This is a genomic window from Pseudooceanicola profundus (assembly GCF_054919315.1).
Genome location: NZ_CM142898.1, coordinates 1,132,999 through 1,247,849 on the forward strand (window position 1 = coordinate 1,132,999; position 114,851 = coordinate 1,247,849).

Here is a 114,851-nt window from a genome sequence, read left to right on the forward strand (position 1 = left end):
CATCTGGCTCATGCCATAATGTCAGGCACTCAATTCACCGAACGGCACCTGTGGGAAACTTCTGCGTCGACGACGCGTCCGCACAGATTCGGCGCCATAGAAATCAACATCTAGACAATATTGGAAAGTCAGCGGCAAAAGCACCATATCTTGTGTATAGCTTTTTTGCGTGCTCCGTGTGCATAACTATCAGACTGATAGGCAGTCGAAACACTGGTGGGACACTACATGGAAGAGCCATCTCAAGACGGAGATCGGAACCTGCCCCACCCCGGTGCGTTGATCAAACTGATACAGTTTCTCGCAGAAGAGTCGTCTCAGGTGATCATCACAAATCACGCAGAAGAGAGGATGTACGAACGCGGCATAACCTCTCGGATGCTCTTCGACGTCCTGCGGAGGGGCTCGATCTATGGCAGCGTTGAGCCCGCAAAACAGCCTGGCGACTTCAAAGCCAAGGTTACATACCAGGTGCCGAATCGACGGCACGTTGGCGTCGTGACGGTGGTGAAACAGTCCGAGAAACTGATCATCGTCACAGTAGAATGGGAAGATGGCAGATGACCTCTAAGTTTTATATGGACGGCATGGATAAGGCAGACCAACCATACGTCTACCGGCTTTCAGGGCTCGACGATGTTGTTCTTCTTAACGGCTTCACACGTCATGAGACCGAGTACGGAGATGCCGTGTCGATCGACGCGGTTGACGCACTGCATAACGCGATCGCCCTCCACATCATAACCGCCAAGAAGGCCCTCTCGCCGAAAGAGTTTCGCTTCCTCAGAACCGAACTCGGAATGACGCAAGATGAACTCGGCACCAAGATTGGCGTCGATGGACAGACCATTGCCCGCTATGAGAAAGGCTCGACACAGATTTCCGGGCCGGCGGATAGGCTGCTCCGGGTGCTGATCATCCTTCGCATCATTCCTGAGGACAAGCTTCGCGCCATACTTAAGGCAGCTGAGGACGCTGTTGAAAGAGATTCAAGCCCGGATGACGCGCCCGCAAGATTTCGCGAGGCCGAGGGGGCTTGGGAGGAAGTTTGTGTTGCGTGAACGGTGAGTTGAGGACCTAACTCCAGAAACCGCCCTTACTGCGGATACCGGCCAGCCTGCTTATCTCTACGCGATCGGCAGCCCTAGGCAGCTAGCGGCATTGAGCATTCAGCCCAGGAATCCCCGCCCCTGCGAGGGGCGTGCCGTCAGCGCCAGTGGTCAACCGGGTGAGCCGTCAGCTCATCTGCGATGATATTTATTGCCTGCTGTAACCGGCCGTATAAAACTTGGGAGGGTGGCATCGGGAAATGCCGTCCCGTCGCCGGCCGGACACCCCAAGACATATTGCACCAATTTCAGGCCCAGGAGTTTTTGCATGCCCCGATACACACTAAACGGATATCGCGTGCGCGAGGATGACGATGACAATCCGATCGACATCCGGCCAGCATCGCTGGAGTTCGTTACGACGACTGAGCAATACTTCACCTACTCCGTAGCAATCGACGGCACAGGCGACGCCTCGTTCGCCGTCTCCCCCACGAGCCTAGTCGTCTATATTGATGGCGCGCTGGCGGGTTCCGCCGCCGTCGACTACCCGACCAATGAAGAGATCGCGCATATCCGATGGAACGGCGGCGCCAATGAGGCATATGTTTACATTGAATCTGCCGAGCGGGATGATGACAATCCTCTGCTGAACGAGAATTTCACCTACATCTTCTCATTCGGGCCGGACCCTCTCCCCGAGTTCGGCTCCATCGGCGCGTTCAACGCCTTCCTGGCCGGGGCCCAGGTGCAACCTGTCACCGCAGGATCGGGCTATGCGTCGGGAGAATTCATCTGGTTCGCCTCGCTGCCAGCGACAGTCACGCCCAACGATCCGATCCTTGGGACCGACCTATCCGAGTTGCTCGTCGGCACAGCAGGAGAAGATTCCATTTCCGGGATGGGCGGCGACGACACGATCCGGGGCGACGACGGAGCGGACACGCTGGTTGGCGGCGACGGTGACGACGTGATTTCCGGCGGAGCCTCCGCGGCCGATCTGCGCGACCTGATCTACGGCGGCGAGGGCAACGACAGTATCGACGGCGGCTATGGCAACGACGAGCTGCGCGGCGACGGCGGCAGTGACACGATCATCGGAGGCTACGGGGCGGACACGGTGATCGGCGGTGATGGCGATGACGCCCTGACCGGCCAGACCTGGTCCGACGCGATCTTCGGCGGCGCGGGGAACGACTTCATCAACGGCGGCTTCGGCCACGACCGCTTGAACGGCGGGACGGGAGCAGACCAGTTCTATCACCTCGGTGTCGAGGGCCACGGCTCCGACTGGATCCAGGATTACAACAGCCAAGAGGGGGACGTGCTGCAGGCAAGGATGGTGATCGACGACTTTCTTCAGGTCAACTATGGCACCACCCCCGGCGCAGGCGATGCCTCCATTGCAGAAGCCTTCGTGGTCTTTCGCCCGACTGGGCAAATCCTCTGGGCCCTTGTCGATGGCGCCGCGCAGTCGGAGATAAATGTCCTGAGCCACGGAGAGGTCTGGGACCTGCTGGCATGACCCTCACTACCGAGACATTCGATGCGCGGGACCTTTAGGACAAATTGCTCCTGACGAAACAGATCGTGCTGGTGCGCGGATACCGCGACATGCTGGATCAGCGCATCGCACGCTTTGGCCAGTCCAGCTAACGCGCCGGAGGCCGACATGGCGACCAAGATAAAGGTGATCGACCTGCACCTGCAGAACCCGGACTGGACGGTGCCCAGATCGCGGAGGCGATCCCCGGTGTGTGCTCCGCTGACTACGTGCGGGCGACAGCGCGCAGGAACGGGCTGACGCTCGAAAGGGCAACGAAGGGGACGAAGAAGACAGCAGCCGATATGAGGAAGGAAGCCGCCCGCCTAATTGCCCGCGCCGAACAACTCGAACGGCAACAATCGTAAAACCGCCCGGTCTTCGGAAACGAGAAAGGCCCGCCTCGGCCTCCCGGGCGGGCCCTCTTCATTCGCTGCAGCCGCGGGCCAGCTTCCCCAGCAGCGCCGCCCCTGTGGCGGCAGACCTTGGCCCGCCGTCCTCGATCAGCGCGCGAGCATGCTCGCGCCGGTCATCCACCGTCCCCGAGCACAGGGCAGGGATCGAGACCTGCGGCTTCACACAGCCGGAGGCGGACAGCAGCAGCATCAGACAGATCAGCGTCTTCATCGTTCATCCTTTCCGTGGTGGTGATGAAGTCCTCCAAGGCCTCGACCTTGGCCGCCCGGCGTGCGTTGTGCGCCCCGAGCCAGTAGACACCCGCCAAGAGCGCGACCATCGTCAGAGCGGAGGCAAGCACGGCCAGGGCGCGGGCGGTCACAGCTTCTTCTCCGGGGCGGTGACGCTGAGGTAGAAGCCGAGCGCGGCCATGAAGGCGCCGACGCCAGCCTGCCAATAGGCGTCCGACGTGATGCCATGCGCGGCGAGCAGTGGCCCCAGCGCCGTCAGCAGGTGACGCAGAGCGCCCTGCACCTGCGGCTTGCGGATGATTTCGATCATGCCTTTCCCTTTCCGATGATGATGGCGATAGCGCCCAGCAGAGCCGCGAAGAGCGCCGCCAGAGGGTTACGTGAGGTGTTGACTACGGGCGGGGTGACTTGCGCCCCCTGCCCCCATTTCTCGGCCACCAGCGCGGCTTGGTACTTCACCGCGAGGTCAGCGATCTCCGACGCCCGGTCGGTGCCATTCACGACCCGGCGCGCGCCCTTGAAGTCGACGTACCCCTCGCGCACGTAGTCGGAGAGCTTCGCGCCGGTGAACCAGCCGCCCATGCAGCCACGCACGAGGATCTCTGCGGCGATGTCTGGCTGCATCACCACGTCTGGATCGACCGTCAGGTCACGATCCAACTTGAGCCCGGCCAACACGTAGTTTTCCCGCCAGGTCAGCTGGACGAAGCCGCGCCCGTACCACGGGTAGTAGCGGAGGTTGCGTTCCCGCCATTCCTCCGAGAGCCAGTAGGCCTCGCGCACCGGCTCCATGGTGTGAGCGGTCTCCCAGCGGGCCGTCGCGAGGAGGTAGGCCGCCTGCGGCAGCGTGAGGCCGTGCGCCGCGCACGCCTCAAGGATCAGGCGCGTGCGCCCGAGGTTCAGGTCCATATCGTCTCTCCATGTGAAGAAGCCCCACATGCTGGCAGGGCGAGGCCGATTTCTGTTTTCGGATCAGATTGCTGGTGCTACCCAGAATGCGAGCGCGGAGCATGGCCGCCTCGCCCGGCTTGGCTAGTCCTCTGTTCTGCACAACCCAGAGGACAGTTCCGCGCTCACCGCTTCCGAGATTTCGGCAAATTCGGTTATTCTGGACTGCGCATTAAAGTTGCGCCAAAGTCGATATCGAGCGCGGATTGCGGCGCATTACGACTGGAGCTTCATCCCGTACTGCCCAGTCCAGCGACCCCCATCGCGAACCCGCAACCGCCGCACCGCGCTCACCCAGCTTGCAACAGACCGTTTCCGTCTACCGCAACGTCCGGTCGTGCACTCCGCGGATTCGTTCTATAGTCGGCTTATTGAGCGCGGGGCAGCGATCACCGACAGAGGGCCGTGATTTCGGCTTTTCTTGCACCCATTCACGGTGATCGAAGGCATATGCAGCAGCCCCGCGCTCACCCCGGCAGCAGCTGATACGGCACCACGTCAGTCCGATCCGGAACACGCTTCCCGCCGCACTCGTAGTCCAGGACCAGGTAGAGCTCGATGCGCCCCGGGAAGAGATCGGCCGGCGGCGCGATCTCGATGCGGAGTTTCTCGAAACTGTCCCCGATCTGGCGGCGCACGCCGCCCTTGATCATGCGCGATCCTGCGAGAGGCACGTTGCGCACGTCGCTGAAGAGTGGCGTCCAGTCGACGAGGCGGCAGTCCTTGCCGAGCCGGGTCCGTGCGACCGTCAACCAGAGCACCACTGGGTCGCCAGACTTCACCGGCTCCTCGACGTAGGAGAGCCCCTGGGGCTGCCTGATCACCCGATCCTCGCCCGTCGCGCGGCGCACGTCCTGAGACAGCACCTCGACCTGCGCCACCAGCTTCTGGACCGCGCCCTCGGTCGCGAGACGCTCGAAGCCCAACTCCTCGCGCACCGTCGAGACGATCCACTCCCGGTTCATCATGTAGAGCCCCGCCAGCATGAGCAGCATGAGGGGCGTGACCACGGTCACGATCCAGAAAAGATCGCGCAGCAGTCCGATTACCGTGCGGGTGCGCGGCAGCAAGTCTTCCTTGGTCACGGGGACCTCCGTCAATTGTAGTGGTAGAGCGAGACGGCCAGCCACATTACCAGTCGCCGCCAGACGGCCACGCCGTCCGCCTTCAAGGCATTGTGGAAGACAGCCCCGGCGCTGAGCCGGTCCCATCCCTCGTCTAGAAGCCAGTCGTGGAGGGCAGCCGCCTTGAGATATTCGGGCGCGTTGGGATCGAAGAGCCAGCACCAGAGGCGCGGGATCGTCACGTCGAACTGGAAGCCCCACGGCACCATGACGGCGCACCCGCTGTCGAGCGTACCGACGTGCCAAACGAGCGGCTCGGTGGTTAGATAGAGGCCCCGCCCGATGGGGAGACACCAGCTCTTCGCGCCGGTGTACTGGCTCATGCAGGCCACCGGCTGTCAGCTGCGAAGTCCTCGGGGATCGCACCCCCGTCGACCATGGCCCAGCTCGCGGCCATCACCGCCTCGACCCACGCCACACCCGCGGACGCCAGCTCGATCGCCTGCGCCGCCGTCAGCTGGTGGATCGTGTTCGCGTCGTCGCGGAAGGTCAGCGTATCGGTCGAGGCCGAGGCCTGCAGCGCCATTGCCTTCTGCATGATCCCGAGCATCACGGTCTGATCGAAGGGCCGCCCGCGCACCGGGATGAAGGCAAAGGACAGCGCCAGCGTCGTGCCCGCCTCCAAGCGGCGCGTGCGCTCGGCGTAGAGGGCGGCCTTGCGACCGGCCTGCACCTCTGCCGCCTTGTCCTCGGCGGTGATGACTTGAGAAAAGTCGATGTTGCCGGTCATGCTAAGGGCTCCTCTTCATCATAAGCGGGCATTGCGATCTCGCCGTCCGGCACTCCGTTGATCGGGGCCGGGAAGCGCGTCGCTTCGGGAGCGTTCGGGCCGTGCGGTAAGATCATCGGCACGGTGAGCACGCCGCTTTCGTCGCGGCTGACATCGCCCGAAATCCATTCGCAGGTGATCGCCTCCTTCGGGAGGGTGGCGCCGGTGGGCAGATCGGTGAAGTCGAAGGTCTCACCGTTCAGCGTGAGAACGTCACCGCTCTTGGATACGGCGAGAACGGGCAGCCCGGCGACAGGCGAAAACGTGATGTTCATCTTCTTGCTCCTTAGAACCAGCGGCCGATCGCCATGAAGCGAACCGGTACGTTTGATTGAGTGTTAAGATGGGACATCACGTAGCAACTAGCGGAGCCGGAGAATGTCCCGACAGCTGGCCAGCAGTTGACGTTCCCAAGGCTCGCGAAGACGTTCAGTGATGTCGTGGCTGAGACAAAGGAGACCGGATAGGTCCAGCTTATTTGTACTGAGTCTCGATAGACATTCCCGGCGGCAGTTGCGATGGCGCCAGATGTGAATGTCGGTGAGAACGCGAGCATCGTCCCATCGGCAAATTTCACATATTCCCCATTGGCGTTGCTGCTGCGCTCAATGATTTGGCCCGTCGGCTCCCCGCCGTCTTCCGAAACCGTCCCCAAGATGCCGTACTCTCGCGTCAGGACGCGGTTCCAGACAATGCTCCCGTCAGCGGCCTGAGATCCGGTCCAGATCCGCGGCTCCGCTGGGGAGCTGCCGTCCCGCCAGCACATGAGATGCCGCCGGCCCGAGCTGCTCTTCGAAACCTGCAGCACGTAGAAATATGCCGATGTCTCTGGTCCGCCGGGGGTGTCAGAACCGACGAACATGTAGATACCCGAGCCAAGGTCGCGTTCGGCGAGCGGCGTCGCACCGGTGATATTGATCGCCTCCCCGCCGCACCCAAAGGCCCCCACCTTAAGGAGCTTGCCGCTTGTGGCGTCGGACAAGCTGGACTGCACGGCCGATCCGGTGATCGGCACATCGACCTGCATAGCACTGGACCCCAGCAGCACCCGCCGCACGCCATTGGTCGAGAACCCGATCTGATCCCACGCCGCCCGGTAGAGGCCCATCGTCGTGCTGTTGATGAAGCTTAGCGATGGAGCGCCCACAGTGCCGTTTTGAAAGCGCCCCGCCAGCGCCCCGCTCAAGTGGCTCTGGATTTCGGCCAGTGCCGCCGTGAAGGCGTCATAAGCGGATTTCAGGAAGCCCTTGATCGGGACCACTTCGTAATCCTGACCTGCCTGAGTGCTGCCGAGGTAGGGGGACGCCAGTGTCAGCTGCGTATCGCTGACCACGGCCGCGATCTCGTAGAGCGGCCCACCCTCAAGTCGGAAGGCCTCGCCTATGCGGGCATTGGCGACCCAGGCCGTTCCGCTGCCCTGGACAATGGCGCTGCCGTTGGTCACGCTCGCCGTCCCTGTTCGATACCATGTCGCCATGATCAGCTTACCTCGTAGAGTTTCCAGTGGATGGTGCCGCTGTCCGCGCCTACGCTGGCGCGCCGCTGATCGTCGACAGCTTTGCCGGTGGCGGCGGCGCCTCGACCGGGATCGAGATGGCCCTCGGCCGGTCGCCCGACATCGCGATCAACCACAACCCGGCCGCGCTCGCCCTGCACGAGGCGAACCACCCCGAGACGCTGCACCTGTCGGAGAACGTCTACAAGGTGGACCCACTTGATCACCTTGCCGGGCGGCACATCGGCCTCATGTGGTTCAGCCCCGACTGCAAGCACTTCTCCAAGGCCAAGGGCGGCAAGCCGGTGGCGCGGAACATCCGGGACCTGGCATGGATCATCCCGGGCTGGATCGAGCGCATCATGAAGAGCGGCGGCAAGGTCGATGTCGTGATCATGGAGAACGTCGAGGAGTTCGCAGGCTGGGGCCCGCTGATCGAGACCGACAAGGGACCGATGCCCTGCCCGGACCGCAAGGGCGAGACCTTCGCGGCCTGGTGCAAGCGGATAAGGCGACTTGGCGGCAAGCTGGAGCGCCGCGAGCTGCGCGGCTGCGACTATGGCGCACCCACGATCCGCAAGCGGCTCTTCGTGATCATCCGCTTCGACGGCAAGCCCATCGTCTGGCCCGCCCAGACCCACGGCGACCCGGAGTCGCGCCAGGTGAAGGCCGGCAGGCTGAAACCATGGCGCACGGCGGCGGAATGCATTGACTGGTCGCTGCCCTGCCCCTCGGTCTTCGACACGAAGGCCCAGATCATGGAGAAGCACGGCCTGCGCGCGCAGCGCCCACTGGCCGACAATACGCTGGCGCGGGTCGCCCGCGGCCTGCATCGCTACGTCCTAGAGGCCGAGCGGCCTTTCCTCGTGAACCTCACCCACGGTGGGCGCTGCGAGGACGTGGCGGCCCCCGCGCGCACTATCACCGGGGCTCACCGAGGCGAGAAGGCCGTCGTCGTGCCGACCATAGTCGGCTGTGGAGGCCGCGCCGCCCAGAGCCGCCCGCGCAGCGTTGATGAGCCCTTCGCGACAGTCACCGCCAAGGCGGATGCGTGCATCGTCGCCCCCTGCCTTGCCAGCGTCGCGCACGGCTACAGCGGTGGCCGCCGCGAGTACCCCCTCACCGATCCCATGGGCACCACCACGGCAGGCGGCATCGCTCATGCCGTCATCGCCCCCTCGATCGCGCGCTTCAACAGCGGTGCGACCGGGCATGCGATCACCGACCCCATGGCGACGGTCACGGCGAATAGCTACATCAAGCGACCGGGCGGCGCCGCACCTCTCGGCCTGCTGGCAGCGAGCCTCATGAGCCTGAAAGGCACCTCCCGCCGCGACAGCGCCGCGACGACGCCGCACCCGACCGTTCTGGCGGGCGGCGGGCACTCTGCCCTCCTCGCGCCGGTGCTGACCTACGCACAGCAGGGCGGGCGCTGCCGCGACATCAAGGCGCCGCATCACACGATCTGCGCCAGCAAGAAGGACCAGAACGCGGTGATCGCCGCCTCGCTGATCCAGACCGGATACGGCGAGCGCGCCGGTCAGGCGCCGCGTAGCCTCGACCTCGGCCGCCCGCTCGGCACGATCGTCGCGGGTGGCGTGAAGCACGCGCCGATTGCCGCCTTCCTCGCTCAGCAGAACACCGGCCTCGTCGGGCACCACGCGACAGACCCTCTCTCGACTATCGTCGGAAAGGGTTGCACGCAGAGCCCGGTCTCCGCCTTCTTCGCGAAGTACTACGGCACCGGAGACGGCGCCCGGGCGGATGCCCCGCTACACACGATCACGGTCAAGGACCGCATGGGTCATATCGAGGCCCAGCTCGACGCGCCGCCCTTCACCGAAGCGCACGCGGACCGGGCCCGCGAGGTCGCAGAGCTGATGCGCACGCACGGGCTCTGGGATGATCGGGAGTTCGTCACCGTCGAAATTGACGGCGCCACCTTCGTGATCGTCGACGTGGGCATGCGGATGCTCACCCCGCGCGAGCTGTTCAACGCCCAAGGCTTCCCCGCCGACTACGTCATCGACGGCACCTGGACGGAGCATGAGGGCGAGTGGACCTTCACCAGCTTCCCGAAGGACGTGCAGGTCTCCTGCGTGGGCAACAGCGTCTGCCCCCCGGTGGCCGAGGCGCTGGCGCGTGCGAACTGCGGGCACCTGACGGTGAGCGCAGCACAGGAGGCGGCGTAATGGGCGCCCCCGCGTTCACCGCAGCAGAGCTGCGCAGGGTCGCGGAAGTCGCGGAGCAGTTCGGCATGACCGTCGAGGTCCATCCGCGCCAAGGCGTCATCCGCCTTGTCCCCAGCAAGGCGCCGGGGGTATCGTCCTCGCAGCCTGAGACTGGAGTGACTTCATGCGACGAGCTGTTCGCGGGGGCATCAGAGTGAAGCACCTGAACCGCTCCGGATCCTTTCCCAGCGGAAACGCGCGGTACTACTTCCGCCCCAAAGGCAAGAGCGGAACGCCCCTACCGGATCTGCCCACTGATCACCCACAGTGGGTCGCGGCCTATAGCACCCTGCTGCAAGAACACGAAGGCAGAGCCCCTTCACCTCATGCCACGCACAGGACAGGAAGCATCGGCGCGGCACTCCGCGCCTACCTCGCCTCGGACGCCTTCCTATGCCTCGGAGAAAAGACCAGGCAGACGCGGCGCCGCTCGATCGAGGACATGGAGCGGCGCTATTCGAGGGGCGACCTCGAGGAGCTACGTTCGCGTCACATCAGGCAGGACCTCGCCAGGCTCGATCCGCACCCAGCGAACAATCGGCTGAAGGTCTGGCGCGGGTTCTGCAAATGGGCATTGAACGCGGGCCTCCTCGATGCCGATCCCGCCCGCGCAGTCAGCGCACGGCCCACGCCAAAGACAGATGGCTTCACGGCATGGACCAGAGAGGACGTCGATGCCTTCAGAGCCCACTGGGGGCATGACACGCCCCAGAGGCTTGCATTCGAACTCATGCACAGGACCTGCGCGAGCATCGGTGATGCATGTCGGCTCGGCCCTGGCATGGTGCGGGAGGGATGGCTCAGCTACCGGCGCAGCAAGAGCGGGTCCGAGGCGACCTGCCCGTTCACGATCCCGGGCCCCATGTGGTTCGAAGCAGATGACCACCTCGCGACATGCCTAGCCCTCGCCCCAAAGCACATGACCTTCATCACCACCAGGGGCGGCGCTTCCAAGTCCAGCAAGTCAGCGGCGCAGTGGTTTTCCCGTGCCTGCACAGACGCAGGATTAGCGCACCTGAGCGCTCACGGAATCAGAAAACACCGGGCCAGCGTGTTCAAGGAAAATGGCGCGGCCCCGGAGCAGCGCATGGCCATCTTGGGCCACGAAACCGAGGCTGAAGCAGCCAGATACAGCAAGAGCGCAGACCTTCAGAAGATCATTTCAGGAACGGAAAGTTCCAACTCTCCCAACCAAAGTTCCAACTTTGGAGATTTGTCCAATAAAATCAAAGGCGTTTTAGAATAGTGGCGACCCCTGAAGGACTCGAACCCTCAACCTGCGGATTAGAAGTCCGCTGCTCTATCCAGTTGAGCTAAGGGGCCACGCCGCCCCTCGTAGGATCTTTTCCCGGGCCGCGCCAGTGGCTTTCGCCCGCCGCCCTGCCCCCGGGGCGCTGAACTTTGCGGCACAGACGGGCCCGGCCCTCGGAATCCCGCATCCTCCCCTTCCCTTTACGCAGTACGACTGACAGGGTTCGCCCTGTTCACCTGCACGCCCGTCCCGGCCTTGGCCGCCGCGACGCGGGCGAAGGGAGCACCCCCGTTTTCCGGCGGCACGGGCCCGAGGGCCCGCCGCGCTTTCCGAAAAGGCCCCTACGACATGACGAAACTGATGATCGGCGCCGCGCAGATTGGCGGCATCCAGAAGGCAGAGACCCGCGAAGAGGTCGTCGCACGGATGATGAAGCTGATGGACGAAGCGCACGAGAAGGGCGTCGAATTCCTCGCCTACCCCGAGATGACGCTGACCACTTTCTTCCCGCGCGAATACGTCGAGGACCGCGCGCAGATGGACAGCTGGTTCGAGACCGAGATGCCGAACGCCGCGACCCAGCCGCTCTTCGACCTCGCGCAGAAGTACAAGATGGGCTTCACCTTCGGCTATTGCGAGCTGACCCCGGAAGGCGAGCACTACAACACCTCGATCATCGTGTCGCCCGAGGGTGAGATCGTCCTGAAGTACCGCAAGACCCACCTGCCGGGCCATGCGGAGTACGACGAGAACCGTGCCTACCAGCACCTCGAGAAACGCTACTTCCTGCCCGGCAACACCGGTTTCCAAGTCGCCGAGAACCAGGGCGTGCTGATGGGCATGGCGATCTGCAACGACCGCCGCTGGCCGGAAACCTGGCGCGTGATGGGCCTTCAGGGCGTCGACCTCGTGACCATCGGCTACAACACGCCCTCGCAGAACACCCACGGCGAAGAGGTTCAGATCGAGCAGAACCTCTACCACAACGAGCTAAGCTTCTGCGCCGGCGCCTACCAGAACGCCTGCTATGCCATGGGCATTGCGAAATGCGGCACCGAGGACGGCAACCACATGATCGGCGGCACGCTGATCGTGGGCCCGGAAGGCACCGTGCTGGCCAAGGCCGAGGGCGAGGGCGACGAGCTGATCGTGGCCGAGGCGGACTTCGACAAATGCGCCTTCAACCGCCAGAACGTGTTCAACTTCGCCGCCCACCGCCGGATCGAGCACTACGGCCTCATCTCGTCCCAGACCGGCGTCGTGAAGCCGTCCTGAGCCTGACCTGACACTCAGGGTCTCAGCAGCGCCTGCAACCGGGCGCTGCTGAGGTCCACGAAGGCCTGCGCCGCCTGGCTGAGCGGCGTTTCCGCACTCATCGCGAAGGCGAAGTTGTGGCTCAGCGCGGGCGACATGGGCCGGTGGGTGATCGGCAGGTGGTCGTAGTCATGGGCCATCAGCTCGTTCACCAGCGTGACCCCCAGCCCTGCCGCCACCAGCGAACAGGCCGACATGACGGAATGCGCCTCGACCCGCACCTGCGGCTTGAGGCCCGCGGTCCAGAAGGTCTCGTCGATCTCTCGCCGGGGCGCGCGCATCCGGCCCAGCAGGATCAGCGGCTCGCCCCTCAGGTCGTTCACCGTGATCTCGGATTTCGCCGTCAGCGGATGGTCATCGGGCATGACGCAGACGGTGCGCGCGCGGATCACCGGCGTGACGGTCAGACCGGGCCGCTGGATCGGGATCCGCAGGAACCCGACCTCGGCGCGCTCATCCAGCAGCATCCGTTCGATCGTGTCGTAGGGGCCGGTGTGCAATTCGACCTGCACGAGGTCGTTCTCTGCCAGAAAATCGCGCAGAATGCCGGGCATGATCGACAGGGTCAGGCTGCCCGGCACCGCCACCCGCAGGGTGATCGCCGCCGAGTTGCCCTGTTTCAACTCCCGCGCGACGGTCGCCAGCTGCGCCCCCCGGTCCACCAGCCCGAAGATCTGCCCCTGTAGCAGGCGGCACTCCTTCGTGGGCACCAGGCGGCCCCGGTCCCGCAGAAACAGGTCAAGCCCAAGCTCTTGTTCAAGTTGAGAAATCCGGCGCGATACGGCGGATTGCGTGATCCCCAGATGGGCCGCCGCCGCCTGCGTCGAACCGGTCTCGATCACCGAGCGGAAGGTCTCCAGAAGGCCGAGTTGCATCGCTCAAATATTCCCATACCGCATAGGCTGCGCCGCTTTCGTCATAATCTTGCATAGACTCGAATCGTCTCGCAAGATTTTCCGAAACAGGGACACAGCTACACCGCCATGCGACCAGACCCGGCGCCGCGCCCCTCGGGGGGCCTGCCACAATGACCGTCTTCATCCTTCGCCGCGTGCTTCAGGCCATCCTCGTGCTGGCCATCACGTCGCTTATCGTCTTCCTCGGGGTCTATGCCATCGGCGACCCGCTGGAGATCCTCCTGCCCGCCGACGCCTCCATGGCCGAACGCGCACAGGTGGCCGCCTCGCTGCACCTCGACCAGCCGCTGCCGCTCCAATACCTCAACTTCGTCACCTCGGCCCTGCAGGGCGATTTCGGGCGCAGCTTCGTCTACAACCGCCCGGCGCTGGAGGTGATCTTCGAACGGCTCCCCGCGACGCTGGAACTGGTCACGACCTCGCTGGTGCTGTCGCTGGTGATTGGCCTGCCGCTGGGGCTCTGGGCCGGGATGAAGCCGGGGACGCTCACCGATGAGAGCGTCATGACCGGCTCGATCCTCGGCTTCTCGCTGCCGAATTTCTGGCAGGGCATGATGCTGATCATGATCTTCTCGGTCTGGCTGGGCTGGCTGCCCTCCACCGGGCGCGGCGACACCGGCACCGTGCTGGGGCTGCGCACCTCCTACGCGACGTGGGATGGCTTCGTGCACCTGCTGCTGCCGGCGTTGAACCTCGCCATGGCGCAAATCGCCCTCGTCATCCGCCTGACCCGTACCGGCGTGCAGGAGACGATGCCGCTCGACTTCGTGAAATACGCCCGCGCCCGGGGCCTTAGCGAACGCCGCATCCTCTTCGTGCACGTGCTCAAGACGATCCTGATCCCCATCGTCACCGTGCTGGGGATCGAGTTCGGCAGCCTGATCGCCTTCGCCGTGGTGACCGAGACGATCTTTGCCTGGCCCGGCGTCGGCAAGCTGATCATCGACTCGATCAACATGCTCGATCGGCCCGTGGTGGTCGCCTACATCCTCGTGATCGTCACGATGTTCATCCTGATCAACCTGATCGTCGACGTGCTCTACTCGCTGCTCGACCCCCGCATCCGGAGCCGCGCATGACGAGCATCGCCCTTCTCAAAGGCGAGGGCATGGTGCCCCGCATTGCCCGCGGCATGCTGAGCAGCCCCAAGGCCTCCATTGCCTTCATCGTCTGTCTCGTGCTGATCCTCGCCGCGCTCTTTGCGCCGGTGATCGCGCCCCAGAACCCCTATGACCTGAACGAGATCGACTTCTTCGACGCCAAGCTGCCCCCGATGAGCGAGGGCTACAACGGCATGACCTATATCCTCGGCACCGACGGACAGGGCCGGGACATGTTCTCGGCCATGCTCTACGGGCTGCGGACCTCGCTGGCCGTGGGCGTCACCGCCGGTGTGCTGGCCATGGTCGTCGGCACCGCCATGGGGCTGCTTGCCGCCTACCGCGGCGGGGCGATCGACAGCGTGATCATGCGCTTCGTCGACCTGATGCTGGGCTTTCCGACGATCCTCGTGGCGCTGATGATCCTCGTGGTCTTCGGGCAGGGCGTGGACAAGGTGATCCTTGCGCTGGTCTTCGTGCAATGGGCCTATTTCGCCCGCGCGGTGCGGGCCACGGCGCTGGTGGAAAGCGGCAAGGAATACGCCGAAGCCGCGCGCTGCCTCGGCATTCCGGCGTGGCGGATCATGTTTGCCCATATCCTGCCCAACTGCCTGCCGCCGCTGATCGTCATCGGCACGATCCAGGTGGCCTCGGCCATCGCGGCAGAGGCGACGCTCTCCTTTCTCGGCATCGGCCTGCCGATCACCCAGCCCTCTCTCGGGCTGCTGATCTCGAACGGCTACCAGGTCATGCTGGCCGGGCTCTACTGGATGTCGGTCTACCCGGGCCTGCTGCTGCTGGTGCTCGTCTTCTCCGTCAACATCGTGGGCGACCGCCTGCGCGAGATCCTGAACCCGAGGCTGGCCCAATGAGCGAGACACTGCTGGAGGTGCGCAACCTCAAGACATGGTTCGAAACGCCCAAGGGCACGGTCAAGGCCGTGGACGGCGTGGACCTGACGCTGAACCGGGGTGAGATCCTTGGCCTAGTGGGCGAAAGCGGGTCGGGCAAGTCGATCACCGGCTTCTCCCTGCTGGGCCTCGTGGACCCGCCGGGCAAGGTGGTCGAGGGCTCGATCCTCTTCAAGGGCGAAGACCTGCGCGCGGCTTCTGCGCGGCGCCTGCAGGCGCTGCGCGGCGACCGGATCGCGATGATCTTCCAGGACCCGATGATGACGCTGAACCCGGTTCTGCGCATCGGCACCCAGATGATCGAGACCGTCCGCGCTCATGCGAAGGTGTCGAAGGACGAGGCCCGCGCCATGGCGCGTGACGCGCTTGGCATGGTGGGGATCCCGCGCCCCGAGGAACGGATCGACGCCTATCCGCACGAGTTCTCGGGCGGGATGCGCCAGCGGGTGGCCATCGCCATCGCGCTGCTGCACAAGCCCGACCTGATCATCGCGGACGAACCGACCACCGCGCTCGACGTGACGATCCAGTCGCAGATCCTCTCGGAGGTGCAGAAGCTGACCCGCGAGATGGGCATGGGCCTGATCTGGATCAGCCATGACCTCGGCGTGGTGGCCGAACTGGCCCAGAACGTGGCCGTCATGTACGCGGGCCGGATCGTGGAACGCGGCACGGTGGATCAGGTCCTCGACACGCCGATGCATCCCTACACCCGCGGGCTGATCGACAGCCTGCCGATGGAAAACGACCGCGGCCAGCCGCTCAAGCAGATCCCCGGCAATGCCCCCCCGCCGCTGGGACGGCCCGAGGGCTGCCCCTTCCGCCCGCGCTGCGGCTTTGCCACCGATGCCTGCCTGTCGGAACCCTCCGAGACCGGCGACCTGAGCCGGGGCTGGCGCTGCTTCCACCCGCTTGCGCAGGAGGTCACTGCATGAACCAGCCGCTGATCAAGGTGGACACCGTCACCAAGCATTTCGTCCGCAAGACCGACGTGGCCGAGCGGATCGCGATCCGCGCCGGCCTCGCGGAGGAGCCCAAGATCGTCCACGCCCTCGACGAGGTCTCGCTGGAGATCGCCAAGGGCGAGGTCGTGGGCCTCGTGGGGGAAAGCGGCTGCGGCAAGTCCACGCTGGGCCGCGTCGTGGCCGGGATGCTGCCGGTGACCGCGGGCTCCGTCGCCCGCGACGGACAGGACATCGCCACGCTGAAGGGCCGCGCGGCCAAGGCCAACCGGCTTGCCACGCAGATCATCTTCCAGGACCCGATGTCCTCGCTCAACCCGCGCAAGAAGGTGGGCGAGATCATCGGCGAGGCCCCCCGCCTGCACGGCATCGTGCCGCGCGGCGAGGTGCCCGCGCTGGTCGAGAAGCTGATGGGTCAGGTCGGCCTCGACCCGGCCATGGTCAACCGCTATCCGCACCAGTTCTCGGGCGGGCAGCGCCAGCGGATCGGCATTGCCCGGGCCTTGGCCGTGAACCCCGACTTCCTCGTCTGCGACGAAAGCATCGCGGCGCTCGACGTCTCGATCCAGGCGCAGGTGATCAACCTTCTGGTCCAGCTCAAGCAGGACCTCGGGCTGACGCTGCTCTTCATCAGCCACGACCTTTCGGTGGTGCGCTACATCTCGGACCGGGTGGTGATCATGTACCTGGGCCGGGTGGTGGAAAGCGCACCGACGGATCAGATCTTCGACCGCCCGCGCCATCCCTACACCCAGGCCCTGCTGGAGGAGATCCCCCGGATCGACCGGCGCGGCCACCGGTTCAACACCGTGAAGGGGGAAATCCCCTCGCCGGTGAACCCGCCCAAGGGCTGCCATTTCCACCCGCGCTGCCCCTTCGCCATGGACATCTGCCGTCAGGAGCGCCCGCCGCTCGTCACGGCCGAGACCGGCCATACCGTCGCCTGCCACCTGAACGGCGGCACCGGACACCTGCCCGCAACGACACAACAACAAACCCAACAAGGAGTATCCTCATGAAACTGGCGAAAACCGCCGCCCTCGCCGCGCTGCTGGCCAGCACGATGCTGGCGCCCGCCTGGGCACAGGACCTGACCATCGGCCGCTCGTCCGAGCAGAGCTCGATCGACCCGCAGTTCTCGCGGACCGGCAACAACCAGATGACCTCGACCATGTTCTTCGACCGTCTGGTGAACTTCGACCAGAACCTGCAGATCTCTGCCGGTCTCGCGGAAAGCTGGGAAAACGACGATCCGACCACCTGGACGATCCACCTGCGCGAGGGTGTGACCTTCCACGACGGCTCGCCCTTCACCGCCGATGACGTGATCTTCTCGCTGGAACGCGCCGACGAGGTGCCGAACTCCCCCGCGCCCTACACCGACATGGTGTCCTCGCTGGAGAGCATGGAGAAGATCGACGACCTGACGGTCAAGATCATCACCAACGTGCCCAACCCCGCCCTGATGGAAAGCATCGGCCGCGTCTTCATCGTCTCCAAGGCCGCGACCGAGGGCAAGGCGAGCGAAGACTTCGCCACCGGCGCGGCCATCGGCACCGGGCCCTACGTCTTCGACGAGTGGAAGCCGGGCGAGACCCTGACCATGCATGCCTATGACGGCTACTGGGGCGAACAGCCCGAGTTCAAGGACGTGGAAATCCGCTACATCTCGAACGACGCGGCCCGCGTGGCGGCCCTGCTGTCGGGCGCCGTGGACGTGATCGACGCCGTGCCGCCGCAGGACGTGCAGCGCCTCGACGGCGGCGAAGGCACCCATGTGGTCTCCGAGGCCTCGGGCCGCGTGATCTACCTCGGCCTCTCCATGCGCTTCGATCAGGCGCCGGGCGTGACCGACCTGAACGGCGCCGAACTGGCCGAGAACCCCTTCAAGGATCCGAAGGTCCGCAAGGCGATCTCGCTCATGATCGACCGCGACCTGATCGTGGACCGCATCCTCGGCGGCTCAGGCGTGCCCGCGGGCCAGCTGGTTCCCGAGGTGCTGGGCGGCTACAACCCCGAGATCGGCTATGACACCCCCGATGTCGCCAAGGCCAAGGAACTGCTGACCGAGGCAGGCTACCCGGAAGGCTTCGGCCTGACGGTCTATTCCTCGAACGACCGCTTCCCCGGCGACAGCGATCTGGCACAAGCCCTCGGCCAGATGCTCTCGCGCGGCGGGCTGAAGGTGAACGGCGTCGAGGCGCTGCCCTACTCGGTCTATTCCAAGGCGGCCACCGCCGGTGACTACGGCGCCTTCGTCTTCTCGCTGGGCTCCTCCACGCCGACCTCGGCACCGAACCTCCAGTCGCTGCTGCACACCTACGACAAGGAAGCCGGCAAGGGTGCCTTCAACCGGGCGCGCTTCTCCTCCGAGGCCTTCGATGCGGCCCTCGACGAGGCGCTGCAGGAGTTTGACGAGGACACCCGTCTGGCCAAGCTGCGCGACGCCACCAAGATCGCCTTCGATGAAACGCCCATCGTGCCGCTCTACTGGCAGAAGGTGCACTGGGGCCTGAAGGATGGCCTCGACATCGAGGCCGGCCTTTCCGAACAGACCCTTCCCCAGAACGTGAGCTCCACGAAATGACGACGCTGACCACCCCCGCCCCAATTGTTTCCCCCGGGACTCTCACGCCGGCCCAGCCGGCGGGGCCGGTGGTCGTGCATCGCGACGTGATGGTCGCGATGCGGGACGGCGTGCATCTGGCCACCGACATCTACCGCCCCGCGGGCGCGGATGGCGGCCCGGACGAGACGCCGCTCCCCGTGATCTTCGAGCGCACGCCCTATGACAAGGCGGGCACGCCGCGGACCGAGAAGTCCGTGGCGCGCCCCGAACCGCTCTCCCGTCCCGATCTGGCGATCAAGCTGGTGCAGGAAGGCTATGTCGTCATCTGGCAGGACTGCCGCGGGCGCTATGCCTCGGAGGGGAGTTTCACCAAGTACCTGAACGAGGCCGAAGACGGCTACGACTCCATGGTCTGGATCGACGGCCAGAGCTTCGGCAACGGCAAGGTCGGCACCATGGGGCTGAGCTATGACGCCCACGTGCAGATGGCGCTTGCCTGCCTCAACCCGCCGGGACTGGCCTGCATGGCCGTGGACTCGGGCGGGTTCTCCAACGCCTTCACCTGCGGCATCCGTCAGGGCGGCGCACTGGAGATGAAACAGGCGACATGGGCCTACAACCGCGCCATGGAGGCGCCTCTCGCCTCGCAGGAGCCCCGCATCCTCGGCGCGATCCAGGCCGAGAGCCTGCACGACTGGATGAAGCAGACGCCCTGGACCAAGGGCCGTTCGCCGGTCCGCTGGGATCCGGATTACGAAAGCTACCTGCTGGACCAGTGGCAGCACGGAACCTTCGATGACTTCTGGAAGAAGGCGGGCATCTGGGCGGCGGGCTATTACCACGACTTCCCCGAGGTGCCGATCATCTTCATGTCCAGCTGGTACGACGCCTATGTCCGCACCACGACGGAGAATTTCGAGGGTCTGAAGGGCAATGCCAATCGTCCCCTCACGCTGATCATGGGGCCGTGGACCCATGGCAACCGCTCCCGCTCGGTCTTTGGCGACGTGGACTTCGGCCCCGCCGCGACCCTCGACGGGCAGGTGGACGAGGACTGGCTCGCCTTCCGGCTCAAGTTCTTTGCCAAGTGGCTGAAGGGCGAGGAGGTCAGCCCGCGCGATGAACGCGTGCACCTCTTCATCATGGGTGGCGGCAGCGGCACCAAGACCGCGCAGGGCCATCTGGACCACGGCGGCAAATGGATCGAAACCGCCGACTGGCCGGTGCCAGAGGCCACGCCGCTGACGCTCTACCCCCGCGCGGACATGAGCCTTGGCGCGGCCGATGCCGAGAGCACGATCACCTACAGTTACGACCCGGCGAACCCGGTGCCGACGCTGGGTGGCGCACTGACCTCGGGCGAGCCGATCTTTGCCGGTGGCCCGGTGGACCAGACCGAAAGCGCCGCGTTCTTCGGCTGCGACACGCCGGGGATGCCGCTGATCGCACGCCGCGATGTGGTCAGCTTCGAGACCGCGCCGCTGGAGGAAGACCTGATCGTCGCGGGCCCCGTGACCGTGCGCCTGAAGGTCTCGACCGATGCGCCGGACACGGATTTCACCGCCAAGCTGGTGGATGTCTACCCGCCCTCCGCCGACTACCCGCGCGGCTATGCGATGATCATCACCGATGGCATCTTTCGGGTGCGCTACCGCAAGGGCTTCGACAAGCCGGAACTGGTGGCCGCGGACGAAGGCGCCTTCGACATCGCGATCGAGCCCTTCGCCACCGCCAACCGCTTTGCCAAGGGGCACCGGCTGCGGCTCGACATCTCGTCGTCGAACTTCCCCAAGTACGACATCAACCCGAACACCGGCGCGCCGGAAGGCACCGCCCGCGACCTGCGGGTGGCGCAGAACACGCTGCACCTGGGCGAAGGCTGTGCGCTGGAGCTTCAGGTGATCCCCGCCGCACTGGTGGATTGATCCTGCGCGGGGGCCGGTGCGCCGGCCCCTGCCCGCCCCGCGCCGTCAGCGGCGCGGGCCCATCGCCGCGGCCTCACGCAGGAAGAGCGGCGTGAAGAGCACGTAGACCGTCAGCATCTCAAGACGGCCAAGGTACATCCCAAGCGTCAGCACCAGTTTCACCGGGTCGCTCAGCGTCGCGAAATTGCCCGCCGGCCCGATGATGTCACCCACGCCGGGGCCGACGTTCGCCAGCGCCGTCAGCGCCCCGCTTGTGGCGGTCGAGAAGTCGAGCCCGTAGAACGCCAGCACGATCGACAGCACCATGAAGGTGCCCATGTAGACCACGAAGAAGGTGATCACGCCCGACAGCACATCCTCCTCGATCGGGCGGCCCTCGTAGCGCATGGAGGTGACCCGGTGGCGATAGCGGATGCTGCGCAGATGCGCCCCCATCGCGCGACTGAAGACCAGCCACCGCATCGCCTTGGCCCCGCCCGCGGTCGATCCCGTACAGCCCCCCACCGCCGTCAGCACGAAGAAGGCCACCGCCGCGAAGGGCCCCCAGAGCGTGTAGTCGGTCGAGGCAAAGCCCGTGGTCGTCACAACCGAGACCACGTTGAAGGCCACCTGCCGCAGGGCGGTGAAGACCTCCATGTCCTTCGCCCAGACCAGCCAGAGCGTCAGCCCGCCGATCACCGTTGCAAGCGTCAGCAGCATCGCCTCCACCTGCTCGCTGCGGACCCCGCCCCGGTGCAGCGCGCGGATGTACCAGGCGAAGGGCAGTGCCCCCAGCAGCATGAAGAGCGTGCCCATCCATTGCAGGAAGGGGCTTTCGAAATGGCCGAAGGAGGCGTCATAGCCCGAGTAGCCCCCGGTGGAGAGCGTCGTCATCGCATGGGTGATCGCATCGAAGGGCGACATGCCCCCGGCGAGGTAGACCAGCGTGCAGAGCGCCACCAGCCCCAGGTAGATTTGCAGCGTGGCCGAGGCGAAGACCGTGGCATTGCGCAGTTCCTTGCCACCCTTCTCGGAGCTTTCGGTCCGGAAGAGCTGCATCCCGCCCACCTTAAGGATCGGCAGCAGTGCGATCCCGGTGACGATGAAGCCGACACCGCCCACGCATTGCAGCAGCGCCCGCCACAGGATGACCCCGCGCGGCGTGGTGTCCAGCCCGCTCATCACGGTGGAGCCGGTGGTGGTGATCCCCGACATCGCCTCGAAGAGCGCGTCCACCGGGGTCAGCGCCCAGAAGAAGAGCGGCGCCGCGCCAGCCAGCGCCGCCGAGAGCCAGACCGAGGAGGTCAGCAGGAAGGTGTGCAGCCGGTCGAGGTCCTCGAAGCCCCCCGAGGAGGCGACCGCGATCAGCGTGCCGATCCCCCCGGTGCAGAGCGCGGCAAGGCCGAAGACCTCGGCCGTATCGGGAAAGAGCGCGGCATCCAGCGCCATCAGCGCCGCGAAGAAGACCAGCACCAGCCCGTTGATGAAGATGACGAAACGCATGGGTACCTCTGGGCCTGTCCGGGCCCGGACGCGGCGGCGCCCGCCCCCTTGCGGGGCGCGACGACGCGCAGGAGGTTCCGGTCAGGTCCTTGGTAGCAAAGCCGTATATCGCGCCGGAATGCAACGGCGCGATTGGCAGGTCCAGACGTGCAGAACCCGGTTGGCTGATCCCCGTCGGCTGGTCCGCTGGGCAGGCACAGCCCATTGTCCCCGGAGTACCGGGCGATACACAAGGGCTCCGCTCCCTCCGTCCGCGCCGCGAGCGGCACGGCCCCGGCGGGCGTCGGGCCTCAGGCGCTACGCCGTGCCTCTGCCACGATGGGCGCAAAGCGGGCGTTGGCGTGATCGGCTTCGTAATGGGCGGCATTGGCCTCGGCCGTGCGGGCCAGTTCATCCACGGCGCGGATGATCGTCTCGGCCTTCTCGTCGCTCAGCAGGGCCGAGAAGTTGAGCCGCACCCAGCCGGGTTTCTGGGTCTCCTGCCCGGCCGCGATGGCCGCAAAGGTGGCGTCGGAGGCCGCCTTGTCGAGCCCGAGCAGGTGGTGCGCATAGGAGCCCGCGCAGGCACAGCCGCCGCGCGCCTGAATGCCGTAGAGATCGCTCAGCATCCGGGTGAAGAGCTGGTGGTGCACCAGCCCGCCCTCTGCGTCGCGGATGCGGAAGGAGAAGATCGGCAGCGCCCGGTCGGCCCCGGCACAGCCGAGGATCTCGATCCGATCGTTCTGCTCCCAGACGGCCCGGGCCCGCTGGCGCAGCTCTTCCTGCCGCGCGACCAATGCCGCAACGCCAAGGGCCTCCTTCACCAGCATGACGAGGGCCACGCGGATGTCGCCCACAACGTTGGGCGTGCCGCCCTCTTCGCGATGCGCAAGATCGTCGGAATAGACATGGCCCCAGGGCGAGACGAAGCTGACGGTGCCACCGCCGGGCAGCGTGGGCGTGCGGCGCCGGGCGATGGCATCGCGTACCACCATGACGCCCGAGGCGCCCGGCCCGCCCACGAACTTGTGCGCCGAGAAGACGACCGCGTCCTTGGCGGCATCGGTGTCCTCGCCCATGTCGATGGCGACATAGGGTGCGGCGCAGGCATAGTCCCAGACCGCCAGCGCGCCATGGGCCTTCAGCAGCCGGGTGACGGCCACGGTGTCGGTCTCGATCCCGGTCACGTTGGAGGCGGCGCTGAACGTCCCCACCAGAAGGTCGGCCCCGGCGTTGTCCACCAGCGCCGCCTCGATCTGCGCCATGTCCGGCCCGCCATGGGCGGCCTCGGCGATCTCGATCACCTCGGCCCCGCTCTCACGCCAGGGCAGGAGGTTGGAATGGTGCTCATAGGGTCCGACCAGCACCACGGCGCGGCCGCCCGCGGCCAGCACGCCGGGAATGTCCAGCAGGCCCGCGATCCGGTTCAGCCCCGCCGTCGCGCCGGAGCCGGTGAAGACAACGCTGGTGCCCTCGCCTGCGCCGACGATACGGGCGATCTCGGCCCGCGCGGCCTCGCGCAGCTTGGTCGAGCGCGCCCCGCAGTAGGAAGCCTGCGTGTGGGTATTGGCATAATAGGGCAGCACCTCGTCGCGGACGAAATCCTCCACCTGCGCCAGGGCGCGGCCCGAGGCGACGTAATCGGCATAGATCATCGGATGTTCGCCCCAGGGCCCTTCGACCACCGCCTTCTCCCCGATCAGCCCGCCGCGTATCCACGACCAGAGGTCGGCGCGCGAGAGCGAGGATTTGAACTGGTCGAGAGCGGTCATGAGGAGAGACTCCTTGAGGGTTTCCATGAGTTTGACAGCTTTCGCGCAAATTGCTTCACCGATTTCCTCGCACGGAGAGGCAAAACCATATCATTTGATCTTTTCGCAGGCACTTCGAGGGTCATTTTTCTCGCCCTTTCCAAACTGCCGTTTCAGGCGACCCAAATGCGCCATCCCTTGCCCCGCCGCGCCGCTTCGGGAATGATCCGCCCATGAGCGAGACACATGACACCGATCCCCGCCTGCGCCTGCGCATCCATTTCGGCAACGCCATGATGGGGCCGGGCAAGGCCGATCTGCTTGAAAACATCCGCGAGACCGGCTCGATCGCTGCCGCCGGACGGGCGATGTCCATGAGCTACAAGCGCGCGTGGTCGCTTGTGGAAGAGATGAACGCCGCCTTCCACGCGCCGCTGGTGGAGCGCAACCGGGGCGGTGCACAGGGCGGCGGCACCGCCCTGACCGAGACCGGTGAGGCCGTTCTCGCCCACTACCGGCGGCTGGAGGAGGTCACCGCCCGCGCCGGGGCCGAGGAGATCGCCGCCCTGCGCGCCATGGTCAGGGATATATCCGACGGAAAATAACGCTTGCCCGATCCCGCGCCAACGATATGTTCTGCGAAACATATCCAGACGCATTCCCAGTGGAGGTCCCCCATGTCCGCGCTCCGTCCCCTCGCCCTTGGCCTGATGCTGGCGCTGCCCGCCCTGCCCGCGGCCGCCGACCAGATCACCGTCTTCGCCGCGGCCAGCCTCAAGAACGCCATGGACAAGATCGCGCCCGCCTTCGCCGAGGCGACAGGCCATGAGGCAACCGTGGCGCTGGCGGGCTCCTCCGCGCTGGCGCGGCAAATCCAGCAGGGCGCGCCGGCGGATGTCTTCATCTCGGCCAATGAAAGCTGGATGGACACGCTGGAGGACGAGGGCCTGCTGACCGGGGGCACCCGCACCGACCTGCTGGAAAACGCCATCGTGCTGATCGGCCACGGCGCCGGGGCCGACCCGGTGGAGATCACCCCCGCCCTCGACCTGACGGCGCGGCTGGACGGCGGGCGGCTGGCCATGGCGCTGGTCGATGCCGTGCCCGCGGGCATCTACGGCAAGGCCTCGCTAGACCACCTCGGGCTTTGGGACGGCGTCGCACCCTCGGTCGCGCAGGCCGACAACGTGCGCGCGGCCCTCGCACTCGTCTCGACCGGCGAGGCGCCCATGGGCATCGTCTATGCCACCGATGCCGCCGCCGATCCGGGGGTCAGCGTCCTCGGCACCTTCCCGGCGGACAGCCACCCGCCGATCGTCTATCCTGCCGCCACCCTCGGCGCGGGCAGCGACGCGGCCCAAGCCTTCCTCGACTATCTCAAGGGACCGGAGGCCGAGGCGGTCTTCACCGCCCTCGGCTTTACCATGGCAGGAGACTGAATGCTCGACGGGCTGACACAGCCGCTGTCCCCGGCGGAATGGAGCGCGGTGGCCCTGTCGCTGCGCGTCTCCCTCTGGGCGACGCTGGTCAGCCTGCCGCTTGGCGTGTTCACCGCCTACGCCCTCGCCCGCTGGCGTTTTCCGGGGCGCGAGCTGCTCAACGGCCTCGTCCACCTGCCGCTGATCCTGCCGCCGGTGGTCACCGGCTACCTGCTGCTGCTCACCTTCGGCACCCGGGGCCCGGTGGGCGGGCTCCTGCAGGAGGTCGGCATCGTCTTCGCCTTCCGCTGGACGGGCGCCGCGCTGGCCGCTGGCATCATGGCCTTTCCGCTGATGGTCCGCGCCATCCGCCTCTCGGTCGAAGCGGTGGACCCCAAGCTGGAGGAGGCCGCCGCAACCCTCGGCGCGCCGCGGCTCTGGGTCTTTGCCACCGTCACCCTGCCGATGATCCTGCCCGGCGTCATCGCGGGCGCGATCCTCGCCTTTGCCAAGGCGATGGGGGAATTCGGCGCGACGATCACCTTCGTCTCCAACATCCCGGGCCAGACCCAGACCCTGCCCTCGGCAATCTATGCCTTCCTGCAGGTGCCCGGGGGCGAGGGGGCGGCGTTGCGGCTGGTGCTGATCTCGGTCGTGCTGGCGCTCTCGGCGCTGCTGGCCTCGGAACTGCTGGCGCGGCGGGTGGCGAAACGGGTGGCGGGGCAATGACGCTCTCGGTCGCGCTCCGCCACGATTTCGGCAGCTTCGCCCTCGACGTGGGTTTCGAGGCCCCGCCGGGGCTGACCGTGCTCTTCGGGCGCTCCGGCTCGGGCAAGACCACGCTGGTCAACGCGGTGGCCGGGTTGCTGCGGCCCGACACGGGCCGTATCGCGGTCGATGACTGGGTGCTGCTCGACAGTGCCGCGGGGCGGTTCCTGCCGCCGCACCGCCGTCGGCTGGGCTATATCTTTCAGGAAGGCCGGCTCTTCCCCCACCTGACCGTGCAGCAGAACCTGCGCTATGGCGGCTTCTTCGCGCCGAAGGGCGCCAAGCGCGAGAGCGAGGCGCGGGTCGTCGAGATGCTGGGCATCGGCCCGCTGCTGGCGCGCCGCCCCGGGGCCCTGTCGGGGGGCGAGAAGAGCCGCGTCGCCATCGGCCGGGCCCTGCTGGCCGCACCGAAGCTGATCCTCGCGGATGAACCGCTGGCCGCCCTCGACGAGGCCCGCAAGGCCGAGATCCTGCCCTACTTCGAGCGGCTGCGCGACGAGGTCGAGACGCCGATCCTCTATGTCTCCCATTCCGCGGCAGAGGTGGCGCGGCTGGCCACCCATGTCGTCGTCCTGCAGGCCGGCCGGGTGATCCGGCAGGGCGCCGCGGCGGAGGTGCTGGGCGATCCGGAGGTGACTCCGCTGGGGGCCCATGCCGCGGGCGCGCTGCTGGAAAGCCGCGTGGTGGCGCATCATGCGGACGGGCTCAGCGAGTTGTCCGTCGAGGGCCAGCGCCTGCTGCTGCCCCGGGTCTCCGCCGCGCCCGGCCAGACCCTGCGGGTCTATGTCGAGGCGGCGGATGTCATGCTGGCGACACGGCGGCCCGAGCATATCTCGGCGCTGAACCTGCTGGAGGTCGAGATCCGCGCGATCCGCCGGGGCGATGGACCCGGGGCGCTGGTGCAGCTGTCGATGGGACGGACCGCCCTGCTGGCCCGCGTCACCCGCCGCTCGGTCGAGGGGCTGGGGCTGGCGCCGGGACAGAGGGTCTTTGCCGTGCTCAAGGCCGTCTCGGTCGCCAAGGGAAATGTCGCGGGGCGCTGATCCGCGGCGCCCCTGTACCAGCCCGTGCGGCCTGTGCCGGCCTGCCCCGGTGCCTCTCTCGAACCCGATATCCGCGCCGTCACCCGCAGCTGGCCCGCAGAACCGCATCACCCTCTGGTGTGTCGATGGACCCCACCTATATCTCTATGCGTTCCCCCTGGAACGGATGTGTCGGAGGTTGACGATGGGATATTTCAAGACGGCCCTCTTGATGGCGGCGATGACCGCCCTCTTCATGGGGCTTGGCTACCTGATGGGAGGCTCGGGCGGCGCGCTGATCGCGCTGATCGTGGCCGCGCTGATGAACGTCTTCACCTGGTGGAATTCCGACAAGATGGTGCTGCGCATGCACAATGCGCAGCCGGTGACGCCGAATGACCGGATGGGGCTGCACAGCCTCGTCGCGGAGCTGGCGCAGAACGCGGGCCTGCCGATGCCCGCCGTCTACCTGATCAACACCGAACAGCCCAACGCCTTTGCCACCGGGCGCAACCCCAGCAACGCCGCCGTGGCGGTGACCGCCGGGCTGATGCGCTCGCTCCCGCGGGAGGAACTGGCCGGCGTCATCGCCCACGAGCTGGCCCATATCCGCAACCATGACACGGCGATCATGACCGTCACGGCCACCTTCGCCGGTGCGATCTCGATGCTGGCAAACTTCGCGCTCTTCTTCGGCGGCAGCCGCGAGCGGATGGGCCTGCTGGGCACGCTGGCGATGATGTTCCTCGCCCCGATCGCGGCGGCGCTGGTGCAGATGGCGATCAGCCGGACCCGCGAATACGCCGCCGACAAGGCGGGCGCCGAGATCTGCGGCAACCCGCTCTGGCTGGCCTCGGCGCTGGTCCATATCCAGCAGGGCGCGGCCCGGATCGACAACGTCGCGGCCGAGCGGAACCCGGCGACGGCGCACATGTTCATCATCAACCCGCTCCATGGCGGCGGGCGCGACAAGCTCTTCTCGACCCACCCCGCGACCGAGAACCGGGTGGCCGCGCTGAAGGAACTGGCCGCGCAGATGGGCAGCCAGCCCGCCCGCGCCACCCGCGCGCCCGCGCCGGGGCCACAGGACCCGGCCACCTCTGCCACCCGCGTGCCGCGCTCCGGCAAGCGCACGGGGCGACCCGGGCCGTGGACCTGACCGGATGACCTGAGCCCCCGGGATCGGACATCGACGACAGCAGGAGGCCCCACGGGGCCTCTTTTGCCCTGCGCTCCACGGTTGGCATCGGCAGCACTTTGCCCTTCAATGCCCCGACCAGAGAGAGAGGGGATCAGAGCATGACCGGACACAGCTACGACGCGGGGCGCCTGAACCTGCCCTTCGTGGGCATTTCGACCTTCGCCAAGGCGCCCTACGTGCAGGACTGGGACGCGATCGAGGCCGACGTGGCGGTGCTCGGCGCGCCCTTCGATTTCGGCACCCAGTGGCGGCCCGGGGCGCGCTTCGGCCCGCGCGCGGTGCGCGAGGCCTCGACCCTCTTCAGCTTCGGCCATGCGGGGGCCTACGACCACGAGGATGACGCCACCTATCTCGACGGCTCGGTGCGGATCGTGGACATCGGGGACGCCGACATCATCCACACCAAGACCGAGGAGAGCCATGCCGGCATCCGGCTGGGGGTGGAGAAAATCCTCGCCGCCGGCGCCCTGCCGGTGGTCATCGGCGGCGATCATTCGATCAACATCCCCTGTGTCGAGGCCTTTGCCGCCGACTGCGCCGCCAAGGGCCCGGTTCATGTGATCCAGATCGACGCGCATCTCGATTTCGTGGATGTCCGCCACGGGGTCACGGCGGGCCACGGCAACCCGATGCGGCGCGCAATCGAGAAGGACTACGTCTCGGGCATGACCCAGCTGGGCATCCGCAACGTCTCCTCCACCGCGCGGGACGGCTACGAGGATGCGCGGGCGCGGGGTTCCGACATCCTCTCCGTCCGGCAGGTCCGCAAGCTGGGGACCGAGGCGGTGCTGGCCCGCATCCCCGAGGGCGCGCGCTACTACGTCACCATCGACATCGACGCCTTCTGCCCCTCGATCGCCGCGGGCACCGGCACGCCGAGCCACGGAGGCTTCCTCTATTACGATGTGCTGGAGATCCTGCAGGGGCTGGCGCAGCGGGGCGACGTGGTGGGCATCGACCTGGTGGAGGTCGCCCCGGCCTATGATCCGACGGAGAGCACGCAGATCCTTGCCGCACAGCTGCTGCTGAACTTCCTCGGCTTCATCTTCCACGCCCGCAAGGGGCGCTGAGGCACGGCGGCGCGTCCGGTCCCGGCCAGATTTGCGCCTGATCTGCGCCCGCCCCGGGGGCGGGCGTCAGACAGGCAAGAGCCGAAGAGACATCAGGCGCCGCTTACACCGGGCCGGTCGCGCCCTGCTGCACCCTGAGCACGGCGCGGGACAGTGTCTCGACCGTGAAGGGTTTGTTGATCACCGGTGCCGGCGGATACTGGCCCAGCGAGTCCGAGCTGCTGCCGTAGCCACTGGCGAGGATGAAGGGGATCTTCCGCGCGTCCAGCTTCCGGGCCACATTCAGGCTCGTCTCCGAGCCGAGGTGCACGTCCAGCACGGCGATGGACAGCGTGTTGGCCTCGATCATCCGCAGCGCCTCGTTGACGCTGGAGGCGGTCAGCACCCGGTCGGCCCCGAGGTCGGTGAGGATATCCGCCGCGTCCATGGCAATGATCATGTTGTCCTCGACCACCAGCGCCAGCCCCGACAGCCGGTCCGGCGCATCCTGCGCGGGCGCGGCCTGCAGGTCGCTGCCGCCCACCTCGATCTGGCGCGGCTCGGCGGTGATGTAGCGTTCGGGCACGACGAACTCCGCCCGCAGGCCGGTCACCGCGAAATCGGTCTTCGCCTGCCCGTTCAGTTCGAAGGGGATCGACTTCTCGATGATCGTGGTGCCGAAGCCGCGCCGCTCCGGCGGGCGCACGGCGGGGCCGCCGCTCTCGCTCCAGCGGATCTGCCAGAAGCCGTCGCCGCTCTGCTCAACGTCCACCCGCACCAGACCGGTCGGCACCGACAGCGCGCCGTACTTGACCGAGTTGGTCACCAGCTCATGGAACACCAGTGCCATGGTGGCATAGGCCTCGGGCGCCAGAAGGATCGGCTGGCCGGTGATTTCCACCCGGCTCTCGTCGCCCGCGATATAGGCCTCCAGTTCCACGCGCAGCAATTCGCGGAAGGCCACGGGGCGGAACTCGGTGTTGGTCAGCTGGTCATGGGCCTGCGCAAGCGCATGGACGCGCCCGTCGACGGCGGCGGTGAATTCCTGCAACGAGGTGGCCGTCTTGCGCGACTGCGCCACCAGCGAGCGGATCAGGCCAAGAACGTTGCGCACCCGGTGGTTCAGCTCGGCGATCAGCAGTTCCTGCTGGTCCTGTGCGCGCTTGCGCTCGGCATTCACCTCGTCCGCCAGCTTCAGCACGACCTCCAGCAGCGTGATGCGGATCGCCTCGGCGGCGCGCAGCGCGGCGGGCGACCATTGCTCGGACCGGTTGCGCACATCCTCCTGCCAGAGCTCGAAGCTCTTGCGCGGGGTCAGCCGTGTGCCGAAGGCGCCGACCTCGACCGGCTTGTTCGGGTTGCCGGCCCAGTTCACCTGCTGCGCGACCTCGGTCCGGAAGAGAACGATGTAGTCGCGCGGCCGGCGCGACACCGGGATCGCGAGGATGCCCGCACAGCGGTCCACCACGTGCTCCATCGACGGCAGCCGTGCCAGCAGGTTGTCCGTGGCATAGACCCGCGAGGCGGCGGAGGTGTTCAGGAACCGGGCGATGACCTCGAAATCGGCCTTTTCGGGGATCTTGCCCTCGCCGATGTATTCCCCGTCGCTGTAGAGCGCGATGCCGTCATGGGGGATCACCTTGCCGATCTCGCGCGCGATGGCCGGGAAGGCATCGCCGAGGCTCTCGCCCGAGGACATGCGCATCATCAGCCGGTCATGCAGCTTCTGGGCGTTGCCCGCGGTCTCGCTCGCGGCGCGGCTCTCCTGCCGCTCGACCTCGTAGGCGTAGAACTGTGCCAGAAGCTCGATCGCGGTGCGGCGTTCGTAGTCGATGTAGAGTGGCGCGCGGTGGTGGCAGGCCATCAGCCCCCAGAGCTCGCCCCGGATCACGATGGAGACGGACATCGAGGCCCGCACCTTCATGTTGCGCAGGTATTCGAGGTGGATGGGCGAGACCGCACGGGTCACCGCCAGCGACAGGTCCAGCGGCGTGCCCTCGGGGCTGACCTGCGGCACGATCGGCGCCACCGTGTCATCCACGTCCGAGATCAGCCGCAGCAGGCTGCGCTTGTAGAGCGCGCGCGCCTGACGGGGGATGTCGGAGGCCGGGAAATGCAGCCCGAGGTAGCTCTCGCTGTCCTGACTGTCCTTGGCCTCGGCGATCACCGTGCCGTCGCCTTCGGGGCCGAACTGGTACACCATGACCCGGTCGAAGCCGGTCAGCTCGCGCAGCTGCTCCGCCGCGACCTCGGCCCCGCTCTGCAGGTCCGTCTGTGCCGCGACCCGCTTCAGCATCGGGGTGACCATGGCCAGTTCGTCATGATCGTTGCCGCGCGACTTGGCCTCGAACTCGAAGATGAAGCTCAGGCCGGACTGATGCGCGCTGATGTCGTAGTAGGTCCCGTTCTCGAAAACATCGAAGCCGAAGATCCGCCCGATGGAATGCTCGTGGGAGGCGCCGCTCAGCTTCTCGCGCAGGCGGGCGAGCGTGGCGCGCGGCAGGAAGTCCCCGAGCGGCCGGCCGATGATCTCCTCCGGCGTAAAGCCCAGCACCTCGGCGCTGTTGGCAGAGACGTGGCGCACGATCCAGTCGGCGGAGATGGCGATCAGGGCGCCGAAGCTCTGGACGTTGCCGAGGATGTGGATCGGCTCCCGGTCGCAGTTCGTCAGATCCACGGGCGTGTCGGTCGAGATGAAGGGGTCCGTCATGAAATCGGTCGCTGGATCTTTTCGCTATGGGAGAGAAGCTCGACGCGGGTTGCCTCGTCGAAAACCCGGAAGGCGCCGATGGCGTCGTCCAGAACCTGTTCGGCGGCGGGACCCTCGGGGGAGGTGTCGCGCATCCGTTCGCAGAAGGCCCGCCAGGCCACGGTGTCAGGCGTCAGCGCGAAGAGACCGGCGCGGTCCTCCTCGGGCACGCCCCGGCGCAGAACGGCGAGCCCCAGCTGCGAGCCCAGCGTGACATAGGCCACCGCATCGGGGCAGAGCGCCGGGCGCAGCAGCGGCGGGGACATGGCGCAGGCGTCGCGTCCCAGGTCGGCCTGAAGCGCGTCGATCACGAGAGAGAGCTGCGCCGTGGCCTCGGCCGCCTCGCCCTGACAGGCGGCAGCAAGGCCCAGGTAGGCGCGCAGCTGAATTCGGGAAAAAAGGCGGCGCCCCTCGGGGGACGTCAGGTCGAGCGTCGAGAGGCGCGCATCGAGCGCCTCGTGAACATCCGTGGTGTGCAGGCGCAGCGCGTCTCGCAGGTTGGCGGCCTCTTTGCGGGGGGCGCGCCGTCGGGGGGTGATCAAATCTTACGCTCCAGCTGTCGAAGGCCCTTCTGGTGGGGCACTCCCGCGTAAACGCCGCAGGTTCGATCCGGTTCCCCGAAAAATGCGTCTGGACGGATATTTTCTCGCAAGCCACCCGGAACCGGGACGTGGCCCGCCTGCCCTGCCCCGGTCAAAGCCGCTCGCGGGCGTAGCTGACCGAAAAATCGATCAGGGCCCGGACCTTGCGCGGCAGGCGCGCGCCCTCAAGATAGACCGCGCTGAGGGGCGATGTGGGCGAGTCGTACTCCTCCAGCAGGGGCACCAGCCGCCCCTCCCTCAGGTCGTCGCGCAGGATGAACTCCGGCGCAAAGACGATGCCCTCGCCGCAGACCGCGAGATCGCGGGCGATGCGGGCGCTGTTCACCATGAAGCGGCCCGGCACCTCGACGGAGACGGGCGCCTCCGGCTGGCCCTTCGGGTGCAGGGTCCAATGCGTGCCGCTGCGCCGGTTGGTGTCGAGGATGCAGGCATGGTCACGCAGGTCCCCGGGCTGCCACGGCCGGCCCTGCCGCGCGAGATAGGCCGGCGCCGCCGCCATGACGGAGCGGATCTCCCCCAGCTTGCGCGCCACGACCGAGGTCGCCGTCGGCGTGCCGACCCGGAAGGCGAGGTCGATCCCGGCCGAGGCGAGGTCGACAAAGGCATCTGACAGCCGCAGGTCGATCCGCAGCTCCGGGTGCGGGGCAGAGAACTGGCGCAGCAGGTCGGTGACGAATACCTCTCCGAAGGTCACGGGGGCAGAGATCCGCAGCGTACCGGAAAAGCCCCGCGTCTCCTCCGAGACCGCGCCCAGCATCTCCTCCATCTCCTCCAGCCAGGCCGGTGCGCGGGCCATCAGCTGCTCGCCGGCGGGCGTCAGCCCGACCTTGCGGGTGGTGCGTTGCAGCAGCCGAACGCCCAGCCTCTGCTCCAGCTCGGCCACGTACTTGGAGGTCAGCCGGTTGGAGATGCCCATCCGCTCTGCCGCCCCGGTGAAGGAGCCGGTTTGAACGGTGGCCACGAAGGCCCGCACCTGATCGCTGATATCCATGCTATTCGGAACACCTCATGGGAAGTTATTCCACACATTCTCCATTTCGTTGGGAAAGAGCAAGGCGCATATTGCCCTCAAAGGCACGGGCCCTGCGGCCGGTGCCAGACTGACCCCGATCCGGACCGGGCCGCGCGGCGGCCGTCCCAAGGAGAGACCCATGATCGATACCAAGCTCGCCCCCTACGGCATCCTCCTCCTGCGCATCACCACCGGTGTGCTCTTCCTCGTCCATGGCCTGACCAAGCTGCTGGTCTTCACCCCCGCCGGCACGATGGGCTTCTTTCAGTCGCTCGGCCTGCCCGGCTGGCTCGGCATCGTCACCATGATCCTCGAGATCGCCGGCGGCGTGGCCCTGATCCTCGGCCTCTATGCCCGCGCCGTTTCCTTCGTGCTGGCCTTCGTGCTCTTCGGCGCGGCCATCACCGCCCACCTGCCCAACGGCTTCGGCTGGGCGAACGAGAACGGCGGCTGGGAATACCCGGTGATGTGGGGCCTCGTTCAGCTGGCCATCGCGCTGATCGGCGACGGGGCCAAGGCGCTCAAGCCGACGCTGCCCACAGCCTGACACCGCGACAGGGCTGGCAAAGCTTCAACGAAAGGCCCCTCAACCGGGGCAGAGTATGACAGGGTGTCCGGGCCATCGCCCGGCACCCGCCTTTTCGAGGAGACCCGAGATGTCCACCGCTACCGCACCGCTTGAAATCGGCCGCGTGACGCTGACCGTCCGCGACCTGAAGAAGGTCGGCCGCTTCTACGCCGACGTGCTGGGCCTCGAACGGCTCTCCGGCGACGGCGAGCAGGCCCTCTACGGCGCGGGCGACACCGTGCTGCTGGACCTGCGGCAGGACAAGGCCGCCAGGCCGAATTCCCCGCGCGAGGCCGGTCTCTTCCACACCGCCTTCCTGCTGCCGCAGCGCGCCGACCTCGGCGCATGGGTGCAATACGTGGTCGAGAAGCGCTTCCCCGTGCAGGGCACCGCCGATCACCTTGTCTCAGAGGCGATCTACCTCGGCGATCCGGAAGGCAACGGCGTCGAGATCTACATCGACCGGCCCCGCAGCCAGTGGATCCTGAACGGCGGCGAGGTGGAGATGTCCACCGATCCGCTGGATGTGCAAAGCCTCGCGTCCTCGGCCCGCAAAGGCTGGACCGGCGCGCCCGAAGGCACCGTGGTGGGCCACGTCCACCTGCAGACCGGCACCCTCGCCGAGGCCGAAAGCTTCTATGCCGGGACGCTGGGCTTCCCGGTGTCCAGCCACTACCCGGGCGCGCTCTTCTACGGCTCGGGCGGCTATCACCACCACCTTGCCACCAACATCTGGAACAGCCGCGGCGCAAAGGCCCGGACCCCGGGCATGGCCGGGCTGAGCGGCGTCGAGATCCTCGGCGACAGCGCGGAGATCGCGAAGATCCGCACCCGTGCCGGCACAGCGGCGGATGCCGGGGTCACCGATCCCTGGGGCCTGACCTTCACCCTGACCGAGAAAAAGGAGGCCTGAGATGCTCGTCGATGGAAAATGGACCGCTGACTGGCAGCCCGTGCAGAAGGCCGATGACAAGGGCCGTTTCGTGCGGCAGGTGTCGAGCTTCCGCAACTGGATCACCCCGGACGGCAGCGCCGGCCCGACCGGCACGGGCGGCTTCAAGGCCGAGGCCGGGCGCTACCGGCTCTATGTCGCGCTGATCTGCCCCTGGGCCTCGCGCACGCTGATCGCCCGCAAGCTGAAAAGCCTCGACGGCGTCATCCCGGTGAGCGTCGTGAACCCGGTGCTCAGCGATCAGGGCTGGAAATTCGGCGGCTTTCCCGGCGCCAACGAGGACCCGCAGCTTGGCGCGACCTACATGCACCAGCTCTATACCGACGCCGATCCGCATTATACCGGCCGAGCCACGGTTCCGGTGCTCTGGGACATGAAGACCGGCACGATGGTAAACAACGAAAGCGCCGATATCCTGCGCATGTTCGACACCGCCTTCGAGGGGCTGGTGCACAGCGATCACCGGCTCTACCCCGCCGATCTGGCCGGCGACATCGACAGGCTGAACGCGCGGACCTACGACCTCTACAACAACGGCGTCTACAAGGCGGGCTTCGCCTCGAGCCAGGCGGCCTACGAGGAAGCCCTCGACGGGCTCTTCGCCGAGATGGACCGGCTGGAAGACCTGCTCTCCGACGGGCGGCCCTTCCTGCTGGGCGACAGGCTGACCGAGGCCGACATCCGCGTCTTCGTCACCTCGATCCGCTTCGACGCGGCCTACCACGGCATCTTCAAGTGCAACGTGCGGCGACTGGCGGATTATGCCGGGCTCCACGGGCACATGGTGCGGATGCTGAACACCCCCGGCGTGGCCTCCACCGTCAGCCTCGACCACATCCGTCAGGGCTACTACTCGATCAAGGCGCTGAACCCGACAGGCATCGTCGCCCGCGGTCCCGCCGAGATGGATCGCCTGCTGGCCGCGGCACAGGCCGCCTGACCTCAGGCCAGCCCCACCGGCCTTGATTCATCGGCCTTGTTCCACGGGCCCTCTTCCACGGGCCTCCCCAGACGGCCCCGGCGACTGCGCAGGGGCTGGCCTGCCCGCGCCACGCGGGGCCTGCCGGCCCCGACCGCGTCACATCGGACCGACCGCCCTGCCCCGCGGCATCCATCCGTCATGCCGGATTTTCCCCGCCTTTCCGCCCTGTGCGACTGGACGCAGCGCGGCAAAGCTGACAAGCTGAACGCGAGGGGACAAGACGACATTGCAACTGCACGTGACGGATTTGTGCCCATGGACCAGATCTTGCGACCAGCCACGCGCCCTGTAATGGAGGCGATCTTTGCGAGCCAGCGCGCGGCAGCGCAGGCCGATCCCGTGGTGCCGCGTGCCCTGCGCGCCGACCGTCTGACCCGGCTCGAAACCGCCCTGACAGAGGCCGCCCCGGCGCTGATCGCCGCCATGAGCCGCGATTTTTCCTACCGGCCCGCCGCCGACTGCGAGCTTTTCGACATCACCCTCTCGCTGCGCGAGATACGGCACGCGCGACGCAACCTCGGGCGCTGGATGCGGCCACGGCAGGTGCGGGCGCCGCTGCACCTGATGCCCGCGCGCGGGCGGCTGATGCCCCAGCCTCTCGGGGTGGTGGGCATCCTCGCGCCGTGGAATTTCCCGGTCTACCTCGCCGTGGCCCCGCTGGCCGCCGCTCTCGCGGCGGGCAACAGGGCGATGGTCAAACCCTCGGAGCTGACCCCGCAGACCGCGGCCGCGCTGGAGGCGGCGATCGCCACGCATTTCCCCCCCGAGGAGGTCTGCGTCCTGCAGGGCGGGCCGGAGGAGGCCGCCGCCTTCACCACCCTGCCCTTCGATCACCTGCTCTATACCGGCTCCACCGCCGTGGGCCGCAAGGTGGCCGAGGCCGCCGCCCGCAACATGACGCCCGTCACGCTGGAACTGGGGGGCAAGTCGCCCGCCGTGCTGACGCCCTCCGCCGATCTCGACCGGGCGGCGCGGCGGATCGCATGGGGCAAGGGCGTGAATGCCGGGCAGGTCTGCGTCGCGCCCGATTACGTGCTGGTGCCCCGGCCGCAGATGGCGCGCTTCGTACGGCGGCTGGAGGCGGCCTTCCTCGCGCTCTATCCCGAGGGCGCGGCGAGCCCCGACCTCGCCGCCATCATCACGCCGCGGCACCGGGACCGGCTGCGCAGCATGCTGCACGAGGCCGAGACCTCGGGGGCCGAGGTGATCCGCCTGCCCTCGGATGCGATCCCGGCGCAGCAGCACAAGTTCCCGCCCACCATCGTCGTCGATCCCCACCCCGGTCTCCAGATCATGCGCGAGGAGATCTTCGGCCCGCTGCTCCCGGTGGTGCCCTATGACACGCCCGAGGAGGCGCTGACCTTCGTCGCGGCCCGGGATGCGCCGCTGGCGCTCTACGTCTTCGGCACCCGGCGCGAGGAGATCGACCTCTGGCTGGCGCAGAGCCGCTCGGGCGGGGTGACGGTGAACGACACCGTGCTGCACGTGGCCTTTGACACGCTGCCCTTCGGCGGCATCGGCCCCTCCGGTCAGGGTGCCTACCACGGCGATGCGGGCTTCGAGACCTTCAGCCACATGAAACCGGTGATGATCCAGCCGCGCCTGAACGCGGGCCGCCTGATGGAGCCGCCGGTGACTCCGCGCAAGCGCCAGCTTCTCGGGCTGCTGCGCCGCATGATCTGACGCATTAACTGACAGCCGTGCGCCCCCGCGCAGAACCGGGCGGCTTCCGTGTGCCTCGGCTCTCGCCAAGACCGCGGGCCGGTGCTAGGGCCGAGGGCATCCCTCAACCTCGCCCGCACCCGTCGGCACCGGGCCCTGCTGCACGAGCCCCCATGCTGCGACAATTCTTCGATTACTACCGCCCGTGGCGCACCCTGTTCTGGGTCGACTTCGGCTGCGCCGTCGCCTCCGGCCTGCTGGAACTGGCCTTCCCTCTCGCGATTCAGGCCTTCATCGACCGGCTGCTGCCCAGTGGCGACATCGCCATGACGGTGCTGGCCGCCGTGGGCCTGCTGGCGGTCTACGTCTTCAACACCGGGCTGATGGCCATCGTGATCTACTGGGGTCACATGCTGGGCATCAACATCGAGACCGAGATGCGCCGCCGCGCCTTCGACCACCTGCAGCGGCTGTCCTTCTCCTATTTCGACAAGGTCCGCACCGGCAAGCTGGTGGCCCGCGTGACCCGCGACCTCGAGGAGATCGGCGAGGTCGCCCACCACGGGCCCGAGGATCTGTTCATCGCGGTGATGACCTTCGTCGGCGCCTTCCTCCTGATGCTGACGATCAACCCCGAGCTGGCCTTCATCACCGCCGCGATCGTGCCCGCCTGCGTGGCCATCGTCACGGTCTACGGCGGGCGGATGACGTCGACATGGCGCGCGATCTATGCCCGTGTTGCCGATTTCAACGTCCGGCTGGAAGAGAACGTGGGCGGCATGCGCGTGGTGCAGGCCTTTGCCAACGAGGACCACGAGCGCAAGCTCTTCGCCAAAGACAACGAGAAGTACCGCGACACCAAGCTGGCCGCCTACAAGGTCATGGCTGCCTCCTCGGCGCTGAACTACATGGGCATGCGCTTCATCCAGGTGGTGGTTATGGTCGCGGGCGCGGTCTTCGTGCTGCGCGGCGAGCTGACCACGGGCGGCTTCGTGGCCTTCCTGCTGCTGGTGAACGTCTTCTTCCGCCCGCTCGACAAGATCGCCGCGGTGATCGAGACCTATCCCCGCGGCATCGCGGGCTTCCGCCGCTATCAGGAGCTGCTGGACACCGCCCCCGACATCGCCGACGCCCCCGGCGCGCAGCCCGCGCCGGCCTTCACCGGGCGGGTGACCTTCGATGACCTCGGCTTCGATTACGGCGACGGTCGTCCGGTGCTCAAGGGCATCTCGCTCGACGTGGCACCCGGCGAGACCATGGCCTTCGTCGGCCCCTCGGGCGCGGGCAAGACCACGTTGCTGGCACTGGTGCCCCGGTTCTACGAACCCACCTCGGGCGAGATCCGCATCGACGGCGTGCCGCTGCGCGAGATGACCCTGCAAAGCCTGCGCCAGCAGATCGGCCTCGTGTCGCAGGATGTCTTCCTCTTTGGCGGCACCCTGCGCGAGAACATCGCCTATGGCCGTCTCGGCTGTACCGAGGCCGAGATCCTCGACGCCGCCGCCAAGGCCCAGCTGGCCGACCTGATCGAGGGCCTGCCCGAGGGGCTCGATACCGTCGTGGGCGAACGCGGCGTGATGCTGTCAGGTGGCCAGAAGCAGCGGGTGGCGATCGCCCGGGCCTTCCTCAAGAACCCGCCGGTGCTGATCCTCGACGAGGCGACTTCGGCGCTGGACACCGAGACCGAGCGCCAGATTCAGGCGGCGCTGGAGGCGCTCTCGGTCGGGCGTACGACGCTGGTGATCGCGCACCGTCTGGGCACGATCCGCAACGCCGACCGGATCGCGGTCATGGAACAGGGGCGGATCGTCGAACTGGGCAGCCACGAGGAACTGGCTCAGGCGGCGGGGCGCTATGCAAGACTGAGTGCGGCCTGAGGTCCGCCGCCGCCACACTCTCCGGCAATCGCGTAGGGCAGCGCCGGCCCGCGGGGTGGCGCAGGAGCGCCGCCCCATGGAGGCGGGTCGGCGCTGCCCGGCCTGTCGGCCGGGCGGGACATCCGGAGGGAACGGAGACTGTCCTCTTCATGTCTCAGAAGATGCAAAGCCTTGCTGTCGGCTTGGGGGAGAGGTCCTCCGTCACGACAGGTCCCCCGCCCCCATGTGCCGCTTCCGTGCACATCTACCGGCGATCCTTCGCCCTCTGTCCGCCAATGCACAACAGAAGGCTTGGCAGGGCCAGACCCCTCGGCTACAGCACGATCACGGACATGAAGGAGAGCCGCGAATGAATGACCCAAGGACCTGTTTCCGCGCCTGAGACGCCGGTCCTTGAAGGCTGGCCACGCGCCCGCCGCATTTCCATTCGCACGTCTTTCCCCGCCCCATGGAGGGCCCCATGTACCGCTTCTTCGAAAACCTCGTGGATCCCTTTGCCGACGCTGGCCGTGACACGCCACCGGACCGGATCTGGCCCTATATCAAGACCCACCTGAAGCCCTACCACCGGCTGCTGCCGGTCATCGGCGCGGCAGGCATCATCGTGGCGCTGGCCGAGACGTGGCTCACCTACTACGGCGGCCGCCTGATCGACCTGATGACCGCCGAGGGCCCCGCCGCCTTCTGGGCCGGTCACTGGCCCGAGCTTGTCGCCGCCGCCCTCGCGGTGCTCTTCATCCGCCCGCTACTGATCGCGCTGAACGCGGCCTTCCTCGGCCAGACACTGTCCTCCAACCTGTCGGAGCAGGCCCGCTGGCGGGCCCACCGGCACCTGCTGGGGCAATCCACCGGCTTCTTCCAGAACGACTTTGCCGGACGGCTGTCGAACCGGGTCATGCAGATGGGCCCGGCGGTGGAGGACAGCATCTTCATCGCCTTCGAGGGGCTCTGGTACGGCGCGGCCTATATCCTCGGCGCACTGCTGATCCTCAGCCAGATCCACCCGCTTCTGATGGCGCCGCTGGCGCTCTGGGTCGTGCTCTACATCGCCTACGTGCGCTGGATCGCGACGCGGGTCTCGGATGCTTCCGAACGGCTTTCGGACGCGCGCTCGCTGGCGACGGGGCGCGTGGTGGACGCCTATTCCAACATCGAGACAGTCAAGCTCTTCGCCCATGGCGCGCGGGAAGAGGCCTATGCCCTCTCCGCCATGAAACGCCTGCGGCTGCGGTTCCAGCGTTTCATGCGCCTGATGACCGAGATGCAGTTCGGCCTGAACGTGCTCAACGGGCTGCTGATCGTCTCGGTCGTGGCACCTGCCGTGGTGCTCTGGGCCAATGAGACGGCCTCCGTCGGGCAGGTCTCGGCGGCGCTGGCGCTGACGATCCGGATCAACGGCATGTCGGGCTGGCTGATGTGGATCACGATCCGGCTCTTCGAACATGCGGGCGTCATCCGCGAGGGGCTGCGCTCCATCGCGCAGGAACCGGCAGTGGTCGACCGGCCCGGCGCGCCTGCCCTGCGGGTGGACCGGGGCGAGATCCGCTTCGAGGGTGTCAGCCACCACTACGGCAAGGGCAAGGGCGGGCTGAACGCCATCAACCTGACGATTCCCGCGGGCCAGAAGGTCGGCCTGATCGGGCGCTCCGGCGCGGGCAAGTCGAGCCTCGTGACCCTGCTGCTGCGCTTCCGCGATGCCGAGAAGGGCCGCATCCTGATCGACGGCCAGGAGGTAGGCGCGGTGACGCAGGACAGCCTGCGCGCGCAGATCGGCATGGTCACGCAGGACAGCTCGCTGCTGCACCGCTCGGTCCGGGCGAACATCCTCTACGGCCGCCCCGAGGCGACCGAGGCGCAGATGATCACCGCCGCGCAGCGCGCCGAGGCAGATGACTTCATCCGGACGCTGGAGGACCCGCAGGGCCGCCGCGGCTATGACGCCCATGTGGGCGAGCGCGGGGTGAAGCTCTCGGGTGGGCAGCGTCAGCGGATCGCCATCGCGCGGGTGATCCTGAAGGATGCCCCCGTGCTGATCCTCGACGAGGCGACCTCGGCGCTGGACAGCGAGGTGGAAGCCGCGATCCAGCAGACGCTCTATGGCGTGATGGAGGGCAAGACGGTGATCGCCATCGCGCACCGGCTCTCCACCATCGCGCAGATGGACCGGATCGTCGTTCTGGACGCGGGCCGCGTGGTCGAGGACGGCACCCATGCCGAGCTGCTGGCGAAGGAGGGCATCTATGCCTCCCTCTGGGCGCGCCAGTCGGGCGGCTTCCTCGCCGAGGACACCTGAGACCCGGGCGTCGCTGCACCGCGGCGGCGCCCCGTCAGGTCCAGCGAAAAGCTGCCGCCCGGATAACCCTCTGATTTCCGGACCCCAATACCCTCCTACGGTGGCGTAACGCTGCGTCGGATGCGACGGTTCGTCCCCCGGATGCTGCACCGCTGAACTTGACAGTTCACCGTCGGGGCAGGTTTTCTTGACCCAAGGGCCGCCCCGTCGGGCGGCGCGAGTCACCAGTGCGGGGTTGAGCCGGTCATGAAACACACGCGTCGAAATCTCCTGTGGGGGGCGGCGGTGGTCGCGGCGGCCCTCGTGGTCCTCTTCATCCTGCGCTCGGTCAATGCCGACAAGCTGCCCGAGGGCATCGCCACCGGCAACGGCCGCATCCAGGCGACCGAGGTGGACATCTCGGCCCTCGCCGCCGGGCGCATCCGCGAGATCCTCCCGGCCGAGGGCGACTACGTCGAGAAGGACGCGCCGCTCGTCCAGATGGACACCGATCAGCTGGAGGCCCAGAAGCATCAGGCCGAGGCCGCGCTGCGCCGCACCAAGGTGGGCGTCGAGACCGCCAAGACCAATGTCGAACAGGCCGAGGCACAGGTCCGCGCCGCCGTCGCCTCCGTCGCGCAGGCCGAGGCCACGAAGACCGCCGCCGACAGCCGCCTTGCCCGCAGCCGCAGGCTGGCGCTGAGCGACACGGTTTCGCAGCAGACGCTGGAAGACAACATCGCCGCGGCCCATCAGGCCGAGGCAGCCGTGGCCGCCGCCGAGGCGCAGCAGGCCGCCGCCGAAGCCGGTGTCAGCGCCGCGCAGGCCGCCGTCATCGACGCCGAGGCCGCGGTGGAGGCGCAGCAGGCCGCGCTCGACGCGATCAATGTCTCGCTGGAGGATGCCACGCTGACCTCGCCCATCGACGGGCGGGTGCAGTACCTCGTGGCGCGCCCGGGCGAGATCGTGGCCGCGGGCGGGCGGGTGCTGAACCTCGTGGACCTGAACGACGTCTACATGACCTTCTTCCTGCCCACCGAACAGGCCGGGCGGCTGGAAATCGGCGACGAGGCCCGCATCGTGCTGGATGCCGCGCCGCTGGTGGCGATCCCGGCGACTATCTCCTTCGTGGCGGACGTGGCCCAGTTCACCCCGCGCAGCGTCGAGACGCAGGACGAGCGCACCAAGCTGATGTTCCGCGTCCGCGCCCAGATCGACCGCGCCCTTCTGGCGCAATACACGGCCTACGTGAAGACCGGCCTGCCGGGCGTGGTCTATGTCCGCACATCGCCGGGCGTGGACTGGCCCGAGGTCGCCACTACGCGGGTGGAGCTGCCTGAACCGCGCGCGGCAGGTCAGTGATGGCGCGCGCGGACGACATGTCCGCGCCCGTCGCGCGGATCGAAGGCGTCAGCCTGCGCTATGGCAAGGTGCAGGCGCTGGACGCGGTGACGCTGGACATCCCCGCGGGCCGCATGGTCGGGCTGATCGGCCCGGACGGCCAGGGCAAGTCGAGCCTGCTGTCCCTGCTTGCGGGCGCAAGGCGGATGCAGGCGGGCCATGTCGAGGTGCTGGGCGGCGATATCGCCAACGCCCGCCACCGCGACCGGGTCTGCCCCCGCATCGCCTACATGCCGCAGGGCTTGGGCAAGAACCTCTATCCCACGCTCTCGGTGAACGAGAACCTCGCCTTCTTCGGGCGGCTCTTCGGCCATGACACGGCCGAACGCACCCGCCGCATCCGGGAGCTGCTGGCCGCCACCGGCATGTCGCCCTTCGGGGACCGGCCCGCGGGCAAGCTTTCGGGGGGCATGAAGCAGAAGCTGGGGCTCTGCTGTGCGCTGATCCACGATCCGGATTTCCTGATCCTCGACGAGCCGACCACCGGGGTGGACCCGTTGTCACGGCGCCAGTTCTGGGACCTGATCGACCGCATCCGCCTGACCCGCCCGCAGATGAGCGTCATCGTCGCCACCGCCTACATGGAGGAAGCCCAGCGCTTCGACTGGCTGGTGGCGATGAACGGCGGGCGCGTGCTGGACACCGGCACGCCGGAGGAGCTTCTGGCGCAGACAGGCGCGCCCGACCTCGACCGCGCCTTCATCGCCCTGCTGCCGGAGGATGCCCGGCGCGATCACCACAGGATCGAGATCCCGCCCCGCGACCCGGACCGGGACGGCGAGATCGCCATCGAGGCGCAGCACCTGACCCGCCGCTTCGGCGATTTCACTGCCGTGCACGATGTCTCCTTCCGCATCCACAAGGGCGAGATCTTCGGCTTCCTCGGCTCCAACGGCTGCGGCAAGACCACGACGATGAAGATGCTCACCGGCCTGCTGGAGCCCTCGGAGGGCACCGCGCGTCTTTTTGGCGGGCCGGTCGATCCGGGCGACATGAACGTGCGCCGCCGGGTCGGCTTCATGACGCAGGCCTTCTCGCTCTATACCGAGCTGACGGTGAAGCAGAACCTAGAACTGCACGCCCGGCTCTTCGACATGGCGGAGGCGGCAATCCCACCCCGCGTCACGGAGATGGCCGAGAGGTTCGGCCTGACCGGCGTGTTGCACACGCGTCCCGCCGCCCTGCCCCTCGGCATCCGTCAGCGGCTGTCGCTTGCCGTGGCAATGATCCACGGGCCCGAGATCCTGATCCTCGACGAGCCGACCTCGGGCGTGGACCCGGTGGCGCGCGACGAATTCTGGCAGATCCTCTCGGACCTGTCGCGGCAGGACGGGGTGACGATCTTCGTCTCGACCCACTTCATGAACGAGGCCCTGCTCTGCGACCGGATCTCGCTCATGCATGCGGGCAAGGTTCTGGTCAGCGACACGGCGGAGGCGATCATCGAGACCCGCGGCAGCGCCACGCTGGAAGACGCCTTCATCGCCTACCTCGAAGAGGCCATCGGCACGCCCGAGACCGCCCCCGAACCCGCCGCCCCCGTGGCCGAGGAGGCGCCCGCCCCGCGGCGCGGCTTCTCGCTCCGGCGGATGTTCAGCTATTCCGTTCTGGAGGCGCTTCAGCTTCAGCGCGACCCGATCCGCGCGACCATGGCGCTGCTCGGCTCGGTCATCCTGATGCTGGTGATCGCCTATGGCATCAACATGGACGTGGAGGACGTGAAGTTCGCCGTGCTCGACCGCGACCGGACCACGGTCAGCGAGGATTACATCCTCGATTTCGCCGGCTCGACCTACTTCCTCGAACAGCCGCCGCTGGACAGCTACGCCGACATGGACGACCGGCTGAAGCGCAACGAGATCTCCTTCGGCCTCGAGATCCCGCCCGATTTCGCCGCCCGTGTGGCCCGGGGCGAGGACGTGCAGGTCGCGGCCTTCCTGGACGGCTCCAACCCGGCGCTGACCGAGAGCATACAGGGCTACGTCGAGGGGCTGCACGCCACATGGCTGACCCGGCGGGCGCGCGAGGCCTACGGCGAGGCGGCGGCCACCGGCGCCTTCGACGTGCAGATGCGGTTCCGCTACAATCCCAACGTGGACTCGCTCACCGCCATGGCGCCCGCCGTCATGCCGCTGCTCCTGCTGCTGATCCCGGCCATGCTCTCGGCCCTGTCGGTGGTGCGGGAGAAGGAGCTGGGCTCGATCACCAACTTCTACGTCACCCCCGTCACCCGGCTGGAATTCCTGCTGGGCAAGCAGCTGCCCTACGCTGTGCTGACCCTGATGAGCTTCTTCATCCTGCTGGCAGTGACGATCCTCGTCTTCCGGGTGCCCTTCACCGGCTCGATGCCCGCGCTGATCGTGGCGACCGCGATCTATGCCCTCGCCTCCACCGGCATGGGCCTCGTGATCTCCTCCTTCCTCTCCAGCCAGATCGCGGCGATCTTTGCCACGGCGATGATCACCATGATCCCCGGCACGATGTATTCCGGCCTGCTGGACCCGGTGACCTCGCTCGAAGGCTTCGGCCGCGTGGTGGGCGAGGTCTACCCGATGACCCACTACGTCACGATCGCGCGGGGCACCTTCTCCAAGGGGCTTGGCCTGCGGGATCTGGGCGAGGCCTTCTGGCCGCTCCTGGCCTCGGTGCCGGTGCTGCTGCTGATCGGCGCGCTGATGCTGCGCAAGCAGGAGAAATAGCCCGATGAACTGGCGCCATGTCTATCACCTCGGGCTGAAGGAACTCAGCGGCCTCTTCCAGGAGACGGTGCTGGTGATCCTGATCCTCTATTCCTTCACCCTCGACATCTACACCACCGCCAAGGCCCAGCCCGAGACCCTGAACGCCGCCCCCATCGCCGTGGTGGACGAGGACCGCTCGCAGGCCTCGACGATGATCGTCTCGGCCTTCTATCCGCCCTACTTCGTCGCCCCCCGGCTGATCGACGCGGCCGAGATGGACGCGCGGATGGATGCCGGGCTCGATACCTTCTCTCTCGTGATCCCAGCCGGGTTCCAGGCCGACCTGCTGGCCGGCAAGACGCCGGACATCCAGCTCAATGTTGATGCGACACGGATGACGCAGGCCTTTACCGGCACCTCCTACGTGCAGCAGATCGTGACGTCGGAGGTGACGGAGTTCCTGAACCACACCCGCACCGCCAGCAGTTCCCCGGTGGAGATCGTGATCCGCAGCCGCTTCAACCCGACGCTGGACGCCGGCTGGTTCGGCTCGATCCAGAGCGTGATCCTCTCGATCACCATGCTGTCGATCATCCTCACCGGCGCGGCGCTGATCCGCGAGCGGGAGCACGGCACGGTGGAGCACCTGCTGGTCATGCCCGTGCGCCCGATCGAGATCATGCTGGCCAAGATCTGGGCCATGGCCGCGGTGGTGCTGGTGGGGGCCGCGGTGGCGATCCTCGTGGTGGTGCAGCTGCTGCTGGGGGTGCCGATCATCGGCTCGGTCTGGCTGTTCCTTGCCGGGACGCTGCTGATGCTCTTCGCCTCGACCTGCATGGGCATCTTCCTTGCCACCATGGCCGGGTCGATGCCGCAGTTCGGGCTGTTGCTGATGCTGGTGCTGCTGCCGCTTCAGGTGCTCTCCGGCGGGATGACCCCGGCCGAGAACATGCCCGCCGCGGTGCGCTTCGTCATGCAGTTCACGCCGAACCCGCATTTCGTCTCGCTCTCGCAGGCGGTGCTGTTCCGCGGCGCGGGTCTGGCGGAGGTCTGGCCGCAGCTGGTGGCGATGGCGGTGATCACCGTGGCGCTCTTCGCCCTCGCGCTGGGCCGGTTCCGCAGCTTCCTGCGCTAGGGCCTGCCGCGGCCCCGGAGGCCTGGGCAGGCCTCGGGGCCGGTTCAGGACCAGCTCAGGACTGGTCGCAGCCTTCCAGCCAGACATCGTCATGGCCCGCGGGGCGGCACTTGCCCGAGACCAGCAGGGCGATCCGGTCGCGCCGTTCCTCCAGCGCCGGGCCGGGGGCCTGCAGGCTGTAGCGCCCCGGGGCGATCAGCACCGCGACGAGCGAGAGGTACTGCTCCTCCGTCAGCTCCTGCGGCGGCTTGCCATAGACCGTGCGCGCGGTGTCGAAGAAGCCGGTCATCATGCCCTCGGGGCCGCGGCCCATCTCGGCCTCGTCGAGCCAGAGTGCGAGGATCTGCGCCTTCTCCAGCCGGGTCTCCAGCCCGAAGGCAAAGCCGGTCTGGCGGATGCGGTCGATCTCGGGCGGGAGCGGGCCCGCGTCCAGCCGCTGTGCCAGCGCCTGCGTGATCGTCGTGGCCCCCGCCCCGGGCGAGATCAGGTCCACCCCGCCGTGACGCAGGAAGCCGGGGTCCTGCACCTCGAGCAGCTGCGCCTGACGTCCGGGGCCCAGCGCGGCCCCGCCCTGCTCGGCGGCGATCAGCGCATCGGCCCGGTCCCGCAGCGCCAGCGCCTCGGACCGCGCGGCAAGGAAGCCGCTGGCGCCATAGGCCACCACGGCCCCCGCCGCCAAGAGGCCCAGAAGGAAGAGTTTTCGAAGAAGTCTTTTCATGGCCCGGGATTTAGCATGCGGGCCGCCCTGCGTTAGCTCCCCGATCGGGGCGGCCCCCGGAATGGGCAAGACCCTGCGCATGGCCCGGCGGGAAGCCACCTGCACACTGTCACAGGACGCCCCCTTGCCGGAAATGTTCCCCCTATGTTCCAATGGGCAGGGCGCGAATCCCCGGACGACTCTTCAGAGGGGTCCCCGGGCGATTCCCCGCTGTCCGCCACCCCAGCCAATCCCGCCAGAGGGCCCCCTGTCCACCGATGTCCGCCGATCTTGCCTCCCATTTCCCGCCCCGCCGCGCCCGCGTGCACGAGGCCTGTGGTCCCGGCATGACCGGCTTTGCCGCGATGCTAGCGGCGCAGCTGGAGGGGCCCGTGCTCTGGATCCGTGAATACTGGCGGCCCGAGGCGCTGAACCCGCTGGGGCTGAGCGATATCCTCGATCCCTCCCGGCTGCTGGTGGCGCAGGTCAAGGACCAGACCGATGCCCTCGCCGTGGCGGAGGAGGCGCTGCGCGACGGATCGCTCAAACTGGTGGTGGCCGAACTGGGCGAACCGCTGGGCCTGACCCCGGGCCGGCGGCTGCAACTGGCGGCCAAGGACGGGCGCAGCACCGGGCTCTGCCTGATCTCCGAGGGCAATGGCAGCAATGCCGCCGAGACCCGCTGGCGCTGCACCCCGACCTTTGACCCGGAGGGGCTGGACTCGACTCTGCAGCACTGGGATCTTATAAAGAACAAATCAGGAACACTGGGGTTTTGGCATGTCCGTTGGGACCGAGAGGCGCACCGGGAGACGCATCGTCTCCGCGTGGTTTCCGCGCCTGGCGAGCGACCGGGCGCTGCGCACGCGACCGGTTGAGGGGCCCTTTGCCCTGACGCTTCAGGTCGGCAACGCCAATCGCCTGCACTGCCTGAACCACGCCGCCGAACGCGCGGGTCTGGAGCGCGGGATGCCGGTCTCGGACGCGCGCGCCTTCTGCCCCGGGCTCCAGACCCGCATTGCCGATCCCGCGGGCGACACCCGTTTCCTCCATGCGCTGCGTCGCTGGGCCACGCGCTATTGCCCCTGGGTCGGGATCGAGGGCGAGGACGGGCTGGTCATGGACATCACCGGGGTGGCGCATCTCTTCGGGGACGAGCCGCTGCTGCTGGCCGATCTGCGCCAACGGCTGGCTCGCGCAGGCTTTGGCGTCCGGCTGGGGCTGGCCGACACCCGCGGCGCGGCCTGGGCGCTGGCCCGCTTCGGCGAGGGCGAGGCCCCGCCGGGCCGCATGGCCGCGGCCTTGGCCCCCCTGCCCGTCGCCGCCCTGCGGCTGGAGCCCGCGACCGCCACGGCGCTGCAACGGCTTGGCCTGCGGACGGTGGGCGATCTGACCGCCACCGCCCGCGCGCCCCTGACCCGCCGCTTCGGCCCCGAGGTGATGATGCGGCTGGATCAGGCGCTGGGGCGCCAGCCCGAGCAGGTCACCCCGCTGTCCGATCCGCCCCATTACGGCGTGCGCATGACCCTGCCCGAACCGATCGGATTGCAGGACGACGTGATGGCCGGCCTCGCCCGGCTGCTGGAGCGGCTCTGCGCCAAGCTACAGGTGCAGGAGGCGGGCGCGCGGATGTTCCGCCTGACCCTGCGCCGCGTCGATCAGGACGCGCAGGAGGTCGAGCTGCGCCTCGCCCGTCCCCTGCGCGAGGCCGCCCGCATCCTGCCGCTCTTCGAGCGTGGGGTGGGCGAGGTCGAGGCGGGCTTTGGCATCGACCAGCTGCGGCTGGCCGCGGTACAGGTCGAACCGCTGCCGGTGCAGCAGGTCAGTTCCGTCCCTCAAGGGCGCAGCGACCAGCTGGGCGACCTGATCACCCGGATCGGCACCCGCATCGGGCTGGAGAACGTCCAGCGCTTCCTGCCCGCCGACAGCCATATCCCCGAACGCGCCTTCCTGATCGCCCCCGCCGCATGGTCCGAGCCGGGCGGCCCATGGGCCAGCCCCCGCCCGCGTCCGCTGCGGCTTTTCCCGCCCGAGGCCATCGGCGGCACCGGCCCGCGCCCGCCCGCGCGGTTCCGCTGGCGGCGCATGGCGCTGGAAACGGGGCGCGCCACCGGCCCGGAACGGATCGCCCCGGAATGGTGGATGAGCGACGAGGCCTGGCGCAGCGGTCTGCGCGATTACTGGCAGGTCGAGACCCGGCAGGGCCGCCGCCTGTGGCTTTTCTACACGCCGCAAAACCCCGGCTGGTTCGTTCAGGGGGAATTCCCATGAGCTATGCCGAGCTTTGCGTGACCAGCAACTTCACCTTCCTCACCGGGGCCTCCCACCCCGAGGAGTTGGTGACCCGCGCCGCCGAGCTGGGGCTGGAGGCGATCGCCATCACCGACCGCAATTCGCTGGCCGGCGTCGTGCGGGCCTTCTCGGCGCTGAAGGAATTGCAGCGCGCGGTCGAGGAACAGGCCGCCGAGGAGGTGCGCATCCGTTCGCAGCACCGGGTCGATCCCTGTTCCCGGCAGGAGATCGGCCAGCCCCGGCCCCTCACCGCGCCGCAGGTAACGCGCCTGCCCCGGCTGATCACCGGCTGCCGCCTCGTGCTGCGCGACTGCCCGGTGGCGTGGATTGCCCTGCCCTGCGACCGGGCCGCCTATGAACGGCTGTCGCGGCTGCTGACGCTGGGCAAGCGGCGGGCCGAGAAAGGGCAGTGCCACCTCGACCTTGCCGATCTGGAGGCCCATTGCGCGGGCATGATCCTGATCGCCCTGCCGCCCGACGACCTGCGGCAGGCGGCCGCCCCGCTGCGCCGGTTGCAGCGGCGGTTTCCCGGCCATGTCCACCTTGGCGCGGCGCCGCGCTACGACGGATCGGATCAGGCGTGGCTGGCGGAATGCGCCCGGCTGGCGCGGCAGTGTTCCGCCCCCATGGTGGCGGTGGGTGACGTGCTGATGCACCGCGCCGCCCGGCGGCAGCTGGCCGATGTGCTGACCTGCCTGCGCGAACATATCACCATAGATGCCATCGGCACCCGCGCCCTGCCCAATGCGGAACGGCGGCTGAAGGGCCATGACGACATGGCCCGCGTGTTTCACGCCCATCCCGCCGCCCTGCGCCGCACGCTGGAGATCGCGGCCCGCTGCGCCTTCCGGCTGGACGAACTCAGCTACGAATACCCCGACGAGATGTCGGAGGGCGAAACCCCGCAGGCCCGGCTGGAACGGCTGACCGCCGAGGGGCTGGCCCGGCGCTGTCCCGGCGGGGTTCCCGAACGCTACGACACGCTGGCCCGCAAGGAACTGGCCATGGTCCGCGATCTGGGCTTTGCCGCCTACTTCCTGACCGTGCATGATATCGTGGCCGAGGCGCGCCGCCGGGGCATCCTGTGTCAGGGGCGCGGCTCGGCGGCGAATTCGATCCTGTGCTGGGCGCTTGGCGTCACCGATGTCAGCCCGGACCAGATCACCATGGTCTTTGAACGCTTCGTCTCGAAACACCGGGGCGAGCCGCCGGACATCGACGTGGACTTCGAACACGAGCGCCGCGAGGAGGTGATCCAGTGGATCTATGAACGCTATGGCCGCCACCGGGCCGGGCTCTGCGCCACGGTGATCCACTTCCGCTCCCGCGCGGCGATCCGCGAGGTCGGCAAGGTCATGGGGCTGAGCGAGGATGTCACCGCCGCCCTCTCGGGCCAGATCTGGGGCATGTCCAACAAGGGCGCGGACGAGGGCCGCATCCGCGAACTGGGCCTCGACCCCGAGGATGCGCGCCTGTCCCAGACCCTGCGCCTGATCGGCGAGATCATCGGCTTCCCGCGCCACCTCAGCCAGCATGTCGGCGGCTTCATCATCACCCGCGGGCGGCTCGACGATCTCTGCCCGATCGAGAATGCGGCCATGGAGGACCGCACCGTCATCGAGTGGGACAAGGACGATATCGACGCGCTCGGCATTCTCAAGGTGGATATCCTCAGCCTCGGGATGCTGACCTGCCTGCGCAAGAGCTTCGACCTGATCGCGCAGCACGAGGGGCGCGAGCTGACGCTGGCCAGCACCCCGCAGGAGGACAGGCCGACCTATGACATGCTCTGCGTCGCGGATGCGGTGGGGGTGTTTCAGGTGGAAAGCCGGGCGCAGATGAACTTCCTGCCCCGGATGAAGCCGCGCACCTTCTACGACCTCGTGATCGAGGTGGCCATCGTGCGCCCCGGCCCGATTCAGGGCGGCATGGTGCAGCCCTACATCAAGCGGCGGCAGGGTCTGGAACAGGTCCACTTCCCCTCCCGCGCGCTGGAGGGGGTGCTGGGCAAGACGCTGGGTGTGCCCTTGTTTCAGGAACAGGCGATGCAGATCGCCGTGGTGGCCGCCGGTTTCACGGCGGAAGAGGCCGACCGGCTGCGCCGCTCGCTGGCCTCGTTCCGGCGCATGGGCACCATCGGGGCGTTCCGTGACCGGTTCATCGCCGGGATGCTCTCCAACGGCTACACCCCGGATTTCGCGCAACGCTGCTTTTCCCAGATCGAGGGGTTCGCCGATTACGGCTTCCCGGAAAGCCATGCGGCGGCCTTCGCCATGCTGACCTATGTCTCCTCCTTCCTGAAGCGCCACCACCCGGCGGCCTTTGCCTGTGCGCTGCTGAACTCCCAGCCGATGGGGTTCTATGCCCCCGCCCAGATCGTGCGCGACGCCCGCGAACACGGGATCGAGGTGCGCCCGGTCTGCGTGAATGCCAGCGCCTGGGACTGCACGCTGGAGAAGCGCGCCGACGGGGCGCTGGCGCTGCGGCTGGGGTTTCGCCAGATCAAGGGGTTCCGCGAGGAGGACGCGGGCTGGATCACGGCCAGCCGGGGCAACGGCTTCCGCGATCCCGAACAGCTGTGGCTGAGGGCGGGCGTCGCGCCCGCGGTGCTGGAACGGCTGGCCGAGGCGGATGCCTTCCTCGGCGCAGGGCTGACCCGGCGCGATGCGCTCTGGCAGGCGCGCGCGATCCGCGACCGCAAGCCGCTGCCGCTCTTCGACGATCCCATCGACGGCGAGGCGATCCGCGAGCCGCAGGTCGACCTGCCGCAGATGCACCTGAACGAGGAGGTGGTGGAGGATTACGTCGCCACCCGGCTGACCCTGCGCGCCCATCCGATGGAGTTGCTGCGCCCCGAACTGGTCCCCGAGACGCCCGGCCTGCTGCCCCATGACCGCCTGCGGGAGGCCCCGCTGGGGCAGGTCACCGTCTGCGGCCTCGTGATCACGCGGCAGCGGCCCGGCACCGCCTCGGGGGTGATCTTCCTGACGCTGGAGGACGAGACCGGGGTTTCCAACGTGGTGGTCTGGCCCAAGGTCTACGAGGCGAATCGGCGGCAGGTCATGGGCGGGCGGCTGCTGCGGATCAGCGGTTACCTCCAGCGCGAGGGGATCGTGACCCATGTCATCGCGCAGCGGATCGAGGACGTGTCGCACCGGCTCTCCGCGCTCGGCCACCCGATGGACGAGGCGATCGGCATCACCAATCCCGTCACCGACGACGCCCCCCGGCCCGCGCGGACCAAGCCCACGGCGCGGCACCCGCGCGAACAGGCCAAGCGGCTGTTCCCCAGCCGGGATTTCCACTGACCCGCGCGCGGGGCGCGGGGGCTCTGCACGGAGGGGCGACGCCGCCCTGCGCAGGACGCCGCGCACCGGAACCCGCACCGCGGCCAACAGGGCCCACATCGCGGCCCGACCGAAGGCCCGCAACCGGGACGGGCAGTACCGCGCCCGCCCACACGGGCCGGATGCCGGATGTCCCTGCGGCACCCGGTCCGCGCGGGGCGCGGGGCAGATTTCCGCCCCGCCCGTGGCAGAACCCCGCGAAGATTCCGCAACAAGATCCCGTCAGCCGCCTTGCACATGGGCAGTCCCTGCCCAAGAATGGCGCCGCACGCGTACTGGAACGCGTTGAATCTGGGAGGATTACCATGTTCAAGAGCCTTGGGCTCGGCGCACTTGTCGCCGGCACCCTTTCCCTGTCCGCCCCTGCCGCAATGGCAACGGACTTCATCAACGTCCTGACCGGCGGCACCTCGGGTGTCTATTATCCGCTCGGCGTGGCGCTGTCGGACATCTATGCCAAGGGCATTCCCGACAGCCGCACGCAGGTTCAGTCGACCAAAGCCTCGGTCGAGAACCTGAACCTGCTGCAGCAGGGCCGTGGCGAAATCGGCTTCGCGCTCGGCGACTCGGTGAAAGACGCCTACGAAGGCAACGCAGACGTCGGCTTCTCCAAGCCGCTCGACAAGCTGCGCGCCATCGCCGCCATCTACCCGAACTACATCCAGATCGCAGCCGCAGCCGCGTCGGGCGCCACCACGGTGACCGACCTCAAGGGCAAGTCGGTCTCGGTCGGTGCCGCCAAGTCCGGCACCGAGGTCAACGCGCGCAAGATCTTCGGCGCGCTCGGCATGACCTACGACGACCTCGGCAAGGTGGAATACCTGCCCTTCGCCGAATCGGTCGAACTGATGAAGAACCGTCAGCTCGACGCCACCCTGCAGAGCTCGGGCCTCGGCTCCGCAGCCCTGAAGGACCTCTCCTCGACCCAGGACGTGACCTACGTGTCGGTTCCGGCGGAAGTGGCAGAGACCCTCGGCGCGCCCTACGCGGCCGGCACGATCCCCGCGGGCACCTACCCCGGTCAGGACGCGGACATCCCGACCCTGGCGATCACCAACATCCTCGTGACCAGCACCGACGTGTCGGATGAACTGGCCTACGAGATGACCAAACTGCTGTTCGAGAACCTCGAGCAGATGAAGGCGGCCCACGCGGCAGCCGGCGCGATCAACATCGAAGACGCGATCGCAAACTCGCCCATCCCGCTCCACCCGGGTGCCGAGAAGTACTACAAAGAACAAGGTCTTATGTAAGACCGGCAACACCGTAAGGCGGTCCGGTCCCCCGGGCCGCCTTTGTTGTTTCGGGAGGGTATCATGACAGAACCTACGACTTCGGCCAAAACGCGCACCGAGGAATCGAACGAGATCCACGATCCGCTGGCCAACAGCTTCCCCGCCTCCGCGGCGGGCCGCTTCCTCTTCTGGCTGGCGGTTGCCTTCTCGCTCTACCAGATCGCGATTGCCGCCCATGTCTTCGACCTGCCCAGCCAGGTCATGCGGGCCGTGCACGTGGCCTTCCTGATGGCGCTCGGCTTCCCGCTGCTGGCCATCGGCCGCGGCTTCTCCACGCCCGTGCGCACGCTGTGCTGGCTCTTCGGCGCCGCCGGCGTCGCCGTGGCCGCCTACCAGTGGATCGAGTATGTCCCCCTGCTGATGCGGGCCGGTGACCCGACCACGGTCGACCTGATATTCGGCTGCGTTGCCGTGGCCACCGTCTTCATCGCCGCATGGATGCTGATGGGCCCCGCCCTTCCGATCATCTGCGGCTTCTTCCTCGCCTATGCGCTCTTCGGGCAGCACCTGCCCTCGCCCTTCAACCACCGCGGCTATGCCTTCGAACAGGTGGTGGAGCAGATCGCCTACGGTACGGAAGGCATCTACGGCATCCCGACCTACGTGTCGGCGACCTACATCTTCCTCTTCATCCTGTTCGGCTCCTTCCTCGAGAAGGCGGGCATGATCAAGCTCTTCACCGATGTCTCCCTGGGCCTCGTGGGCCACAAGATGGGCGGCGCGGCCAAGGTCTCGGTGCTCTCCTCGGGCCTGATGGGCACGATCTCGGGCTCGGGCGTGGCCAACGTGGTCACCACCGGCCAGTTCACCATCCCGCTGATGAAGCGCTTCGGCTACCGCCCCGCCTTCGCCGGCGGTGTCGAGGCGACCTCCTCCATGGGGGGCCAGATCATGCCCCCCGTCATGGGCGCCGTGGCCTTCATCATGGCCGAGACGCTGGGGGTGCAGTACATCGAAGTGGTGAAAGCGGCCCTCGTGCCCGCGATCCTCTACTTCGCGGGCGCCTTCTGGATGGTCCACCTCGAAGCCGGCAAGCGCGACCTGCGCGGCCTCTCCGGCGACGCGCTGCCCTCGGCCCGCAAGGCGTTGAAGGAAGGCTGGTACCTGATCCTGCCGCTGGCCGTCCTCGTCTACCTGCTGTTCTCGGGCTACACGCCGCTCTTCGCGGGCACCATCGGCCTCGCGCTGACCGGCATGCTGATCCTCGGCGCCTCCATCGCGCTCGGCATGGGCTCGACCGGGGTGCGGGTGATCTTCTGGATCATCCTCGGCATCGGCGCCTCGGCCTTCTTCAAGTTCGGCATCAACGCGCTGCTACTGGTGCTGGGCCTGCTGATCGCCGCCAACGCGATCTCCAAGGGCGGACGCGAGACGCTGGCCATCTGCCGCGACAGCCTCGCGGACGGTGCCAAGACGGCCCTGCCCGTCGGGATCGCCTGTGCGCTGGTGGGCGTGATCATCGGGGTGATGACCCTGACCGGTGCGGCCAACACCTTTGGCCAGTTCATCGTCTCGGTCGGGCAGAACAGCCTGTTCCTCTCCCTCATCCTGACGATGATCACCTGCATCATCCTCGGCATGGGGATCCCGACGATCCCGAACTACATCATCACCTCCTCCATCGCGGGCCCGGCGCTGCTGGACCTCGGGGTGCCGCTGATCGTCAGCCACATGTTCGTCTTCTACTTCGGCATCCTCGCCGACCTGACGCCGCCGGTGGCACTGGCCTGCTTCGCAGCCGCGCCGATCGCCAAGGAAAGCGGCCTGAAGATCAGCTTCGAGGCGATCAAGGTGGCGGCAGCCGGCTTCGTCGTGCCCTTCATGGCGGTCTATACCCCCGCCCTGATGCTGCAGGACGGCGGCCCGCTGGCGGATGCCATCGGCTACTGGCCGGCGGTCGCCTACATCCTGATCAAGGCGCTGCTGGCGCTCGGGCTCTGGGGGGCGTCGGTCATCGGCTGGCTGGGCCGTCCGCTGGCGATCTGGGAACGTGCCATCGCCGTGGCGGGGGCCTTCACCCTCGTGGCCGCGCTGCCGATCACGGATGAGATCGGCTTTGCCCTCGTGGCGATCTTCGCCGCCCTGCTGTGGTTCCGCCGCAAGGCGCCGGTGGCATCGTGAGCAGCTGCCTTCTGGCAGGGGCGATGGTGCTTTCGCTTGCGGCAGGCGACCGCTTCTCGCTGGAGTGGACCCACTCCGTCGAGAAGCAGGCCTGGCGCGAGACCTGGGAAGTGATCCCGTCAAAGACCATGGAGGCGACGGGAGACCGTCGCCTTCACCTCGTCGAGGCCGCGGTGAAGGGCTCCGGCGCGGGAATGGAGCCCGGCGAGGGCGGCCATTTCGAAGACGGCTGGTGGGTCTGGGCGCCCGACCTGCCCCCGGTGCGCGCGTTGACGCTCGCCGCCTCCGGCGAGACGCCCTCGGCCTGGACGCTCTGCGGTGCCGAGTGTGTCGAGCTTGGCGCCACCTCCGGCGCGCCCATCCACCTCGCCCCCTGCGACGGCAGTTGAGCCATGCGCGGGCGTGACCGGGTCCGTTTCCGGCACCGGCTCCGGTCGGTCTGGTGGGCACGGCTCGCCGTGGTGGCCATGGCCGCCCTGCTCTGCGGCGGGCTGGCATGGCAATGGGTGCTGCTCCAGACGCGGCAGGGGCTGGAACAGACCCTGCAGGTCGGCAGCCACGCGCTCCAGACGGAGATCGACCGCTTCCGCTACCTGCCCCGCGTCGCCGGCGAGAGTGACCGCATCCGCGAGGCGCTGATCGCCCCGGACGATCCACGCGCCATCGACGCCGCGAACCGCTACCTCGAACGGGTCACGCGCTATTCCAGCTCGGGGCAGCTCTACCTGCTGAACGCCGACGGGGTGACCATCGCCGCCTCGAACTGGCAGACCGAGACGAGCTATGTCGGCTCCGACTACAGCTTCCGGCCCTATTACACCGACGCGCTCGCCACCGGCAGCGGCGCGGTCTACGGCATCGGCGTCACCACCGGCGAGCCGGGCTATTTCATCGCCTCCCGCATCGGCGGCGAGACCGGCATGCCCGTGGGCGTCATGGTGGTGAAGATCGACCTGCGCCCGCTCGAGGCGGCGTGGATCGAGACCGGCCAGCATGTCGCCGTGACCGACCGTGACGGGGTGATCTTCCTCTCCTCCCTGCCCGCGTGGCGCTATCGCCCGCTCTACCCGCTGGGAGAGGCGGCATTGGCGCGGCTGCAGGAATCCCGGCTCTACTTCTCCACCCCGCTGGATGAGGCCGATCCGCTGATGCAGAACGGGCAGAGCGCCCTGATGGTCGCGGGCCTTGGCCGCACCACCGTCCTGCGCTCCACCGGGTTCGAACAGGGCTGGCGCCTGATCGCCGCCGCCCCCGTGCTGCCTGCCCGCGCCGCCGCCGCGCTGACGGCGGGCTTCGTCCTGCTGGCAGGGCTGATGGGGCTGGCGCTGGCCGACATGCGCCGTCACCGGCTACGGCTGATCGCGCTGCGCATCCGCCAGACCGACATGATGGAACGCAAGGTGCAGGTCCGCACCGCCGAGCTGGCCCGCGAAGTGGTCGCCCGCCGGCAGGCGGAGGCCGACCTGCGCGCCACGCAGGAAACCCTCGTCCAGACCGAGAAGATGGCCGCCCTCGGCCGGATGTCCGCCGCCATCGTGCATGAGGTGAGCCAGCCGCTCGCCGCGATGGAGGCCACGCTGACGGCGGCCGAGTTCAGCCTCTCCCGCGCGCCGGAACAGACCTCCCACCGCCTGCAATCGGCCCGGGGGCTGATCCGGCGGATGCAGCGGATGACGAAACACCTCAAGAACTTCTCGCGCCGCGAGGTCGCCCCGCTGCATCCCGTCACCGTGGTGCCCGTGGTGCAGTCCGCGCTGCAACTGGTCCTGCCGCGCGCCAATGTCGCCGGGCTGGAGCCGCGCTTCGAGACGCCCACGTTCAACCCCGTGGTGCAGGCCGGCACGGCGCGGCTGGAGCAGGTGCTGGTCAACCTTCTGGGCAATGCCATCGAGGCGGTGGAGCCCGGCCACGGCGAGGTCGTGATCGCGCTCGCCGAGGAGGACGGGCTGCTGCGCATCGCCGTGCGCGACAACGGCCCCGGCTTCGATCCCGAGGTGCTGCCCCGCGTGACCGAGCCGTTCTTCTCCACCAAGATGGGCGGCGAGGGGCTGGGACTGGGGCTTGCGATCTCCTCCGAGGTGGTCCAGCAGTTCGGTGGGCGGCTCGACTTCCGTTCGCGTCCCGAGGGCGGCGCCGAGGTTTCGGTCCTGCTGCCGATGTTGGAACGGGACGCCCCCGACGAGAGCGGACAGGAGGCCGCCGAATGACCCCGCTGATCCACGTGGTCGAGGATGACACCGACCACCGCCTCGCGCTCTGCGACCTGCTGGAGGCCGCCGGTTTCCGGGCCGAGGGCTTTGCCGGCGGCAGCGCCGCCATGGCCGCCGAGGCCCGGCCCGACCTCGTGATCACCGACCTGCGGATGCCGGGCATGGACGGGCACGCCGTGCTCTCCGCCGCGCTGGAACGCGATCCCGACTGCCCGGTGATCATGATCTCGGGCCACGGCGACCTGCCGCAGGCGGTGCAGGCGATGCGGGCGGGGGCCGAGGATTTCCTCGAGAAACCCTATGACGGGATGCACCTCGTCACCGTCATCGAACGCGCCCTGCGCGGCCGCGCCGCCCGGGCCGAGATCGGCCGCCTGCAGGACAGCATGACCCGGACCGAGGGCGGTGGCCTGCTGGGCCAGTCGGCGGCCATGACCACCCTGCGGGACCGGATCGCCGCCCTTGCGCCCACCGAGATCGACATCGTCGTGACCGGTGAGACCGGCACCGGCAAGGAACTGGTGGCCCGTGCCCTGCATGCCGCCAGCCCGCGCGCCGCCGGGCCCTTCGTCGCGGTGAACTGCGCCGCCCTGCCCGAGACGCTCTTCGAGATCGAATGCTTCGGCCATGTCGCGGGCGCCTTCCCCGGTGCGCAGGACAAGCCCGGCAAGCTGGAGGCGGCCTCCGGCGGGACGCTCATGCTGGACGAGGTGGAGGCGATGCCCGCCGCCCTGCAACCCAAGCTGCTGCGCGCCCTGCAGGAGCGCTCCGTCGAGAGGCTGGGCGAGAACCGTCTGCGCCCGCTCGACCTGCGGATCATCGCGACCTCCAAGACCGACCTGCGGTCGCTGACACTGGACGGGACCTTCCGCGCGGATCTCTTCTACCGCCTCGCGGGTGCCGAGATCGCGGTCGAGCCGCTGCGCGCCCTCGGCGACGATATCCTGCTGCTCTTCTCGCATTACGCGGGCCTCGCCGCCGCGCGCTATGGCCGCCCCCTGCCCGAGATCGACTACGCCCTGAAGCAATCGCTGCTGCGCCGCCCGTGGCCCGGGAACGTGCGCGAGCTGAAGGCGCTGGCGGAACGCTTCGCCCTCGGGCTCGACATGCCTGAGGGGCCCGCCGCGGCCCCGGCCGAAGCCGAGAGCCTCGCCGACCGGGTCGCCGCCTTCGAAGCCCGCGAGATCCGCCTGACGCTGGAGCGCTGCCGCGGCAACACGGAGCGCACCGCGCGGTCGCTGGGCATGGCGCGGCGCACCCTGAACGACAAGATCAGCCGCTACGGCATCCGGGTCTGAGGCGCGGCCCGGGACTGTATCAGGGACTGGGTCAGGCTACGGGCGGCACGTCGCGTCTGATCTCGCGCCCGGGGCCGGGCCTCAGCAGTTCTCGCCGATGAGGATTTCGAAGGGCAGCACCCGCTGCACGCCCTGCCGCTTCTCCAGCCCCTCCATCTGGCGCACCAGCGCCCGCACCGCTTCGCGCGCGATATCCTTGCCGGGATGGGCGAGGATCATGTCGATCCGCCCCTCCACCAGCAGGGCGCGGGTCTTCTCGGTGATCTCGGTGCCGATCAGCAGAGGCGTGGGTGAGGCCGCGGCACCACGCGACGGCACGGCACGCGCCGCGCCCTGAAGCCCGCCGCCCGAGAGGACGATCGCCACGAGGTCGGGATGTTCCCGCATCAGGGAGGTCACGACCTCCTCGGCGCGCAGGTCGCTCTCCTCGCTCGAGGGGGCGTCGATCACCGTGAACCGCGGCGTCGGCATCTCCGAGATGAAGCCCCGGAAGCTGGCGGCGAGCGACTGCTGGCAGGTGTAGCGCACGTTGCCGGGCACGAGGCCGATCTTGCCGCCGCGCGGGCACAGACGGCGCACGAACCAGCCCGCCGAGCGGCCCAGCTGCCAGTCGTTCGCGCCCACGAAGCCCGCGCGTTCCGGCGCCGAGATGTCCGAGATCATCGGCAGCACCGGCACACCGCGCGCCGCGAGTTCCTTCACCGCCATGTTGATCCGCGGGTGGTCGATGCAGACGGCGGCCACGGCATCGCATTTCTCGCCCAGCGTCAGCAGCGCGTCGGCCATTCGCGCCGGGTCGAGATCCGTGACGTGGGAGAAGATCGCCCGGCCCTGGATGCTGGTCTGCGCCGCCACCTCGCTGGAGAGCTGCTGGCTGAAGGCCTGATAGAAATGGCGCGCCCGGTCATTGAGCAGGAAGCCGAGCGTGCGTTCCGGCACCGCCATGTCGCGGCGCGACCGGATCGAGCCCACGGCGTGGAAGCCGATCCGCTCGGCGGTGGAGAGCACATGGTCAAGCGTGGCAGGCTTCACCTTGCCGCGCCCCGACAGGATGCGGTCGATGGTGGAGAGGCTCACACCCGCCTCGCGGGCGAGATCAGCCATGGTGAGTCGCTGGGCCAAGGGGCACCTCCGGCTGCCGCGGGGCCCCTGCCCCGCCTCTGGCTGGCAGGCCCTTAAGCAGGAGAGCGACGGACCTGCAAGCCCAGTCTATCACGGCCCGTCAATTTGACACGTCAAAACCGTCATCACCCGTCACGGTGACGCAAAAGCGATCCCCGCCGGGTGCGACCGGTTGTCCCGCCTTGCCGCCTGGGCCGTCGCGGCATACCGCAGGACACAGAAGTGCATCCGGCGCGTTCCCTCCTGTCCGGCTGTGCGTCCTCCCGACAGACCGGCTGGTCCCTCCGGCGCGGCCTGACCATACGAAAACCCATGTCGCTTCCGTCCCATGCCGGACGGTCCCCTGCCGGCCGCTCCGGCGGGCCAGACCGTCGCGCGCCCGGGGCCGCGCGACAGCAGACAGAGGTGTCCCCATGACCTCCCGCAAGTCCCCCGGCATGAACCGGCGGCAGGCGCTCTTCTCGATCGGCACCGCGGCGGCGGCCACTGGCCTCGCCACGACGGGCCGCGCCGCCGAACTGCATGGTTTCCCCCATGAAACCGCCATGTCCGCAGACCACCTGCCCGTGCCCGCCCACCGCGGCGGCAGCTTCCGCATCCTCACGGACGAAACCGACCGCGCCACGCTGAAGGCCGCCTTCGACCGGCTGATCCCCGCAGACGACCAGGGCCCCTCGGCCTCCGAGGCAGGCTGCCTCGAGTTTCTCGACGACCAGCTCTCGCGCCCCTACGGCGAGGGCGCGGCGCTCTACCTCGACGGGCCGATGAACCGGGAACGCGAAGCGGCGATCATGGGGGCTGCACAGGTCTTTGCCACCCCGCGCGACCGCTACGCCGCCGGCCTGCCCGCGCTGGAGGCCTATGCGCAGGCCACCGACGGCGCCGCCTTCGCAGCCCTCTCCCCCGACCGGATCGACGAGATCCTGACCGGGCTGGAAGCGGGCGAGATCGACCTCGGCGATGACGTGGACGGTCAGGCCTTCTTCGAACTCATGCTGCAGAACGCCCGCGAGGGCTACCTCGCGGACCCGCTCTATGGCGGCAACCGTGACATGGCCGGCTGGAAGATGATCGGCTTCCCGGGGGCGCGCTACGACTTCCGCCCCTACATCGACAAGCGCGGCGAAGAGCTGAACCTCACGCCCGTCAGCCTGATCCCGAACGACTAAGGCCAAGGAGACACCCAAATGGCAAACGAACGTCCCAAGGCCGACGTGGTCATCGTCGGTCTCGGCTGGGCCGGCTCGGTCATGGCCGAGGAACTGACCCGCGCAGGCCTCAACGTCGTGGCAATCGAACGTGGCGCATGGCGCGACACCTCGACCGACTTCCCCCCAGCCGTCGACCCTGACGAGCTGCGCTGGCACACCCGCCGCGAGCTGCTGCAGCCGATGAGCGTGGAAACCACCACCTTCCGCAACAAGACCGGCCAGACCGCCGCGCCCGTGCGCAACTGGAACGCCTTCCAGTTCGGCTGGAACGTCGGCGGCGCCGGGACCCACTGGGCCGGCATGTCCTGGCGCTTCCTGCCGTGGGATTTCGAGGTCGCGACCCAGACCGCCGAACGCTACGGCCAGGAACGCCTCGACAGCCTGATGGCCGAGGGCCTGCAACTGCAGGACTGGGGCGTCACCTACGAGGAGATGGCCCCCTACTACGACCGCTTCGAGCGGATCGCGGGCACCTCCGGCAAGGCGGGCAACCTGAACGGCGAGCGGATCAAGGGCGGCAACGTCTTCGAAGGCCCGCGCGAGCGGGACTACCCGACGCCCGAGTTGAAGGACACGAACTGGATGCGCATGTACCGTGAGACCACGGAAGGCATGGGCTACAACCCGTTCACGATCCCGGCGGGCAACATCTCGCAGTCCTACGTGAACCCGCTGGGCGTCACGATGGGGCCCTGCACCTACTGCGGCTTCTGCGACTTCCACGGCTGCGGCAACTTCTCCAAGTCGAGCCCACAGGCCTGCATCCTGCCCGCGCTGATGCGCCGCCCGAACTTCACCGTCCTGACCGAGACCGAAGTGCTCCACGCCGTGAAGCACGAGGACGGCAAGACCGTGAAGGGCGTGCAATTCGTCACCCGCGACGGCGAAGAAGGCTTCCAGCCCGCCGACGTGGTCTGCATCACCGCCTACCAGATGGACAACGTCCGCCTGATGCTGCTCTCGGGCATCGGCGAGCAATATGACCCGACCACCATGCGGGGCACCATCGGGCGCAACTACAACTACCAGACCTGTTCCTCGGTCACCGGCTTCTTCTCCGGTGCCAAGATGAACCCGTTCATCGGCGGCGGCGCGCTCGGCGTGCAGATCGACGATTACAACGGCGACAACTTCGACCACGCCGACCTCGACTTCATCGGCGGTGCGGGGATCATGGGCTATTCCACCAACGGGCGCCCGATCGCCAACATGAACGGCATCCGTCCGGGCAACAAGCGCTGGGGCTCGGAGTGGAAGGAAGCCTATGCGCGGGACTACCAGGAGGTGGCCAACATCTTCTGCCAGGGCACCTCGATGCCCACGCGCGACGCCTACCTCTCGCTCGATCCGACCTACAAGGATCGCCATGGCCAGCCGCTGCTGCGCCTGACCTTCGACTGGAACCGCAACGACAAGTCCATGATCGACTACGCCACCGAGAAGGCAATCGAGATCATGAAGGAAGCGGGCGGCGAAGACCTCATGGTCGACAACCAGGCCGAAGCGGCATGGAACCCCTACAAGCAGCACTCCTCGCACACGATCGGTGGCCTCGTGATGGGCTCCGATCCCAGCACCTCGGCGCTGAACCCCTACCTGCAGAGCTGGGACTGCCACAACGTGTTCTCGGTCGGCGCCTCCGCCTTCCCGAACAACGGCGGCTACAACCCGACCCTCACGGTGGGCGCCCTCGCTGTGCGCGCGGCCCGCGCGATCCACGAAACCTACATCAACAACCCCGGCCCGCTGGTGGAGGCGTAACCCATGGCAAGCATCAAGAAAATCGGCGCGGGCGTTCTGGGGGTGGCGGTCATCGCCGCCGCCGGGGCGGGGGTCTGGGCCTACCAGACGCTGAACACCTCGCGCTCGGCCGTGGCGGATGACACCCTCACGCTGGCCGAGTTCACCAGCGAGGATCAGGACGCCATCGCGCGCGGTGAATACGTCATGCGCGCGGGCGACTGCGTGGCCTGCCACACCCGGGGCGCGGGCGCGTTCGCCGGCGGCTACGAGATCGCAACGCCCTTCGGCACGCTGGTCTCTTCCAACATCACGCCCGACGTCGAGACCGGCATCGGCGCCATGACCGAGCGCGACTTCTTCAACGCGGTCCGTCACGGTCAGGGCTCCGAGGGGATGCTCTACCCGGCGATGCCCTACACGGCCTATGCCAAGCTCACCGATCAGGACATGCACGACCTCTGGGACTACATGTCCACGGTCGAGCCGGTCTCGAACCCGATCGACGAGAACGGCGGCATGCGCTTTCCCTACAACCAGCGTCTCGCCATGGCGGGCTGGAACATGCTGTTCTTCGACAACGCCGGCTTCGACGGCGACCCGGAGGCCGAGCGCGGCCGCTACCTCGTGGATGGCGCGGGCCATTGCTCCGCCTGCCACAGCCCGCGCAACGAACTGGGCGCCGAGATGGCCTCGGCCTACCTCGAGGGTGGCGTCGTGGACGGCTGGTACGCCCCCGACCTGACCCAGAACCCCCACGTCGGTCTGGGCGGCAGCACCGCCGAGGAGATCGCCGACTACCTGCGCACCGGCTCCGACGGCACCTCGGTCGCGGCGGGCCCGATGGCCGAGGCGGTGGAACATTCGCTGCAGTACCTGACGCAGGAAGACGCACTTGCCGTGGGCAGCTACCTGACTTCGCTCGATGCCTCCGATGTCGCGCCCGTCGCGCCGCTCTCTCTGGAAACCGCCGAGATGCAGCGCGCCGCCGATGACTACGAGGTCAACTGCTCGGCCTGTCACGGGCTGGCGGGCGAAGGGATCACGGGCATGGTCCCGGCCTTCGCGGGCAACAAGGCGATGCTTTCGGACCCGACGGGGATGATCCACGCCATGCTGAAGGGCGCACGCGCCCCGCACACCGGCGCGCTTCAGACCGCCGCCGGGATGCCCTCTTTCGCGTGGAAGATGTCCGACGCGCAGGTCGCCGAGATCCTGACCTACGTGCGCAACAACTGGGGCAACGGCGCTGCCGCCGTCGCCCCGGCAGCGGTCGCGCAGATGCGCGAGGACCTGGGCGCGCGGGAGAAGATCGGGACACCGACCAACTGACGCCCGGCTTCGGCCAACAGGGATACGCCGAGGGCGCGCCGGATATCCGGCGCGCCCTTTTCTGTTTCTGGCCATTGCCGGGAGAGCGGGCCGCTGCGGGCGGCACCCAGTCACCCGCGCGGCCCGGGATCAGGCTTCGAGCGTGACGGAGTAGCCGAAGGCGGCTGTCTCGCCCACGGCGAGCGTCAGGCTGTTGGGCCGGGCGGCGATCTCCGGCCCGTCGCCGACGTAGGAGGCGGTGCCATGCCACGGCTCGATGCACAGGAAGGGCGCGCCCACCGGTTTCCACAGCGCGAGATCGGGCAGGTTGCGGAAGGCGAAGCGCAGGCCCGGCCCGTCTTCCGGCCCGTAGCGCAGCGCCTCCGCCCCGTTGGGGAAGACCAGCGCGCCCTCGGCAAAGAGCGCCTCCTCGATCTCCAGCCGGCCCGCCACGAAGGGGCCGGGCAGCGGCGCGGGCTCCAGCAGGCCGTCGTTCAGCGCGCGCCGGTCCGGATTTCCGCCGGAGGCCAGCGTCACCACGTGGGGCGCGGCCTCCGCCCCCGGCAGGGGCCAGCGGAAGGCGGGGTGGAAGCCGAAGCCGAAGGGCATCGGCACCGCACCCGCATTCTCGACCGTCACGTCGCACTGCACCGTGCGCCCGTCGAGGCGATGCGTCACATGCAGCGCGAAGTCGAAGGGATAGACCGCCCGGGTCTGCTCCGAGGCGCGCAGGACGTGGTGGCAGGCGGTCTCGCTCGCCTCGACCAGATCGAAGAGGCTGCGCCGGGCAAAGCCGTGCTGGCTCATCGCGGCCTCCTGCCCCCCGGCCGAGATCACGTCCCCCGGGGCCCGGCCCACGATGGGAAAGAGCAGCGGCGCCCGCCCGGTCCAGAAGGCCGCGTCCCCGGTCCAGAGGTAGCTGCCTCCGGTCGCGGTGCGCAGCGCCTGCATCTCGGCCCCCAGCGAGGCAACGGAGAGGCTGAGGTGGCCATTGGAAAGCAGCGTGTCGGCGGTGGTCATCAGGCGGTCCTATCATGCGCGGGAGCGGGACAGCGCTCCATGTCCGGGGCGACACTAGCGGATAGGCGGCGCAGGTCCAGCGGGATGCCCGTCGCGTCCGGGCCATGAGCGGCGCCACCGGCGTCATGCGCACAGGTCCGCGCCGCAGGACCCGTGCCCGGGCGCGCAGGTCATCGCACCTTGAGGGACTGGGAGCCAAGGGCCGTGCCGTTCAGGGCCGGTCCTCGGCCGGGGCCTTCTCCTCCTTCTTTGCCGGCTGGATCAGCGCCCGGGCCAGCTGCGCGAAGAGGGCGACGAAGATGCCGACGCCCACGAAGATGTAGAGAACGGTGAAGAGCTTGCCGGCCTCGGTCTGCGGCGAGAGGTCCCCAAGCCCGACCGTCGAGATCGTGGTGGCGCTGAAGTAGAGCGAGTCCACCCAGCCCCAGCCCTCGACCGAGCGGTAGAAGACGGTGCCCGACAGCAGGATGGCAACGGCCAGCAGCAGCGCCGCGCGAAATTCCGCGATCTTCCAGGAGCGCAGGATCGCCTTGAGAAGACGGTAGGTGGTGAGCAACAGAGAGATCATGGGGCCTGCAATGCTGGGGTCAGGGACGGTCCCGGCGGGGCACGGCGCGCCATGCGGCCACACGGGCGAACACACCGGGGCGATCCTGACACTGTCACCCGTCCGCGCGCGCAGATCCAGTCTTTCGGCCCGCCGTCACGGGATGGGGTCCGAAAGCAGGGGCAGGATGACCGGGCCGTGCCGCTCAGAAGTTCAGGACCTTGTAGCCCACCTGCACCGACCAGTCGGCCGGTCGGTCGCCGCCGATCAGCACGCCGGGCTTGATGAAGACCTGACTGTCGCCGCCGAAGGCCTTGCCGGTCATCATGCCCATGGTGACCGACAGGCTGCCGAAGGTCTTGTCCGCCTCCCAGTCGTGCACCACAGCCGGGTCGACGGTCATGAAGTACTTCGGATTGGGGAGTTTCGGCACATAGTAGAAATCGACCGTCGTGGTGTTCAGCTTGCCTCCGGCGTCATTGCCGCCTTCGAGCCCGAAGGTCTGGACCCAGGCCGGCGCGAAGATCGAGCCGCCCTTGAGGAACCACGCGTAGAAGACCGAGGTCTCCATCGCGAACTGCCCGTAGCCCAGATCGTCCCGCCCGGCAGTGTCGAGGAACAGCTCCACCGTATAGGCCGAGCCGGTCTTCGCGTTCACATGCATGACGTCGATGTAGGTCAGGCTGATGTCACCCAGATCGAGATCGGAATCGAAGACCGAATTCCCGAAGGGCAGCGTGAAGCGGAAGGCCTTGTCCCCGCCGCCGAAGGGCTGGGTATAGAGCAGCTCGGTCATGCCGAAGTCGAGGTCCGAGGTCACCCGGTTGAACTGGTACTGGATGCCCGCCTGCGTCGTCAGCAGGGTCGGGTTGGTCCCGTTGTTGACCTCCTCGAAGTTCTTCTGGGCCTGCGGCAGATAGGTCTCCTCCTGCGCGACGGCGGGCGACGACAGGCCGACAAGCGCGGTCGTCAGGGCAAGGGCCACGGCGGCGGGATGTCGCCGGGGCGCCTTGGGTGGAAAGGCCTTGAAAGCCATACTGGTCACTCCTTGGGTTGTGGCCCGGTCAGCCCCGGGCCTGCGCCTCTGTCTGTGCGCCTTTCGACGCCGTCTCCGGGACTGCACCATCCGCGCGGCCCCCGCATCGGGTGGGCTGCCCCCGGTCACTGGAAAGTTCCCCCGGGACAGCCGCTGCGCATCATTCGCCGTTCAGGTATTTCGCGGCCTGCCGCAGGAAGCCCTGCGCCCGGTCCTCGCCGTAGGGCGGGATGTAGCCGTTGGTGGAGAAGTAGACCCCCACGAAGTCCCGCTCCGGATCGACATAGAGCCCCTGCCCGACGTTGCCGTGCTTGTAGAGCGCGCCATCCTCGAAGACCGCGTCCCACTGCATCGAGTTCGATTTCGGCTCCTCGCCGAACTCGTCGGTCAGACCGGCGAACTTCGACCCGCGGCGGAAGGCCTCGGGGTTGCCCGCGTTCTGCATCCGCTCGAGCGCCGCGTCCGAGACGATGTCCTCATGGGCGGTGGCGGCCCAGCTGGGCGTGAAGATCAGGCCGAAACGGGCAAAGTCTTCCAGCGTGGTGGAGATCAGCCCATGGGTCACGGCAGTGCCGTCCGGCATCAGGTGGAACATGATGTCCTCGCGCGCGCCGACCTTGCCCCAGACCCGTTCCTGGAACAGGTCGGCCCAGGTCTTGTCGTCGAGGTTCTCGGCCAGCAGCACGCTGACCTGCGTCACCGCGGAGGAGTAGCGGAAGACCTCGCCGGGCTCCTCGCCCTCGATCTTCTCGGCTGTCTTCAGGATGTCGAGCCAGTTCTCCATTTCCCCGGTCAGCGGGTTCGGCGATCCGAACTCGGCCGCGAAGAAGCGCACGATGATGGAGGACGGGTCAATGATCGCGTCGAGGGTTTCCTCAAGCGCCAGCCCGGTTTCCATGTTGGCGGCATCGAGAACCGAGATGCCGTCCCAGTTCGTGCCGGCCAGTTCCGGGACGTAGTCGACCACGTCCTTGGACATGTCGAGTTTGCCCTCCTCCTCGAGCAGCGCGAGGATCAGTCCGACAGTCGCCTTGCCCGGCGACATCCAGGCGTGGCGGTCCATCTGGCCCATCCCGGGGTACTGCTCGTAGACGACCTTGCCCTTGTGGATCATCATCATGCCCTGCACCCGGTGGTGGGGGTGCACGATGTACTCCGACAGCGGCATGTCGCCCTCGGACGTGGACCAGACCACCTTCTCGCCGATGCTGTCGTCGATGGCGCGTTCCAGCGGAATGTACTCCGGATGCGGCGAGGAATAGGCCGTGGGGAGCATCTCGCTGAGGTTCTGGTTGTAGTAGAGCGCGTGATCCCCGCCCATCTGGTAGTGGAAGTTCTCGAAGGCGGCCCGGGCATCGCGGGAGAACTGGAGCGACCACGGCTCCTTCGCAGCCTCGACGGGCAGCGTCGTCATGGCGCCCGGCACTTCGAGGTATTTCTGCAGCGGGTTGTCCTGCGCGGCCGCCGGCAGGGCAAAGGCCCCGAGGACGAGCGCCGAGACGACGGGAAGCTTGCGGATAGGCATTGAACAGGTCTCCAATTCGAACCCTTCGCCGCGGCGCCGGACCGCAGCTGACGTGAACCACAAAGGCACCTCGCCCCTGTGTCGGGCCAGGCAGCGACCGGCACGCAGAGCGGCCGATCCTGCCCGTCGATGCGGGGCCCCGGAAAACCGGGACAACCCGCGCAGTATAGCACCGATCCGCAGGCGCAGAGGTCCCGGGTTCCGGCGGGGTGCGCATGCCCCCACCCTGTCCCGATACCCCTGTCCCGCCTGCCTCGGGGCACCGTCTTCATTCGCAGCAGTTGATGATGCGGTGATCGTGCTTCGGCTGGGTGCCGGGCACGCCGCCACCGAAGTCATAGGGCACTTCGTAGAAGGTCTGGGTCCAGGTGCTGACCTCCAGCGGCTCCAGCAGGCTCTCCTGCGGCTCGAAGCGGATCGGCTGCCCCGGGTTCACGTCCTTGAGCACCTCGGAGTCGTCCACCACCACGGTGCCGTTCACGATGACATAGGGGATGCCGGTCGAGGGCAGCGTGCCCTGCTCGTAGGTCGCGTTGTCCGTCACCGTCTCGGGGTTGAAGACCGTGATGTCGGCGATCATGCCTTCCTGCATCCGGCCGCGTTCCTGCATCGCCTTCAGGCCCATCTCGCTGAACGGGCGGGCCGAGTTCCAGCTGGTCTGGGCCACCGATTGCATCAGCGAAATGCCGTTCTCGCGGCCCAGCCGCAGGGCCTTGGCAAAGCTGCCGGCACCGCGCGGGTGGCTGTTGGGCAGGTCCTCGTAGGGCGTGTCCCACGGAATATCCCCGATGATCGGCACGGTGTCCGAGGCGATCGCCACGCCGGGCATCTTCAGCCAGTCGACGATCGCCTCCGGCGGCATCTTGTAGACGAGGACAAGACGGGCGGGTTCCTTGGCGACCATCTCGGCCCGGCTTTCGGCGGTGTACCATTCGCCGGTCAGAACGTCCTGGATCGTGTCCTCGTAGCGATAGCCAAGCTGGTCGACCCAGACCTCCGGCTCAAGGAAGACGGCGTTCAGCGACGTCGAGCCCGCGGCATAGGGGTAAAGCTCGCCCCAGACATTCATCCCGCGCTCGCGCATGCGGGTCAGCAGCTCGTGCACGAGGTTGTAGCCGGGGTTGTTGAAATGGCAGGCGATGGCCGGCACGCCCAGGGCTGCGGCATTCGCCAGCATCTCCTGGATGCCGTTCGACTCCGTCGTGTCGGTGCCCGGCGTGTAGCGGAAGTGGAAGGCAGAGGGGCGGCCATAGTTCCCGGCGGTCTTCTGAAGCTCGAACACCTCGCGCGCACTGGCACCGTCGCGCATGTACCCCAGCGTCGAGCCCATCGCGACCGCACCGGCCGCCAGACCTTCGTCGATGACCCGCAGGATTTCATTGCCCTGCTCGATGTCCGGCCGGGTCAGGGCCCAGCCGGTCTTGTCCGAGCCGCGGTGGTTCAGCGCCTCGGGGCAGTCGATGGTGGTGATCCCGTCCAGCACGTAGGCGCGGGCCATCTCGTGCGAGGAGGAGCAGCCATAGTTGATCTGGGTGGTCCCCTCCCGCATGGCGTACCAGTCGTTGACCAGCGTGCCGAGCGTGCCCATCTCGAGGTCCATCACCGTGGTGCGGCCATCGCGCAGCGCCAGCTTGTGGCCCATCGTGCGGACCCAGTGGAAATGGGTGTCGATGAAGCCTGGGCAGACCACGTGGCCGGTGGCGTCGATCTGGCGGGTGCCCTCCAGCGCGTCGGCGGTGATGGCGGTGATCCGGCCATCCTTCACACCCACGTTCGCGACTTCGTCAAAGCCGGTTTCGGGGTCCATGACCCTACCGTTCAGGATCACAAGGTCAAAGGGGGCCGAGGCCTGGGCCATGGCCCTTCCGGCCAGGCTGGCGGCGGCGACGGTGGCGGTTGCGCCGACATTGAACTCGCGGCGGGAAATAGGAGCGTCAGTCATTGGATCGGTCTCCGGAAAGTGAATGGCTGGTCTATGCCTTGATCGTCAGAGGTTTCGGACGAGGCGGTGAAGATGGCGCCTGCGCGGAGGCAGGGGGCCGGTTGCACCGCCGCGTTTGCAAGGAGGGTCGTCCGCGCCGTCGTCGCGCCGCGGGCTGACCCCGACGTTTCGGGCGCGTTACCGCCAGACCTCCCCGATCACCCGGTACATGTTGCCGCCGAGGAACTTGCTGCAATCCTCGGCCGAGTAGCCGTGCTCGAGCATCTTATCGACGAGGGCTGCCGCGATCTGGTACGGGGCCGGCGTCGGCACGCCCTTGGCCCCCATTTCCGCGCTGTAGCCGCCATCGGGGAAGACCGCCGCGCCCATGGGGGTCTGGATCAGCGAGGCGGTGAAGTTGATGTTGGGGATGTAGTCCGAGCCGAAGCCGACATGATCGATGCCCACCAGTTCGGCCATGTAGTCGATGTGACGGAAGACGGCGTCGGTGGTGAGAATGTCCGGGTTGGACTTGTCGAGGAAGGCCCCGACCAGGTTCAGGCTGCAGACACCGCCACTTTCGTGGATGCACTAGGCGACGACGTCGGCGCTGTGCCGACCACAACATGGAATGACGCCTTCATCTTTGGCGACATCTATTCTGAGGAAGCCCAGCAGGTGCTGACCAGCGAACTGGTGACTGGCTTCTCAGATCGAGCACCAAAAGTCGCGGGTGACAAATGGCTCCAGAAGAAGGTCCGTGTTCGGGATCTACTCGAGGCGCTGACGCGCCAAACGTTATGACCTTAAGGGTGCGGTCGATGCCGAGTAACATCGAAGTCGAATCCCGAGGCATGGGGGGCTTTGCCCCCCAGCCACTTCCAGAACTCATGACGGTGGAGGAAGCCGCCATGAAGATCCATGAGACAGTTCGGCCTAGCACCATACGCGCCGCAATAAGACGCAAAGAGCTGAGGGCGACTAGGATAGGTCGCCGCTTGTACATCGAGCAAGGCGAACTCCAGAGGTACGTATCATGCCACGCAAACGAAAACCGGCACGGCTCTTCCAACGAAAAGACGACGGGGCTTGGGTCATCATCGATGGCGGCAAGCACATCCGGACAGGATTTGGTGAAGGGCTTCGTGAGCAGGCAGAAGAAGCACTAGCCCAGTACATTCGGGAGCGAATGACCAAAGAGATCGTCACGGTCGAACCGCACAAGATCTCGATCGGCGAAATTCTCGTTCGCTACGGCGAAGAGAGAGTGGATGATGTGAAGGACCCAGAACGGCTCCTGAACGCCATAAGTGCTCTGGCCCCTTACTGGGCGGACAAGAGCGTTGCTGACGTCAATGTCGCGACATGCAAGGTCTACACCCGCTGGCGCGGCAAGTCTGAGTGGACGATGCGACGAGAAATGGGAACGCTGAACGCGGCACTAAGGCTAGCCGCTGAACGCCGACGCATTCCATATGCGCCGCCGGTAAAACTGCCCCCCAAAGGCGCCGCAAAGGATCGCTGGTTGAAGGATCATGAGCTTGCCCAGCTCCTGTCCCACTCAGCTCCCCATGTGCAACGCTTTATTCGAATAGCAGTCGCAACGGGCCGCCGAAAAGGCGCCATACTAGGCCTAAGATGGATACCCTCCCTCTCACACGGCTGGGTCGATCTAGACCGTGGCATTATACACTTCTTGGGCAAGGCGGAGGAAGAGTCGAAAAAGAAGAAGGGCTTGGTGCGGATCCCTGAGAAACTCCGGCAAGACATGAAGACATGGGATCAGGACACACCCACTGTGATCAGCTATGAGGGTCATCCTGTCGCTGACATCAAGAAGGCTTTCGCGGCAGCCGCGAGACGTGCAGGCCTAGTGGACGTCACCCCACACACCCTCAAACATACCGCAGTCACGTGGGCCTTCATGGCTGGAATGACGCTGGAGCAAGCTACCGACTATTTCGCCACCTCAAGAGACACCTTGGAGGATGTGTACCGATCTTACAGCCCGCACGCTCAGAAAGAGGCCGCGGCGATCATGGACCGAATCTTATAGATGTTGCGACGAGATTGGCTCCGCTGTCGTGACGCGTCCCGTCTGTCTCCGTGAGAATGAGAACGAACAGCGCACAGAACCGACTGCAAACGTTGCGGATATCATTGCGGCACCGTCACACCCAATAAAAAAGGCGCCCTAGGGCGCCTTGTTTATCTGGTCGGAGTGAGAGGATTCGAACCTCCGACCCCTGCCTCCCGAAGACAGTGCTCTACCAGGCTGAGCTACACTCCGACCGTGGAGGGCGAACTATCCCCTTACGCAGGCATTTGCAAGCCCCTCACGACAGCATTTCGGTGCTTTTCTCACGGCGCAGGAACGGGCCGATCCGAAGCGCCGCCGGCGTGCCCGGACGGGTCCGCGTCCGCAGCACCGGCGTGGTCTTCGAGGTGCCGCCCCGGCTCTCGCGGAACACGATGTAGAGCCCCGAGGCGATGATCACCCCGGCCCCCACCAGCGTCGTGGCCGAGGGCCATTCCCCGAAGATCAGCCAGCCATAGAACAGCGCCCAGAGCATCTGCGAATATTGCATCGGGGCGATCAGCGCCGCCTCGGCCCGGGTGTAGGCCGCGATGATCCCCAGCATCGCAATGAAGGAGCAGAAGGCGATTGCCGCCATGCCGCCGAGGGCCTCGATCGGCATCGGCTTGTAGACGAAGGGCAGGATCGCCCCCATGATCAGGAAGTTCGCCATCATCGGGTAGAGCAGCAGCACGACCGAGCGTTCGTCGCGCCCGATCTTGCGCACCACCACGGAGGAGGTCGCCGAACAGCAGGCAGAAGCCAGCGCCGCCGCGTGCCCGAGGCTGAGCGCCGTCTGACCGGGCTGCACCACGATCCCCACCCCCACGAGGCCCACGGCCACCGCCAGTCCCCGCCGCAGGCGCACCCGCTCGCCGAGGATCGGGATCGCCAGCAGGGTGATCAGCAGGGGCGAGGCGAAGAGAATCGCATAGGTGTCCGCCAGAGGCAGCACCGAGAAGGCATAGAAGGCAAATGCCCCCGCCCCCACGGCCGCCGCGGTGCGCAGCGCCATCCACCACGGGTGGACCGGGCGCAGGTTGCTCTTCTGCGCGTCCCGCATCAGCAGGACGGTCGCCAGCGGGAAGGAGAAGAGGACCGAGAAGAAGACGATCTGGAACGGCGCATAGCTGCCACCCAGAAGTTTCACGATCACGTCCTGCGAGGCGTAGATCGCGAAGGAGCCGAGGGCGAAGAGAATGCCGCTGCCCGTTGTACCCATGTCTGTGCTGTCCCGTTCCGGCTGCTGTCGCGACCGGGGCCTGCCAGCGGCCCCGCTTCGCAGCCCAAGCATCAGCCGAGCCGCGCGCGGGACGCAAGGGGCCATCCGTCCAAGCGGCGGATTTCCCCACGAAAAACGGCGCGGCCCCGGGGGCCGCGCCGCTGTCATCCCCGGGAGGGATGAATTCAGAGGCTCTCGTCGAGGGCCGCGATCACTGCATCGCCCATGTCCGAGGTCGAGGCCGGGGTCACGCCCTCGGCGTTCAGCAGGTCCGCGGTGCGGATGCCCTTGGCCAGCACGGCGTTGACCGCCGCTTCGAGCCGATCCGCCTCGGCGCCGAGGTCGAAGCTGTAGCGCAGCGCCATGGCGAAGCTCAGGATACAGGCGCAGGGGTTGGCCTTGCCCGTGCCCGCGATGTCCGGGGCGGAGCCATGCACCGGCTCGTAGAGCGCCTTGGGACGGCCGTTGGCCATCGGCGCCCCCAGCGAGGCGGAGGGCAGCATGCCCAGCGAGCCGGTCAGCATCGCCGCGAGGTCCGAGAGCAGGTCGCCGAAGAGGTTGTCCGTGACGATCACGTCGAACTGCTTGGGCCAGCGGGTCAGCTGCATCGCGCCGGCGTCGGCGTACATGTGGCTCAGCTCCACGTCCGGGTATTCGGCGTCGTGGATTTCCTGCACCACGTCGCGCCACAGGATGCCCGATTCCATGACGTTGGCCTTCTCCATGGAGCAGACCTTGTTGCCGCGCTTGCGGGCCAGTTCGAAGGCCGAGCGCGCCACGCGGGCGATCTCGCTCTCGGTGTACCGCTGCGTGTTGATACCCACGCGCTCGTTGCCTTCCTTGATGATACCACGCGGCTCACCGAAGTAGACGCCCGAGGTCAGCTCGCGCACGATCATGATGTCGAGGCCTGAAACCACCTCCTGCTTCAGCGAGGAGAAGTCCGACAGTGCGTCGAAACACTGCGCCGGGCGCAGGTTGGCATAGAGGTCCATCTCCTTGCGCAGGCGCAGCAGGCCACGCTCGGGCTTCACCGAGAAGTCGAGCTTGTCGTACTTCGGCCCGCCCACGGCGCCCAGCAGGACCGCGTCCACCTCCTGCGCCTTCTCCATGGTGGCATCCGACAGCGGCACGCCGTGCACGTCGTAGGCCGCGCCCCCGACCAGGTCCTCGGTCACGTCGAAGCTGATGCCGCGCTTGGTCCCGAACCAGTCGATGATCTTGCGGACCTCGGCCATCACCTCGGGGCCGATACCGTCCCCGGCGAGGATGAGAAGCGAGGGGTTAGACATGGGGCGATCCTCCTGAAATCACGTCCCGCATCGCCTATCCCGAAGGCCACGTTGCGTCAAGAAAGCCGGTCCACGCGCCCCGCCCTCTCCCAACTCCATCCACCCGCCCGTCACACGCCCCCCCATGAGCAGGCACCAGATGTCATCTTTTGCTCCCAAATATCCTCGGGGGTGAATTGCGGGCAAAGCCCGCAAGAGGGGGCAGACAGCCCCCTCGCCCCGCCCGCCGCAGGCGCGAAACCTACCCGCCGCGAACGCCAGCCCACCTGCCGCAGCCTCCCCATCGACCGAAGCCCCCCGCGCTCACACCGTCAACGCCCCCAGCCCCGCCACCAGTCGCGACCAGACCGCGGCCACCCGGGGCACCGGACGGATCGCCTCATGCGCCGCGATCCAGACCGGCAGCGGCGGGATCTCCACCCCGATCTCCAGCTCCTCCACCAGCGGATCGCGCCGCGCCACGCCACATTGCATGAAGCCCACGCCGCAGCCGGCCCGTATCAGCTCCCAGTAGGCAACCTGGCTGTCGCAGCGCAGCGCGAAATCGGTGGCCTGCATCTCCAGTCCCAGCCCGCGCATCGCCCGCAGCATCAGCTCGGACCGGTCGTAGCCCACGAGGTCATGATCCCGCAGGTCCTCGGCCGAAGCGGGCCTTCCGCGCCGCGCCACATAGCGCTTCGCCGCAAAAGCCCCGACCGGCAGATCGCCCAGGTGCTGTACCACGAGGTCGAGCTGCCGGGGTCGGTACATGCGCAGCGCGATATCCGCCTCGCGGAAGAGCAGGTTCCCGGTCGCGTCCGAAGGCACGAGGTCGATGCCGACCTGCGGCAGGTCCTCCCGCATCTGCGCGATCAGCGGTGGCAGCAGGTGATGGGCGATCACCTCGCTCGCGGTGATCCGCACGCGCCCCTGCAACGCGCCGTCCTGACCGGCGGCGGCAAGGCGCATCCGGCCCATGGCCTCGGCCATCTCGCGGGCGGCAGGCAGCAGGCGGCGCCCGGCCTCGCTCAGATCCAACCCACGCGCATGCCGCTCGAAGAGCGCAAGGCCCAGCCGGTCCTCCAGCCGCTTCACCTGCCGCCCCAGCGTCGGCTGGCTCTGCCCGAGGCTGCGCGCCGCCGCCGAGAGCGATCCGCCCTCCGCCACCGCGAGGAAGATCTGTACGAGTGCCCAGTCGAGGTCTTGATCCATGCAATAATGAATACCAGATACCGGATTTCACGCAATTCCGCTTCAGCTACGATGAGCGCATCCTGCCGACGACTCTCCCGCTTCCGACGGAAAGGACATCCAATGCCCCATGCACTCGTCATCGGCGCCTCCGGCAAGTTCGGGCGCCACGCAACCGCCGCGCTGGCCGCGGAGGGCTGGCAGATCACTCGCTTCGACCGCGCCCGCGACGACCTCGCGCAGGCGATGGCAGGCAAGCAGATCGTGGTGATGGCCGCGAACCCGCCCTCCTATCACCTCTGGGCGCGCCAGTTGATGCCGCTGCACGGCGCCGTGGCCCGGGCGGCCCGCGCCGCCGACCTCCCCGTGCTTCTGCCGGGCAATGTCTATGTCTACGGCCCGGACAGCCCGATGCCCTGGGGGCCTGACAGCCCGCAACGGGCCACGAACCCGCTCGGCCAGCTCAGGATCGATCTGGAGCAGATGTACCGCGACACCTGCCGCACGATCGTGCTGACCATGGGCGATTTCCTCGACGAGGCGCCGACCGGCGGCTGGTTCGACCGGATCATCGCGGCCCGGCTCGACCGGGGCGTGCTGCGCTATCCGGGCGCGCTGGACGTGCCCCATGCCTGGGCCTGGCTGAAGGACGCGGGCCGCGCGGCGGCGGGGCTCGCCGCGATCCGCAACGACCTGCCCGCGTTCCAGAAGGTCACGATGCCGGGGTACACGCTGAGCGCCGCGGAGATGGCCACCCTGCTGACCGCGGCCCGGGGCCAGCCCGTCCGCGCCACGCGGATGCCCTGGCTGCCTCTGCGCCTGGCCGCGCCCGCGGTGCCCTTCCTGCGGGGGCTGGTGGAGATGCGCTATCTCTGGTCCCTGCCCCACCGGCTCGATGGCACCACCTTCGACAGGCTCCTTCCGGACTTCGCCCCGACACCGCCGCAGGCGGCCCTCGCCGAGGCGAGCGCGCATGTCCCGGGCGGCCTCACTCCTCGGCCAGCACCTCTTCCCGCCCGCTGAGGAAGTTGCCGATCACGTTCAGCGCCGGAACATGGTCGCAGAGCACCTTGAGGAAGACGAGGAAAGGCACCGCCATCAGCGCCCCGGCCACGCCCCAGAGCCAGGCCCAGAAGATCACCGCGATGAAGACCGCCGCCGCGTTCAGCGACAGGTGGCGGCCGACCAGCCAGGGCGTGATCATCTGGCCCTCGATCGAGGTCAGCACGAGGTAGGCCCCGGGCACCAGAAGCGCCTCGCCGGTGGTGTCGAAGGTCACCAGCGCCACGGCCCCCACGGCGCCTGCGCCGATGATCGCGCCCAGGTAGGGCAGGTAGTTCAGCAGGAAGGCCGCCACGCCCCAGAGATAGGCATAGGGCATCCCCAGCACGTGCAGCGTGCCGCCGATGGCGAGGCCCAGACAGGCGTTGATCACGGTGATCGCACCAAGATAGCGGCTGATCTGGCGTTCGATGTCGTGGGAGATCCGCACCGCGCGCTTCTTGTCCTGCAACCGCGGCAGGCTCTCCACCAGCTTGCGGCGGAACATGTCGCCCGAGCCCAGCAGGAACATCGCGAGGATCATCGCGATCATCAGCGCGGTGCCGGTCCCCGCCAGCGAGGCGACGGCCTTGTTCACGATGGAGGGCGCCTCCATCACCACCTGCCCCGGCTGGTCCTCGCCGCCCGCAAGCGCCTCGATCTCCTCCGAGGCCTCCTTCACGCTCTCCATCTGCTCGGTCAGGCCGGCCAGCTTCATGTTGAGCTCGTAACGAATGCCGGGCATGGCATCGACGAGGTCCGCCGCCGGACCCGACATGAGGTAGAGCCCCAGGGCCATGCCGCCGCCGATGGAGAGGATCAACCCCACGGCCGCCACACCTTCGGGGATGCCCGTGCGGGCGATCCAGCGCACCAGCGGCGCCAGCGTCAGCGCGATGAGGAACCCCAGCACGAGCGGCAGCATCACCACCTTGGCGACATAGATCGACCACAGCGCGAGGATGACCAGAAGGCCCGCCAGCATGTACTCGATCCGGCCAAGCGCCGCGAGACGGTCGGCGGTCGTCTTGCCCGCCGGTGCCGCAGATGCCGAAGGAGGTGTCACGGGCGCCGCGGGCCGCCCTCCCATGCCGCCAGGCCCCTCACCGGGGCCATCGCCGGAACCGTCACCTCCGATGCCGTTATTGCCGCGGCCGGGCGCGGCGGGCGGGCGGCGCATCACCGGGCGGGGCGTGTGGCTCTCGTCCTCGGCCCCCATCTGGCGCGGCATCTGACCGGGGTCGTCGGAGGGGGCGCGTGGCGCCTCATCGGTCGCGGCGGCGCGGCCGGGCGCGGGGGCGTGGCTGTCGGATGGCTGGCCCATCTGTCCTCTCCTCTCGTGATACCCGACCCAACGCCCGGTGCAGTCGCCAGTTCCGGAAACATGAGGTTTTCCTGAAGCTTTCGCGCGTTTCCCTGCAGCCTGACCGCGCAACCCCTCGGCCCGCTTCATCTTTCTGCAAATACTCACATGCACGCGCCCGGCCTCCGCGCCCCGCCGGAGAGGACCCGCAACGCGCGCCCCTCGCTCCTGCCGGCGCCGCGCCACCCTTGGCGGAACCGGCCATAGGCCCGGTCTAGGCCCAGTGACAGACCCCGCCACAGGTCCCACCGCGCCGAATATCCGCCGGATAACGCTCCGGCGCCGGCCATCCCGATTGCTCCTGACCGCTGCCTTATGTATCAACCCCCGAACCTTTTCACCCAGTCGGGGAGTCTCCCATGGCCGCGTATCAGTATGTCTACCACATGTCCGGGGTGTCTAAGACCTATCCCGGTGGCAAGAAATGCTTCGAGAACATCCACCTCAACTTCCTGCCCGGCGTGAAGATCGGCGTTGTCGGCGTCAACGGCGCCGGTAAGTCGACCCTGCTCAAGATCATGGCCGGCCTCGACAAGGACTTCCAGGGCGAGGCCTGGCACGCCGAGGGCGCCAAGGTCGGCTACCTGCCGCAGGAGCCGGAACTGGACCCGAACCTCGACGTGCGCGGCAACGTGATGCTGGGCGTGAAAGAGAAGAAGGACATTCTCGACCGCTACAACGAACTGGCCATGAACTACTCGGACGAGACCGCCGACGAGATGGCCAAGCTGCAGGACGAGATCGACGCCCAGAACCTCTGGGATCTCGACAGCCAGATCGACATCTCGCTGGAAGCCCTGCGCTGCCCGCCGGACGATGCCGACGTGACCAAGCTCTCGGGCGGTGAGAAGCGCCGCGTGGCGCTCTGCCGGCTGCTGCTGGAAGCGCCCGACATGCTGCTGCTCGACGAACCGACCAACCACCTCGACGCCGAGACGATCGCCTGGCTGCAACAGCACCTGATCGACTACAAGGGCACGATCCTGATCGTGACCCACGACCGCTACTTCCTCGACGACATCACCGGCTGGATCCTCGAACTCGACCGTGGCCGGGGCATCCCCTACGAGGGCAACTACTCCGCCTGGCTGGAACAGAAGGCCAAGCGCCTCGCGCAGGAAGCCCGCGAGGACAAGTCGCGCCAGAAGACGCTGGAGCGCGAACTGGAGTGGATGCGGCAGGGCGCCAAGGCCCGCCAGGCGAAGTCCAAGGCCCGGATCAACTCCTACAACGAACTGGCCAACCAGTCCGAACGCGAGAAGATCACCCGCGCCCAGATCGTCATCCCCAACGGGCCCCGTCTCGGCTCCAAGGTGATCGAGGTCAACGGGCTGAAGAAGGCCATGGGCGACAAGCTCCTGATCGAGGACCTGTCCTTCGCGCTGCCGCCGGGCGGCATCGTGGGCGTGATCGGGCCGAACGGCGCCGGTAAGACCACGCTCTTCCGGATGCTGACCGGGCAGGAACAGCCCGACGAGGGCACCGTCGAATACGGCGACACGGTGAAACTGTCCTACGTGGACCAGTCGCGCGACGACCTGAACCCGAACGAGAACGTCTGGGAAGCCATCGCCGACGGTCTGGACATCGTGAAGCTGGGCGACGCCGAGGTGAACGCCCGGGCCTATTGCTCGGCCTTCAACTTCAAGGGCGGCGACCAGCAGAAGAAGGTCTCGCTGCTGTCGGGCGGTGAACGGAACCGCGTGCACATGGCGCGGCTGCTGCGCTCGGGCGGCAACGTGCTGCTGCTCGACGAACCGACCAACGACCTCGACGTGGAAACGCTCCGCGCGCTGGAAGACGCCCTCGTGGACTTCGCCGGCTGCGCGGTGGTGATCTCGCACGACCGCTTCTTCCTCGACCGGATCTGCACCCACATCCTCGCCTTCGAAGGCGACGCCCACGTGGAGTGGTTCGAAGGCAACTTCGAGGATTACGAAGAGGACAAGAAGCGCCGTCTGGGCCCCGACGCGCTGGAGCCGAAGCGGATCAAGTACAAGAAGTTCGCCCGCTGAGGCGGCCCGGGCAACCGGGTGGAACGGGAAAACGGCGTCCGCGAGGGCGCCGTTTTTCGTTGCGGGGGTGGGCCTGTGTAGGCCTGAACAGAGTTATCCTTTCTGAACAGAGCTATCCCTTGCCCCAAAAGCGGCACGCCGGGACGCGTCCGCCTCACTGCTCTCCGGCCTTCAGATAGGGCAGCGCCGTCCCGCGGGGTGGCGCAGTAGCGCCGGTCGCCATTGGTGCGCCATTGGTCCGAGCCCCTATGGCGACGGGGGGCGGGTCGGCGCTGCCCGGCCTCACGGCCGGGCGGGACATTTCGAGGGGACGGTGCTTTGGGGCTGAATTGGGCGTTGCGTCCGCCAATGTCGGTGGCACCACCTGAAGCCGAAGCGCGGTGAAAGACCCGCTGTTGGCTATAGGACACCTTGCCGCCGAAGCTTGGTAGATATGAGAGAGCCCACCGTCACCCCTCCGCCCACGAAGACGCACATCCCCCCGCGCATAAAAACGCCGCCCCCGAGGGGACGGCGCGGCCCGGCCGGGGTGGTCCGGGCGTCGGGTCAAAGGACGCGCTCAGCCCTCGCCCGAGTTCTGCTGGGCGGACATCTTGGCCTGCGCCATTTCCATGATCCGCGTGTTCAGTTCCTGATCCGCCTGCGCGGCGGCGCCGATCTCGTTGTAGGTCTCGAGGTCCATGCCCTCGACGGCCGAGATTGCATCCAGCATCTTCTGGTTCGCCTCTTCCACCAGCTCGGCGCGGGCACCTTCGTCGGTCGCGGTCTCGATCTGCTGCGTGTAGTCCTGACGCACGGCGCTCACATCCAGCGCAGCGGTCACGAAGGTGTCGAGCTGCGCGTCGCTGTAATCCTCTGCCGGGGCCTCTGCGGCGGCGGGCGGCGTGGCCGAGGTCTCGGGCGCCGCGGGATCGGCGCTCTGCGCCATCAGCGGGGCGAGCGGCGTGGCGGCGAGGCCGAGGATGACACCGGCTTTGAGAACATTTGCGCGAAGGGTCATAGCGTTTCCTTTCGGTCTGGTCGTCACCGCGGAACCTCCGCGGCGTCCCCACCGACCTATGCCGCCCCGCAGTTCACACAAGGCCGTCGCCCCGCCCGTACCCCGTACCGGCAAGCCCCCGCCAGAATCGCCCCCGCCACGTGGCGAGCGACCGCCGCCGCGCGCACCGCTGGCGGCCTGCCGCGCAGGAGGACCTGCCGGATGGCAGGCCTCCGCCCGCCCTGCGCCCCACCCGTTATCCGCGAAACGTGCAAGTCGGCCACACTTCTGCGTGTTCACCCGAGGGTGTCCGGGGCGTTTGCATTGCGAATCGGAACCACCGTGCGAAACTGGCGTTTTGATAGGTAAGTCATAGAAGGGTACTCTTGCATGACCACCCGCCGTTCCTTCCTCGCCACGGCCGCCGCAGCAACCGGCTTGGCCGCGATCCCCGGCTTCGCCCAGGCGGCATTCCAGCTTCCCGCGATCCTGCAACCGCAGGAGGTCGCCTTCGACGCGGCCTACCAGCCCGGCGAGATCGTGATCCTGCCGCGCGCCTACTTCCTCTACCACGTGACCGCCCCGGGTGTGGCCACCCGCTACGGGATCGCCGTCGCCAAGCCGGGCCTCGGCTGGACCGGCAGCGCCACGATCCGCCGCAAGGTGGAATGGCCGACATGGCGCCCGACGGACGAGATGATTGCGCAGAACCCGTCGAGCTATGGCAAGTTCAAGGGCAACACGGACCGGATGCCGGGCGGCCCGGGCAACCCGCTGGGGGCCCGCGCGATGTATCTCTACGAGGGGGGCAAGGACACCTACATCCGCATCCACGGCACGGTGCAGCCCTCGAGCATCGGGCACAATGCCTCCTCGGGCTGCTTCCGGATGCTGAACGAACATGTCAGCGCGCTCTACGACAAGGTGCCGATCGGCACCAAGGTGACCGTGCTCTGATCATGCGCCCTGCAAGGTGTGTCGCCGGGGGCCCGCAGGCCCCCGGTTTCGATTTGGCGACGCGCCGCTCAGAGTGCGCGCTTGACCCAGTCGACGATCTGCGCGCCCGGCATCGCGCCGGACTGGCGGGCCTTCTCGCGCCCGCCGGCAAAGGCCGCCATCGTCGGAATGCCGCGGATGCCATAGGCCTGACCGGCCTGCGGATGGTCCTGCGTGTTCAGCTTCACCAGCCGCGCCTGCCCCTTCATGGCCACCGCCGCCTTGGAGAACTCCGGCGCCATCATGCGACAGGGGCCGCACCACGGCGCCCAGAAATCGACGACCAGCGGCACCTCGTCGGTGCGCGCGGCCTTCTGCAGCGTGGCGAAATCCACCTCCTGCACCTTGTCCGAGATCAGCGGCGCGCCGCAGGTCCCGCATTTGGGCGCGGACATCAGCTTGTCCTCCGGCACCCGGTTCACCTGTCCGCAGTCCAGGCACGTGATCTTCTTGCCAGCCATCGCGGCCTCCATAATCTCATTCAAGATACGATATATGATCACCCGCAGGCACCGAAAAGCCCCTCGGCCCGGTTTCCCGGAGGGCGGGCGTGAAAAGACGTTGGACAGGCTCCGGTCTGCAGGTCAAGAAGGGGCAGATGCTGCGTTTTCTCTCCCTCGCCCTGCTCTGCCTCGGACCCGTCGCCTGCTCCTCGCTGCCGCCCCCGCAGCAGGCAGAAAGCTCTCCGATCATTCATGAGCCGAACCTCAACGACGAGGTCGACAAGCTGATCGTGCTGGTACCCGGCGCCATGGCGACGGTGGACATCTTCAGCCCGGTCCTGGGCTGGGACGACAGCGACAGCTCGATCCTCGCCTTCCGGTTCCCCGGCCTCGACGGGCTGCCGCTGGATCACCGGGTCGATATCCTGCAGTCCGGCGCCTATATCGCCGAGGCGGTCAACCGCATCCGGCCCAAGCATCTCTACCTGATCGGCTTTTCCACCGGAGGCCCGGTGGCGCTGGAGGCCGCGCGGCGGGTGGAGACGGCAGATGTGCATGTCGCCCTCGTGTCCTCCGCCAGTTCCTTCCCGGACACGCTGGTGGCGGCGGCGGAAGGCGCGGTCGACGTGGCGAGCGCCTTCATCCGCTCGGGCGGCACATCCATGGACGCCGCATGGCTGGAGAACTACCGCACCCTGCTCTACGGGCGGAAGCACTACGACCAGCCCGGGCTGGCCGAGAAGAGCGAGGCCCTCGCCGAGGAGCAGCGCGGCCATATCACCACGCCCTCGGTGAAGATGACGCTGGCCCATACGGGCAGCCTGATGGGATGGGTCTATCACCCCGATCCCAAGCTTGAACGCGCCAATATCGCGCTCTTCCACGGGGGGGACGACAACCTCTTCCCGCTCAGACGCGCCCGCCGCTTCGCAGGAGAGATCCCGGCCGATGCGTTCTATACCTATCCCGAGCAGGGGCACCTGCTCTTCGTGACGGCGCCCACGCTCTTCGACGACATCCACAGGTTCTTCGGGCTGGAAGATGACTGACACCACCCTCCGGGACGTGATCGTCCTCGGCGCCGGGCCCGCGGGCTCTGCAGCCGCCTTCACCGCGGCGCGCGCCGGCCTGCGCGTGGCCCTGATCGACCGGCACCGCCACCCGCGCGAAAAGCTCTGCGGGGGCGGCTTCACCGGGCGCAGCTACCGCTACTTCCACGAGGTTTTCGGCGAGGAGATCGCCCCGGACCTGATCGAGACCCACACCGCCGTGGAACTGCACGCCCATGGCCATGCCCTCGGCGTGCTGGAGGACATCCCCCCCATCCACCTTGCCATGCGGCGCACGCTGGACGCGGACATGTGCCGCCGCGCGCTGGAGGCGGGGGCCGAGGATGTCACCGGGCAGCGGATCACCGGCATCGACCCTGCGGCGCCGTCGGTCACGCTGGCGGACGGGCGGGTGCTTCGCGCCCGGGTCCTGATCGGGGCGGACGGGGTGAACAGCGAGGTCGCGCGCTCCCTCTTCGGCCAGCCCTTCGACCGGCGGCACGTGGGCTTCGGGCTGGAGGTCGAGGCCCCGCCCGCCGCGGACAACCCCGATGCACCGGTGCGGATCGACTTCGGCGTCGTGCGCTATGGCTATGGCTGGCACTTTCCCAAGGCCGTCAGTTCCACCGTGGGCATCGGCGGCATCCTGTCCCGCAACCCCGCGATGAAACAGGCGATGGCCAGCTACGTCGCCGAGATCGGACGCGGTGCGGATGTGAAGGTGAAGGGCCAGTTCCTGCCCGCAGGCGACTTCCGGCGGGTGCCCGGCGCGGGGCGCGTGCTGCTGGCGGGCGATGCGGCGGGGCTGGTCGATCCCTTCACCGGCGAGGGAATCGCCCTCGCCATGAAATCGGGGCAACTGGCGGCCGAGGCCACCGTGGCAGCCCTCGCCCACAGCCATCCCGATGACGCCCTGCCCCGCTACCGCGTGGCATTGCGCCCGATGCACAACGACCTGCGGCAGGCCATCCTGCTGCGCAAGCTGGTCTATGCACGCCCCATGCAACGCGCCATCGTCGCCGCCTTCAAGCGCCCCTCGGGACGCCTGCGCCGCCTGACTTTTGAACTGCTTGGCGGCGAAATCGAATATGGGGATCTCAGCCGTGCCGCACTGCGGCGCCTGCCCGGGCTGCTCCTGCGGCGCTAGGCCGGCACCTGCTCCCGCGACGTCCTGCCGCGCATTTTAATTGACACAGACAACCACTTTTGGTTCCTTCCTGTGGCGAACAGGGAGGACATCATGCGCATTTCGGGGCGAGCCCCATGCCTGTGGCATGGCGCGCCGGGCCGTTGGCCCGCGCGGAGCGGAGGCTTTGACAGCCTGCCCGCGGGCTGGGATCCTGTCTGCACATGGTCCGGCGGGGCTTCGGCCCGCACCGGCTCCGGAGGAAGGAAACGTCACGCATGAACATCGCCGATCTTGACGGGCTCAGGGTCCACTACACCGACGAGGGCGACCCGAACGGCGCCCCCGTCGTCTTTGCCAATTCGCTGGGGACCGACCTGCGGCTCTGGGATGCGGTGCTGCCGCTGCTGCCCGCGGGCCTGCGGCTGATCCGCTATGACAAACGCGGCCACGGCCTGACCGACTGCCCCGAGGGTCCCTATTCCATGGGCGCGCTCGTGCGCGACGCCGAGCGCCTGCTGGACCACCTCGGTGTGAAGGACGCGCTCTTCGTCGGTCTCTCCATCGGCGGCATGATCGCTCAGGGCCTCGCCGTGAAACGGCCCGACCTGATCCGCGCCGTGGTGATCTCGAACTCCGCCGCCAAGATCGGCACCGCCGAGATGTGGCAGCAGCGCATCGGCACGGTGAAGGAGCAGGGCATCGCCGCCATGGCGGATGCCATCCTCGAGCGCTGGTTCCACCCCGCCTTCCGCGAGACGGAGGAATTCTCCGGCTGGCGCAACATGCTGATCCGGCAGCCCGCCGAGGGCTATGCCGGCTGCTGCGCCGCCATCGCGGGCACGGATTTCTACACCCCCACCTCGGGGCTGCGGATGCCTGCCCTCGGCATCGCGGGCAGCGATGATGGCTCGACCCCGGCGGACCTCGTGCGCGAGACGATCGACCTGATCCCCGGCTCGCGCTTCGAGGTCATCCGCAAGGCCGGCCACCTGCCCTGCGCCGAACAGCCCGAGGCCTACGCCGCCCTCCTCACCGACTTCATCAAGGGAACCGGACATGCCCGACACCAAAGCTGAGAAAACCGCCAAGTTCGACCGAGGCATGGAGGTGCGCCGCTCGGTTCTGGGCGACGCCCATGTCGACCGCGCCGAAGCCGCCAAGACCGAATTCGACGAACCGTTCCAGACCCTCATCACCGAGGGCGCCTGGGGCACCGTCTGGGCCTCTGACGGGATCACGCAGCGCGAACGCTCGATGATCACGCTGGCCCTGCTGGCCGCCACCGGCAACTTCGAGGAAATCCCCATGCACATCCGCGCCACCGCCCGCACGGGCGCCAGCAAGCGCGATGTTCAGGAAGCCCTTCAGCACGTCGCCATCTATGCGGGCGTTCCCAAGGCGAACCACGCGCTGAAACTTGCCAAAGCCACCTACGCCGAAATGGAGGAGACCCAGAATGACTGACAGCCCCCGCGACTTGGGGCCGCTGGTGCCGCGCAACCGCGACGCGCATCCCGCCGCCTATGACCCCGGATACAAGACCAGCGTCGTCCGCTCGCCGAACCAGGCGCTGCTGTCGATGGAATCCACGCCCTCGGAGGAAACCGGCCCCCGGTTCGGGCACAACAAGATCCAGGCGCTGGACAACAACCTGATCCTGAACTGGACCAAGGGCGAGAGCCCGGCGGTCGGCGAGAGGGTCCTCGTCCACGGCCGCGTGCTGGACGAATTCTGCCGCCCCGTGCCCCATACGCTGGTGGAGATCTGGCAGGCCAACGCGGGCGGGCGCTACCGCCACGTGAAGGACACCTACTTCGCGCCGCTCGATCCGAACTTCGGCGGCTGCGGCCGGACCCTGACGGACGAGAACGGCTATTACGAGTTCCTGACGATCCGCCCCGGCGCCTACCCCTGGCCCAACCGCGGCAACGACTGGCGCCCGATGCACATCCACTTCTCGATCTTCGGGCACAGCTTCGGCCAGCGGCTGATCAGCCAGATGTACTTCCAGGGCGATCCGCTGATCGACCTCTGCCCGATCGCCCACACGGTGAAGGATCGCGGCCAGCTCGACGCGCTCGTGGCGCCGCTCGACATGGCCATGTCGCGGCCGATGGATTTCCTGGCCTACAAGTTCGACATCGTGCTGCGCGGCCGTCGCCAGACCATGTTCGAAAACAAGCTGGAGGGGATGTAAGATGGTCCAACCGCTCAACAACCGCCTGACCGAAAGCGCCTCGCAGACCGCGGGCCCGTACGTTCATATCGGCTGCATGCCGACCCATGCCGGCAATGCCGGCGCCTACGAGGAAGAGATCGGCACCAGCCCGATCGAGGACGGCTGCGCCGGTGAGATCATCACCATCAAGGGCGAGGTCTTTGACGGCACCGGCTGGGCGCTGCGCGATGCCATGATGGAAAGCTGGCAGCCGGACGCCGCGGGCAAGTTCCCCGGTCAGGAGGGTGCGGACCCCAAGGTCTCGGGCTTCTGCCGCTTTGCCGCCGATGGCACCACCGGCGAGTTCACCCTGCGCACCGTCAAGCCCGGCCCCGTGCCGATGCGCGGCGGCGGCATGCAGGCGCCGCACATCTCGGTCTGGGTCGTGGCCCGCGGGATCAACACCGGTCTGCAAACGCGCATCTACTTCGAGGACGAGGACAACAGCAACGATCCCCTGCTCAAGCGGATCGAGCAGCGTCCCCGCGTCGACACCCTGATCGCCAAGAAGGAGGCCGACGGCGTCTATCGCTTCAATATCGTCCTTCAAGGCAAGGACGAGACGGTCTTCCTCGACCTCTGAATGGCACGGTTCGTGCTGATCCACGGCGCCTGCCACGATGGCAGGTGCTGGCACCGCGTGATCCCCGAGCTTGAGGCCCGGGGACATGCGGCTGTCGCCCCGGACCTCCCCGGGCGCGGGGCCGACCCGCGCCCGCACGGCGACATCACGCTGGATGACTACGCGCAGACGGTGATCGACGCCGCCACGGATCTTGGCGCCCCGGCGATCCTCGTGGGGCATTCCGCCGGCGGCTTTGCGATTTCCCGCGCGGCCGAACTGGCGCCCGAGGTCGCGCAGCGCCTTGTCTACCTCTGCGCCTTCCTGCCGCGTGACGGGCACTCGCTGGTCCAGATGGCCGACAGCTGGCCCCAGCCACCGCTCAAGGGCATCGCCCGGCGTCAGGGAGATGGCTATGAGGTCGACCCCGGTGCCGACGACCTGCGCTTCTACCACGACGTGCCCGAAGACCTGCGCCGCATCGCGCAGTCCCGGCTGGTCCGCGAACCCATGGTGCCCCATGCCACGCCGATCCAATTGGGCGCGAACTGGCAAAACACCCCGCGGTCCTATATCCGCTGCACACAGGACCTGACCATCGCCCCCGCCCATCAGGCGGAGATGGCGGCAGATTGCGACCCGAAGGACAGATACGACATGCCCACCGGCCACTCCCCTTTCCTCTCCGATCCGCGCGGGCTGGCCGCGCTGCTGCACCAGATCGCGGGAGGGCACTGACATGGCCGGCTCCGTGCACGACAGCTCGATCTATCACCGCCTGTTCCCGGCAGGGGACCTGGGCAAGCTCTTCTCCGACAGCGCAGAGGTCCGCGCCATGCTGCTGGTCGAAGGGGCGCTCGCCAAGGTGCAGGGCAGCCTCGGCGTGATCCCAGAGGTCTCGGCCGCCGCGATCCACCGCGCCAGCCTCGAGATCCCGCTTGACCCCGCGGGGCTGTCCGAGGCCGTGGCCACCAATGGTGTGCCGGTCCCCGGCCTCGTCGCCGCCTTCCGCAAGGAGATGCAGGCGCCGGAACATTCGCAATACGTCCATTGGGGCGCCACCTCGCAGGACATCGCCGACACCGGGCTGATGCTGCGGATGCGGCAGGTGCTGGACCTGACCGAAAAGGGCCTGACCGCCCTGCTGACCACGCTGGCCGACCTGGCCGAGGCCCATGCCGACCTGCCCATGGCGGGCCGCACCTACGGCCAGCACGCGACGCCCGTGGGCTTCGGCGCGGTGGTGGCCCATTGGGGCGCGCCGCTGGCGGACCTCCGCGATGCCCTGCCCGCGCTGCGCGAGCAGGTGCTCTGGGTCTCGCTCTCGGGCGCGGCAGGCACCGGCGCGGCCTTTGGCGACACCGCGCTCGAGACCCGCGCGAAACTGGCGCAGGCGCTTGGCCTGCGTGATCCGGGCCGGTCGTGGCACGCGGACCGCAGCCCGGTGCTGGCGCTGTCGGCATGGATGGCCCGGCTCGCCCTTGCGCTTGGCAAGATGGGTGAGGACCTCATCGCCCTGACCATGAGCGGCATCGGCGAAGTGCGCCTTGGCGCGACCGGCGGCTCCTCGACCATGCCGCAGAAGCAAAACCCGGTGCAGCCCTCCGCCCTCGTGGCGCTTGGCCGTCAGGTCGCGGGGCTGAACGCCACGATGCAGAGCGCCGCGATGCCCCGCAACGAGCGTGACGGGGCCGCGTGGTTCACCGAATGGCTGACTCTGCCGCAGCTGATCCTTTCCACCGCCGCCGCGCTGAACGTGGCGCAGGAGGTGACGGCGGGGGTGCAGCCCGATGCTGTCGCCATGAAGCGCACGCTGGGTGCCGGTCAGGGCCTGATGCTGGCCGAGGCGCTGACCTTCCGCCTTGCCGCCGACATGCCCCGCCCCGAGGCGCAGGCGCAGGTGAAGGAGATCTGCAAGACGGTGATGGCCGAGGGCTCGGACCTCGCCACCGAGGCGCAGAAGGTCTTCCCCGACCGCGATCTCGGCGATCTCTTCGACATGTCGCGCCAGCTTGGCACCGCACCGGAGGAGGCCCGCGCCTTCGCTGCCCGCATCCGCGGCTGAGGTCGATTTTCAAAGCCCCTTCCAATGCGGAATTTTATTCCACTATTGTAACCCCTATCTGCGGGCCGTTCTCTGGGCCCGCAGCCAGGGAGGTTGAGACGTGGAAAAGATCAGGGCGGCCGTTTGCCGCGAACATAACGCACCCCTCACCATCGAGGAGGTTCTGCTGGCCCCGCCCGGCGAGGGACAGATCGAGGTCGAGATCGCGGCAGTGGCGATCTGCCACTCCGATATCTCCTTCCTGCAGGGCGGCTTCGGCGGCACCCTGCCGACGGTTGCCGGGCACGAGGCGGCTGGTATCATCACCAAGCTGGGCGAGGGCGTGAAGGGCCTGTCGGTCGGCGATCATGTCTGTGTCACGCTGATCCATGCCTGCGGTCACTGCCGCAGCTGCGCCTCGGCCAGCCCGACGACCTGCGAAACGCCGGTGCCGCAGCCCGGGCCGCTGTCGCTGCCCGACGGCACGCCGATCTACCAGGCGATGGCCTGCGGCGCCTTCGCCGAGAAGGTCGTGGTGGACCAGAGCCAGGTGGTGGTGATTCCCTCCGACATGTCGATGGAGGCAGCCTCGCTCGTCTCCTGCGGGGTCATCACGGGGCTGGGGGCAGCCGTGAACGCCGCCAACGTGCGCCCCGGACAGGACGTGGTGGTGATCGGCGCGGGCGGCGTGGGGCTGAACGCGATCCAGGGCGCGCGCCTCGCCGGGGCCCGCCGCGTGGTCGCCGTGGACATGACCGAGGAGAAACTGGCCATCGCCAGGGAGTTCGGCGCCACAAACGGCGTGCTGGCCGAGGGCAAGCCCTGGGCCGCCGTGAAGGCCCTTCTGGGCAAGGGCGCCGACAGCGTGCTGGTCACCGTGGGGGCGGCCCCGGCCTATGACACCGCCCCGCGTTACCTCGTTCCGACCGGGCGGGTGATCGCCGTGGGGATGCCACATCTCGACAAATCATCCACTTACTCGCCGATGCTGATGGCGCGGCAGGCACAGGGGATCGAAGGCTCGATGATGGGCAATGTCATCATCCGCCGGGATATTCCGTGGATCGTGGACCTCTACCAGCAGGGCCGGATCAAGCTCGACGAGCTGATCTCGGGCCGCTGGCGGCTGGAAGAGATCAACGAAGCCATCGCCGATACCGTCACCGGCACCGCCCGGCGGAACGTGCTCCTGCTGCGCTGAGAGCCCGGCGCAGTCCCTGATGGGTCAATACCGGTGACATGAACGCCGCAGCGCGAAAAATTTATCGTGCTGCGGTGCGGCTGTCTCATGGCCCATCTTAAAAACGCGCTACAAAGGTGTTACATACAGCTCACCGTAACCTCCGACACCGATACGACCGTGGACGACCAGACCGACGTCAAAGCCCCTCCTGCCGAAATGGCCCGCGCCGCGGGCAATGCCGCCGCGTTTCTCAAGACGCTGGCGCATGAGGGGCGCCTGATGATCCTCTGTCACCTCGGCTCGGGCGAGAAATCGGTGGGCGAGCTGGAACAGCTGCTGGACTTCCGGCAGGCTGCGGTCAGCCAGATGCTGGCCCGCCTGCGCGAGGAGGGCCTCGTGCAGACCCGGCGCGACGGCAAGACGATCTACTATTCCCTCGCCAGCGACGCCACCTCAGAGGTGATCGCGCTGCTTTACAGGCTGTTCTGCAACCCAAGCGCCTGAGCTTATCTTCCGACAATCCCGTGGGTGTCCGATCCGAAGGCGGCACCCACACCCGGTACGCGGGATCGTGCCTGCGCTGCGGCGAAGATCCGCGCAGGTGCAGAAACCCCGTGGAACCTGCTGAGTTCTCATGCGTTTAAAGCGCTGTGGGGTCGCGGGTCTGTGCCGGTAAGCCCCGGGGAAATGGCGTGAAATTGCCGCGCCGCAGCCCAGCGATTGCAACCCTGACGGTCTTTGGCTTTGCTAAGGAAACCGTCGTGTGAAGAGGCCTGACCTTTGTATTCTGACAATACGATTTCCCGCTGTATTGCCACCGAACCTGTCCTGAACCGCCGCCGCATGCTTGGCCTGCTGGCGGGGTCCAGCTGTCTGACCGTGCTGCCGAGGCTGACCCGTGCGCAGGACACGGCCGCGCCGGCCGACCCTGCGGCCGCGCCTGCCGCCGATGCCGCGCCTGCCGGCACGCCCTTCTCCTTCGACGACCTGAGCGCCCGGATGCAGGCCCTCGCGGGCGAGGCCTACAAGGCGCCCGAGGGGCCCTCCGGTTTCGTCGCCGATCTCGACTACGACGATTACCAGAACATCCGCTTCCTGCCCGAACGCGCCGTCTGGCACGAGACCGGCGCCCGCTTCCAGCTGCATGCCTTCCACCTCGGCTGGCTCTTCAAGCAGCCGGTGCAGGTCTTCGAGGTCGCCGAGGGCATGGCCCACCCGCTGACCTTCTCGACCGACGATTTCGACTACATGAACGGGCTCAGCGAGAAGATCCCCGAGCATGCCGCCCTGTCCGGCGTCGCCGGGATGCGCCTGACGGCCCCGATGAACCGGCCCGATATCTATGACGAGGTCGTGGCCTTCCTCGGTGCCTCCTACTTCCGCGCCCTCGGCCGGGGTAACGCCTACGGGCTGTCGGCCCGGGGCCTCGCCCTCAACACCGGCCTCTCCTCCGGCGAGGAATTCCCGCGGTTCTCGAATTTCTACATCGACCGCCCCGCCGCCGGGCAGGGCACGATCGCCGTCTATGCCACGCTGGAAAGCCAGTCGCTCACCGGGGCCTATCGGTTCCTGATCACCCCGGGCGCCGACACCCGCATGGAGGTGACCGCACGTCTCTACCTGCGCGAGGACGTGGAGCAGATCGGCATGGCGCCGCTGACCTCGATGTTCCTCTTCGGGCCGGGCGACATGGGCGATTTCGACGATTACCGCCCGCGGGTCCATGACAGCGACGGGCTGACCCTGATCAACGCCGATGGCCGGCGCTTCTGGCGGCCGCTGAACAACCCACCGCGGCTGGCCAACTCCTACATCGGCAGCCGCTCGCCCCGTGCCTTCGGCCTGATGCAGCGCAACCGCGCCTTCAGCGATCAGCTCGATGCCGGCGCGGCCTACGAGCGCCGCCCCTCCTGCCTGATCGAGCCGATCGGTGACTGGGGTGCGGGCACCGTGCGGCTGGTGGAGATCCCTTCCGACAAGGAAACCAACGACAACATCGTCGCCTTCTGGGTCCCCGAGGCCCAACCCAAGGCCGGCGAGGCGCTGGAATTCTCCTACCGGATGCACTGGGGCGACCTGCCCCCCGACGATACCGTGAACACGGCCCATGTGCTGCGGACGCTGGCCGGTCACGGCGGCGTTTCCGGCGGCGAGGCGGTCGAGGATCAGCGGAAATTCGTCATTGATTTCGCCGGCGGCCTGATGGCGGAACTTCCCGCCGACGCAGCCGTTAAACCACAAGTGACTGTGAAAAATGGCGACCTCGTCGAGGCCATCCTGTCGAAGATCCCCGGCCGCGATACGTGGCGTCTGGTGATCGAGGTGGCGGCCGCGAACGGCGCCGTCGTGGAACTGCAAGCCCATGTCGAAGGTTTCGACCGCGTCCTGACCGAGACATGGATCAACCAGTGGATCAAAGCATGAGTAACGAAGCACATCTGTTCGAGAAGGCCCCCGAAACCGACGCACACGTCAGCATCGCGCCCCCCGAGGCGCCGCTGGTCATGCCGCGCCAGCAGCTCGAAGGCGCCCCCGTCCGCGCGCCCGGCGTCCTGGCCCGGCTCATGCATTTCGGCGGGCGTGCGGCGCAGGGCTGACCTGCCCGGCTGATCCCGGCGGCCCGACAGCGGACCGTCAAGGCAGCCACGCCACATCGCTTTGCAGCGCAGCTCTCACCGGCGCGCTTCACCATTGGGGATGACGCCGGCCGCGCCGGCATGGCGCCCGTTGCCGGGCGTTCAGGGGAGTTTTGCAACATGCCGGACCGTGCACCGTTGAAAGCCAATACCTTAGCGTCGCGTCTGACGGCGATCGCCTTCGCGGGCCTGCTCGGGCTCGGCGCGGCGGGGCTGGTCTTCGAGGCCTCCATCCAGGACGGGCTTCAGACCACGGACGTCTTGCGCGCGCTGCTGATCTGGATGACGACCTCCTGGCTGGCCTGGGGCGCCGCGCAGGCGCTTCTGGGGCTGGTCCCGCGCCGCATCGGCGCCGGCGACCTGTCGGGGATCGATCCGCGCAACCACCGCACCGTCATCCTCGTGCCGATCTGCAACGAGGACGCCCGCGCCACCTTCTCCCGGGTGGCAGCGATGGACATCTCCCTCGCCGAGGCCGGGCTGACCGGCGCGGTCGATTTCGCCATCCTCTCGGACACCCGTGACGACACGCTGGCCCGGGTCGAGCGCCAGTGGTTCGACCAGCTGCACCGCGACCGCGAGGGCGCGGGCCGCATCTACTACCGCCGCCGCACCGACAACTGGGGCCGCAAGGCGGGCAACATCGAGGAATTCATCACCCGCTCGGGCGGCGCCTACGAATTTGCCGTGATCCTCGACGCGGACAGCCTGATGGAAGGTGAAACCGTCGCCGAGATGGTCCGCCGCATGGTGGCGGAGCCGCGCCTCGGCCTGCTGCAGACCCTGCCGCAGATCGTCGGCGCGCAATCGCTCTTCGGGCGCGCGATGCAATTCTCGTCGAACTTCTTCTCGCCGGTCTTCTCCCGCGGGCTGGCGCATATGCAGGGCGACACCGGCCCGTTCTGGGGCCACAACGCCATCGTGCGCGTGCGCGCCTTCGCCGAAAGCTGCGGCCTGCCCGAGTTGAAGGGCCGTCCGCCCTTCGGCGGGCACATCCTGTCCCATGACTATGTCGAGGCCGCGCTGCTGGCCCGGGCGGGCTGGATCGTGCGGCTCGACGAGGACCTGACCGGCTCCTACGAGGAAGGCCCCGAAAACATCGTCTCCTATGCCAAGCGTGACCGCCGCTGGTGCCAGGGCAACCTGCAGCACTCCCGCCTGCTGACCGCTCCCGGCCTGCGGTTCTGGAGCCGCTTCGTCTTCCTTCAGGGGATCACCGCCTACATCGTCTCGCTGATCTGGGCGGCCTTCCTGATCGTCAGCCTCGTGGCCTTCGTGACCGCGCCGCTGCCGAACTACTTCCCCGATCCCTACCAGCTGTTCCCCTCCTTCCCCTCGGACCGCACCCGTGAGATCGTCGGGCTGGGCATCGGTGTGATCGGCCTGCTGATCCTGCCCAAGTTCCTGATCCTCGTGCACGCGATCCTGACCCGTCGCACCAAGGGCTTCGGCGGCGCCTTCACCACCTTCCGCTCGGTCCTGGGCGAGTTGCTGCTGTCCTCGCTGATGGCGCCGGTGATGCTGATGTACCAGTCCCGCGCCGTGCTGCAGGTCCTGATGGGCCGCGACGGCGGCTGGCCTGCGAACCAGCGCGGCGAAGGCCGCCTGAGCCTGCGCGAGGCCTGGGCCGCAAGCGGCTGGATCGTGACCTGGGGCACCCTCGTGCTGGCGGCGCTGACCCAGTTCGCGCCTACGCTGGCGCTGTGGCTGCTGCCGGTCTGCGTGCCGATGATGGCCGCGCCGGTGCTGCTGGCCTGGTCCTCGCGGCCCGCGCGCTCGCGCCTGTTCCGCGTGCCCGGAGAACTGGAGGCCGCCCGTGTCGTGACGCTCTACCACGGGGTCGCCGCCAACTGGCCCGCCACGCTGGAGCCGCAGGCCGCACCCGAGTCCGACACAGGTGAAGGAGGCACCCATGTCACAGCCTGAGGCAAAGCTGATCGCCATGCCCGGCACCCAAGGCTCGGTGAAGGCCAAGCGCGACCTGCGGATCGACATGTTCCGCGGTCTGGCGCTCGCGATGATCTTCATCGACCACGTGCCCGGCAATCCCTATGAATACGGCACCGTCCGCAACATCGGCTTCTCCGATGCGGCCGAGGCCTTCTTCCTGATGTCCGGCATCGCCGCGGGCCTCGCCTATTCCGGGCGCTTCCTGCCCGAGCGGGTGGACCGCACGGGGGTCTGGCAGGCCATGGCGCCGCTCTGGTCCCGGGCGTGGCTGCTCTACGTGGTGCACGTGCTGCTGACCGTGACCGCCATCGCGATCTTCGCGGGCGGCGTGCTGATGTTCCGCGCGCCGGAACTGCTGCAGCAGATCAACCTCGCGCCGCTGGTGGAGACCCCGTTGCAGGCCGTCATCGGCATCCCGCTGATGACGCACCAGCTGGGCTACGTGAACATCCTGCCGGCCTATGCGGTGCTTCTCTTCGTGCTGCCCGCGGTGATCCCGCTGGCCGAGAGGTTTCCCTATGCCACGCTCGGGGCCTCGCTGACGCTGTGGTTCGTCACCGGGCTCCTGCGGCTGAACCTGCCGAATTTCCCGAACGAGGGCGGCTGGTTCTTCAACCCCTTCGCCTGGCAGGCGCTCTTCACCGTCGGCCTGCTGACCGGCATCTTCATGCGGCGCGGCGAACGCTTCGTGCCCGTGTATCGCGGCCTCTTCTGGGCCTGCGTCGGCTACCTGCTGTTCTCGCTGGCCTGGCTCTACCTGCCCGGCATGGGACCGCGGATGGATGCGGCGATGACCTGGCTGCGCGACAGCGGCGTGCCGTTCCACATCACCAACCAGGACAAGACCTTCCTCGCCCTGCCGCGCTTCGCCCATGCGCTGTCGCTGGCCTACGTGCTGTCCTGCCTGCCCTTCGTTGTGACGGTGGCCGAGAGCCGCTGGACCGCGCCGCTGCGCCTGATGGGCCGCCACGGGCTGCAGGTCTTTGCCGCGGGCACGCTGCTGGCGCTGCTGTTCCAGACCGTCGTGCAGACCCATCCGCACCTGCTTTGGCCCGCCATCGTGCTGCCGCCGCTGGGTCTGGCGCTGCAACTGATGCTGGCCTGGTGCCGCGAGGCCTCGGCCCGGTCGGCCCGCCGCGGGCGCAAGGCACCGCAGGCACCCGCCAATACCCCGCGCCCCGCGTCGAAGCCCGCCTTCGCCTCGGCCCATGCGCCGGCGATGCCGCCGGGTGTCGCCCCCTTCGGCGCGGTGCCCGCGATCGCGGCCCCGCTGCGCCAGCGGGCCCTGCTCGGCTAGGACGCCCCGATCAGCTCAACCGGACGTAGGGCACCGCCCGCGCCCGGTTGAGGCCCAGCGTCAGGCTGTCCGCGCCGGTCCTGTGCAGGCAGACCGGGCGGCGCGACGCCCCATCGGTCAGGGTGAAGAGCGCCCGCCCGCCGCCAAGCGGCGTCAGAGGCGCCACAGTCCGCGCCGGGCCGAGGCCCCAGATCACGGCGCCGTCCCGGATCTCCAGAACCGCCCCCTCCCCCGGCACATGCCAGTGCCCGTCGAGCCCGTCAGGCAGCGCCGCCCCCCGCACGGGCAACAGGCGGCAGGGCGCATGGCCGATGGTGCCCTCCAGCGCCGCCCCGGTCCAGCGCAGGCGCATGGGCGCCGTGCCGGAGCAGCTCTCGGCCCAGCCGTCGCCGCCGTCATAGAGCGCCTCCTCGGTGCCCATGTGCACCAGCGAGGCGGCCTTCACCTCGGCCCACCGCGGGCCGTCCTCTTCGACATAAAGACCCTCGGGCAAGGTGCCCGGTACGACCGGCGTCGGCATCGGCGCATCCAGCAGGCCCGCGAAGGTGGCGAGTGCCAGCGAAAGCGCCTTCACGTCGTCCCGGTTCGACAGCACCACGACGCCCACACCGGCCTCGGGCAACGTCAGGAACTGCGCACGGTAGCCCGCCTGCGCCCCGCTGTGACCGATCAGCAGGTGATCGCGAAGCGGCACGCGATAGAGGCCGAGGCCATAGGGCGTCTCGCTGCCGTCACCCAGGCTGCGCCGCGCCGACATCCCGTCCCAGAGCCCGGCCAAGGCCCCCTGCCCGGCCAGCAGCGCCCGGATCCAGCGGGCCATGTCCGTGGCCGAGGCGGCAAGGCTGCCTGCCGCGCTCAGATGCATCCCCTGCCCGCCCGGCTGCCACCGGACGCCATCGTACCAGTAGCCCGGCGCAAGGCCCGGCACCGGGTCGCCCCAATGCTCCGGCACGGCGAAGCGCGTCCCGAGAGGGCCGTTGATCGCCTCTGCCACGAAGCCCGCCAGCGTCAGGCCACGCCGTTTCAGCGCCTCCTCCACCAGCCGGTAGCCGGCGTTGGAATAGGAGACCTCGGCCCCGGGCGCGAAGTTCAGGCCGGTCATGCGGGCGTGGCAGGCCATCAGCGCCTCCGCCCCGGAAGGCGCGGCGGCCGGCAGCCCCAGCAGCGACAGGCTCTCCCGCGTGTCGGGCAGCCCGCCCGTCATGGAGAGCGCGCGCGCCACGGTGACCGCCGCCGGCGCCGGGGCCAACTCCGGCAGATGCTTGCCGAGCGGATCGTCCAACCCGATCGCCTCGGGGTGGGAGAGCACCATGGCGCAGAGCAGGTGCTTGGTGACCGAGGCACAGCGCGACACGGTGTCGGGGGTGAAGGGCAGCCCGTGGTTCAGATCCGCCAGCCCGCCCGAGACGGCAAAACGCAGCCCGTCGCGGTCGAAGCCGACGATGGCCCCGCCCGGGCCGTCCGCCGACCACTGCGCCACGGCTTCGGATGCGGCGGCTTCTGCCGCAGACCATTGGAACGCCTTGCCATTCATCATGTGAACCTCCTATGGGTATCGCCGGACCCAGCTGCGGCACCGCCAGAGCGATGCGGCTTGCCTAGCTTTGTCATATTGTATGATAATTCAAGAGGCCTCGAATCGACCCGGTCCGCGGCCCTGTATTCCGTTCCAGTGCCCGCGATCTGCCGGGCCTGCCGCCGCCCGCAAGGGCCCGGCCCCAGACCGACAGGCCCCGTTTGACCGAGATCACCACCCACGCCGCCCTGACCGAAACGCTCGCCGAGCAGAACACGCTGGCCGACGGGCTGAGCATTGCTCTTGTGCAGCCCAAGACCGTCCGCGAGGCGGTGGTCGAGAACCTGCGCACCGCGATCATCGAGGGCCGGCTGAAACCCGGCCAGCGGCTGGTAGAGCGCGAGATCTGCGAGGCGCTCGGGGCGTCGCGCACCTCGGTCCGCGAGGCGCTGCGCACGCTGGAGAACGAGCGGCTGGTGACCGTGACCACCCACCGCGGCCCCGCCGTCACACGGCTGACCAAAGCCGAGGCGGCCGAGATCTTCGGCCTGCGCGCCGAGCTGGAAGCCCGCCTTGCCCGCGCCTATTGCGAGCAGGCACCGGAGGGCGAGGACGCGATGCTCATGGCCCTGCACCGGGCCCACAAGACCGGCGCCGAGAAGCGCGACCTGATCGGGCTGGTGCGGATGATGGTGCAGCTGAACGAGCACATGATCGCCGTCTCCGGCCTTCAGGTGACCGGCGACCTGCTGCGCAGCCTGCTGGCGCGGATTTCCCGTCTGCGGTTCCTCGCCATGGAAAACCCGACCCGCATCCACGACTCGCTGGAGGAGATCGACGCGATCATCGAGGCCTTGGTGACGCGCGATGCGGATGCGGCGGATGCGGCCATGCGGCACTACGTGGCCAACGCCGCCCGCGACGCGCTGGAACGGTTCAACGAGGAAGAAGGCGCCTGAGCCCCTGAGGTCTCGCGCGGGGCCCCTGCCCCGCTGCGCCGCCCTCCGCCTGCCTCCGCAGCCATCGAGACCGACATCCCCCGGTCCGCTCCCGGAGACGGGGCGCGCCCGCCCGGCTGCGCCCCGTTCCGGTCGCCCTCTCACTGCGGGGTCAGCGTCCGCAGCGCGGGCGGGCAGGCGACACGATGGGCCGCCGCCAGGTCCGCGAGATCCGGCACCACCTGCCGGCAGGCCGCCTCTGCCATCGGGCAGCGCGGGTGGAAGGGACAGCCCTCGGGCCGGTTGGTCGGGCTCGGCGGGTCGCCCTCGATCGGCTTGCCCGCCTCCTGACGCTCCAGCGTCGGGGCCGAGGCCAGCAACGCCTGCGTGTAGGGATGCGCGGGCTTGGAAAAGACCTGCTCCGCCGCGCCGATCTCGACGATCCGGCCGAGGTACATGATCGCCACCCGGTCGCAGAGCCGCTCCACCACAGACAGGTCGTGACTGATGAAGAGATAGGTCAGGTCGTATTGCGCCCGCAGTTCCAGCATCAGCTTCAGCACGGTGGCCTGCACCGATAGGTCGAGGCCCGAGGTCGGCTCGTCGAGGATCACCAGCCGGGGCCGCAGCGAAAGCGTCCGCGCCAGCCCGACGCGGCGCTGCTGCCCGCCCGAAAGCTCATGCGGATAGCGGCGGCGGAAGCTGTCGTTCAGCCCCACGGCCAGCAGCATCTCCTCGATCCGGGCATCGCGCTCGGCCTTGTCGGTGACGCCGTGGATCTTCAGCGTCTCGTGCAGCGTGTCGCCGATGCGCCACCACGGATCGAGCGCCGCGCCCGGATCCTGATGGACGTACTGGATGTCGGACCGGATCTCGCGTGCGGCAGAGGCGCCGCGCCCCCCCACGTCCTGCCCGTCGAAGCTGATCGTGCCCTCGGTCTCGCGCTCCAGCCCCAGCAGGGTGCGGGCCAGGGTGGACTTGCCGCAGCCGCTTTCGCCGACCAGCCCCAGCACTTCGCCCGGGGCCAGCTGCAGGTCGATCCCGTCCACGGCCTTCACCAGCGGCTTGGGCCGTTGCAGAAGCTTGCGCGTGCCGCCGTAGTGTTTCTTGAGGTCTACGGTTTCCAGAAGGGGGCGCGTCATGCGACTTCCTTTTCGTGAATGCAGGCGATACGGCGGCCATCGGCACGCCGGTCAAGGCCGGGGCGCGCCGAGGTGCAGGCCTCGGTCGCGCGCGGGCAGCGCGGGGCGAACCGGCAACCCGGCGGCGGTGTCAGCGGCGAGGTGACCTGCCCGGGGATCCCGGTGATCTCGGTCGCGCGTTCGGGGTGACAGGCCATCAGCATGCCGGTGTAGGGATGACGCGGCGCGTCGATGATCTGGCGGGTGGTGCCGGTCTCGACCGTCTGGCCCGCGTACATCACCGTCACCCGGTCACAGATCTGGGCCACCACGCCGAAGTCGTGGGTGACGAAGAGCATCGCCACGTTGAAGTCCTTGGCCAGTTCCCGCAGCAGGCGCAGGATCTGCATCTGCGTGGTCACGTCGAGCGCGGTCGTAGGCTCGTCCGCGAGGATGACCGAAGGCCGCGAGGCAAGGGCCCCGGCGATCAGGATCCGCTGCCGCTGCCCACCCGAGAACTGGTGCGGGAAGCGGGTCAGCGCCTCTTCCGGGTCGGGGATCTGCACGGCGTGCAGCACCTCGATCAGCCGGGCGCGGTGCTTGGCGCGCAGCTCCTTGGTGTAGCGCCCGCCCTTGGGGTCGTCGGGCAGGCCGCTCCAGCGCAGGATCTCGAGGATCTGGTCGCCCACGGTGAAGACCGGGTTGAAGGCCTGGAACGGGTCCTGCGGGATGAAGCCGATCTCGCGACCGCGCAGGCCCTGCGCGATCTTCGGGTCCATCAGGCTCTGCCCCTTGAAGGTGACCGAGCCGCTTTCGATCCGGGCGCCCTTGGGCGGCAGCCCCATGATCGACCGGATCAGGGTGGACTTGCCGCAGCCACTTTCGCCCACCAGCCCCAGCACCTCGCCGGGGTGGATCGAGAAATCGACGTGGTCGAGGATCTGCGCCAGACCGGCGTCACCCTTGACCGAGAGTTTCAGGTCACGGACGGAGAGGATTGCGTCGCTCATGTTCAGGACCTCCGCAGTCGGGGATCGACGAGGTCGCGCAGACCGTCGCCCAGCAGGTTGAAGCCCAGCACCAGCAGCAGGATCGCGAGGCCGGGGAAGGTTGCGTACCACCATTGCTCGGGCAGGTACTTGCGTCCTTCCGAGATTTGCAGACCCCAGTCCGGCGCCGGCGGCACCGCGCCCACCCCGAGGAAGCCCAGCACGGCGGCGGTGAGGATCACGAAGCCCATGCCCACCGTGGCCCGCACGATGACGGGGGCCGCGACGTTGGGCAGGATGTGGAACAGCATGATCCGGGTCTTGGAGGCGCCGTAGCCCTCCAGCGCTTCGACGAAGAGCGAGGCACGCACCTTCTGCGTCTCGGCATAGACGGTGCGGGTGAAGAACGGCCAGTAGGTCACCGCGAGGGCGATCATCGCGCTGATCTGGCCGCGACCAAGGAGCTGCGCGATCGCGATGGCGAGGATCAGCTGGGGCACGGCGAGGAAGACATCGGTCACCCGCATGATCGTGCTGGAGGCCCAGCCACTGCGGTAGCCCGCGATCAGGCCGAGCGGCACGCCCACGATCATCGAGACGACCACCACGAAGAGCGAGATCGTCAGCGCCGAGCGTGTGCCCACGATCACCCGTTCAAAGATGTTGCGGCCAAGGTCATCGGTGCCGAACGGCATGTCGGCCGAGGGCGGCTGCAGCCGCATGATGATGTTGCCGCGGTTGATGCGGTCGACATTGTCGACCAGCAGCTCGGGAAAGATCGCGAGGATAACCGCGGCCAGGACGATGAGCGCGCCCAGAACGGCGGGGACATCGCGCAGGAATTTCTTGAGGATCAGCATGCGGGAGCCTTCACATTTTCTCGGCGACGCGGGGGTCGAGCAAGCCTTGGGTCATGTCGACGAGGATGTTCACCACGCCATAGATCGCGCCGATCACCAGCGTCACCGCCAGCACCACCTGGTAGTCGGAGGTAAAGATCGCCTGCACGAGGTAGGAGCCGAGGCCGGGCCAGTCGAAGACGGCCTCCACGGCGACGGCGTTGGAGATGAAGCCACCGAAGAGCAGGCCAACCTGCGTCACCGGCGTCACCAGCGAGTTGCGCAGGACGTAAGGGAAGACCACGCGGCGACGGGGATAGCCAACGGCCTGTTCGTAGTTGGCGTATTCGCTCTGCAGCGAGGCCACCACGGCGGAGCGGGTGAAGCGCGCCACCGTCGCGACACCGCCAAGCGAGATCGTGACAGCGGGCATGATGATGTGCAGCACCGCCTGCCACATGGTGGCGAAATGCCCGGTCACGAGGCTGTCGAAGATATACATGCCGGTGATGTCCGGCGGCGGCGCCATGCCCGTGGGCAGTCGCCCGCGCAGCGGCAGGATCTCGAAGCCCATGGCAAAGACCAGCTGCAGCATGATCGCGAACCAGAACGACGCCGTGGCCAGGCCGGCCACCGAGACGATCCGCACCGTGTGGTCGAAGATCGAGTTGCGCCAGACACCGGCCAGCGTGCCCAGCAGGATGCCGAGGACCGTGGCGATGACGAGGGCGACGAGGGTCAGTTCCAGCGTGGCCGGCAGCTTGTCGAGGATGTCCTCGCTCACCGGCCGCTGGGAGAAGAGGGAGACCCCGAAATCCCCGCGCAGAACGCTGAGGAAGTAGTCCCAGAACTGCACCACCAGCGGCTGGTTCAGGCCCAGCTCCTCGCGGATGCGGGCGATCATCTCGGGCGTGGCGTTGTCGCCGGCCATGATGGCCGCGGGATCGTTGCCACCAAGCCGCAGCATGAAGAAGGTCAGCAGCAGCAGGCCGAAGAGGACGGGGATGATCAGCAGAAGCCGGCGGATCAGGAATAACAGCATGGGGAGGATCGGTGCCTTTGGGGAGGGGCCTGTCGGGTCGTGCAGAAAAGGCCCGGCCGGGAAGGGGAACCGGCCGGGCAGTGCCGCTTACTCTTTGACGGAGAGCCAGCGGAAGTCGGCGCCAGAGCCGACGGGGGAGAACTTGAAGCCGTCGAGGCGATCGCTGAGACCGCGCAGGGCGACGGTGTTGTAGATCCAGACGTCGGCCGCCTCGTCCACGATGGTGCGATAGGCTTCCTTGTAGAGCACTTCGCGCTCTGCCTGATCGGTCACGTCGCGGGCCTGTTGCAGCAGGTCGTCGACGTGGGGGTTCACGTACCAGGACGACGCTTTCCAGGTGCCGTTGAACTGGCTCGAATACATCTGGCCAATCCAGTTTTCAGGGTCGACGAAGTAGGTTGAGACCCAGTGCACCCACATGTCGGGGGTGGATTCAACGGTGCCGGTCGAGGTGGCGAGGTTCGCCCAGGTATCACCCACGACTTCGACGTTCAGGCCAAGCTCGTCGAGACCCTGCTGCATGACCTGCGCGGCCTGGGTGGTCTGGTCGAGGCCCGAGAGGATCTTGATCTCGATCTTGCGGTCGATGTCGGCGCCCTCTTCACGGGCGAGGTCACAGAACTCCTGCGCCTTGTCGAGGTCGTAGCTGTAGCCTTCGACGCTTTCGTCCACGCCCCAGAGGTTCGAGGGCAGCGGGCCCACGTTCCGCTTCACCAGGCCGCCGAGGACGACCTCGTTGAAACCATCGTAGTTGAAGGCGTAGCTGACGCAGCGACGGAAATTCACGTTGTCGAACGGCGGCTTCTGGTTGTTCATCCGGATCAGCATGATCCGCATGGATTCGTCGCTCTGCACGCGGACGCCGTCGGCGGCCTTGATGCGCTCCACCTGGTCGGTCGGCAGGTAGCCGTCGGTCGCGTCGGTGTCACCGCGCAGCAGCGCCAGAACCCGGGTCGAGGTTTCGGTGAAGGTCGGCACGTGCACGACGTCGACGGGGCTCGCGTTGTCGTCCCAGCCGTAGAAGTGATCGACGTTGCGGTTGAAGTCGGCGTTTTCCAGCGGCTTGTAGGTGTCCTCATCCAGGATGTAGGAGCCCGAGCCGGCTTGATGGGTCGAGAGCCACGCGGCGCCCATGTCGCCATCGGTTTCATGCGCCTGCACCACGTCCTTGTTCAGGATCGCGACCAGCGGCATCGTCGACAGGAAGGGGGCGTAGGGCTTGTCGAGGACGAAGCGGGTGGTCAGCTCGTCCACGGCGGAAACGTTTTCCGGCTTCAGCACGGGCTTGAAGGCGCCCGACGGGCCTTTGCCGATCTCCAACAGGCGCTGGAACGAATAGACCACGTCTTCCGAGGTCATCGGGGTGCCGTCGGTGAAAGTGATGCCCGGCTTCAGGGTGAATTCCCAGGTCAGGCCGTCTTCGCTGACGGTGTGGCTTGCGGCCAGCCAGTTGCTCAGCTCCGGCGGGTTGCCGATGTAGCGGTAGAGGCTGTCGTAGGCGTTCAGCATGTAGAGCTGCATCGGCACGTCATAGACGACGTGCGGGTCGAGGCCCTTGGGTGTGCCTTCGCCCCAGACGATCTCGGTCTGGGCCTGCGCCGAGACGGAGATCGTGGCCGTGGCGAGCGCAGTGGTCGCGGCCAGAAGAAGGGTGCGGAATGTCATGTCGTGTCGTTCTCCTTGTTGGCCCGGCGGGAGGGGAGACGCCCCGCCGGAGTTGGGTCAGTCGCCGATCATTTCCAGCGTGTCGGCGATCAGGGTTGTTGCTTCGTCCAGCCCGTCGATAACCTTGTTCCGGTTGCGGATGAGTTTCGTGCGCAGCATCCAGAAGTCCTCGCCCTCCTCCAGCGTTGCCAGCTCGGGCAGGTCGTAGAGGATCGGGATCATCGAGCCCTGCGGCGTGTAGCCGTAGGTGTCGTGACCGTACTTGCCGACAGAGGTGCTCTGCAGCGGGACGAGGATGCGCGACAGGCGCTTCATGCAGGTGTTGATCCGCTTGGCCATCGCCTCTGCGGCGTCCGAACCGTCGAAGGCCTCGGCCGCGGCCTTGGCCCGGGCGTCGAAGGCGGCAGCCGCCTCGGCAAAGCGCGCGGCGGCGGCTTCGGCCGCCTCCAGCCCGATCAGCTTGCCGGGGGCCGAGAGCTCTTCCAGACGCGCGCTCACCTGCCCCGCCACGGGGGTGAAGGTGAAGGGCAGCACCGGCGCGGTGCAGAGTTCCCAGACCCAGGCCGCGTAGATCTCGAGGTGGGTCTGCATCCAGCCCCAGTCGAGCTTGTCGAGCGTGTTCTCGGTCGAGTGGTGCCACCAGCCCAGCGTCGCCAGCGCGGTGGCCTTCAACTCATCCTCGGTGAAGGAGCCGTTGCCCGCGAAGGCCGGGATGCCGAGGCCGAAGAAGGAGCTGTCGCCATGTTTCGCGGCGCGGTGCCAGATCTGCCCGCGGCCCTCCAGATGCTCGACCGCGACGCTTTCGTGGAAGGTCTTCAGCTCGGCGTTGGAGCCCGCGGCCCAAAGCGTATCGGTGCCGACGCAGGCCGGCTGGTCGATCTGGAGATACGCAACCGCATGGTCGCGCAGCCGCGCCCATTCATGATCCGCGTACCAGGCGGAGCCCGCCATGGTGCCGGTCTCATGCGCCGTCCAGAAGCCGCAGACGACACCGCGGCGCAGCTTGTCGCGGTTCTCGTTCATCACGCGGGCCAGTTCCAGCATGCAGGCGTTGCCGGCGGCGTTGTCCGTGGCGGCCTCGCCGGGCCAGCTGTCCTGATGCCCGCCGATCAGCACGAAATCCTCCGCCTCGGGCGAGGTCTCGGGGGCGGCGACTTCGCCCACGGTGATCTGCACCGGGCGCCAGCCATTCTCGACCACGGGGCGCATCCAGATCTCGACCGGGGCCTTCTCGCCCTCGGCCTTCAGGCGCAGCCCGTCGACGCGGGCAATGCCGATGCAGGGGATCGTGGGCATCTCGTCCCGCATGCCCTCGGGCGTGGGCGAGCCCCAGTTCGGCTTGACCGAGCCCATGGGCACCGCCGGGTTCTCCGGTCCGCCCCAGTTCATCATCACCGCCCCGATGGCGCCCTTCAGCGCGGCGATGCGCTGCTTCTCGTGGCGGCCGGGGGCATAGGACAGCTCGGTCAGGATGATCTTGCCCGTGACGTCGAGGCCTTCGTAGTCCTCGAAGGCGCCGGAGCCGACATAGACCAGCTCGCCGGTGATGCCCTCAGGGCCGGTCTCGGTGCTGTGGCCCAGCGTGTTGGCAGGGATTTCCTCGCCGGTGGCCGTGACCTTGAACCCGGCGGGTTCAGGGAAGGAGACGACGGCGGGCAGGTCAAAGATCGTGGCATCCGCGATCCCGTCCGCCAGCAGCGCATCGCGGGAATATTCCGCCATCCGCTTGCCGTTCTCGGCCCCGGCCGCGCGGTGGGGGATCGTCTTGCAGATCACCTCGACATGCTTGCGCGCCCGCTCGGACGAGATGGCCCCGATCACAGAATCCTTCGGCATCAGTCTATTTCCATATTGTCATACAAAATTACGATTGAGGAAAAACCCTATACGCCGTCAAGAAAATGCCGCCGGCGTGACCGCCCGCGAGGACGGAAAACGCCATGCTGCGCAATCCCTGTGCAACTCCGTCGCCCGCAGGCGGGCCGTGCGGGGGCCGTGCGGGGGCTGGATCAGAGGGTTCGGGTGATGAAGTCGGCCAGACGCTCGTGCACGGTCAGCCGGTTCTCGGTCCGGGCGAATCCGTGGCCTTCGTGGGCGATGCGCAGGTATTCCACATCCCGTTGCAGCCCGGTCAGGCAGGAATGGACCATTTCCGTCTCGCCGATCGGCACGCGCGGATCCTCGAAGGCATGGACCAGCAGCAGGGGCGCGGCGATCTTCTCGATCCGGTGAATGGGCGAGAAGACCTCCAGCGCCTCGGCCATCTCCTCCGGGTCGCCGTATTCCGCCGCGCGCAGGTCCCGCCGCCACGGGCCGGTGGTCTGCATCATGGTCGAGAAGTTGGCGATCCCGTAGAAGTTCACGCCCATGCGCCAGGCTTCCGGCGCCTCGACCATCGCCGCCAGCACCATGAAGCCGCCGTAGGAGCGTCCGAAGACGCCGATCCGCGCGGCGTCCACCTCGGTCTGCGCCGCCAGCCAGCCCCGCAGGGCCAGCAGGTCCTTCACGCTGTCCATCCGGTTGCCGAGGTCATCCATCTCGTGCCACTGGCGGCCATAGCCGGTTGAGCCGCGCACGTTGGGCGCCGCAACCCGGATACCCTGCGCCAGCATCCACTGCACATCGGCGCGGAAGGTCGGCTGCCACTGCAACTCCGGCCCGCCGTGGACGATCACCATGACCGGCCAGCCGCCCTCCGGCGCGGGGCCTTCGGGATCGTAGAGGAAGCAGGGCACCTGCTGCCCGTCGAAGCTGGTGTAGCTGGTGAGGGAAGGCTCGCGGAAGGCGGGCAGCCCCTCGGGCCGGGTCTTGGCGAGCGCCGTGGCAGGGCTGCCGTCAAGCGCCTGCGTCCAGAGCGCGGGCGCGTCGCAGGCGCCCTCGGCCGAGAAGACCAGCGCGCCACTCGCCGGATGGAAGACCGGCACCGAGAGGACACCGGGGTGCGGCGCAGGCAGATCGGTGAGCGTCCCCTGTGCAATGTCGAGCAGCGTGATCCCGTGCAGCCCGTCGCGGTTCACCAGCAGGGCGGCGGTGGCCTCATCCCCGCTGAGCGCGAAGCCGTCGATATCCGCCGCGTCGTAGCCAGCCAGCACCTCCGCCGCGCCGCTCTCCAGCGAGACCCGCATCAGCGCCGCCCGGTCCCGCCCGCGATCGCAGAGCGCCAGCATCGTCACGCCGTCCTTCAGCAGCTTGATGGTCCGGTATTGCGTCGGGCCGTCACCGGGGAAGACCTCCGTCGCGGTGCCATCGTCGATCCGGACGCGCCACAGGGTCTGGCGGCTCGACGCCTCCGAGGTTTTCACCAGCAGCGACGCACCATCGCGGAAGACCGCCAGCACCTCGCCGAAGCCCTGCCCCTGCCAGACCCGGCGCACCGTCCCGCTCGCCATGTCACGGACCAGCACGTCCATCTTGGCCGGGTCGCGGTCATTCGCGGCATAGGCCATCAGCCCGCCATCCGCGGACATCGCGCCAAAGCCGTGCACCACGCGGGGCGCGTCGGTCAGCGGCTCGGGCACCGTGTCCCCGTCACGCAGGCGCCAGATCTGGTGCCGCTCGTTCCCGCCCCGGTCGGTGGTCAGGATCAGGTCGCGGCTGCCGGGCACGAAGCTGAGCTTGCCCACCGGCTCGTCCATCCGGGTCAACTGCACGGCGCCGCCCTGCCCGTCCGCCTCCCAGACCTGCGCGAAGCCGCTGGCATTGGAGAGCCAGACCATCCGGCCACCATCGCCGCTGATCGCGGGCGCGCGGTGTTCGGTGAGGGAGAAATAGGCACGGATCGAGGCACCGGCGCTGTGGGCAGCGGCGGCGGTGAGGGGGGAAGTCGGGGTCATGACAGCCTGTCGGATCGGAGGAGGGATTGGGGCGCGGGGGCGCCCGCGCGGATCATGGCGGCGCACCGGGGGAGAGACCAGAGTCAATTCCGGGAGGCAGCAATGCGGTGAGAGGGCGCCTCATCCTGCACCGAACGGATGCCGCGGAACCGGGAAGTCAGGCCCGCGCGGGCCGCTTTCGCGCAGATGGATGCGGCCGTGGTGGAGCCCCTGCGACCAGCCTGAGCAAAGCCCATGTCGGGCCTGTATCAGACCTGCTTCACCCAAGGCCCCCGCCGCGCGGCGCTGGCGGCGGCCCTCACCTCCGCCCCTGCACCAGACAAAAAAGCCGGGCAGGTTGCCCTGCCCGGCCAGTGCCGTCGCGCGGAACGCGGCGCGGCGGTGTCTCATGGGGCGCGGGGCCCGTCAGGTCACTCTTCGCCCTCTTCGGCCATCCGCGCGTCTTCGCGCAGTTCGAGCCACATCGCGTTCAGCACCGCGAACATCGCGGCCAGCGGAAGGCCGAGGAGCCAGGCAAAATACCACATCGTTCAGTTCCTTTCGGTCAGTAGCTGTGGGACTCGCCGGTGACGTCATCCGCCGTCACCTTGCCCCAGAGGACTTTGTAGACCCACGCCGTGTAGGCGAGGATGATGGGCATGAAGATCACCGCCGCCACCAGCATGACAAAGAGCGTCTGGTGCGAGGAGGAGGCGTCCCAGACGCTCAGCGAGCTGTCGGGGTTGGTGCGCGAGGGCAGGATGAAGGGGAACATCACCAGCCCGACCGAGGAGATGATCCCTGTGATCGCCAGCTTGGAGGCGAGGAAGGTCGAGGCCTCGCGCCCGGCCCGCAGGCCCAGCACCGTCAGCGCGATGCCGACGAAGCCCGCGATCGGCGCAATCGCGATCCACGGCCGTTGGGCATAGGCGGCGAACCACGACCCGCCGCGCACGACTTCATTGTAGAGCGGGTTCGACGGACCGTCAGCCGGCACCGGGTTGACCATGGCATAGCCGTCGATGCCGAAGGCCAGCCAGAGCCCGGCCAGCGCATAGGCAACGCCCGCCACGATCCCCGCCTTGGCGCCATAGGCCCGGGCACGGCCCGCCACCGGCTCCTCGGCCTTGAGCGACAGCCACGCCGCGCCGTGCATCGTCAGCATGGAGAGCGAGACCACACCGGCCAGCAGGGCGAAGGGGTTCAGCAGGCCCAGCAGCTTCCAGAGCACGCCGCCCTCGTAGATCGGCATCAGGTCCTCGGTCAGGTGGAAGGGCACGCCGCGCAGGACGTTGCCCATGGCCACGCCGAAGATCAGCGCAGGCACGGCACCGCCGACGAAAAGCGCCCAGTCCCAGTTCCGGCGCCATGTCACGCCGTCCCGCTTGGAGCGGTACTTGAACCCCACGGGCCGCAGGATCAGCGCGGCCAGGACGAGGAACATGGCAAGGTAGAAGCCCGAGAAGCTCACCGCGTAGAGCGGCGGCCAGGCAGCGAAGATCGCGCCCCCGCCGAGGATGAACCACACCTGGTTGCCTTCCCAGACCGGGCCGATGGTGTTGATGACGATGCGCCGTTCCACGTCGGTCTTGCCGACGAAGGGCAGCAGCACCGCGGTGCCCATGTCAAAGCCGTCGGTCAGGGCGAAGCCTGTGAGCAGAACGCCCAGCAGGACCCACCAGATGACCCGCAGCACGTCGAAGTCGATCAGTTCGTAAAGGATCATGTCACTTACTCCGCGGGGCTGACTTCACCGGAGCTGCGCATCCGGCGTTCGTGTTTCTGCATCCAGACCTCAGTGGCCTCGACGTCTTCCTGCGGACCCTTGCGGATGTATTTCACCATCAGACCCATCTCGATTATGAAGAGCACCGAGTAGAAGATGACGAAGCCCGCCAGCGTGATCAGCAGATCGCCGACGCTGAGGTGGCTGGCCGAAAGCGCGGTCGGCAGGATGCCGTCCACCGTCCAGGGCTGCCGCCCGTATTCCGCGACGATCCAGCCCAGTTCGGCCGCGATCCAGGGCGCGGGGATCATGACCACCGCCAGCCAGAGCGCGGGACGCGGGAAGCGCATGCCCTTGATCTGTGCCATGACGAAGAAGGAGGCCATCACCGCGATGAAGCAGAAGCCGAGGCCGACCATGATCCGGAAGGCCCAGAACAGCGGCCAGACGTGCGGCACCGTATCGTCCGCGGCCATGGCGATCTGCTCTTCCGTGGCATCGCGCGGGTCGTCGACATAGCGCTTCAGCAGCAGGGCATAGCCGAGGTCCTCGGAATGGTCCTCGAAGGTGGCGCGCACGTCGGCGGGGGTTGCGTCGCGCTCGGCGCGGATCGTCATCAGCGCGTCATAGGCGATCAGCCCCGAGCGGATCTTGTCCTCCGACTCCGCGACGAGGTCCTCGATGCCGGGGATCTCGGTCGTCAGCGAGCGGGTCCCGATCAGCCCCATCACGTAGGGCACGTGGATGGCGTAATGGGTCTCGCGCGCCTCCTGGTCCGGGAAGCCGACGATGGTGAAGGGCGCGGGCGCCTCGTGGGTTTCCCACATCGCCTCGATCGCGGCCAGCTTCATCTTCTGGGTATGGGAGGCGGAGTAGCCGCTCTCATCCCCCAGCACCACGACCGAGAGCGCCGCGGCCAGACCGAAGGAAGAGGCCACCGCGATGGAACGCCGCGCCAGTTCGATGTGACGGCCCTTCAGCATGTACCACGCCGACACGCCAAGGACGAAGACCGAGGCGGTGACATAGCCGGCCGAGACGGTGTGCACGAACTTGGCCTGCGCCACCTCGTTGAACATCACCTCGAAGAAGGAGGTCATCTCCATCCGCATCGTGTCGGGGTTGAACTCCGCACCGACCGGGTTCTGCATCCAGCCGTTTGCGATCAGGATCCACAGCGCCGAGAAATTCGACCCGATGGCCACCAGCCACGCGACGATCATATGGGCCACCTTGCTCAGCTTGTCCCAGCCGAAGAAGAAGAGCCCCACGAAGGTCGCCTCGAGGAAGAAGGCCATGAGCCCTTCGATGGCGAGCGGCGCCCCGAAGATGTCGCCCACGTAGTGGCTGTAGTAGGACCAGTTCATGCCGAACTGGAATTCCATGGTGATCCCCGTGGCGACGCCGAGGACAAAATTGATCCCGAAGAGGGTCCCCCAGAACTTCGTCATCTGGCGCCAGATGGGGCGGTTGGTCATGACATAGACCGTCTCCATGATCGCGACGAGGATCGACAGACCCAAAGTCAGCGGCACGAAGAGGAAGTGATATAGCGCTGTCATCGCGAATTGGAGGCGTGACAGCTCGACGACGTCGAACTCCATGAGGGAACTCCCGTGGTTACCCGAAACCGTATAGTGTCTCGAAAATGCAGGTTTCTGTCGCGCAATACACCCCGCCAATCCGTGTGCGTTTGATCTGCATCAACTGGATGCGATTTGCGGAATGTGACGTTATGCCATTCACAGGCTTGTGTTTTTTGAACACTCCCTTCTAAAGCTGAATGATCCGGTCCGCGAATTCCAGTTCCGCATGGCGGTGAGCCGCCAGCAGCAGGGCGACCTCCGGCAGGGTCTCGCGGATGCCGGAGAGGACCTTTCGGGCGGTCACATCGTCCAGCCCCTCGGTCGCCTCGTCCAAGAGTAGCACAGCCGGGCGCCGCAGCAGAGTGCGGGCCAGAACAAGCCGCCGCGCCTCCCCGCCGGAGAGGCCCGCGCCCCCCTCGCCCAGCATCGCCTCCAGCCCGCCGCGCTCGGCAATCACACCGTCCAGCGCCACGGCGCGCAGCGCCTGCCACGCGGCGTCATCGCTCACGTCGGCCCGGGCGAGGGCGAGGTTCTGGCGGATCGTGCCGCCCATCAGCGCGCTGCGCTGCGGGACCAGCGTCAGCAGGCGGCGCAGCTGGTCCTCTGGGTAGTCCTCCAGCCGCTGCCCCAGAAGGTGCACCGCCCCGGCCGAGGGCGTGACCCGCGCCAGCACATCCAGCAGCGTCGACTTGCCGGACCCGCTCTCGCCGCGGATCGCCACCGTTTCCCCGATGGCCACCACGAAGGAGAGGCCCTCCGCCAGCGGTTTCAGCCGGTCGGGACGGGTCAGGGTCAGCCCCTGCACCCGCAGCCCGGCGGCGGTGTCAGCGGCCAGCGGAGCCTTCGGCGCCGCGACGGCGGCCTCGGGCTGCGACAGCACCCGTTCAGCGGCATCGCGCATCCGGCCCAGCTCCGCCAGCCCGCGGCGCAGGGGCATCA

98 protein-coding genes, 2 tRNA genes and 1 pseudogene (1 of these 101 running past the window's edge) are annotated in these 114,851 nt (G+C 67.8%); 59 read left to right on the forward strand and 42 right to left on the reverse strand.

Annotated features, from left to right (window positions below):
* Positions 1–228 precede the first annotated feature (228 nt).
* The 3 genes from ACX9MO_RS05205 (at position 229) to ACX9MO_RS05215 (ending at position 2,574) form a co-directional block, all read left to right on the forward strand.
* Positions 229–564, forward strand: coding sequence for a DUF4258 domain-containing protein (locus ACX9MO_RS05205; RefSeq protein ID WP_462213765.1), 336 nt, complete (start codon positions 229–231; stop codon positions 562–564).
* A complete protein-coding gene (locus ACX9MO_RS05210) occupies positions 561–1,061 on the forward strand; it encodes a helix-turn-helix domain-containing protein (RefSeq protein WP_462213766.1) in 501 nt (166 codons plus the stop codon). Before ACX9MO_RS05205 ends, ACX9MO_RS05210 begins: the two co-directional genes overlap by 4 nt.
* A gap of 316 nt (positions 1,062–1,377) precedes the next feature.
* Positions 1,378–2,574 carry a calcium-binding protein gene (locus ACX9MO_RS05215; RefSeq protein ID WP_462213767.1) on the forward strand — a complete coding sequence of 399 codons (1,197 nt, stop codon included), beginning with the start codon at positions 1,378–1,380 and terminating at the stop codon, positions 2,572–2,574.
* 444 nt (positions 2,575–3,018) lie between these two features.
* Here the strand turns inward: ACX9MO_RS05215 and ACX9MO_RS05220 are convergent, their stop codons facing one another.
* The 8 genes from ACX9MO_RS05220 to ACX9MO_RS05255 all read right to left on the reverse strand — a co-directional run bounded on the left by ACX9MO_RS05220 (position 3,019) and on the right by ACX9MO_RS05255 (position 7,524).
* Positions 3,019–3,219 (reverse strand): hypothetical protein, encoded by a 201-nt coding sequence (locus ACX9MO_RS05220; RefSeq protein ID WP_462213768.1) that lies wholly within the window; start codon positions 3,217–3,219, stop codon positions 3,019–3,021.
* Positions 3,220–3,366: 147 nt separating this feature from the next.
* On the reverse strand, positions 3,367–3,549 hold the full coding sequence (locus tag ACX9MO_RS05225) for a Pam3-gp28 family putative phage holin (protein WP_462213769.1): 183 nt from the start codon (positions 3,547–3,549) through the stop codon (positions 3,367–3,369).
* The gene (locus tag ACX9MO_RS05230) at positions 3,546–4,148 is read right to left on the reverse strand and encodes a carboxypeptidase (protein ID WP_462213770.1); all 603 of its coding nucleotides are present in this window, start codon (positions 4,146–4,148) and stop codon (positions 3,546–3,548) included. The genes ACX9MO_RS05225 and ACX9MO_RS05230 overlap by 4 nt, the downstream gene beginning before the upstream one ends.
* Positions 4,149–4,654: 506 nt before the next feature.
* Positions 4,655–5,272: a hypothetical protein gene (locus ACX9MO_RS05235; RefSeq protein ID WP_462213771.1), complete on the reverse strand. Its 618-nt coding sequence runs from the start codon at positions 5,270–5,272 to the stop codon at positions 4,655–4,657.
* 11 nt (positions 5,273–5,283) lie between these two features.
* Positions 5,284–5,520 carry a DUF1353 domain-containing protein gene (locus tag ACX9MO_RS05240; RefSeq protein WP_462213772.1) on the reverse strand — a complete coding sequence of 79 codons (237 nt, stop codon included), beginning with the start codon at positions 5,518–5,520 and terminating at the stop codon, positions 5,284–5,286.
* Positions 5,521–5,630: 110 nt separating this feature from the next.
* Complete coding sequence (locus ACX9MO_RS05245; RefSeq protein WP_462213773.1) at positions 5,631–6,041, reverse strand: DUF4376 domain-containing protein; 411 nt, start codon at positions 6,039–6,041, stop codon at positions 5,631–5,633.
* On the reverse strand, positions 6,038–6,355 hold the full coding sequence (locus tag ACX9MO_RS05250) for a hypothetical protein (protein WP_462213774.1): 318 nt from the start codon (positions 6,353–6,355) through the stop codon (positions 6,038–6,040). Before ACX9MO_RS05250 ends, ACX9MO_RS05245 begins: the two co-directional genes overlap by 4 nt.
* A gap of 11 nt (positions 6,356–6,366) precedes the next feature.
* On the reverse strand, positions 6,367–7,524 hold the full coding sequence (locus ACX9MO_RS05255; protein WP_462213775.1) for a hypothetical protein: 1,158 nt from the start codon (positions 7,522–7,524) through the stop codon (positions 6,367–6,369).
* A gap of 59 nt (positions 7,525–7,583) precedes the next feature.
* Here ACX9MO_RS05255 and ACX9MO_RS05260 point away from each other — a divergent pair, with 59 nt between their 5' ends.
* Together ACX9MO_RS05260 and ACX9MO_RS05265 are read left to right on the forward strand one after the other, a co-directional pair.
* Entirely contained in the window at positions 7,584–9,767 is a 2,184-nt protein-coding gene (locus ACX9MO_RS05260; protein WP_462213776.1) for a DNA cytosine methyltransferase, read from the forward strand.
* A 193-nt stretch (positions 9,768–9,960) separates the two neighbouring features.
* Entirely contained in the window at positions 9,961–11,052 is a 1,092-nt protein-coding gene (locus ACX9MO_RS05265; protein WP_462213777.1) for a tyrosine-type recombinase/integrase, read from the forward strand.
* Here ACX9MO_RS05265 and ACX9MO_RS05270 read toward each other — a convergent pair.
* A tRNA-Arg gene (locus tag ACX9MO_RS05270) sits at positions 11,053–11,129 on the reverse strand.
* A 277-nt stretch (positions 11,130–11,406) separates the two neighbouring features.
* Here ACX9MO_RS05270 and ACX9MO_RS05275 point away from each other — a divergent pair.
* Positions 11,407–12,333, forward strand: coding sequence for an N-carbamoyl-D-amino-acid hydrolase (locus ACX9MO_RS05275; protein ID WP_462213778.1), 927 nt, complete (start codon positions 11,407–11,409; stop codon positions 12,331–12,333).
* A gap of 14 nt (positions 12,334–12,347) precedes the next feature.
* Here the strand turns inward: ACX9MO_RS05275 and ACX9MO_RS05280 are convergent, their stop codons facing one another.
* The gene (locus tag ACX9MO_RS05280; RefSeq protein ID WP_222491592.1) at positions 12,348–13,247 is read right to left on the reverse strand and encodes a LysR family transcriptional regulator; all 900 of its coding nucleotides are present in this window, start codon (positions 13,245–13,247) and stop codon (positions 12,348–12,350) included.
* A gap of 152 nt (positions 13,248–13,399) precedes the next feature.
* Here ACX9MO_RS05280 and ACX9MO_RS05285 point away from each other — a divergent pair, with 152 nt between their 5' ends.
* From ACX9MO_RS05285 to ACX9MO_RS05310, 6 genes are read left to right on the forward strand one after another with little or no spacing between them, the layout of a single operon-like run.
* Positions 13,400–14,368, forward strand: a complete 969-nt coding sequence (locus ACX9MO_RS05285; protein ID WP_222491590.1) for an ABC transporter permease — start codon at positions 13,400–13,402, stop codon at positions 14,366–14,368.
* Entirely contained in the window at positions 14,365–15,261 is an 897-nt protein-coding gene (locus tag ACX9MO_RS05290; RefSeq protein WP_462213779.1) for an ABC transporter permease, read from the forward strand. Before ACX9MO_RS05285 ends, ACX9MO_RS05290 begins: the two co-directional genes overlap by 4 nt.
* Positions 15,258–16,235, forward strand: a complete 978-nt coding sequence (locus ACX9MO_RS05295; RefSeq protein ID WP_462213780.1) for an ABC transporter ATP-binding protein — start codon at positions 15,258–15,260, stop codon at positions 16,233–16,235. The genes ACX9MO_RS05290 and ACX9MO_RS05295 overlap by 4 nt, the downstream gene beginning before the upstream one ends.
* Positions 16,232–17,281 (forward strand): ABC transporter ATP-binding protein, encoded by a 1,050-nt coding sequence (locus ACX9MO_RS05300; protein WP_462213781.1) that lies wholly within the window; start codon positions 16,232–16,234, stop codon positions 17,279–17,281. Before ACX9MO_RS05295 ends, ACX9MO_RS05300 begins: the two co-directional genes overlap by 4 nt.
* The gene (locus ACX9MO_RS05305) at positions 17,278–18,849 is read left to right on the forward strand and encodes an ABC transporter substrate-binding protein (protein ID WP_462213782.1); all 1,572 of its coding nucleotides are present in this window, start codon (positions 17,278–17,280) and stop codon (positions 18,847–18,849) included. Before ACX9MO_RS05300 ends, ACX9MO_RS05305 begins: the two co-directional genes overlap by 4 nt.
* Positions 18,846–20,756 carry a CocE/NonD family hydrolase gene (locus tag ACX9MO_RS05310; protein WP_462213783.1) on the forward strand — a complete coding sequence of 637 codons (1,911 nt, stop codon included), beginning with the start codon at positions 18,846–18,848 and terminating at the stop codon, positions 20,754–20,756. Before ACX9MO_RS05305 ends, ACX9MO_RS05310 begins: the two co-directional genes overlap by 4 nt.
* 45 nt (positions 20,757–20,801) lie before the next feature.
* Here ACX9MO_RS05310 and ACX9MO_RS05315 read toward each other — a convergent pair whose 3' ends face one another.
* Together ACX9MO_RS05315 and ACX9MO_RS05320 are read right to left on the reverse strand one after the other, a co-directional pair.
* Positions 20,802–22,238 carry a TrkH family potassium uptake protein gene (locus ACX9MO_RS05315; protein ID WP_462213784.1) on the reverse strand — a complete coding sequence of 479 codons (1,437 nt, stop codon included), beginning with the start codon at positions 22,236–22,238 and terminating at the stop codon, positions 20,802–20,804.
* Positions 22,239–22,528: 290 nt separating this feature from the next.
* Complete coding sequence (locus tag ACX9MO_RS05320; protein ID WP_462214423.1) at positions 22,529–23,989, reverse strand: aminotransferase class V-fold PLP-dependent enzyme; 1,461 nt, start codon at positions 23,987–23,989, stop codon at positions 22,529–22,531.
* Between the two features lie 212 nt (positions 23,990–24,201).
* On the opposite strand from ACX9MO_RS05320, the gene ACX9MO_RS05325 reads away from it, so the two are divergent.
* The 6 genes from ACX9MO_RS05325 (at position 24,202) to ACX9MO_RS05350 (ending at position 29,447) form a co-directional block, all read left to right on the forward strand.
* Entirely contained in the window at positions 24,202–24,573 is a 372-nt protein-coding gene (locus ACX9MO_RS05325; RefSeq protein ID WP_462213785.1) for a winged helix-turn-helix domain-containing protein, read from the forward strand.
* Between the two features lie 72 nt (positions 24,574–24,645).
* Entirely contained in the window at positions 24,646–25,407 is a 762-nt protein-coding gene (modA, locus tag ACX9MO_RS05330) for a molybdate ABC transporter substrate-binding protein (RefSeq protein ID WP_462213786.1), read from the forward strand.
* Complete coding sequence (gene modB / locus ACX9MO_RS05335; protein ID WP_222491570.1) at positions 25,408–26,115, forward strand: molybdate ABC transporter permease subunit; 708 nt, start codon at positions 25,408–25,410, stop codon at positions 26,113–26,115. It begins immediately after the preceding gene.
* Positions 26,112–27,197, forward strand: coding sequence for a molybdenum ABC transporter ATP-binding protein (modC, locus tag ACX9MO_RS05340; protein WP_222491568.1), 1,086 nt, complete (start codon positions 26,112–26,114; stop codon positions 27,195–27,197). Before modB ends, modC begins: the two co-directional genes overlap by 4 nt.
* 184 nt (positions 27,198–27,381) lie before the next feature.
* Positions 27,382–28,335 carry a zinc metalloprotease HtpX gene (gene htpX / locus ACX9MO_RS05345; RefSeq protein WP_222491566.1) on the forward strand — a complete coding sequence of 318 codons (954 nt, stop codon included), beginning with the start codon at positions 27,382–27,384 and terminating at the stop codon, positions 28,333–28,335.
* 140 nt (positions 28,336–28,475) lie between these two features.
* A complete protein-coding gene (locus tag ACX9MO_RS05350) occupies positions 28,476–29,447 on the forward strand; it encodes an agmatinase (protein WP_462213787.1) in 972 nt (323 codons plus the stop codon).
* 103 nt (positions 29,448–29,550) lie between these two features.
* Here ACX9MO_RS05350 and ACX9MO_RS05355 read toward each other — a convergent pair whose 3' ends face one another.
* The 3 genes from ACX9MO_RS05355 to ACX9MO_RS05365 form a co-directional block, all read right to left on the reverse strand.
* On the reverse strand, positions 29,551–32,136 hold the full coding sequence (locus tag ACX9MO_RS05355; RefSeq protein WP_462213788.1) for an HWE histidine kinase domain-containing protein: 2,586 nt from the start codon (positions 32,134–32,136) through the stop codon (positions 29,551–29,553).
* On the reverse strand, positions 32,133–32,717 hold the full coding sequence (locus ACX9MO_RS05360) for a heme oxygenase-like domain-containing protein (RefSeq protein WP_462213789.1): 585 nt from the start codon (positions 32,715–32,717) through the stop codon (positions 32,133–32,135). The genes ACX9MO_RS05355 and ACX9MO_RS05360 overlap by 4 nt, the downstream gene beginning before the upstream one ends.
* 151 nt (positions 32,718–32,868) lie before the next feature.
* Positions 32,869–33,768, reverse strand: coding sequence for a LysR family transcriptional regulator (locus ACX9MO_RS05365; RefSeq protein WP_462213790.1), 900 nt, complete (start codon positions 33,766–33,768; stop codon positions 32,869–32,871).
* 160 nt (positions 33,769–33,928) lie between these two features.
* Between ACX9MO_RS05365 and ACX9MO_RS05370 the strand changes: the two genes are divergently transcribed.
* The 9 genes from ACX9MO_RS05370 (at position 33,929) to ACX9MO_RS05410 (ending at position 47,319) form a co-directional block, all read left to right on the forward strand.
* Positions 33,929–34,336: a DoxX family protein gene (locus tag ACX9MO_RS05370; RefSeq protein ID WP_222491556.1), complete on the forward strand. Its 408-nt coding sequence runs from the start codon at positions 33,929–33,931 to the stop codon at positions 34,334–34,336.
* A 109-nt stretch (positions 34,337–34,445) separates the two neighbouring features.
* Positions 34,446–35,270, forward strand: a complete 825-nt coding sequence (locus tag ACX9MO_RS05375) for a VOC family protein (protein ID WP_462213791.1) — start codon at positions 34,446–34,448, stop codon at positions 35,268–35,270.
* 1 nt (position 35,271) lies between these two features.
* Entirely contained in the window at positions 35,272–36,249 is a 978-nt protein-coding gene (locus ACX9MO_RS05380) for a glutathione S-transferase family protein (protein WP_462213792.1), read from the forward strand.
* 333 nt (positions 36,250–36,582) lie between these two features.
* On the forward strand, positions 36,583–37,974 hold the full coding sequence (locus ACX9MO_RS05385; RefSeq protein ID WP_462213793.1) for an aldehyde dehydrogenase family protein: 1,392 nt from the start codon (positions 36,583–36,585) through the stop codon (positions 37,972–37,974).
* 152 nt (positions 37,975–38,126) lie between these two features.
* Positions 38,127–39,830, forward strand: coding sequence for an ABC transporter ATP-binding protein (locus ACX9MO_RS05390; protein WP_462213794.1), 1,704 nt, complete (start codon positions 38,127–38,129; stop codon positions 39,828–39,830).
* Positions 39,831–40,290: 460 nt separating this feature from the next.
* Positions 40,291–42,123 (forward strand): ABC transporter ATP-binding protein, encoded by a 1,833-nt coding sequence (locus ACX9MO_RS05395; protein ID WP_462213795.1) that lies wholly within the window; start codon positions 40,291–40,293, stop codon positions 42,121–42,123.
* 246 nt (positions 42,124–42,369) lie between these two features.
* Positions 42,370–43,464, forward strand: a complete 1,095-nt coding sequence (locus ACX9MO_RS05400; protein WP_462213796.1) for an HlyD family secretion protein — start codon at positions 42,370–42,372, stop codon at positions 43,462–43,464.
* Positions 43,464–46,202, forward strand: a complete 2,739-nt coding sequence (gene rbbA / locus ACX9MO_RS05405; RefSeq protein ID WP_462213797.1) for a ribosome-associated ATPase/putative transporter RbbA — start codon at positions 43,464–43,466, stop codon at positions 46,200–46,202. Before ACX9MO_RS05400 ends, rbbA begins: the two co-directional genes overlap by 1 nt.
* Positions 46,203–46,206: 4 nt before the next feature.
* Positions 46,207–47,319 (forward strand): ABC transporter permease, encoded by a 1,113-nt coding sequence (locus ACX9MO_RS05410; RefSeq protein WP_462213798.1) that lies wholly within the window; start codon positions 46,207–46,209, stop codon positions 47,317–47,319.
* A 55-nt stretch (positions 47,320–47,374) separates the two neighbouring features.
* On the opposite strand, the gene ACX9MO_RS05415 is transcribed toward ACX9MO_RS05410, so the two are convergent.
* A complete protein-coding gene (locus tag ACX9MO_RS05415; RefSeq protein WP_462213799.1) occupies positions 47,375–48,037 on the reverse strand; it encodes a transglycosylase domain-containing protein in 663 nt (220 codons plus the stop codon).
* Positions 48,038–48,294: 257 nt separating this feature from the next.
* Between ACX9MO_RS05415 and ACX9MO_RS05420 the strand changes: the two genes are divergently transcribed.
* The 8 genes from ACX9MO_RS05420 to ACX9MO_RS05455 all read left to right on the forward strand — a co-directional run bounded on the left by ACX9MO_RS05420 (position 48,295) and on the right by ACX9MO_RS05455 (position 60,579).
* A complete protein-coding gene (locus ACX9MO_RS05420; protein ID WP_462213800.1) occupies positions 48,295–48,894 on the forward strand; it encodes an ImuA family protein in 600 nt (199 codons plus the stop codon).
* Positions 48,797–50,287 (forward strand): Y-family DNA polymerase, encoded by a 1,491-nt coding sequence (locus tag ACX9MO_RS05425; RefSeq protein WP_462213801.1) that lies wholly within the window; start codon positions 48,797–48,799, stop codon positions 50,285–50,287. Before ACX9MO_RS05420 ends, ACX9MO_RS05425 begins: the two co-directional genes overlap by 98 nt.
* On the forward strand, positions 50,284–53,616 hold the full coding sequence (locus tag ACX9MO_RS05430; protein WP_462213802.1) for an error-prone DNA polymerase: 3,333 nt from the start codon (positions 50,284–50,286) through the stop codon (positions 53,614–53,616). The genes ACX9MO_RS05425 and ACX9MO_RS05430 overlap by 4 nt, the downstream gene beginning before the upstream one ends.
* Before the next feature lie 344 nt (positions 53,617–53,960).
* Complete coding sequence (locus ACX9MO_RS05435; RefSeq protein WP_222491530.1) at positions 53,961–54,908, forward strand: TAXI family TRAP transporter solute-binding subunit; 948 nt, start codon at positions 53,961–53,963, stop codon at positions 54,906–54,908.
* 63 nt (positions 54,909–54,971) lie between these two features.
* Positions 54,972–57,071, forward strand: coding sequence for a TRAP transporter permease (locus ACX9MO_RS05440; protein WP_462213803.1), 2,100 nt, complete (start codon positions 54,972–54,974; stop codon positions 57,069–57,071).
* Positions 57,068–57,460, forward strand: a complete 393-nt coding sequence (locus ACX9MO_RS05445) for a DUF1850 domain-containing protein (protein ID WP_462213804.1) — start codon at positions 57,068–57,070, stop codon at positions 57,458–57,460. The genes ACX9MO_RS05440 and ACX9MO_RS05445 overlap by 4 nt, the downstream gene beginning before the upstream one ends.
* A gap of 3 nt (positions 57,461–57,463) precedes the next feature.
* Entirely contained in the window at positions 57,464–59,278 is a 1,815-nt protein-coding gene (locus ACX9MO_RS05450; protein WP_462213805.1) for a sensor histidine kinase, read from the forward strand.
* Complete coding sequence (locus ACX9MO_RS05455) at positions 59,275–60,579, forward strand: sigma-54-dependent transcriptional regulator (protein ID WP_462213806.1); 1,305 nt, start codon at positions 59,275–59,277, stop codon at positions 60,577–60,579. The genes ACX9MO_RS05450 and ACX9MO_RS05455 overlap by 4 nt, the downstream gene beginning before the upstream one ends.
* An 81-nt stretch (positions 60,580–60,660) precedes the next feature.
* Here ACX9MO_RS05455 and ACX9MO_RS05460 read toward each other — a convergent pair whose 3' ends face one another.
* Positions 60,661–61,701, reverse strand: a complete 1,041-nt coding sequence (locus ACX9MO_RS05460; RefSeq protein WP_462213807.1) for a LacI family DNA-binding transcriptional regulator — start codon at positions 61,699–61,701, stop codon at positions 60,661–60,663.
* A 413-nt stretch (positions 61,702–62,114) separates the two neighbouring features.
* Here ACX9MO_RS05460 and ACX9MO_RS05465 point away from each other — a divergent pair, with 413 nt between their 5' ends.
* From ACX9MO_RS05465 to ACX9MO_RS05475, 3 genes are read left to right on the forward strand one after another with little or no spacing between them, the layout of a single operon-like run.
* On the forward strand, positions 62,115–62,870 hold the full coding sequence (locus ACX9MO_RS05465) for a gluconate 2-dehydrogenase subunit 3 family protein (RefSeq protein WP_222491518.1): 756 nt from the start codon (positions 62,115–62,117) through the stop codon (positions 62,868–62,870).
* 18 nt (positions 62,871–62,888) lie between these two features.
* The gene (locus tag ACX9MO_RS05470) at positions 62,889–64,673 is read left to right on the forward strand and encodes a GMC family oxidoreductase (RefSeq protein ID WP_462213808.1); all 1,785 of its coding nucleotides are present in this window, start codon (positions 62,889–62,891) and stop codon (positions 64,671–64,673) included.
* Positions 64,674–64,676: 3 nt separating this feature from the next.
* A complete protein-coding gene (locus ACX9MO_RS05475; protein ID WP_462213809.1) occupies positions 64,677–65,984 on the forward strand; it encodes a c-type cytochrome in 1,308 nt (435 codons plus the stop codon).
* Positions 65,985–66,113: 129 nt separating this feature from the next.
* On the opposite strand, the gene ACX9MO_RS05480 is transcribed toward ACX9MO_RS05475, so the two are convergent.
* The 6 genes from ACX9MO_RS05480 to ACX9MO_RS05505 all read right to left on the reverse strand — a co-directional run bounded on the left by ACX9MO_RS05480 (position 66,114) and on the right by ACX9MO_RS05505 (position 72,573).
* A complete protein-coding gene (locus ACX9MO_RS05480; protein ID WP_462213810.1) occupies positions 66,114–66,983 on the reverse strand; it encodes an aldose 1-epimerase family protein in 870 nt (289 codons plus the stop codon).
* Positions 66,984–67,194: 211 nt separating this feature from the next.
* Positions 67,195–67,551 (reverse strand): potassium channel family protein, encoded by a 357-nt coding sequence (locus tag ACX9MO_RS05485; RefSeq protein WP_222491510.1) that lies wholly within the window; start codon positions 67,549–67,551, stop codon positions 67,195–67,197.
* A gap of 184 nt (positions 67,552–67,735) precedes the next feature.
* Positions 67,736–68,566: a hypothetical protein gene (locus ACX9MO_RS05490; protein ID WP_462213811.1), complete on the reverse strand. Its 831-nt coding sequence runs from the start codon at positions 68,564–68,566 to the stop codon at positions 67,736–67,738.
* A 160-nt stretch (positions 68,567–68,726) separates the two neighbouring features.
* Positions 68,727–70,091, reverse strand: coding sequence for a serine hydrolase domain-containing protein (locus tag ACX9MO_RS05495; protein ID WP_222491507.1), 1,365 nt, complete (start codon positions 70,089–70,091; stop codon positions 68,727–68,729).
* A gap of 268 nt (positions 70,092–70,359) precedes the next feature.
* Positions 70,360–72,033 (reverse strand): amidohydrolase family protein, encoded by a 1,674-nt coding sequence (locus ACX9MO_RS05500; RefSeq protein ID WP_462213812.1) that lies wholly within the window; start codon positions 72,031–72,033, stop codon positions 70,360–70,362.
* A 177-nt stretch (positions 72,034–72,210) separates the two neighbouring features.
* Positions 72,211–72,573 (reverse strand): membrane dipeptidase, encoded by a 363-nt coding sequence (locus tag ACX9MO_RS05505; RefSeq protein ID WP_462214424.1) that lies wholly within the window; start codon positions 72,571–72,573, stop codon positions 72,211–72,213.
* Between ACX9MO_RS05505 and ACX9MO_RS05510 the strand changes: the two genes are divergently transcribed.
* From ACX9MO_RS05510 to ACX9MO_RS05520, 3 genes and pseudogenes are all read left to right on the forward strand, one after another.
* Positions 72,466–72,816: a hypothetical protein gene (locus ACX9MO_RS05510; protein WP_462213813.1), complete on the forward strand. Its 351-nt coding sequence runs from the start codon at positions 72,466–72,468 to the stop codon at positions 72,814–72,816. The two genes, ACX9MO_RS05505 and ACX9MO_RS05510, sit on opposite strands and share 108 nt — an antisense overlap.
* A gap of 107 nt (positions 72,817–72,923) precedes the next feature.
* Positions 72,924–72,986, forward strand: a pseudogene (locus ACX9MO_RS05515) (hypothetical protein); the annotation flags it as partial.
* Positions 72,987–73,048: 62 nt separating this feature from the next.
* Positions 73,049–74,068 carry a tyrosine-type recombinase/integrase gene (locus tag ACX9MO_RS05520; RefSeq protein ID WP_462213814.1) on the forward strand — a complete coding sequence of 340 codons (1,020 nt, stop codon included), beginning with the start codon at positions 73,049–73,051 and terminating at the stop codon, positions 74,066–74,068.
* 157 nt (positions 74,069–74,225) lie between these two features.
* Here the strand turns inward: ACX9MO_RS05520 and ACX9MO_RS05525 are convergent.
* From ACX9MO_RS05525 to ACX9MO_RS05540, 4 genes are all read right to left on the reverse strand, one after another.
* Positions 74,226–74,302 (reverse strand) — tRNA-Pro (locus ACX9MO_RS05525).
* Between the two features lie 46 nt (positions 74,303–74,348).
* Complete coding sequence (locus tag ACX9MO_RS05530) at positions 74,349–75,311, reverse strand: DMT family transporter (protein WP_462213815.1); 963 nt, start codon at positions 75,309–75,311, stop codon at positions 74,349–74,351.
* A gap of 185 nt (positions 75,312–75,496) precedes the next feature.
* Positions 75,497–76,603: a 3-isopropylmalate dehydrogenase gene (gene leuB, locus ACX9MO_RS05535; RefSeq protein ID WP_462213816.1), complete on the reverse strand. Its 1,107-nt coding sequence runs from the start codon at positions 76,601–76,603 to the stop codon at positions 75,497–75,499.
* A gap of 303 nt (positions 76,604–76,906) precedes the next feature.
* Positions 76,907–77,794, reverse strand: coding sequence for a LysR family transcriptional regulator (locus ACX9MO_RS05540; protein ID WP_462213817.1), 888 nt, complete (start codon positions 77,792–77,794; stop codon positions 76,907–76,909).
* A gap of 102 nt (positions 77,795–77,896) precedes the next feature.
* On the opposite strand from ACX9MO_RS05540, the gene ACX9MO_RS05545 reads away from it, so the two are divergent.
* Positions 77,897–78,796 (forward strand): Rossmann-fold NAD(P)-binding domain-containing protein, encoded by a 900-nt coding sequence (locus ACX9MO_RS05545; protein ID WP_462213818.1) that lies wholly within the window; start codon positions 77,897–77,899, stop codon positions 78,794–78,796.
* On the opposite strand, the gene ACX9MO_RS05550 is transcribed toward ACX9MO_RS05545, so the two are convergent.
* Positions 78,762–80,138 carry an AI-2E family transporter gene (locus ACX9MO_RS05550; RefSeq protein WP_462213819.1) on the reverse strand — a complete coding sequence of 459 codons (1,377 nt, stop codon included), beginning with the start codon at positions 80,136–80,138 and terminating at the stop codon, positions 78,762–78,764. The genes ACX9MO_RS05545 and ACX9MO_RS05550 overlap by 35 nt on opposite strands.
* Before the next feature lie 398 nt (positions 80,139–80,536).
* Between ACX9MO_RS05550 and ettA the strand changes: the two genes are divergently transcribed.
* Complete coding sequence (gene ettA, locus ACX9MO_RS05555) at positions 80,537–82,192, forward strand: energy-dependent translational throttle protein EttA (RefSeq protein ID WP_222491388.1); 1,656 nt, start codon at positions 80,537–80,539, stop codon at positions 82,190–82,192.
* 559 nt (positions 82,193–82,751) lie between these two features.
* On the opposite strand, the gene ACX9MO_RS05560 is transcribed toward ettA, so the two are convergent.
* Positions 82,752–83,192, reverse strand: coding sequence for a DUF4168 domain-containing protein (locus ACX9MO_RS05560; protein ID WP_222491386.1), 441 nt, complete (start codon positions 83,190–83,192; stop codon positions 82,752–82,754).
* Positions 83,193–83,561: 369 nt separating this feature from the next.
* Here ACX9MO_RS05560 and ACX9MO_RS05565 point away from each other — a divergent pair, with 369 nt between their 5' ends.
* Complete coding sequence (locus tag ACX9MO_RS05565) at positions 83,562–84,128, forward strand: L,D-transpeptidase (protein ID WP_222491385.1); 567 nt, start codon at positions 83,562–83,564, stop codon at positions 84,126–84,128.
* A gap of 68 nt (positions 84,129–84,196) precedes the next feature.
* On the opposite strand, the gene trxC is transcribed toward ACX9MO_RS05565, so the two are convergent.
* Complete coding sequence (trxC, locus tag ACX9MO_RS05570) at positions 84,197–84,628, reverse strand: thioredoxin TrxC (RefSeq protein ID WP_222491383.1); 432 nt, start codon at positions 84,626–84,628, stop codon at positions 84,197–84,199.
* A 137-nt stretch (positions 84,629–84,765) separates the two neighbouring features.
* Here trxC and ACX9MO_RS05575 point away from each other — a divergent pair, with 137 nt between their 5' ends.
* The 14 genes from ACX9MO_RS05575 (at position 84,766) to ACX9MO_RS05640 (ending at position 98,678) form a co-directional block, all read left to right on the forward strand.
* Entirely contained in the window at positions 84,766–85,659 is an 894-nt protein-coding gene (locus ACX9MO_RS05575) for an alpha/beta fold hydrolase (protein WP_462213820.1), read from the forward strand.
* Positions 85,652–86,806, forward strand: a complete 1,155-nt coding sequence (locus ACX9MO_RS05580) for a geranylgeranyl reductase family protein (protein ID WP_462213821.1) — start codon at positions 85,652–85,654, stop codon at positions 86,804–86,806. The genes ACX9MO_RS05575 and ACX9MO_RS05580 overlap by 8 nt, the downstream gene beginning before the upstream one ends.
* Before the next feature lie 257 nt (positions 86,807–87,063).
* On the forward strand, positions 87,064–87,864 hold the full coding sequence (gene pcaD / locus ACX9MO_RS05585) for a 3-oxoadipate enol-lactonase (protein WP_462213822.1): 801 nt from the start codon (positions 87,064–87,066) through the stop codon (positions 87,862–87,864).
* Entirely contained in the window at positions 87,845–88,252 is a 408-nt protein-coding gene (gene pcaC, locus ACX9MO_RS05590; RefSeq protein ID WP_462213823.1) for a 4-carboxymuconolactone decarboxylase, read from the forward strand. Before pcaD ends, pcaC begins: the two co-directional genes overlap by 20 nt.
* Positions 88,245–88,985: a protocatechuate 3,4-dioxygenase subunit beta gene (pcaH, locus tag ACX9MO_RS05595; protein WP_462213824.1), complete on the forward strand. Its 741-nt coding sequence runs from the start codon at positions 88,245–88,247 to the stop codon at positions 88,983–88,985. Before pcaC ends, pcaH begins: the two co-directional genes overlap by 8 nt.
* A 1-nt stretch (position 88,986) precedes the next feature.
* Positions 88,987–89,589, forward strand: coding sequence for a protocatechuate 3,4-dioxygenase subunit alpha (pcaG, locus tag ACX9MO_RS05600; protein ID WP_222491373.1), 603 nt, complete (start codon positions 88,987–88,989; stop codon positions 89,587–89,589).
* A complete protein-coding gene (locus ACX9MO_RS05605) occupies positions 89,590–90,306 on the forward strand; it encodes an alpha/beta fold hydrolase (protein ID WP_462213825.1) in 717 nt (238 codons plus the stop codon).
* Between the two features lies 1 nt (position 90,307).
* The gene (locus tag ACX9MO_RS05610) at positions 90,308–91,633 is read left to right on the forward strand and encodes a lyase family protein (RefSeq protein ID WP_462213826.1); all 1,326 of its coding nucleotides are present in this window, start codon (positions 90,308–90,310) and stop codon (positions 91,631–91,633) included.
* Between the two features lie 100 nt (positions 91,634–91,733).
* On the forward strand, positions 91,734–92,813 hold the full coding sequence (locus ACX9MO_RS05615) for a zinc-binding dehydrogenase (RefSeq protein WP_462213827.1): 1,080 nt from the start codon (positions 91,734–91,736) through the stop codon (positions 92,811–92,813).
* 198 nt (positions 92,814–93,011) lie between these two features.
* The gene (locus ACX9MO_RS05620) at positions 93,012–93,299 is read left to right on the forward strand and encodes an ArsR/SmtB family transcription factor (protein WP_222492979.1); all 288 of its coding nucleotides are present in this window, start codon (positions 93,012–93,014) and stop codon (positions 93,297–93,299) included.
* Positions 93,300–93,638: 339 nt separating this feature from the next.
* Positions 93,639–95,219 carry an OpgD/OpgG family glucan biosynthesis protein gene (locus ACX9MO_RS05625; protein ID WP_462213828.1) on the forward strand — a complete coding sequence of 527 codons (1,581 nt, stop codon included), beginning with the start codon at positions 93,639–93,641 and terminating at the stop codon, positions 95,217–95,219.
* Positions 95,216–95,392, forward strand: a complete 177-nt coding sequence (locus tag ACX9MO_RS05630) for a hypothetical protein (RefSeq protein ID WP_462213829.1) — start codon at positions 95,216–95,218, stop codon at positions 95,390–95,392. The genes ACX9MO_RS05625 and ACX9MO_RS05630 overlap by 4 nt, the downstream gene beginning before the upstream one ends.
* Positions 95,393–95,551: 159 nt before the next feature.
* The gene (mdoH, locus tag ACX9MO_RS05635) at positions 95,552–97,357 is read left to right on the forward strand and encodes a glucans biosynthesis glucosyltransferase MdoH (RefSeq protein WP_462213830.1); all 1,806 of its coding nucleotides are present in this window, start codon (positions 95,552–95,554) and stop codon (positions 97,355–97,357) included.
* Entirely contained in the window at positions 97,344–98,678 is a 1,335-nt protein-coding gene (locus ACX9MO_RS05640; RefSeq protein WP_462213831.1) for an OpgC family protein, read from the forward strand. Before mdoH ends, ACX9MO_RS05640 begins: the two co-directional genes overlap by 14 nt.
* 10 nt (positions 98,679–98,688) lie before the next feature.
* Here ACX9MO_RS05640 and ACX9MO_RS05645 read toward each other — a convergent pair whose 3' ends face one another.
* Positions 98,689–100,215, reverse strand: a complete 1,527-nt coding sequence (locus ACX9MO_RS05645; protein ID WP_462213832.1) for a serine hydrolase domain-containing protein — start codon at positions 100,213–100,215, stop codon at positions 98,689–98,691.
* A gap of 200 nt (positions 100,216–100,415) precedes the next feature.
* Between ACX9MO_RS05645 and ACX9MO_RS05650 the strand changes: the two genes are divergently transcribed.
* Positions 100,416–101,153 carry a GntR family transcriptional regulator gene (locus ACX9MO_RS05650; RefSeq protein WP_462213833.1) on the forward strand — a complete coding sequence of 246 codons (738 nt, stop codon included), beginning with the start codon at positions 100,416–100,418 and terminating at the stop codon, positions 101,151–101,153.
* A gap of 140 nt (positions 101,154–101,293) precedes the next feature.
* On the opposite strand, the gene ACX9MO_RS05655 is transcribed toward ACX9MO_RS05650, so the two are convergent.
* From ACX9MO_RS05655 to ACX9MO_RS05705, 11 genes are all read right to left on the reverse strand, one after another.
* Entirely contained in the window at positions 101,294–102,274 is a 981-nt protein-coding gene (locus ACX9MO_RS05655) for an ABC transporter ATP-binding protein (protein WP_462213834.1), read from the reverse strand.
* The gene (locus tag ACX9MO_RS05660) at positions 102,271–103,263 is read right to left on the reverse strand and encodes an ABC transporter ATP-binding protein (RefSeq protein WP_462213835.1); all 993 of its coding nucleotides are present in this window, start codon (positions 103,261–103,263) and stop codon (positions 102,271–102,273) included. Before ACX9MO_RS05660 ends, ACX9MO_RS05655 begins: the two co-directional genes overlap by 4 nt.
* A 2-nt stretch (positions 103,264–103,265) precedes the next feature.
* Entirely contained in the window at positions 103,266–104,102 is an 837-nt protein-coding gene (locus ACX9MO_RS05665) for an ABC transporter permease (protein ID WP_222491349.1), read from the reverse strand.
* 10 nt (positions 104,103–104,112) lie between these two features.
* Positions 104,113–105,123 (reverse strand): ABC transporter permease, encoded by a 1,011-nt coding sequence (locus ACX9MO_RS05670; protein WP_222491347.1) that lies wholly within the window; start codon positions 105,121–105,123, stop codon positions 104,113–104,115.
* Between the two features lie 87 nt (positions 105,124–105,210).
* Positions 105,211–106,788, reverse strand: coding sequence for an ABC transporter substrate-binding protein (locus ACX9MO_RS05675; RefSeq protein ID WP_462213836.1), 1,578 nt, complete (start codon positions 106,786–106,788; stop codon positions 105,211–105,213).
* Between the two features lie 57 nt (positions 106,789–106,845).
* Positions 106,846–108,624: a M28 family peptidase gene (locus tag ACX9MO_RS05680; protein ID WP_462213837.1), complete on the reverse strand. Its 1,779-nt coding sequence runs from the start codon at positions 108,622–108,624 to the stop codon at positions 106,846–106,848.
* A 173-nt stretch (positions 108,625–108,797) separates the two neighbouring features.
* Entirely contained in the window at positions 108,798–110,621 is a 1,824-nt protein-coding gene (locus tag ACX9MO_RS05685) for a S9 family peptidase (protein ID WP_462213838.1), read from the reverse strand.
* Between the two features lie 410 nt (positions 110,622–111,031).
* Positions 111,032–111,148, reverse strand: coding sequence for a cytochrome bd-I oxidase subunit CydX (gene cydX, locus ACX9MO_RS05690; RefSeq protein ID WP_222491339.1), 117 nt, complete (start codon positions 111,146–111,148; stop codon positions 111,032–111,034).
* A 17-nt stretch (positions 111,149–111,165) separates the two neighbouring features.
* The gene (gene cydB / locus ACX9MO_RS05695; protein WP_222491336.1) at positions 111,166–112,326 is read right to left on the reverse strand and encodes a cytochrome d ubiquinol oxidase subunit II; all 1,161 of its coding nucleotides are present in this window, start codon (positions 112,324–112,326) and stop codon (positions 111,166–111,168) included.
* Between the two features lie 5 nt (positions 112,327–112,331).
* Positions 112,332–113,930, reverse strand: a complete 1,599-nt coding sequence (locus ACX9MO_RS05700; protein ID WP_462213839.1) for a cytochrome ubiquinol oxidase subunit I — start codon at positions 113,928–113,930, stop codon at positions 112,332–112,334.
* Between the two features lie 169 nt (positions 113,931–114,099).
* Positions 114,100–114,851 carry the 3' end of an amino acid ABC transporter ATP-binding/permease protein gene (locus ACX9MO_RS05705; protein WP_462213840.1) on the reverse strand. Its footprint extends 889 nt past the window's final position, so the window shows 752 of its 1,641 coding nt (coding positions 890–1,641); the start codon falls outside the window, past its right edge — the gene reads right to left on this strand; the stop codon is at positions 114,100–114,102.

Bases quoted from the DNA above. Each gene is read 5' to 3' on its own strand.
- ACX9MO_RS05465 (WP_222491518.1), top strand. From the start codon at position 62,115: ATGACCTCCCGCAAGTCCCCCGGCATGAACCGGCGGCAGGCGCTCTTC.
- mdoH (WP_462213830.1), top strand. From the start codon at position 95,552: ATGCCGGACCGTGCACCGTTGAAAGCCAATACCTTAGCGTCGCGTCTG.
- ACX9MO_RS05215 (WP_462213767.1), top strand. From the start codon at position 1,378: ATGCCCCGATACACACTAAACGGATATCGCGTGCGCGAGGATGACGAT.
- ACX9MO_RS05210 (WP_462213766.1), top strand. From the start codon at position 561: ATGACCTCTAAGTTTTATATGGACGGCATGGATAAGGCAGACCAACCA.
- ACX9MO_RS05310 (WP_462213783.1), top strand. From the start codon at position 18,846: ATGACGACGCTGACCACCCCCGCCCCAATTGTTTCCCCCGGGACTCTC.
- ACX9MO_RS05290 (WP_462213779.1), top strand. From the start codon at position 14,365: ATGACGAGCATCGCCCTTCTCAAAGGCGAGGGCATGGTGCCCCGCATT.
- ACX9MO_RS05605 (WP_462213825.1), top strand. From the start codon at position 89,590: ATGGCACGGTTCGTGCTGATCCACGGCGCCTGCCACGATGGCAGGTGC.
- ACX9MO_RS05610 (WP_462213826.1), top strand. From the start codon at position 90,308: ATGGCCGGCTCCGTGCACGACAGCTCGATCTATCACCGCCTGTTCCCG.
- ACX9MO_RS05415 (WP_462213799.1), bottom strand. From the start codon at position 48,037: ATGAAAAGACTTCTTCGAAAACTCTTCCTTCTGGGCCTCTTGGCGGCG.
- ACX9MO_RS05640 (WP_462213831.1), top strand. From the start codon at position 97,344: ATGTCACAGCCTGAGGCAAAGCTGATCGCCATGCCCGGCACCCAAGGC.
- ACX9MO_RS05565 (WP_222491385.1), top strand. From the start codon at position 83,562: ATGACCACCCGCCGTTCCTTCCTCGCCACGGCCGCCGCAGCAACCGGC.
- ACX9MO_RS05455 (WP_462213806.1), top strand. From the start codon at position 59,275: ATGACCCCGCTGATCCACGTGGTCGAGGATGACACCGACCACCGCCTC.
- ACX9MO_RS05510 (WP_462213813.1), top strand. From the start codon at position 72,466: ATGATCGATGCCCACCAGTTCGGCCATGTAGTCGATGTGACGGAAGAC.
- ACX9MO_RS05685 (WP_462213838.1), bottom strand. From the start codon at position 110,621: ATGACCCCGACTTCCCCCCTCACCGCCGCCGCTGCCCACAGCGCCGGT.
- ACX9MO_RS05275 (WP_462213778.1), top strand. From the start codon at position 11,407: ATGACGAAACTGATGATCGGCGCCGCGCAGATTGGCGGCATCCAGAAG.
- ACX9MO_RS05325 (WP_462213785.1), top strand. From the start codon at position 24,202: ATGAGCGAGACACATGACACCGATCCCCGCCTGCGCCTGCGCATCCAT.
- ACX9MO_RS05250 (WP_462213774.1), bottom strand. From the start codon at position 6,355: ATGAACATCACGTTTTCGCCTGTCGCCGGGCTGCCCGTTCTCGCCGTA.
- pcaD (WP_462213822.1), top strand. From the start codon at position 87,064: ATGAACATCGCCGATCTTGACGGGCTCAGGGTCCACTACACCGACGAG.
- ACX9MO_RS05665 (WP_222491349.1), bottom strand. From the start codon at position 104,102: ATGCTGATCCTCAAGAAATTCCTGCGCGATGTCCCCGCCGTTCTGGGC.
- modC (WP_222491568.1), top strand. From the start codon at position 26,112: ATGACGCTCTCGGTCGCGCTCCGCCACGATTTCGGCAGCTTCGCCCTC.
- ACX9MO_RS05580 (WP_462213821.1), top strand. From the start codon at position 85,652: ATGACTGACACCACCCTCCGGGACGTGATCGTCCTCGGCGCCGGGCCC.
- pcaG (WP_222491373.1), top strand. From the start codon at position 88,987: ATGGTCCAACCGCTCAACAACCGCCTGACCGAAAGCGCCTCGCAGACC.
- ACX9MO_RS05410 (WP_462213798.1), top strand. From the start codon at position 46,207: ATGAACTGGCGCCATGTCTATCACCTCGGGCTGAAGGAACTCAGCGGC.
- ACX9MO_RS05520 (WP_462213814.1), top strand. From the start codon at position 73,049: ATGCCACGCAAACGAAAACCGGCACGGCTCTTCCAACGAAAAGACGAC.
- ACX9MO_RS05230 (WP_462213770.1), bottom strand. From the start codon at position 4,148: ATGGACCTGAACCTCGGGCGCACGCGCCTGATCCTTGAGGCGTGCGCG.
- ACX9MO_RS05225 (WP_462213769.1), bottom strand. From the start codon at position 3,549: ATGATCGAAATCATCCGCAAGCCGCAGGTGCAGGGCGCTCTGCGTCAC.
- ACX9MO_RS05220 (WP_462213768.1), bottom strand. From the start codon at position 3,219: ATGAAGACGCTGATCTGTCTGATGCTGCTGCTGTCCGCCTCCGGCTGT.
- cydB (WP_222491336.1), bottom strand. From the start codon at position 112,326: ATGATCCTTTACGAACTGATCGACTTCGACGTGCTGCGGGTCATCTGG.
- ACX9MO_RS05435 (WP_222491530.1), top strand. From the start codon at position 53,961: ATGTTCAAGAGCCTTGGGCTCGGCGCACTTGTCGCCGGCACCCTTTCC.
- ACX9MO_RS05245 (WP_462213773.1), bottom strand. From the start codon at position 6,041: ATGACCGGCAACATCGACTTTTCTCAAGTCATCACCGCCGAGGACAAG.
- ACX9MO_RS05490 (WP_462213811.1), bottom strand. From the start codon at position 68,566: ATGGCTTTCAAGGCCTTTCCACCCAAGGCGCCCCGGCGACATCCCGCC.
- ACX9MO_RS05680 (WP_462213837.1), bottom strand. From the start codon at position 108,624: ATGCCGAAGGATTCTGTGATCGGGGCCATCTCGTCCGAGCGGGCGCGC.
- ACX9MO_RS05425 (WP_462213801.1), top strand. From the start codon at position 48,797: ATGTCCGTTGGGACCGAGAGGCGCACCGGGAGACGCATCGTCTCCGCG.
- ACX9MO_RS05320 (WP_462214423.1), bottom strand. From the start codon at position 23,989: ATGACCGCTCTCGACCAGTTCAAATCCTCGCTCTCGCGCGCCGACCTC.
- ACX9MO_RS05305 (WP_462213782.1), top strand. From the start codon at position 17,278: ATGAAACTGGCGAAAACCGCCGCCCTCGCCGCGCTGCTGGCCAGCACG.
- ACX9MO_RS05485 (WP_222491510.1), bottom strand. From the start codon at position 67,551: ATGATCTCTCTGTTGCTCACCACCTACCGTCTTCTCAAGGCGATCCTG.
- ACX9MO_RS05575 (WP_462213820.1), top strand. From the start codon at position 84,766: ATGCTGCGTTTTCTCTCCCTCGCCCTGCTCTGCCTCGGACCCGTCGCC.
- ACX9MO_RS05205 (WP_462213765.1), top strand. From the start codon at position 229: ATGGAAGAGCCATCTCAAGACGGAGATCGGAACCTGCCCCACCCCGGT.
- leuB (WP_462213816.1), bottom strand. From the start codon at position 76,603: ATGTCTAACCCCTCGCTTCTCATCCTCGCCGGGGACGGTATCGGCCCC.
- ACX9MO_RS05660 (WP_462213835.1), bottom strand. From the start codon at position 103,263: ATGAGCGACGCAATCCTCTCCGTCCGTGACCTGAAACTCTCGGTCAAG.
- ACX9MO_RS05350 (WP_462213787.1), top strand. From the start codon at position 28,476: ATGACCGGACACAGCTACGACGCGGGGCGCCTGAACCTGCCCTTCGTG.
- ACX9MO_RS05625 (WP_462213828.1), top strand. From the start codon at position 93,639: ATGCTTGGCCTGCTGGCGGGGTCCAGCTGTCTGACCGTGCTGCCGAGG.
- ACX9MO_RS05420 (WP_462213800.1), top strand. From the start codon at position 48,295: ATGTCCGCCGATCTTGCCTCCCATTTCCCGCCCCGCCGCGCCCGCGTG.
- modB (WP_222491570.1), top strand. From the start codon at position 25,408: ATGCTCGACGGGCTGACACAGCCGCTGTCCCCGGCGGAATGGAGCGCG.
- ACX9MO_RS05400 (WP_462213796.1), top strand. From the start codon at position 42,370: ATGAAACACACGCGTCGAAATCTCCTGTGGGGGGCGGCGGTGGTCGCG.
- ACX9MO_RS05480 (WP_462213810.1), bottom strand. From the start codon at position 66,983: ATGACCACCGCCGACACGCTGCTTTCCAATGGCCACCTCAGCCTCTCC.
- ACX9MO_RS05370 (WP_222491556.1), top strand. From the start codon at position 33,929: ATGATCGATACCAAGCTCGCCCCCTACGGCATCCTCCTCCTGCGCATC.
- trxC (WP_222491383.1), bottom strand. From the start codon at position 84,628: ATGGCTGGCAAGAAGATCACGTGCCTGGACTGCGGACAGGTGAACCGG.
- ACX9MO_RS05240 (WP_462213772.1), bottom strand. From the start codon at position 5,520: ATGGTGCCGTGGGGCTTCCAGTTCGACGTGACGATCCCGCGCCTCTGG.
- ACX9MO_RS05280 (WP_222491592.1), bottom strand. From the start codon at position 13,247: ATGCAACTCGGCCTTCTGGAGACCTTCCGCTCGGTGATCGAGACCGGT.
- htpX (WP_222491566.1), top strand. From the start codon at position 27,382: ATGGGATATTTCAAGACGGCCCTCTTGATGGCGGCGATGACCGCCCTC.
- ACX9MO_RS05315 (WP_462213784.1), bottom strand. From the start codon at position 22,238: ATGCGTTTCGTCATCTTCATCAACGGGCTGGTGCTGGTCTTCTTCGCG.
- ACX9MO_RS05380 (WP_462213792.1), top strand. From the start codon at position 35,272: ATGCTCGTCGATGGAAAATGGACCGCTGACTGGCAGCCCGTGCAGAAG.
- ACX9MO_RS05295 (WP_462213780.1), top strand. From the start codon at position 15,258: ATGAGCGAGACACTGCTGGAGGTGCGCAACCTCAAGACATGGTTCGAA.
- ACX9MO_RS05285 (WP_222491590.1), top strand. From the start codon at position 13,400: ATGACCGTCTTCATCCTTCGCCGCGTGCTTCAGGCCATCCTCGTGCTG.
- pcaH (WP_462213824.1), top strand. From the start codon at position 88,245: ATGACTGACAGCCCCCGCGACTTGGGGCCGCTGGTGCCGCGCAACCGC.
- rbbA (WP_462213797.1), top strand. From the start codon at position 43,464: ATGGCGCGCGCGGACGACATGTCCGCGCCCGTCGCGCGGATCGAAGGC.
- cydX (WP_222491339.1), bottom strand. From the start codon at position 111,148: ATGTGGTATTTTGCCTGGCTCCTCGGCCTTCCGCTGGCCGCGATGTTC.
- ACX9MO_RS05355 (WP_462213788.1), bottom strand. From the start codon at position 32,136: ATGACGGACCCCTTCATCTCGACCGACACGCCCGTGGATCTGACGAAC.
- ACX9MO_RS05655 (WP_462213834.1), bottom strand. From the start codon at position 102,274: ATGACGCGCCCCCTTCTGGAAACCGTAGACCTCAAGAAACACTACGGC.
- ACX9MO_RS05500 (WP_462213812.1), bottom strand. From the start codon at position 72,033: ATGACTGACGCTCCTATTTCCCGCCGCGAGTTCAATGTCGGCGCAACC.
- ACX9MO_RS05530 (WP_462213815.1), bottom strand. From the start codon at position 75,311: ATGGGTACAACGGGCAGCGGCATTCTCTTCGCCCTCGGCTCCTTCGCG.
- ACX9MO_RS05365 (WP_462213790.1), bottom strand. From the start codon at position 33,768: ATGGATATCAGCGATCAGGTGCGGGCCTTCGTGGCCACCGTTCAAACC.
- ACX9MO_RS05475 (WP_462213809.1), top strand. From the start codon at position 64,677: ATGGCAAGCATCAAGAAAATCGGCGCGGGCGTTCTGGGGGTGGCGGTC.
- ACX9MO_RS05560 (WP_222491386.1), bottom strand. From the start codon at position 83,192: ATGACCCTTCGCGCAAATGTTCTCAAAGCCGGTGTCATCCTCGGCCTC.
- pcaC (WP_462213823.1), top strand. From the start codon at position 87,845: ATGCCCGACACCAAAGCTGAGAAAACCGCCAAGTTCGACCGAGGCATG.
- ACX9MO_RS05430 (WP_462213802.1), top strand. From the start codon at position 50,284: ATGAGCTATGCCGAGCTTTGCGTGACCAGCAACTTCACCTTCCTCACC.
- ACX9MO_RS05700 (WP_462213839.1), bottom strand. From the start codon at position 113,930: ATGGAGTTCGACGTCGTCGAGCTGTCACGCCTCCAATTCGCGATGACA.
- ACX9MO_RS05670 (WP_222491347.1), bottom strand. From the start codon at position 105,123: ATGCTGTTATTCCTGATCCGCCGGCTTCTGCTGATCATCCCCGTCCTC.
- ACX9MO_RS05385 (WP_462213793.1), top strand. From the start codon at position 36,583: ATGGAGGCGATCTTTGCGAGCCAGCGCGCGGCAGCGCAGGCCGATCCC.
- ettA (WP_222491388.1), top strand. From the start codon at position 80,537: ATGGCCGCGTATCAGTATGTCTACCACATGTCCGGGGTGTCTAAGACC.
- ACX9MO_RS05495 (WP_222491507.1), bottom strand. From the start codon at position 70,091: ATGCCTATCCGCAAGCTTCCCGTCGTCTCGGCGCTCGTCCTCGGGGCC.
- ACX9MO_RS05390 (WP_462213794.1), top strand. From the start codon at position 38,127: ATGCTGCGACAATTCTTCGATTACTACCGCCCGTGGCGCACCCTGTTC.
- ACX9MO_RS05450 (WP_462213805.1), top strand. From the start codon at position 57,464: ATGCGCGGGCGTGACCGGGTCCGTTTCCGGCACCGGCTCCGGTCGGTC.
- ACX9MO_RS05550 (WP_462213819.1), bottom strand. From the start codon at position 80,138: ATGGGCCAGCCATCCGACAGCCACGCCCCCGCGCCCGGCCGCGCCGCC.
- ACX9MO_RS05470 (WP_462213808.1), top strand. From the start codon at position 62,889: ATGGCAAACGAACGTCCCAAGGCCGACGTGGTCATCGTCGGTCTCGGC.
- ACX9MO_RS05375 (WP_462213791.1), top strand. From the start codon at position 34,446: ATGTCCACCGCTACCGCACCGCTTGAAATCGGCCGCGTGACGCTGACC.
- ACX9MO_RS05645 (WP_462213832.1), bottom strand. From the start codon at position 100,215: ATGATGAATGGCAAGGCGTTCCAATGGTCTGCGGCAGAAGCCGCCGCA.
- ACX9MO_RS05675 (WP_462213836.1), bottom strand. From the start codon at position 106,788: ATGACATTCCGCACCCTTCTTCTGGCCGCGACCACTGCGCTCGCCACG.
- modA (WP_462213786.1), top strand. From the start codon at position 24,646: ATGTCCGCGCTCCGTCCCCTCGCCCTTGGCCTGATGCTGGCGCTGCCC.
- ACX9MO_RS05545 (WP_462213818.1), top strand. From the start codon at position 77,897: ATGCCCCATGCACTCGTCATCGGCGCCTCCGGCAAGTTCGGGCGCCAC.
- ACX9MO_RS05395 (WP_462213795.1), top strand. From the start codon at position 40,291: ATGTACCGCTTCTTCGAAAACCTCGTGGATCCCTTTGCCGACGCTGGC.
- ACX9MO_RS05300 (WP_462213781.1), top strand. From the start codon at position 16,232: ATGAACCAGCCGCTGATCAAGGTGGACACCGTCACCAAGCATTTCGTC.
- ACX9MO_RS05620 (WP_222492979.1), top strand. From the start codon at position 93,012: ATGGCCCGCGCCGCGGGCAATGCCGCCGCGTTTCTCAAGACGCTGGCG.
- ACX9MO_RS05440 (WP_462213803.1), top strand. From the start codon at position 54,972: ATGACAGAACCTACGACTTCGGCCAAAACGCGCACCGAGGAATCGAAC.
- ACX9MO_RS05630 (WP_462213829.1), top strand. From the start codon at position 95,216: ATGAGTAACGAAGCACATCTGTTCGAGAAGGCCCCCGAAACCGACGCA.
- ACX9MO_RS05540 (WP_462213817.1), bottom strand. From the start codon at position 77,794: ATGGATCAAGACCTCGACTGGGCACTCGTACAGATCTTCCTCGCGGTG.